We start from the raw sequence: 115,343 nt of genomic DNA on the forward strand, positions 1-115,343 counted from the left end.
TGGGTAGCGGCCCCTTGCAGAACCCGTTGATGCACCTCGCCGAAGCGTTCCTTGCCACCCTCGCGGTGCGTGACGATCAAGCAGTGCAACAGGCCCTGCTGGCGCTGGCCGACGCCATGCAACAGCACTTCATCGATGCCGAGCACGGGGTGATGCTGGAAAAACCACAGGGGGCTGTGGATAACTGGTTCGAGCCAGGCCACCAGTTCGAATGGTTCTACCTGCTGGCGTCTTCACCGCTGCTGCGCGGCAGCGCGCTGCACGCCTCCCTCGACCGGGCGTTTGCCTATGCCGAGCAGTGCGGGGTGAAAGATACTGCGGCATTGGCCATGCTCAGCGCTGACGGCGAAGTGCGCGATGCCACCCAGCGCATCTGGGCCCAGGCCGAATACCTGCGCGCCCTGGCCTTGCGCCCGGACAGCGCCGCCAAGGTGCTCGTCCAGCTACAGGCACTGCAGCAGCGCTTCCTGCATGCCGGTGGCTGGTACGAGTGCCGTGACGCCGACGGCGCGGTCAGCCGCAGCGATATGCCGTCGACCACGCCCTATCACCTGGCGACCTGCCTGGAAGGGCTGCAGCGTCAGATCTGACGCAATCGCCAGCGAGCCGGCGAGGCCTCATGCCTTGCCGGAACGGTCGATCGAGAAACCCGCCCATGCCTGGCTCACCGGCATCAGCTCAAGGCTGTTGATGTTGATGTGCGCCGGCTGGTTCATGATCCAGAAGATTGTCTCGGCAATGTCCTGCGGCTGGATCGGCTCGGCACCGGCATAAGTGGCGTCGTAGCGCGCCTGATCGCCGCCGAAACGCACCAGCGAAAACTCGCTTTCGCACAAGCCCGGCTCAATGTTGCTCACTCGCACGCCCGTGCCTTGCAGGTCGCAGCGCAGGCTCAGGGAGAACTGGCCGACGAAGGCCTTGGTACCGCCATACACGTGGCTGCCCGGATAGGGATAGTTACCCGCCACCGAGCCCACGTTGAGAATGGTCGCACCACGGCCATGGGCGATCAGACGTGGCAACAACAGACGGGTGCTGTACATCAGGCCCTTGATGTTGGTGTCGACCATGGTTTCCCAGTCGTCCAGGTCACACTTGGGCGCCGGGTCGGCCCCCAGCGCCAGGCCGGCGTTGTTGATCAGGCCGCGCAGTTTGGCGAACGACGGCGGCAGGCTGGCTACCGCCGCCTCCATGGCCTTGCGGTCACGCACATCGAGCACCAGGCCATGTACTTCAGTCTTTTTCGACAGTTCTTCACAGAGCGCGTCCAGGCGCTCCTGACGGCGACCGGTCAGCACCAGGGACCAGCCGGCCTCGGCAAATCGACGGGCACAGGCTTCGCCGAAGCCTGAGGTCGCGCCAGTGATGAAAACGGTGGAAGTCATCGGGTACTCCTTGCAAGGTCGAAATCACAGATCAGCAGCATGCCCGCCAGCAACCGTGCCAGCAAGTACACATGCGCTGTACAAAAAACATCCAATTCCGCCAAAGCCTTGATCCATAAGGGCTGGAGCAAGCTTTGCTCACCTTATCCACAGGCTCTTGCACACACTCTGGGGGCAACTTGAAACCCGCTGAACCGACGTTAAACCCCGGATCGACAAGTATTTTTCTTGACCATCGGGCTGTCGGTTGACCTCAGTCTCCGCTGGGCGGCCAGGGGCAGTCATTCCGGTGATGGCCCAAGGCCCGTGCAGACGGCACTTGCAGCGTTCTTTCCAGTGCTTGCCCACAGACTTATCCACAGCCTTTGCACCTGCTTTGGCGCCCGGTTGCACTGGGTATAAAAGACTTGACAACGGCGCTTTAGATTTCTTTCCGGACAGTTGATCAAAAAACAATCACGAGCCTGAAAGCCTTGTAAACAAAGGCTTTCAGCAAGGTGCCACCAAGTTACCCACAGCCGCTTCCACACCAATGGTGGACAACTTGAACACTCGGGAAATCATCGACTTGCAGCGACTTTGTGTCGCGCCTGAAAGGAAGTGCGCGCAAGGTTGTCCACAAAAAACCCGGACAAAAAAACGCCCTGCTGTGCAGGGCGCTTTCACACAGCCGGATCAGTGCCCGCCCAGATACGCGTTGCGCACCTCATCGTTGACCAGCAGCTCCTGCCCGGTACCGGTCAGGCGGATCTGGCCGTTGACCATCACATAGGCACGATCCGACAGCTTGAGCGCATGGTTGGCGTTCTGCTCCACCAGAAAGATGGTCATGCCGGTCTGCGCCAGTTCACGCAAGGTGGCGAAGATCTGCTTGACCACAATCGGTGCCAGGCCCAGTGATGGCTCGTCGAGCAGCAACAGTTTGGGCCGGCTCATCAACGCCCGGGCAATCGCCAGCATCTGCTGCTCGCCCCCCGACATGGTCATCGCTCGCTGATTACGCCGCTCCTTGAGCCGCGGGAACAGGTCAAACATGCGCTGCATGTCTTCGCTGGCAAACTTGTCGCCGATGGGGATGGTGCCCATCATCAGGTTCTCTTCCACCGACATGTCCGGGAACACCCGACGTCCTTCAGGCGACTGGGCGATGCCGTTGGAGGCGATGTAATGGGACGACTTGTGGGTAATGTCGGTACCGCGATAGACAATCTGCCCGCTGGCCGCCCGCGGCTGACCGAAGATAGACATCAGCAGGGTCGATTTGCCGGCGCCATTGGAGCCGATCAGGCTCACCGTTTCACCTTCATCGATGTGCAGCGAGACCTTTTTCAACGCCTGGATCGGTCCGTAGAACACGTCGATTTCTTTCATTTCGAGGATGGGTGCACTCATACCAGCTCCTCTTCGTCAGCACCCAGGTAGGCGGCAATCACTGTGGGGTTGTGGCGGATGTCCTGCGGGGCGCCTTCGGCGATCACGTTGCCGTGGTCGAGCACCACAATATGGTCGGAAATACTCATCACCATGCCCATGTCATGTTCGATCAGCACGACGGTAATGTCGTGCTCGTCGCGAAGTACCCGGATCATCTTGCTCAGGGCTTCGGTTTCCTGCGGGTTGAGGCCGGCTGCCGGCTCGTCCAGGCAGATGATTTTCGGCCGTGTGCACATGGCCCGGGCAATCTCCAGACGACGCTGCTGGCCGTAGGACAGCTCGCCGGCCAGGCGGTTGGCGCAGTCCACCAGGTCGACCACTTCCAGCCAGTAGAAGGCATGGTCGAGGGCATCGCTTTCGGCCTTGCGGTAGGCCTTAGTGTTGAGCACGCCGGCCAGCAGGTTGCGGTTGACCCACATGTGCTGAGCCACCAGCAGGTTCTCCACCACCGACATTTCCCTGAACAGGCGAATGTTCTGGAACGTGCGCGCCAGGCCGGCACGGTTGACCAGGTGGGTACCACCGAACATTTTGTAGTGCATACGGTTGATAAAGCGCTTGGGTGAAACGAAGTCACCCAGGCGGAAACGCTCACCCAGCAACTGGATCACGTTGGTACGGGTACCGCGCATGTTCAGTTCGATCTTGCCGCCACTGGCTTTGTAGAAACCGGTCAGGCAGTTGAACACCGTGGTCTTGCCGGCGCCGTTAGGGCCGATCAGGGCGAAGATGGAATTGCGTTTGACCTTGAGGCTGACATCGCTGAGCGCCTTGATCCCGCCAAAATGCATCATCAGGTTATCGACTGAAAGAATCACGTCATCGCTCATGGCGCCACTCCTTTACGCGGAACTACACCGGTACGGCTGATGCGAATCAGGCCGCGCGGTCTCCAGATCATCATCAACACCATCAACACCCCGAACAGCAGCACCCGGTATTCGGAGAAGCTGCGCAACAGCTCCGGGGCCACGGTCAGCACGAACGCGGCGATCACCACCCCGACAGTCGATCCCATCCCGCCCAGCACCACGATCGCAAGGATCAGCGCCGATTCGAAGAAGGTGAACGAGGACGGGTTGACGAACCCCTGGTAGCTGGCGAAAAACACCCCGGCAAGGCCCGCAGTGGAAGCCCCGAGGGTGAACGCCGAGAGCTTCACCAGCACGTGGTTGAGGCCCATCGAGCGGCAGGCAATCTCGTCTTCGCGCAGCGCTTCCCAGGCACGGCCGACCGGCATACGGGTCAACCGGTGCTTGATGTAGAGCACGGCCAGCACCACCAGGAACAGCACAATGTAGATAAACAGGAATTTCACGTTGGGGTTGTAATCGATGCCGAAGAACTCATGGAACGGTACACCCCCGTCCTTGGCCCGGCGCCCGAACTCCAGGCCCATGAAGGTCGGCGAAGGTACCGGCATGCCGTTCGGGCCGCCGGTGAACGACAGCCAGTTGTTGAGCACCAGGCGGATGATTTCACCAAAGCCCAGGGTCACGATCGCCAGGTAGTCACCGTGCATCCTCAGCACCGGGAAGCCCAGTATGCAGCCGGCCAGCGCCGCGGCGATGGCCGCCAGCGGCAACACCGTCCAGAACCCCAGCCCCAGGTACTGGTAACCCAGCGCCAGGCCATAGGCACCAATGGCATAGAACGCCACGTAGCCAAGGTCGAGCAAGCCGGCCAGGCCGACCACAATGTTCAGGCCCAGCCCCAGCAACACGTAGATCAGGCCGAGGATGACCACGGTCAGCAGGTACTTGTTGGCGAAGAACGGGAAGACAATGGCGATGACGATCAGCGCCGGGATGATCCAGCGCAGCCGCGACTTGTAGTCTGGCGCCAGCACATGCACGCCGGAACCGCTGCCCTCGAAGCCCTGGAGGATCGACTGGCCCTTGGGTGTCTGCAGGAACAGGCTGAGCAAAAAGCGCCCGGCCATGACCCCGGCGACCAGCCAGGCCACGCGGGTCGGCTCCATGTTGAAGCTGTAGCCGTCGAGCACCACGCCGACAATAGGCCCGAAGACAATCAGGGAAATCAGCCCGGCGAGAATCGTGTCGATCAGGCTGCGTTTGAGATCGAATGAAGTGGATTTGGCAGCAGACATACTTACACCTTCGCCACGAGTGGGCGACCCAGCAGGCCTTGGGGACGGAAGATCAGAATCAGCACCAGCAGGGAGAAACTGAACACGTCTTTGTAGTCGGAGTTGATCAACCCGGAGAACAGCGATTCGGAGATGCCGAGGATGATCCCGCCGAGCATGGCGCCCGGCAACGAGCCGATGCCACCCAGTACCGCTGCGGTGAAGGCCTTGATGCCGATGATGAAACCGGCGTAGAAGTCGAACGTGCCGTAGTTCATGGTGATCAATACGCCCGCCAGCGCGGCCATGACGGCACCGATGACGAATACATAGGAAATCACCCGGTCGGTGTTGATGCCGAGGATCGAGGCCATCTTGCGATCCTGCTGGGTGGCGCGGCACATACGCCCCAGCTTGGTGAACTTGATGATGTAGGTCAGCGCGGCCATGCCGACGAACGCGGCGACCAGAATGAAGATCTTGGTGTAGGTCAGCTGGACGAAACCGCTACCCACTTCGACGCGCCAGGCGCCTTCAAGCAGGGTCGGAATGCCTTGCTGGCGTGCACCCTGGCTGATCTGCGCATAGTTCTGCAGGATCAGCGAAATACCGATGGCACTGATCAGCGGTGCCAGGCGGGTGGAGTTACGCAGGGGTTTATAGGCGATACGTTCGATGGTCCAGCCATACACGCCTGTCACCACCACCGTGAAGATCAGCGTCCCGAGCATCAGCAGCGGGAAGGATTCGATACCGAAGTAAGCCAGCAATGCCAGACTGATCGCCGCCAGGTAAGCGGAAATCATATACACCTCGCCGTGCGCGAAGTTGATCATGCCGATAATGCCATAGACCATTGTGTAGCCGATGGCGATCAGGCCATAGACAGACCCCAGGGTCAGCCCATTGACCAGTTGCTGCAGAAAAATACCATCCATAACGCAATCTCACGTATTTGAGATTGCACAAGCGCCGACTACGTTGAGCCCCGGATGAAGCGGCCCTCGCAGCGCAGGGTTGTGCAGATCTACGAGAAAAGACAGGTACGGCGCAAAACCGGGTAGCGACCCGGGCTAAGGCCCGGGTCGGGTACCGTTGTTATTTTTGTTTTTCCAGTTGGTGGTACTTGCCGTCCTTGTCCCACTGGTAGACCACGTAGTCGGAGACTGTCAGGTCGCCTTTGCTGTCCCACTTCTTCTCGCCCATCACGGTTTTCACCGGATTGGCCTTGAGCCACTTGGCAGCGTCTTCGCCCTTGTTCGACTTGGAGCCATTGAAGGCCGCAGCCAGGGCCTCGACCGAAGCGTAGGCATACAAGGTGTAGCCTTCAGGCTCGGTGCCTGCTTTGCGGAACTCTTCTACCACTGCCTTGCTGTCCGGCAGCAGGCGCGGGTCGGCGCCGAAAGTCATGTACACGCCATCAACGTACTGCGCGCCACCGGCGGTGGTGACCAGTTCGTCGGTGACAACGCCGTCATCGGACATGAATTTGACGTCTTTCAGGCCCGCTTCACGCAACTGCCGGACCAGCGGACCGGCTTCCGGGTGCAAACCACCGAAGTAGACGACGTCGGCACCGGCACCGCGAATCTTGGTGACCACGGCGCTGAAGTCCTTCTCGCCACGGGTCAGGCCTTCGTACAGCACCGGCGTCACGCCACGCTTGGCCAGTTGTGCTTTGGTGGCATCGGCCAGGCCTTGGCCGTAGGTGTCCTTGTCGTGCAGCACGACCACTTTTTTGCCTTTGAGCACGTCGACGATGTAGTCGCCGGCAACGATGCCCTGCTGGTCGTCACGCCCGCACATACGGAACATGGCGCTCAGGCCGCGCTCGGTAACCTGAGGGTTGGTCGAACCCGGGGTGATGGCAATGACGCCCGCCTCGTCATACACCTCTGAGGCCGGGATGGTGTTGGACGAGCAGAAATGTCCGACCACACCGGCGACCTTGTCCTGGTCAACCAGACGGTTGGCCACGGCTACGGCCTGCTTGGGCTCGCACGCGTCGTCACCTTTGACCAGGACGATCTTCTCGCCGTTGACCCCGCCTGCGGCGTTGATCTTGTCTGCCGCCGCCTGGGCACCTTTCATGTACTGCTCGCCAAACGCTGCGTTGGCACCGGTCATCGGGCCTGCTACACCGATCTTGATGTCGGCCTGAACATACGAAGAAACACCCAGCGCCGTAGCTACGGCAAGGGCCAGAAAGCCTTTCTTGTAAAACGTCTGCGACATGAGGTGGTGCTCCTTGGTGTTTTTTTGGTTGGCACTACAACTTTCAGCAATAGCTCTGAGCAAGGGCCGTGCCATTGGATTTTTATTCTTGAAAAACACCTGAAGAAGTTGCCAAGGCCTTGGCCGCGTCCTTTTTTTACTGGCTGTGCAACCGTCTGCCGCAAGGCAAGCGCCACCCAACCGACCAAAAAGAGCAACCATAAAGTGCCATCATTGCAACCTCGCCAAGTGGTTACGTGCAACCCGCCTGTAACAGGATGCGTAACCGAACTGCACATCGTTGGTGCGCGACTGCTACAGCGGGCACCAATACAGGCTAGCCGCTGACCGGCGAAAGCGCCGCCCCCGAAACGCTGCTACGGATGTACCCGCAGCGCGCCCGCCCACCTGCGGGAAAAGGCTGGCACAATGGCAATGTCTGTGCGTCGTTGCTGGCAGTTAATGGCGCGCGCCCCCTACGGAGCCCCTTATGAGCGAGAGCGCCTTCGCCGATCGCATCGTGCAAAACCTGCTCGACACTGACTTCTACAAACTGAGCATGATGCAGGCGGTGCTGCACAACTACCCCAACGTCGACGTCGAATGGGAGTTTCGCTGCCGCAATGGCGAAGACCTGCGCCCCTATCTGGCGCAGATTCGCGAACAGATCGACAAGCTCTGTGAACTGAGCCTGGCTAATGGCCAATTGGGCTTTCTGGAACAGATCAGCTTCATCAAGCCGGACTTTCTGCGTTTTCTCGGCCTGTTCCGCTTCAACCTGCGCTACCTGCACCTGGGCATCGAAAACGATCAACTGTACCTGCGCATACGCGGCCCCTGGCTGCACGTGATCCTCTTTGAAGTGCCGTTGCTGGCAATCATCAGCGAAGTACGCAACCGCCATCGCTATCCGCAGGTCAAGCTCAGCGAAGCCCGCGACCAGCTGTACCGCAAGTTCGACTGGCTCAAGGCCCATGCCAGCAGCGAAGAACTGGCAGAGTTGCAGGTGGCCGACTTCGGCACACGCCGACGCTTTTCCTACAAAGTGCAGGAAGAAGTGGTACGGGTGCTCAAGGACGATTTCCCGGCGCGCTTCGTCGGTACCAGCAACGTGCATCTGGCACGAAAACTGGATATCAAGCCCTTGGGTACCATGGCTCATGAATGGATCATGGCCCACCAGCAACTTGGCCCGCGGCTGATCGACAGCCAGATTGCCGCGCTCGACTGCTGGGTGCGTGAATACCGTGGGCTGCTCGGCATCGCCTTGACCGACTGCATCACCATGGATGCGTTTCTCGGCGACTTCGATCTGTTCTTCGCCAAGCTGTTCGATGGCTTGCGCCACGACTCGGGCGACCCGGTGCAGTGGGCAGAAAAGGCCATCGCCCATTACCGCAAGCTGGGAATCGACCCGATGACCAAGACACTGGTGTTCTCTGATGGCCTGAACCTGACCAAGTCACTGGAGATCTTCCGTGCCTTGCGCGGACGCATCAACGTCAGCTTCGGCATCGGCACCAACCTGACCTGCGACATACCCGGGGTGGCGCCGATGAGCATCGTGCTTAAAATGACCGACTGCAACGGCCAGCCTGTCGCCAAGATTTCCGACGAGGCGGCCAAGACCCAATGCCGTGACGAAAACTTCGTTGCTTACCTGCGCCACGTCTTCAAAGTGTCCAAGGAGTAATTCATGCAAGCCGCCCAGCGAGAGATTGCGCAAGCACTCAAGGTCCAGCCCCCGTTCGCCGACCGTGCCGCGCTCGATGCCGAAGTGAACCGGCGCGTGGCATTCATCAAGCAGTGCCTGAACAACGCCCGGCTAAAAACCCTGGTGCTGGGAATCAGCGGTGGCGTCGACTCGTTGACCGCAGCGCTGCTGGCGCAGCGGGCGATCAACGAGCTGCGCAGCGAGACCGGTGATCCTGCTTACTGCTTTATCGCCGTGCGCCTGCCCTACCAGGTTCAACAGGATGAGCACGATGCCCAGGCCTGCCTGGAAGTGATCAAGGCTGACGAAGTTCACACGGTGGATATCGCCCCGGCCGTACGCGCCCTGGCCGCCGAGGTCAAGGCGCTGGAAGGCGGCACGCCGACGATGGTCGACTTCGTGGTGGGCAACACCAAGGCGCGCATGCGTATGGTCGCGCAGTACACCATCGCTGGCGCCCGTCAGGGCCTGGTGATTGGCACCGACCATGCCGCCGAGGCGGTGATGGGCTTCTTTACCAAATTTGGTGACGGTTCCTGCGACCTCGCGCCCCTGAGCGGGCTGGTGAAAAACCAGGTACGCGCCATCGCGCGCAGCTTTGGCGCGCCGGAATCATTGGTAGAGAAAGTACCGACCGCAGACCTGGAAGACCTGGCGCCGGGCAAGCCGGACGAAGCATCCCATGGCGTGACCTACGCGCAGATCGATGCCTTCCTGCACGGCGAGCCGGTCAGCGAAGAGGCGTTCGAGATTATCAAGCGGACTTACGAGAAGACCCAGCACAAACGCGAGATGCCGTTCGCACCTTGAAGCCGAAATCGCCGGTAAGCCGGCTCCTACTGTAGGAGCCGGCTTACCGGCGATGGCCAGCTACACCATTACTTCAGCGTAACGGTGCCTTTCATCATCGAGATGTGGCCAGGGAACGAGCAGAAGAAGCCGTATTTCTCGTTGGCATCCAGCTTGGAAACATCGAAAGTCACCGAGGCGGTTTCCTTGGCACCGATCACTTTGGTGTGAGCAATCACGCGCGCGTCACCTTCCTTCAGGTAATCCTTCTCGATACCAGCGCTCAGGCCATCGGTCGCGATCGGCTGCATGTCCGCTTCCTTGCTGATCACCAGGTTGTGGCCCATGACGTTCTTCGGCAACGAGCCGGAGTGGGTCAGCTCAACAGTGAAAGTCTTGCAGCTCTTGTCGATTTCGATGGCCTTGGTGTTGAAGGACATCTGGTCGGTGGAATCGACGGTAACCTTACACTCGGCAGCAAATACCTGAGTGGTGGCGAGAGTCAGCAAGGATACTGCTACAACTTTGGCAAACATCGTGAATCTCCATGACAGGGTTTTTATCAGTTTGCAGACTGCCTGAAACCGTGGAGCACGCCCATGATGTGGGTCAAACGCCGGATACGAGGCCAGGCAGTAAATTTGTTCTATGGATTGTATACACAAATCCTAAGTGAACATCATGCGCCATTGTTAGACGATGAGACAACCTCTCATTCAGGAGTCATTGATCATGTCCTTCAGTAGCTTGATGAACAGCTTGCTCGCCGCCTACGCCTGCGGTGCCAGCGGCGCGATCTGCGAATTCGCCCGACCAGAATAGTAGTGTTTACAAAACATTGCCGACTTGGAAGTGACTGGCCAGCACCTTACTCTGTGGACGCTTGTAACCGGAGAGAAGTGATGCCAGTACGTTCAGTATGTGTATTTTGCGGCGCCAGCACCGGCGTCAACCCGGCCTACCGCGAGGCGGCCATCGCCCTCGGCCAGGCCATCGCCCAACGCGGCCTGACCCTGGTCTATGGCGGCGGCGCAGTCGGCCTGATGGGCATCGTTGCCGACGCCGCCATGGCGGCCGGTGGTGAAGTGATCGGGATCATCCCCGAAGCGCTGAAAAATGCCGAAATCGGCCACACCGGCCTGACTCGCCTGGAAGTCGTTGACGGCATGCACGCGCGCAAGGCACGCATGGCGGAACTGAGCGACGCCTTCGTCGCCCTGCCTGGCGGCCTGGGTACCCTGGAAGAGCTGTTCGAAGTCTGGACCTGGGGCCAGCTCGGCTATCACGCCAAGCCGTTGGGCCTGCTCGACGTCAATGGTTTCTACAGCAAGCTCGGCGACTTCCTCGACCATGTGGTGGAAGAAGGCTTCGTGCGCCCGCAGCATCGCGCCATGCTGGCGCTAGCGACCACCCCCGACGAACTGCTCGACGCCATGGACAGCTTCGAAGCCCCGGTACTGCCCAAGTGGGTCGACAAGAAACCTGACTAAACCTGGTACTCATCCAGCGGCATCACTGTGACCTGCACCTCAGGGTCATGGTTGCCGCCGCCGAGGATTACCCCGCGCAGCGGCGATACATCGGAGAAGTCCCGGCCCCAGGCCAGGGTAATGTGCTCCAGTGCCGGGCGCAGGTTGTTGGTGGGGTCGAAATCGACCCAGCCCTGGGTCGGGCAAAACACCGAAATCCAGGCGTGCGAGGCATCAGCCCCCACCAACCGGGGCTGTCCCGGTGGCGGCCGGGTCAGCAAATAGCCACTGACGTAGCGCGCCGCCAGCCCACGTGAGCGCAGGCAGGCAAGCATCAGGTGGGCAAAGTCCTGGCAAACGCCACGGCGGCGCTCCAGCACCTCCACCAAGGGCGTTGCGACCTGGGTCGCCGTGGCATCGAAAGTGAATTCGCTGAAGATCTTTTCCATCAGTGCCTGCACCCCGAGCAGCATCGGCTGCCCCGCTGCAAAGCACGACTCGCTGAAGGCCACGAAGCGCTGTTTCAGGTGCACATAGGGCGATTCGAAACGGTAGCGACAAGCCTGTAACAGCTCACCGCTCAGGGGCTGACTGGCATACGTCAGGGCGTCGCGTACCTGCTCCCAGGCGGGAGACGCACTGAACTGCGGTTCGGCGCGGGGCAGCACCTCAATCTGCAAACGCGCCACCACCTGCAATTGTTCATGCTGACGCTCGAAGGCAAGACGCGTCAGCGGATTGCCGAACACATCCCACTCATCCCTCCGCTGGGTGGGTGTCGGGCTGATCTGCAGAACCTGTTCAGTGCAGCGCTGCCAGGCACAGGGCCGCGGCCACAGGTGCGCCAGTTGCTGGGCCAGGGACACCGGGCTGTCGTAGCGATAGTGGGTATCGTGAATGACCTGGTAACGCGCGCTCATCACACCGACACCGTTTGTTGGCTGACATCATCGACGTGAGCGAAATGGCGCAGCGCCAGACGTTCGGAAATCTCGCCACTGGCCGTGGCGATGGACTGCAACAGATCCGCCAGCCCGGTCAGTACCGCGCGAACACTGGCGGCGCCGAACAACGAGTCTTCGAGGCTGCGCAAGTCGAAGTGCTTGAGCTGGTCGGCCAATAGCGCCAGCGCTGGCTCCGGGCTGCTGGCAAACTCCTTGCTGAGACGCCCGTAAGCGCGCACCAGCAGATTGAGCTGAAACAGCACGGCATGCGGGTTCTGTTCATCGAGCAGGAGCAAATCCAGTACCGGTATCAGCTGCGCAACCGCCAGGTAGCGCGAGCGGTAGGTGATGCTGCTGTTGCCCAGTTCCAACAACCATTCCAGCCCGGCCTGATCGAACACCGTTGGCCCCCTCAGGTAAACCGCCAGGCTGCTGCACAAGGACTGCAAACGCTCGATACGGCGGCCGATCATCAAGAAGCGCCAGCCTTCATCGCGGGTCATGTCGTCCAGGGCAAAGCCGGACAGTGCTGCCATGGACATCACCAGGCGATTGAGCACATCTACCTGCTCGCCAAAGTCCGCCGTTTGGTTTTCCAGGCTCCGCGACTCGTTCTGCAACTCCACCAGCGCCTGCCAGTTTTCTCGCGAAAGCTTGCCACGAACCTGTGATGCAGCCCATTGCAGTCGCTGCAGGTTGGCCCGCAGGCTGAAGGCCCAGTCGCTGTCGGCCAGCGCCGCGCGCACGCGCTCGGGCAACGTCCCCTCCTCTGGCAGCAACGACAGTTCATCGGCCAGGGTCACTGCCGCCTGCAAGGCCAAGGGGTCATCACCATCAAGGTAACGGGTGAGGATGATCCGCAGCAAACGCGCGCTGGCATCACAGCGTTCGCAATAGCGCCCGAACCAGAACAGGTTTTCCACCACCCGCGACGGCAGGTAAGGGTCCTTGCGGATCAGGTCCGCCACCCCGAGGGTATGCTGGGTGCGCCATTGCTCACCACTGGGCGCCGTGTCGGCCACTACCCAGGTGTCTTTGCTGGCACCACCGCGCTGCATCGACACCACCTCGGCATCGGCCAGCGCCGCCACTCGCGTCAGGCCCCCCGGGAGCACCCGGTAGCCCTCGGCCGAGGCCACGGCATACACACGCATGCCGATGGCCCGCGATTGCAGCTGGCCCGGCTCCTGCTGCCATACCGGCGCCTGGGACAGTTGCGCCAGTTCCTGCGCAACGTAGGCGTAGGGTCGTGCCTGTATCCGCTCGGCCAGGGCCTGGCGCCCGGCCTTGTCCAGATCGCGGCCGAACACTGCGTTGAAGCTCTGCGAAGGAAACGCCGGCTTGACCAGAAGCTGTGGCAACTGCTCCAGCGCCCGCGCCATGACCGCTGGTTCACCGCACCACCAAGTGGCAATCGACGGCAGGCACAGGTCTTCAGCAAACAGGCGCTGGTTGATGGCCGGCAAAAAGCCCAGCAAACCGGGCGACTCCAGCACCCCACTGCCCAAGGCGTTGGCCACCAGTACCCGGCCCTGACGCACGGCATCCAGCAGGCCAGGCACCCCCAGGGCCGAATCGGTACGCAGCTCCAGCGGGTCGCAAAAGTCGTCATCCAGGCGCCGCATGATCGCGTGGACACGACGCAAACCACTGAGTGTCTTGAGGTACACCGTGGCATCGCGCACCGTCAGGTCGCAGCCCTCCACCAGCGGATAGCCCAGCTGGCGTGCCAGGTACAGGTGCTCGAAATAGCTTTCATTGAAACGCCCCGGGGTCAGCACCACCACCAGCGGCGAATCGCTTTCACCGGGCGCCAGGTGCACCAGCGTCTGCTGCAAGGTACGAAAAAAACCTGCCAGGTGTTGCACCTTAAGGTCGCGGTACAACTCGGGCAACGCCCGCGAAACAATGGTGCGGTTCTCCAGTGCATAGCCCGCGCCGGAAGGCGCCTGGGTACGATCTGCCGTCACCCACCAGCGCCCGTCTGGCGCGCGCGCCAGGTCCACTGCATACACATGCAGAAAGGTGCCATCGGGCGGGCTGATGCCCTGGCACGGCCACAGGAAGTTGTTATGCCCATAGACCAGCTCGGCAGGCAGCAGCCCCTCGCTGATCAATTGTTGTGGCCCGTAGATGTCCGCCAGCACAGCATTGAGCAAGCGCGCCCGCTGGGCAACGCCAGCGGCGAGTTGCTGCCATTCGCAGGCAGGCAACAGGTGCGGCAACAGGTCCAGTTCCCAGGGCCGATCAGCCCCCTTGGGGTCGGCGTAGACGTTGTATGTCACGCCGTTTTCCTGCAGTTGGCGGGTAAGCGACGCCTGTCGTTGTGCCAACTGCGCCCGGCCGCTGCGCTGCAGGTAAGCACACACCCGCTGCCAATGCTCGCGTACCTGCCCCTGGCCCTCGAGCATTTCATGATAGGTCCCCGGGCTCACCGGGCAAGCATCAAACAGGTCGGGCATGGCAAGGCTCAAGGGCTGCAAGTGATTTCAGCGTAGCGTTCAATGGCGGCGCAAATCCAGAGTAAAGGGCATGTCCGGATTGATCTGCAGCGCGGGTACCGGCAACGCGCCCGGGCTGTGTCCGAGGCGGAAGAACCGCGCCTGGCGCCGGCTCTGGGCTTCATTGGCGTTCACCGGCTGGGTCTCATAGTTGCGCCCTCCGGGGTGCGCCACGTGATACTGGCAACCGCCGAGCGAACGCCCCATCCAGGTGTCGAGCACATCAAAGACCAGCGGCGCATGCACTGGAATCGTCGGTTGCAGGCAGTTGGCCGGCTGCCAGGCGCGATAGCGCACGGCAGCCACGAATTCGCCAACCCGCCCGGTGGCCTGCAGCGGCACCGCGACACCGTTGCAGGTCAACCGGTAGCGCTCGGCACTCATGCCGCTGACCTTGACCTGCAATCTTTCGAGTGACGAATCCACATAACGGACATTGCCGCCGGCACTGCCCTCCTCGCCCAGCACATGCCAGGGCTCAAGGGCCTGGCGCAGCTCCAGCTCGATGCCGTTGACCGCGTAATCGCCGACCTTGGGAAAGCGGAATTCCAGGTGCGCGGCAAACCATTCGGCACGCAGTGGGTACCCCGCCGCATTGAGCTCGACCAACACGTCGGCAAAGTCCTGCTCGATGAAATGCGGCAGCATGAAACGGTCATGCAACTCGGTGCCCCAGCGCACCAGGCGGTCGGGGGCATAGGGCTCACGCCAGAAGCGCGCCACCAGGGCACGCAGCAACAGTTGTTGAACCAGGCTCATGCGCGCATGCGGGGGCATTTCAAAGGCGCGCAACTCAAGCAGGCCAAGGCGCCCGGCCGGGCCATCAGGTGAATAGAGTTTATCGATGCAGAATTCTGCGCGATGGGTATTGCCGGTGACATCGATCAACAGGTTGCGCAACAACCGGTCCACCAGCCACGGTGCGCAGGCCTCGCCCGGTGCGGGCATCTGTGCAAAGGCAATTTCCAGCTCGTAGAGTGAATCGTTACGCGCTTCATCGACCCGCGGGGCCTGGGACGTCGGCCCGATAAACAGCCCGGAAAACAGGTAGGATAACGACGGGTGGTTGTGCCAGTAACTGATCAGGCTGCGCAACAGGTCCGGGCGGCGCAAGAACGGCGAGTCCGCAGGTGTCGCCCCACCGAGCACAAAGTGATTGCCGCCACCGGTACCGGTGTGGCGCCCGTCGATCATGAACTTTTCGCTGATCAGGCGCGTCTGGCGGGCCTGTTCGTAGAGAAACTCGGTACGTTCGACCAGCTCGTCCCAGGTGCTCGATGGCTGCACATTGACCTCAATGACACCGGGGTCCGGCGTCACCTTGAAATTGACCAGCCGCGGATCGGCAGGCGGTTCATAACCTTCAAGCACGACCGGGCAGTGCAGCTCTGCGGCCGTTGCTTCGATCACTGCGACCAGCTCAAGGTAGTCTTCCAGCCGTGACAGCGGCGGCATGAACAGGTACAGCCGTCCATCACGGGGCTCGGCGCACAGTGCCGTGCGGGTCAGCCAGTCGGCCGACGCGTCGACCGCCGGTGCAGGCCGATCCTCCTGCTCGTCCGGTGCATTGCCGATACTGGCAGCCGCCAGGGCTTCGTGCCCGGGCAGATCGCCCAGAGGCTGGTTGGGGTCCGTAGGATGGACATAGGGATACTCCGCCGCACTGACCCAGGGCTGCGCCGCCAGCGGCAGGCGATACCCCAGCGGTGAGTCGCCCGGCACCAACCGGCAGTGCTGGTCGCGTAGGTACCAGCGCCCGCTTTGCCAGCGTTGTTCATCGGCGCTACGGGCCAAGGGCAGCACCTGACCAATGACCTGGTCCAGCCCGCGGGTGAACACCCGGCGCAAACGCGCACGCTCCAGCTCGTCATCCAGCCGCGCCTCCTCGGCGCGCACGTTCGCAGGGAGCCCACCTTCGCGCCACAGGTAGTACAGGGCATCCTCGTAGGCTGGAAACACGTAGCGTGGTGGCAACTTCAACCGCTCGGCCACGCTGGCCAGAAAGCGCGCGCCCAGCTCGCTGTGGGCGCCATAGTCGTGCTGCTCATCGGCAACCAGGGCCGGATTTCGCCACACCGGCTCACCGTCACGACGCCAGAAGCAGTTCAGCGACCAACGCGGCAGTTGCTCGCCCGGGTACCACTTGCCCTGGCCAAAGTGCACCAGCCCTTTGGGGGCATAGTGAGTACGCAGGCGCTGGAACAGTTCGCCGGCCAGGCGGCGTTTGTTCGGGCCCAGGGCAGTGGTGTTCCATTCGGCACCATCAGGATCGTCGATGGCCACGAACGTCGGCTCACCACCCATGGTCAGACGTACATCAGCGGCCTTGAGGTCGCTGTCGACCTGACGGCCCAGTGCGACAATCGCCTGCCATTGCTCATCGCTGTAAGGCAGGGTTACTCGCGGTGCCTCCCACAGCCGCTCGACACGCATCTCGTGCTCGAAGGTACAGTCGCAAGGCTCGACCAGGCCACTGATCGGTGCCGCCGAAGTCGGATCCGGGCTGCACGCCAGGGGAATGTGGCCTTCACCGGCAAACAGCCCGGAGGTGGCGTCCAGGCCGATCCAGCCGGCCCCCGGCAAGTACACTTCGCACCAGGCATGCAGGTCGGTGAAGTCCACCTCGGTGCCGCTGGGCCCGTCGAGTGCTTTGATGTCGGCGCTCAACTGAATCAGATAGCCGGAAACGAAGCGTGCGGCCAGGCCCAGGTGGCGGAGCAGCTGCACCAGCAACCAGGCTGAGTCGCGGCACGAGCCGGACGCCAGTTCCAGCGTCTGCTCCGGCGTTTGCACACCCGGCTCCAGGCGAATCAGGTAGCTGATGTCCTGGCTCAGGCGCTGGTTCAGCGCGACGAGAAAATCGACACTGGGCCTGGGGGTGCGCTCGATACCCTGCAGGTAAGCGGCGAATGCCGGTGTCAGGGGCAATTGCTCCAGGTAAGGCATCAGCTCATGGCGTTCATCCTTGGCGTAGCTGAACGGAATCTGCTCGGCATAAGGTTCAAGAAAGAAATCAAACGGATTGAACACCGCCATCTCGGCGACCAGGTCCACTTCCACACGCAAGTGGTCGGTCTTCTCCGGGAACACCAGGCGCGCCAGATAATTGCCTTGGGGATCCTGCTGCCAATTGATGAAATGCCCGTCCGGCTGCACTTTCAATGCATAGGAAAGAATCCGCGTGCGGCTGTATGGCGCCGGGCGCAACCGCACGATCTGTGGCCCCAGTTCGACGGCACGGTCGTAGCGGTAGTCAGTGACATGGTGCAAGGCGACATGAATCGACACGGCGGGCCTCCTGCGAGCCTGGACGGTACTAGAACCGCGCAAGACTTGTGCCATGGGGCCAGAGCCGCGATTCCCTGCGCACAGCCGCTACCCGCGCACCAAAAGCGCACCGGCACAAGGCTGCCGTGCAAGCCTTGCACAGATTTGAGGCTTTGCCAGGAAACCCGAGCGTGTCGCCCGAAAATAGGCACGAACAAAAACGCCAGCCCGAGGGCTGGCGTTTGTTTTAGCGCGGCAGAACCGGCTGGCGGGCAGGCTTCTTCTTGCCCTTGCCGCCCTTGGCCGCTTCTTTGCGGTCCTTGGCAGCCTGCTGGTTGCGGGCAAATGCCGCCGCCTTGGCCTGCTCGCGTTTGTCCCAAGGGTTGGAACCATCGCTGCCCCGTGGCGGCAAACCGGTGTGCTGGGTGAGGATCTTCTGTTCCTTGGCCACCTTGTGGCTGCCCGCCGGCGTGGAATTCTTGCGTCGGGCACTCTGGTAGCTGTCCGTGGCGGGCTGGTGCAGCGGGATCAACTGATGCTTGCCCGGGCCGATCAGGTCGGCACGGCCCATGCGCTCGAGGGCTTCACGCAGCATCGGCCAGCCCTTCGGATCGTGGTAGCGCAGGAACGCCTTGTGCAGGCGACGCTGTTGCTCGCTCTTGACGATGGTCACCGGGTCGCTCTTGTAGGTGACCTTGCGCAGCGGGTTCTTGCCCGAGTGGTACATGGCCGTGGCCGAGGCCATCGGCGACGGGTAGAACGCCTGCACCTGGTCGGCGCGGAAGCCGTTGCCCTTGAGCCACAGGGCCAGGTTCATCATGTCTTCGTCGGTGGTGCCCGGGTGCGCGGCGATGAAGTACGGGATCAGGTACTGTTCCTTGCCCGCCTCTTTCGAGTACTTCTCGAACATGCGCTTGAAGCGGTCATAGCTGCCGATGCCCGGCTTCATCATCTGGTTCAGCGGGCCTTCTTCGGTGTGCTCCGGGGCAATCTTCAGGTAGCCGCCGACGTGGTGCGTCACCAGTTCCTTGACGTACTCCGGCGACTCCACCGCCAGGTCATAGCGCAGACCCGAGGCGATCAGGATCTTCTTCACCCCCGGCAAGGCGCGGGCACTGCGATACAGCTTGATCAGCGACGAGTGATCGGTGTTCAGGTTCGGGCAGATGCCCGGGAACACGCAGGACGGCTTGCGGCACGCCGACTCGATCTCCGGGCTCTTGCAGGCAATCCGGTACATGTTCGCGGTCGGGCCACCGAGGTCAGAGATGACACCGGTAAACCCAGGAACTTTGTCGCGAATTTCTTCGATTTCGCGAATGATCGACTCGTGGGAACGGTTCTGGATGATGCGCCCCTCGTGCTCGGTGATCGAGCAGAAGGTGCAACCGCCAAAACAGCCACGCATGATGTTCACCGAGAAACGGATCATGTCGTAGGCCGGGATTTTCTCCTTGCCGTACGCCGGGTGCGGGATGCGCGCATAGGGCATGCCGAACACGTAGTCCATTTCTTCGGTGGTCATCGGGATGGGCGGCGGATTGAACCATACGTCGACGTCGGCGTGCTTTTGCACCAGCGCACGGGCGTTGCCCGGGTTGGTCTCCAGGTGCAGCACGCGGTTGGCGTGAGCGTAAAGCACGGGGTCGTTACGGACTTTCTCGAACGATGGCAGGCGGATGACCGTCTTGTCGCGGGTCATGCGCGGGCTGGCCAGGATCTGCACGACCTTGGCTTCGTTCGGATCTTCGACCGGCCCCTTCTCCTGCTCGATGGCGCAGGCCTGAGTATCCTGGGTGTTCACGTACGGGTTGATGATCTTGTCGACCTTGCCCGGACGGTCGATACGCGTGGAGTCGACTTCGTACCAGCCTTGCGGGGTGTCACGACGCACGAAGGCGGTGCCGCGGATATCGGTGATGTTCTCGATCTTTTCACCAAACGCCAGGCGCTGGGCCACTTCGACGATGGCCCGCTCGGCGTTGCCGTACAGCAGGATATCGGCGCAGGCGTCGATCAGGATCGAATGACGGACTTTGTCCTGCCAGTAATCGTAGTGCGCAATCCGGCGCAGCGAGGCCTCGATGCCGCCGAGCACGATCGGCACATGCTTGTAGGCTTCCTTGCAACGCTGGCTGTAGACCAGGCTGGCGCGATCCGGGCGCTTGCCGGCCAGACCGCCCGGGGTATAGGCGTCGTCGGAGCGGATCTTCTTGTCGGCGGTGTAGCGGTTGATCATCGAGTCCATGTTGCCGGCCGCGACGCCGAAGAACAGGTTCGGCTCGCCGAGCTTCATGAAGTCGTCTTTGGACTGCCAGTTAGGCTGGGCAATGATGCCGACACGGAAGCCCTGGGCTTCCAGCAGACGGCCAATGATCGCCATGCCGAACGACGGGTGGTCGACGTAGGCGTCACCGGTCACGATGATGATGTCGCAGGAATCCCAGCCGAGCTGATCCATCTCCTCCCTGCTCATTGGCAGGAAAGGCGCTGGTCCGAAGCATTCGGCCCAGTACTTGGGATAGTCGAAAAGTGGTTTGGCTGCTTGCATGTCAGTGACCGGTGGCTAATCGATGAAAAATCGCGGGCGCGGAATATAGCACAAAAATTGACCAATTCCGACGTTAAAGGTCGGAATAGGTTGAATTGGCTTTATTCGTCGTCGTCGAAGTTGTAACTACCCGGCGCAAGGTTCTCGAAGCGCGTGTACTTGCCGATGAAGGCCAGGCGGATAAAGCCGATCGGGCCGTTCCGCTGCTTGCCGATGATGATTTCGGCAATGCCTTTGTGCTCGGTCTCCGGGTGATACACCTCGTCCCGGTACACGAACATGATCACGTCGGCGTCCTGCTCGATTGCACCGGATTCACGCAAGTCGGAGTTCACCGGGCGCTTGTTCGGTCGCTGTTCGAGGGAGCGGTTGAGCTGCGACAACGCGACCACCGGGCAGTTGAATTCTTTGGCCAGGGCTTTGAGCGAGCGGGAGATCTCGGAAATCTCGTTGGTACGGTTGTCACCGCTGGAACCCGGGATCTGCATCAACTGCAGGTAGTCGATCATGATCAGGCCGATTTCGCCATGCTCACGCACCAGGCGGCGGGTTCGCGCGCGCATTTCCGACGGACTGATACCGGCCGTATCGTCAATGAACAGCTTGCGGTCGTTGAGCAGGTTGACCGCCGAGGTCAGGCGTGGCCAGTCGTCGTCTTCGAGCTGACCGGAACGCACTTTGGTCTGGTCGATGCGGCCCAGCGACGAAAGCATACGCATGATCAACGACTCACCTGGCATCTCCAGGGAGTAGACCAATACCGCCTTGTCGCTACGCAACACGGCGTTCTCCACCAGGTTCATGGCAAAAGTAGTCTTACCCATGGACGGACGACCGGCGACGATGATCAGGTCGGCCGGTTGCAGGCCACTGGTCTTCTCGTCGAGGTCGGTGTAGCCGGTGGACAGGCCGGTAATTGCACTGTCGGTGTTGAACAAGGTGTCGATTCGGTCGATAGCCTTGGTCAGCAGGTCGTTGACGCCCACCGGGCCGCCGGTTTTTGGCCGCGCTTCGGCGATCTGGAAGATCTGCCGTTCGGCTTCATCGAGAATCTCGGCGGCGTTGCGGCCCTGGGGATTGAAGGCACTGTCGGCAATCTCGTTGCTGATGCTGATCAGCTGACGCAGGGTCGCCCGCTCGCGAATGATCGCGGCGTAAGCCTTGATGTTGGCCACCGACGGGGTGTTCTTGGCCAGCTCACCCAGGTAACCCAGGCCGCCGACTTGCGAACTCAAGCCTTCCTTGTCCAGCTGCTCGTGCAGGGTTACCACGTCGAACGGGGCGTTCTGGTCAGCGAGCTTGTGAATGGCGCGGAAGATCAGGCGGTGGTCATGACGATAGAAGTCGCCATCGGAGACTTGATCGAGCACACGCTCCCAGGCGTTGTTGTCCAGCATCAAACCACCGAGCACGGCCTGTTCGGCCTCGATGGAATGCGGCGGCACCTTCAGGGCAGAGGTTTGCAGATCATATTGCTCGGGAGCGGTTATCTCGTTCATGGCCACGCAGGAATCAGGGTGATGAAAAAGACAAAGGGCACGACCTGCAAAGCAGGATCGTGCCCGATGTTAACCGGCTGGCACCCAGGGTGCCAGTCGATTGGTACAGCTTAGGCTGCGACAACAACCACGCGAACGGTGGCTTCAACGTCGCTGTGCAGGTGCACGGCAACGTCGTATTCGCCGACGTTACGGATGGTGCCGTTTGGCAGACGAACTTCAGCTTTGGCCACTTCAACGCCAGAGGCGGTCAGGGCGTCAGCGATGTCGTGGGTGCCGATCGAACCGAACAGCTTGCCTTCGTCACCGGCGGTGGCAGTGATGGTCACTTCCAGCTCAGCCAGTTGGGCAGCGCGAGTTTCAGCCGAAGCTTTTTTCTCTGCAGCCAGTTTTTCCAGCTCAGCACGACGCTCTTCGAACGCAGCCAGGTTGGCAGCGGTAGCAGCGGTGGCTTTGCCGAATGGCAGCAGGTAGTTACGGCCGTAACCAGCCTTAACATTTACCTTATCGCCCAGGTTGCCCAGGTTGGCGATTTTTTCCAGCAGGATCAGTTCCATTTGGTAATAACCTCTTAACTTTTAACCTTCACCGTTCGCGGAATCGTTGTCGGCACCTTTTGGGGGCGCCTTGCGACCGCGAAAATCAATCAGGCTGTCGACAATGGCCAAAACCACGAGCAACGGATAAGTCAGCTGCATGAACAGCAGCAGCGTCACGTACATCCCGACCAACCAGAACTTGCCCAGTCGGCCTTGTGCCACCAACCCATGCATCAGGGCGAGCCCCGCAAACATGAGTGGAACGCTGCACAGGGGCGTCAACATCGCCAGATCAGGGCCGAAATTCGGCCCCACCAGCATGAGCACCACCAGCACCAGCGTCGGCACCAGAGGCAGCCTGACCGCTTGAAACTCACGGCCAAAACCACCCGGGTTATACAACACTGCCTGCCAGTAACGGCCCAACATCAGGGCCAGCACACTGACGGCTTGCAACAATGCCGCAATCAGGCCGTTGAGCACAGGTACGATCAGGCTCCCCAGGCGGGCCCGCTCCTCTACCGATAACTGTTGGTAGAGACCGTCGAGCATCTGCGGCAGGGCTTTTTCAAGCGCTCCAGCCAGAGCTTCGATCGGTTCGCGGAACACCGAACCCAGAATGACGCCATACACCAGGCCCATGGCGATGCTGAACAACAGCACCCGACTCCAGGATTGTCCGGCACGCAATAACGCAGCCAGACCCAGCGTCCCCAGCAACACCATCAAGGTGCGCGGCTCGCCGAAGAACCACCAGGCCAACGCCGGCAATAACGCCCAGGCGAGGACCCCGGAGGCATCCTTGAAACCGCGCCGCAGGAACACCAGGCTCCCGGCGGCGGCACTCAACCAGAACAACAGCGGCAACGCCGCACAACCCACCACCACGAGGGTGGCTTGCACACGACCACGCATGATGAAATCAGCCAAGGCGCGCATGCATTTTATCCTTTGCTACTTGTCGACGACCCGGTCTCAGCGGCCGTGGCTGTCGGTGTAGGGCAGCAGGGCCAGGAAGCGGGCGCGCTTGATAGCGGTAGCCAGCTGACGCTGATAACGAGCTTTGGTACCGGTGATACGGCTTGGAACGATCTTGCCGGTTTCGGATACGTAAGCTTTCAGGGTGTTGAGATCTTTGTAATCGATCTCTTTCACGTCTTCAGCAGTGAAGCGGCAGAATTTACGACGACGGAAGAAACGTGCCATGTAATAGGCTCCTCAAAAGGTCCGTGGATTACTCGTCAGCGTTATCGCTGTTGTCGCTGTCATTGCTGTCGTCGCCATCGGCGCTGTCAGCATGCTCAGGACGGTCGCGACGCTCACGGCGCTCACTGCGGTTTTCTTCAGCCTTGAGCATCTCGGACTGGCCGGTAACGGCTTCGTCGCGACGGATGACCAGGTTACGGATCACGGCATCGTTGTAGCGGAAGTTGTCTTCCAGCTCGGCCAGGGCCTTGCCGGTGCACTCAACGTTCAGCATCACGTAGTGAGCCTTGTGAACATTGTTGATTGCGTAGGCCAGTTGACGACGGCCCCAGTCTTCCAGACGGTGGATTTTGCCGCCGTCTTCTTCGATCAGCTTGGTGTAACGCTCAACCATGCCGCCGACTTGCTCGCTCTGGTCAGGGTGGACCAGAAAGATGATTTCGTAATGACGCATGAATGCTCCTTACGGGTTGTAGTCTGCCACCAGAGTGGTCAGACAAGGAGTGAATGACACTTATAGGTCTTGCCCTGGGAAAAGGCGCGTGAGCGCCTGCCAACATGGCAAGGGGCGCAATTGTAGAGAAGCGCAGATGCACAAGCAAGGGAATTGGTGAATTATTGAACAGTGGCGATGGGCCGCACAGCGGCCCCAAAAGCATCAAGCCTTGGCGTTGAGCTGCCGCTGACGAACGGCCTCAAACAGGCAGATACCCGTCGCCACCGACACGTTCAGGCTGCTGACGCTGCCTGCCATCGGCAGCTTGACCAGAAAATCACAGTGCTCGCGGGTCAGGCGGCGCATGCCCTTGCCTTCGGCGCCCATGATCAGGATCGTCGGCCCGGTCAGGTCTTGCTGGTAAAGTTCCTGCTCGGCTTCACCGGCAGTACCGACCACCCACAAGCCGCGCTGCTGGAGTTTCTCCAGCGTACGCGCCAGGTTGGTCACGGCCACCAGCGGGATCACCTCGGCAGCACCACAGGCCACCTTGCGTACCGCCGGGGTCAGGGTTGCCGACTTGTCCTTGGGTACGACCACGGCCAGGGCACCGGCCGCATCGGCAGTGCGCAGGCAGGCGCCGAGGTTGTGCGGATCGGTCACACCGTCGAGCACCAGGATCAACGGCGCGCCTTCAGTACGATCAAGCAGCTCTTCGAGCATCGCTTCGCCCCAGACCTGGCTCGGGCTGACTTCAGCCACCACGCCCTGGTGCACACCTTCAACCCAGGCGTCCATCTCACGGCGCTCGGCCTGGCCGACCGCCACGCGATTCTGCGCAGCCAGTTCAAGCAGCGCTTGCAAGCGCGGCTCGCTGCGCCCTTCGGACAACCAGATCTGCTTGACCCGCTTGGGGTGATGCCGCAACAGGGCTTCTACGGCGTGAACGCCGTAGATCTTTTCCAACTGACTCATGACTTGGCCTTGGGTTTACGTGACGCAGAGCCGGCTTTGGGCGGCCCCTTACGATGCTTGCTGGGTTTTTCCGACTTGCCCGACTTCGATGCAGGCTTGCCACCGGCATGCTTGGCATCGGACATCAGCGCCTTTTTCATTTCCCGGCTCTTGCGCACCTCGGCGTTTTTCGCCGCGGCATGCGAAGGGAAATAGGCTTCGGCGGTTTCGTTCTTTTTGCTGCGGCGCGCAGGCTCAGCCTTGGTTACCTCAGTCTTGTCGAGCACCGGAACGGCCTTGCCGTCTTGCGGACGCACGCCCTCGGAACGCTGCTTGCGACCAATCGGCGCTTTCAGGGTGTTCTCGGCCATCTCGAAATCGATCTTGCGCTGCTCGAGGTCGACGCGCATCACCCGCACTTCGACGGTGTCGCCCAGACGGAAGCTGCGCCCGGTGCGCTCGCCCGCCAGGCGGTGGTGCACAGGATCGAAATGGTAGTAGTCACCCGGCAAGGCACTGACATGCACCATGCCTTCGACATAGATGTCGGTCAGCTCGACGAACAGGCCAAAACCGGTCACCGCAGTGATCACACCCGGGAAGCTCTCGCCGACGCGGTCTTTCATGTACTCGCACTTGAGCCAGTTGACCACGTCGCGGGTGGCCTCGTCGGCACGCCGCTCGCTCATCGAGCACTGCTCGCCCAACTGCTCCAGGGTCGCTTCGTCGTACGGGTAGATGCGCGCCTTGGGAATGCTCATGGCGCCGGCACGTTTGACGTGCGGTGTTTCCTGACGCGAACGGATCACGCTGCGAATGGCCCGGTGGGTCAGCAGGTCGGGGTAACGACGGATCGGCGAGGTGAAGTGGGTGTATGCCTCGTAGTTCAGACCGAAGTGACCGTTGTTGTCGGCGCTGTATACCGCCTGGCTCAGCGAGCGCAGCATCACGGTCTGGATCAGGTGGAAATCCGGACGGTCGGCGATACTCGCCAGCAGCGCCTGGTAATCCTTGGGCGATGGACCGTCCTTGCCCTTGTGCAGCGACAATCCCAGCTCGCCGAGGAAGGCGCGCAGTTTTTCCAGACGCTCCGGTGGCGGGCCGTCATGGACACGGTACAGCGCCGGAATTTCATGCTTCTTGAGGAACTCGGCGGTGGCAACGTTAGCCGCCAGCATGCATTCCTCGATCAGCTTGTGAGCATCGTTGCGCACAGTCGGGCGAATTTCCGCGATCTTGCGCTCGGAGCCGAAGATGATCCGGGTTTCCTGGGTTTCGAAATCAATCGCACCCCGGGTATGGCGGGCCGCCAACAGCACCTTGTACAGCGCATAAAGCTGCTTGAGGTCCGGCAGCACTTCGCTGTACTGCTCGCGCAAGGCCTTGCCTTCACGCGTGCGGGCGTGCTCGAGCATGCTGCTAACCTTGTTGTAGGTCAGGCGTGCATGGGAGTGGATCACCGCTTCATAGAACTGGTAATCGACCATCTGCCCGGATTTGTTGATGGTCATCTCGCAGACCATCGCCAGGCGGTCGACGTGCGGGTTCAGCGAGCACAGACCGTTGGACAGTTCCTCAGGCAGCATCGGCACGACGCGCTCAGGGAAATACACCGAGTTGCCCCGTACCTGCGCTTCGGCATCCAGGGCAGAGCCCAGGCGCACGTAGCTGGATACATCGGCAATGGCGACATACAAACGCCAGCCGCCAGAGAACACGCGCAACTTGCCCAGGCTCTCGCAGTACACAGCATCGTCGAAGTCGCGGGCGTCTTCGCCGTCAATGGTGACAAACGGCAGATGGCGCAGGTCGATGCGGTGCTCTTTGTCTTTCTCTTCGACTTCCGGCTTGAGCTTGCGCGCCTCCTTGATCACGGCCTCGGGCCAGACGTGGGGAATGTCGTAGCTGCGCAGGGCCACGTCGATTTCCATGCCCGGCGCCATGTAGTTACCAATCACTTCGGTAACATCGCCCTGGGGCTGGAAACGCGGGGTCGGCCAGTGGGTGATCTTCACCTCGACGAACTGACCGATCCGGGCACCGCCATTGCGCCCCGGGGTTACCAGCACTTCTTGCTGGACCTTGGGATTGTCCGGGGTAACGAAGCCGATGCCGCCTTCTTCGAAGTAACGGCCGACGATGCTTTCGTGGGCACGGGAGATGACTTCGACAATTACGCCCTCGCGACGACCGCGACGGTCAAGGCCCGACACCCGCGCCAGAGCGCGGTCACCATCGAACACCAGGCGCATTTGCGCCGGGCTCAGGAACAGGTCGTCGCTGCCGTCATCGGGAATAAGGAAACCGAAACCGTCGCGGTGGCCGGCAATACGACCGAGGATCAGGTCCAGCTTGTCTACCGGGGCATAGGTGCCGCGCCGGGTATAGATCAACTGGCCGTCACGCTCCATCGCACGCAGGCGGCGGCGCAGGGCTTCGATCTGGTCTTCTGTGGTCAGGCCGAACTCTTCGACCAGCTGCTCGCGAGCAGCCGGCGAGCCGCGCTCGTCCAGACGCTGCAGGATCAGCTCACGACTAGGAATAGGGTTTTCGTATTTTTCCGCTTCACGAGCGGCCTCGGGATCGAGGGACTGCCAATCGGCCATTAGGAGGGGTTCACCTTGTCTATATAAGGGTTAGTTTGGCATAGGCGTATTGAAACCGGAAATTTCAGGCTTGGACAGCCCTCTAAAAGCCCCCTGGCGACCGCCAAAACCATCATAAGGAACAACAACTTGAAAAATTTAAGATTTTTTCTGAACGGGGCTTTACAGCTCTCAGAGGCATCCGTATAGTGCGCACCACAACGACGGACAGCGTCGTTTATAGTTGAGATGCCGCTTGATGTGAAGCATCATGTGACCTCAGCGAAATGCCCAGATGGTGAAATTGGTAGACACGCCAGCTTCAGGTGCTGGTGACCTTACGGTCGTGGAAGTTCGAGTCTTCTTCTGGGCACCAATTTCAAATCTTAGAACCGCCAAGCGACTCTGAGATTTACTGCAACACGCTACACTGTTTTCGTTACAAGCTACACCGCTTCATTTTGCCCAGATGGTGAAATTGGTAGACACGCCAGCTTCAGGTGCTGGTGACCTTACGGTCGTGGAAGTTCGAGTCTTCTTCTGGGCACCAATTCAGATCAAACCCGCGAAAGCGGGTTTTTTCGTTTCTACCCCTCCTCCGCATCCCTCCTTGCCGCATCAGACTAACGGATAGCCTGCTCATGAAATTCCCCTCATGAGGCCATTTGAGAAGCTATATCGTTTATCATTGTTTCCAGATATGTAGCCGCAAGCGAGGAAGTACCCGCATGACGTTTCGCAATAACCCCCTGTTGCGCGGCCTGGCCGTTTCCCTGTTCACCATGGTCCTGGGTACTCCCGCCGCCATGGCCGCCGACCCTGTTTCGCTGACCCTGTACAACGGCCAGCACAAGGAAATCGGTGAAGCCATCGCCAAAGCCTACGAGGCCAAGACCGGCATTCACATCAATATCCGTAAAGGTAGCAGCAATCAGCTGGCCAGCCAGATCATTGAAGAAGGCGAGCGCTCGCCAGCCGACGTTATCTATACCGAAGAATCGCCGCCCCTGAACAACCTGGGTGAGCTGGGCCTGCTGGCCAAGATCGACGATGCGACCCTGCAAGTGCTGCCCAAGGAATACGTGGCCGCCAACGGAACCTGGATGGGCGTGACCGCGCGCACCCGCGTTGTAGCCTTCAACCCCAAGGTGATCGACGAAAAAGACCTGCCGCCTTCGGTCATGGACTTTGCCAACCCCGAGTGGGAAGGCAAAGTTGGCTTCGTCCCGACCAGCGGCGCATTCCAGGAACAGGCCGTGGCAATCCTCAAGCTTCACGGCCGTGATGCCGCCGAAGAATGGCTGACCGGCCTGAAAGCGTTCGGCAAAACCTACACCAACAACATGGTTGCACTCAAAGCCGTGGAAAACGGTGAAGTGGCTGCCGTGCTGGTCAACAACTACTACTGGTATGCCCTGAAAAAAGAGCGCGGCCAGCTGGATTCGAAACTCTACTACCTGGCCGATGGCGATGCCGGTGGCCTGGTGACGATTTCCAGTGCCGCCGCCGTCAAGGCCAGCAAACACCCCAAGGAAGCCCAGGCGCTGCTGGCCTGGATGGCCAGCGAAGAAGGCCAGCGCGTGATTACCCAGACCACTGCCGAGTACCCGCTGCACAAAGGCATGGTCTCGGATCAGGGCCTGAAGCCGTTCGAGGACCTGCGCCCACCGAAAATCACCCCTGCAGACCTGGGTAACGCCGAGGAAGCGCTGGAGCTTGAACGCGAAGTCGGCCTGCTCTGATGAGTGCAGCCGCCTCCGCCCCCGCTTTGGCCAGCCGCTATGTACCACGGCGCAAACGCCCTTCTGTCTGGGTCGTGGTGCCGGTCCTGCTGCTGGTCGGCCTGAGCCTGCTGCCACTGCTGTACGTCGCCCTGAAAACCTGGGAGGCGGGCTGGCGAGAGGCGCTGCACCTGTTGTGGCGCCCCTTTGTCTGGGGCCTGATGCGCAATACGCTGATGCTGATGGCCGGCGTCACCCTCGCCTGTATGGCCCTGGGTGTATCCCTGGCCTGGCTGCTGGAGCGCAGCGACCTCCCGGGGCGACGCCTGTGGGGGGTGATTTTGTGCCTGCCCTTTGCCGTACCTGCATTCGTCAGCGGCTTTACCTGGGTATCCCTGAGCCCGCGCTTCGAAGGGCTGGGCGGCGCCATCCTGGTCATGACCCTGTCCAAGTACCCGCTGGTGTTTCTGCCAGTGGCCGCCACCTTGCGCAACCTCGACACCTCGCTTGAGGAGTCGGCGCGCACGCTTGGGCAAACGCGCTGGGGCGTATTTTTCAGAATCACCCTGCCACTGCTCTGGCCCTCGATCCTGGGCGGCAGCCTGCTGATTGCCCTGCACATGCTGGTGGAGTTCGGCGCCCTGTCGATCCTCGGCCTGCAGACGTTCACCACGGCGATCTACCAGCAGTTCGAACTCGAGTTCAGCAACGCCAACGCGGCGATGCTCTCTGCCGTGCTGCTGTTCATGTGCCTGCTGATGCTCTGGTTCGAGTTGCGGGTACGCGGCAAAGCCCGCCACGTGAGGATCGGCCAGGGAGTGGCACGGCGCGGCGCACCGGTTCGCCTGCGCGCCTGGATGCCACTGGGACAGCTGTACTGCCTGGCCCTGGCACTGCTGGGTAGCGGCATTCCGCTGGGCATGCTCGGCTACTGGCTGAGTGTCGGCTCTTCTGCGGCCTTCCCGGTCGCCGATATCAGTCGGGCCTTGTTCTCATCGCTGTCGCTGTCACTGGGCGGTGCCGGGCTGAGCCTGCTGCTGGCGCTGCCGGTCAGTTTCCTGGTGGTACGCTACAAGGGACGCCTGGCGATCTGGGCCGAGCGCTTGCCGTACCTGCTGCACGCCCTGCCCGGCCTGGTCATAGCCCTGACACTGGTGTATTTCGCCCTTCACTATGTGCCGGTGATGTACCAGACTACCGGCCTGTTGCTGCTGGCCTATGCCCTGCTGTTTCTGCCACTGGCCCAAGCGCCGGTACGCACTGCATTGAACAAGGCCGCACCGCAACTGGAAGAGGCGGCACGGACACTGGGCGCAACCCAGTTCACTGCGTTCTGCCGGGTTACCCTGCCGATCATCTTCCCGGCCTTGGCGGCCGCCTTCGCCCTGGTGTTCCTGGATGCCATGAAGGAACTGACCGCCACCCTGCTGCTCAGCCCGACCGGCATGACTACATTGGCTACCGAGGTCTGGGCACACACCGCCAACGTCGAGTTTGCGGCGGCAGCACCCTACGCAGCGCTGCTGATTCTGGTTTCTGGTTTACCGGTCTATCTGCTGACCACCCGGATGTACCTGAACCGCGCCTGAGCGGCGCACCCAATCGCTGGCAAGCCAGCTCCCACATGTGCAGGAGCCGGCTTGCTGGCGATGGCATTAGAAGATCAAGCCCGGAACTGCCCCAGACTGGCCTTGAGCTGGCCAGCCAGATCATCCAGTACCTTGCTGCTGGCGGTGGTCTGCAACACGACTTCAGCCGCACGCTCGGCCTGAGCATGAATCGTCTGCACCCGCCCGCGCACCGCCTGTGCACCTTGCGCCTGCTGCTCGGCCGCGCGCGTAGCCAGACCGATCGCCGCGTGTACCTGCTCAACCGAAGCCTGCACCGACTGCTGCAGGCGGGCATTGTCACGCAGCACCAGCAGCCCCTCGCTGGCCTGGCGCCCGGCCTGACTGATCGCGGCCACTGCTTCCTTAGCGCCCTGCTGCAACGCACCGATATGCGCCTGGATATCACCCGTCGAGCTCTGCGTCTTGCTTGCCAGCGCCCTGACTTCATCGGCAACCACCGCAAAACCACGCCCCGTCTCGCCTGCGCGCGCCGCCTCGATGGCCGCGTTCAGCGCCAGCAGGTTGGTCTGCTCGGCAATGCCATGAATGACCGTCAGCACCACTTCGATCTGCTCGCTCTGCTGAGCCAGGCGCTCGATGACTTTCGAACCCGTCTGTACCTGCCCGGCCAGGTCTTCGATCAACTTGGCCACCTGGCTCGATGTACGACTGTTTTCATCTGTAGCCTGGCGAATGTCCACCACTTGCTGCAACGCCGACTGCATCGCCTGACTCTCGGCCTGGGCTTCATCCGCCATTGTCGACAGGTCGCGTAAACTCGCCGCCACCGCATCACGCTGCAGCTCAGCGGCGGCATCGGCACCGGCATTGCGCTGGGCCATCACGCCAATTTCCACCCCGGTGCGCTGGGCCACTTCACCGGCCTCGCGGACAATGGGCTGAAGCTTGTCGACAAACTGATTGACCGCCGCCGCCATGTCACCGATCTCATCACGACTGTCGATCGGCACCCGCTTGGTCAGATCGCCCTCGCCCGCCGCCAGGTCATTGAGGGCAGCAATCAGCAGGCGCAACTTGTTGACTACTCGCCGCCCCAACACCACGGCGACCACCAACAGCACACCAAGCCCTACAACGGCCAGACCCACGCCAATGTTCCAGCGCAGCGTCGCTGCAGCCTCCTGAACGCTTTGCGAGGTATTGGCCTGCATGGCGGAGGCACTGCTTTGCGCCGCCTGCAAGCGTGCGCGCAAGGCCTTGTTACTGTCTGCCGCAGCGCCCACCAGGCTTTCGCCCACCAACTGATCACCGCTGGCAATCAACGCCGAGAAGCGCTGGTCGAGCGCAACCAGTTCATGATCCACCGCCGCCGTGGAAACGCCCATCAGCACCTTGCCGATCTCGACTCCGTTCGGGCTGATCGAGGCCTCGACGAAGTACACCGAAGGATCGTTGCGCGCAGCATCCAGCACCTTGTCCAGCGCCCGCTCGCCCTGGCCCTTTTCCAACAGGGTCTGGTTGATCGGGTTCTGCCGGTTCAGGTAGCGCGTAAGGTGTTGCCCTTGAGCGTCGTCATACACCACGAACAGCACGTTGGGGTTGCGCTGGGCGCGCCGGGAAAACTCGGACAATGCCGGTATGTCGTTGTCCCACATCGCCTTGGGTGCAACAGAGGCAAGCAGCTCGGCCATGTCGTTGGCCGAGTCCTTGAGGTTCTTCTCAAGCGTCGCACGCAACTGCACCTGCTCGCCCTGCAGGCGCGACGACAATCCAGCGGTCAGGCGCTGACGAGTACTCGCAGACAGGCTGTCGAGCCCGGCACTGACTTCCTGGCCGGCCTGTTCAAGCTCGGCAGACAACTTCTGGCTGTCAGCACCCAATCGTTTGCCCAGATCCGCTTCAAGGGTTGTCACCGTGCTTCGGGTCAGCGCGACCGCAACCAGCACTTGCACCAAAAGAGCGATACCAAGCGCAACAAAAACAGGCCGCAGCAGGCGGCTTCGTAACAGTGAGAGAACGGCAGACACGTAAGAACCCTCTACAACTGGGGCCATTAAAGTGATGGCAACCCTGAAGCGATTCTTACAGCAAAGGTTGTGCCGAACAGCGGGCAGAAACGACAAAGGCCCCTATAAAGGGGCCTTTGTATTTACATCAATCGCGGATCAGGCGAACGGGTGACGCAGAACGATGGTCTCGTTGCGGTCCGGGCCGGTGGAGATGATGTCGATCGGCGCGCCGATCAGCGCTTCAATGCGCTTGATGTAATCACGAGCGTTAGCTGGCAGCTCTTCCAGGGTCTTGGCACCCACGGTCGACTCGCTCCAACCTGGCACTTCTTCGTACACAGGCTGCAGACCCACGTAGCTGTCAGCGTCAGTCGGGGCAACGTCGTTACCCTCTGCATCTTTGTAGCCGACGCAGATGTTGATGGTTTCCAGACCGTCGAGCACGTCCAGCTTGGTCAGGCAGATGCCCGAGATGCTGTTCACATCGATAGCACGACGCAGGATAACAGCATCGAACCAGCCACAACGACGGGCACGGCCGGTAGTAGCACCAAACTCGTGACCCTGTTTGGCCAGGTGTGCGCCTACTTCGTCGAACAGCTCGGTCGGGAATGGACCCGAGCCTACGCGCGTGGTGTAAGCCTTGGTGATGCCCAGGATGTAGTCCAGGAACATAGGACCCACACCCGAACCGGTAGCGACGCCACCCGCGGTGGTGTTCGAACTGGTCACATAGGGGTAGGTACCGTGGTCGATGTCCAGCAGCGAACCTTGGGCGCCTTCGAACATGATGTCTTTGCCAGCGCGACGCAGGTCATGCAGCTCGGCGGTAACATCCAGCATGAGCGGCTTGAGCAGCTCAGCGTATTCTTTGCACTCGGCCAGGGTTTTGTCGAAATCAATGGCTGGCTCTTTGTAATAACCAACCAGCATGAAGTTGTGGTAATCCACCAGCTCACGCAGCTTGTCTTCAAAGCGCGGCATGTTGAGCAGGTCGCCAACACGCAGGCCACGACGCGCAACCTTGTCTTCGTAAGCCGGGCCGATGCCGCGACCGGTAGTACCGATCTTCAGCTCGCCACGCGCCTTTTCACGAGCCTGGTCCAGCGCAACGTGGAAGGACAGGATCAGCGGGCAAGACGGGCTGATGCGCAGACGCTCACGCACCGGCACACCTTTCTCTTCCAGCTTGGTGATCTCACGCAGCAGCGCGTCCGGTGCAACCACCACGCCGTTGCCGATCAGGCACTGTACGCCTTCACGCAGCACGCCAGACGGGATCAGGTGCAGCACGGTCTTTTCACCGTCGATCACCAGGGTGTGGCCCGCATTGTGGCCGCCTTGGTAGCGCACTACGGCGGCAGCATGTTCGGTCAGCAGATCAACGATCTTGCCTTTGCCCTCATCACCCCACTGGGTGCCCAGGACTACGACATTCTTACCCATAACACTTGTCCTCATTCGCGCAAACTTGGCGCCGGCTCGTACCGGCGGGGAATCTCAAATGGCCAGCGGCAGTACCTGCCAAAGCCCGTTTTGCTGAATCAATTGCCGATCGCAATCCGCCTCGACGGCGGCAGTCAAAGGCTGCCCAGGCAAGGCTTGAACCACCCGCTGACCTTCGCTGCGCAATTGGCAGACCAACTGCCAGAGTGCTGCATCTCCGTTGTCGGGCATCCAGATCCCGCCAGACGGCAACACAACCTCGGCTCGCCCCAGTGTGACCAGGGTCTTCAAATCCGTGGAGAAACCTGTGGCAGGGCGCGCCCGGCCAAAGTCCGCTCCGATGTCGTCATAACGACCGCCCTGGGCGATCGACTGACCGACTCCCGGGACAAACACGGCAAACACCACACCGGTGTGGTAGTGGTAGCCACGCAGTTCACCCAGGTCGAAATACAGCGGCAGCTCCGGGTAACGCGCTGCCAACCGCTCGGCGATCGACATCAGGTCATCCAGCGCCGCCAGCACTGCAGCCGGTGCACGCCCCAGGCGCACACGCGCCTCGGCCAGCACTTCACGGCCACCGCACAGCTCGGTCAGCGAGCGCAGCATGCCGGCCAGGTCGGCAGGCAGGTTGGCGGTCAGCTCGATGACTTCGTCGATGGCCTTGCGTTGCAGGGCATCGAACAATTGTTGTTCAACCGCACCGGACAGACCGGCCGCACGGGCCAGACCGCGGTAGATACCGACATGACCGAGGTCCATGTGCACGTCCGGCACCTCGGCCAGTTGCAGCATGGCCAGCATCAGGCTGATGACCTCTACGTCACTGACCGGGCTGGCGTCGCCGTACAGCTCGGCACCGAGCTGGATCGGGCTACGCGAGGTCGACAGCGCACGCGGCAAGGCATGCAGCACGCTACCGGCATAGCACAGGCGGCTCGGGCCTTCACGGCGCAAGGTGTGCGCATCAATGCGCGCGACCTGCGGCGTGATGTCGGCGCGAAAGCCCATCAGCCGGCCCGATTGCGGGTCGATGACCTTGAAGGTGCGCAGATCCAGGTCCTGACCGGCACCGGTGAGCAGCGATTCCAGGTACTCGATATGCGGGGTCACGACGAACTCGTAACCCCAGCTCTGGAACAGATCCAACACCTGACGACGCGCGATCTCGATACGCGTCGCCTCAGGTGGCAGTACTTCTTCGATGCCATCTGGCAGCAGCCAGCGGTCTACCGTTGCCATTACGCCATTTCCCCTTTGGTCCGGGCGGCCTGCCCGCGGGCTAGCCTTGAGTGAAGCAGGTACCGGCAAACACTTACGCGCAGCACTGATTCCAGCGCAACCGCCGTGCCGATACCCTCAAATACCTTGGGCTGCTCTGTAGACCGATGCCGGGTTAGGGCCGTTCGATCTCGCAGACGCAAAAAAGCCGGGAATTTCCCGGCTGCCGCATCATACACCCGTTTTCTCGCAGGATCACCCCGCCAGGCGTTTTAGCCGCCCGGCGGGGTGCAACCTGATTACTTCGCCTTATCCATGAAGCGGAAGAACTCGTTGCTCGGATCGAGCACCAGTACATCGCTCTTGTTGGCAAAGCTCTCGCGGTAGGCCTTGAGACTACGGTAGAACGCGTAGAAGTCCTGGTCCTGACCATAAGCCTTGGCGTAGATCGACGCCGCCTGGGCATCACCGTCACCGCGGGTCTCTTCAGACTCACGATAGGCTTCTGCGAGCAGAACACGGCGCTGACGGTCGGCGTCGGCGCGAATACCTTCGGCCAACTCGTTACCCTTGGCGCGGTGCTCGCGGGCTTCACGTTCACGCTCGGTGCTCATACGTTCGAACACGCTGCGGTTTACTTCCTTGGGCAGGTCGATGGCCTTGACGCGAACGTCGACCACTTCAATGCCCAGCTCTTTGCTGGCCATGCGGTTCAGCGACGCAGTGATGTCTGCCATCAGCGCATCGCGCTCACCGGAGACCACTTCGTGCAGGGTACGCTTACCAAACTGGTCACGCAGGCCGCTTTCCAGACGGCGCGACAGACGTTCGTCGGCAATCTGCTTGAGGCCCGAGGTCGCCGTGTAGAAACGCTCGGCATCCTTGACCCGCCATTTGGCGTAGGCGTCAACCATCACCGCTTTCTTTTCCAGGGTCAGGAAGCGCTGGGTCGGGGCATCCAGGGTCATCAGGCGGGCGTCGAACTTGCGCACCTGGTTGACGTAAGGAACCTTCACATGCAGGCCAGGCTGAACATCGGCCTGAACCACACGACCAAATTGCAGCAGTACCGCACGCTCGGTCTGGGCCACGATATAGAAGCTGTTCCAGGCCACGATCGCCAGCACGACGCCAACGATCAGGGCGATCAGCGATTTATTGCTCATCAGCGGCTCTCCCTAGAACGCAACTGTGATTGCTGCTGTTGCAGCTCCGCCGCCGCGCGATTGGCCGCATCGTTGGCCGAAGCCGGGACGCTGACAGGAGCACTGCTGGTACGACTGCCTTCAACCATCTTGTCCAACGGCAGGTACAGCAGGTTGCTCTGGCCATCCTTGCCGGAAACCAGGACCTTGCTGGTGTTGCTGTAGACTTCCTGCATGGTGTCCAGGTACAGACGCTGACGGGTAACCTCCGGCGCCTTGCGGTACTCGGCAACCAGCTTGGTAAAGCGGTCAGCCTCACCCTTGGCGCGCGAGACGACTTCGTCGCGGTAACCGTTGGCGTCTTCGATGATCCGCTGGGCCTGACCGCGGGCTTCAGGTACCACGCCATTGGCGTAGGACTCGGCCTGGTTACGGGCACGCTGCTCGTCTTCACGGGCACGGATCACGTCGTCGAAGGCTTCCTGCACTTCACGCGGGGCTGCCGCGCTCTGTACGTTGACCTGGGTGACGGTGATACCGGTACGGTAGGTATCGAGGAAACGCTGCAGGCGCTCCTTGATGTCGACGGCCATTTGCTCACGACCTTCAGTCAGCACCTTGTCCATCGCGGTGGAACCCACCACATGGCGCAGCGCACTGTCGGTCGCATGCTGCAGGCTGACTTCAGGCTGATCCACGTTCAGCACGAAGTCCTGCAGGTTGCTGATCTTGTACTGCACGGTCAGCGGCACTTCGACGATGTTCTCGTCTTCGGTGAGCATCTGGCCCTGCTTGGTGTAGGCACGCTCACGCGTGACGTTTTCCATGTACTTGCGATCGATCGGCGGGAAGTAGATGTTCAGGCCCGGCCCTACGGTTTCGTAGTATTTACCGAAACGCAGCACGACTGCCTGCTCCTGCTCGTCGACCACATACACGGCGCTGTACAGCCAAATGGCCGCAAGCACGGCGAGACCGACACCGAGCAGGCCGAAACCACCGCCCTTGCTGATGCCGCTGTCACCGCCGCGTTTCTTGCCACTGCCAAACATGCCGTTCAGGCTGTCCTGCAGCTTGCGGAAGGCCTCGTCGAGATCTGGCGGTCCTTTTTTGTCGCCGCCACCGCGGCGCCCGCCCCAAGGATCCTGATTGTTCGAGTTGCCACCCGGCTCATTCCAAGCCATAGCGCTCTCCATCTGATAAAGCAAAGACGCACCCACGGCGCGCCGTCCAATGCTACAGAATGCCTGTCACGGCTGCCCGGCCGCGTCGCCGGGCTTTTATTGCAAAGTGTGTTGCTCAATGAACTCGGCGGGCTTCAAACCTTCACGACTGACCAGGCGATTGAACTCGACCCTGGACACTCGCACAGCCAAAAGACTGCTGCCTTCATCGTCGTGCTCTTCGCCCTGCACCGCACCCAACGCAAAAAATTGCGCGCGCAACCGGGCAAAACGCTGCCCAAGGCGCAAGGTTCCGATAAACAGGTCATCCCCCAGTAGCTCGGCGATCGCCTGCCCCACCAGTTCCAGGCCACGCCCATCACGCGCCGAGACCCAGACCCGCTGCGGCTTGCCATCGGCATCGCGCTGAATCTGCGGCTCGACAGCCTCAAGCAGGTCGAGTTTGTTATAGACCTCAAGGATCGGCAAGCCTTCTGCGCCAATCTCCCCCAGCACCGCCATGACCTGCTCGATCTGTTCCATCCGATCAGGCTCGTGCGCATCGATCACATGCAGCAGCAAGTCAGAGTTGCTCGACTCTTCGAGCGTAGCTCGAAAAGCTTCGACCAGCTTGTGCGGCAGATGACGAATGAAGCCCACGGTATCTGCCAGCACGATCGGCCCGACATCGTCGAGCTCAAGGCGGCGCAAGGTCGGGTCGAGGGTAGCGAACAGCTGGTCTGCCGCGTAGACCTCGGACTGGGTCAGGGCATTGAACAGGGTGGACTTGCCGGCGTTGGTGTAACCGACCAGGGAAACGGACGGAATATCAGCCCGTTTGCGGCCACGGCGAGCCTGCTCACGCTGGCTGCGGACCTTTTCCAGGCGCGACTTGATCTGGCGCAGGCGTACCCGCAACAGGCGCCGGTCGGTTTCCAGCTGGGTTTCACCCGGACCACGCAGGCCGATACCACCTTTTTGCCGCTCAAGGTGCGTCCAGCCGCGTACCAGCCGCGTACTCATGTATTCGAGCTGGGCCAGTTCGACCTGCAGCTTGCCTTCATGGGTTCGCGCCCGCTGGGCGAAGATGTCGAGAATCAAACCGGTGCGGTCAAGCACGCGACACTCGAAAACGCGCTCGAGGTTACGTTCCTGACTGGGCGTGAGGGTGTGATTGAAAATCACCAAATCTACCTGTTCGGCTTTGACCAGGTCGCGTAATTCTTCGACCTTGCCGCTGCCAATCAGGTATTTGGCGGTGGGTTGATGCCGCGCCACATTGGCGAACGCGACAATATCGGCCCCAGCCGACAGTGCCAGCTCCCGAAACTCCTGCGGATCTTCGCGCGCCTCAGGGTTCTGACCTTCCAAGTGAACAAGGACCGCTCGTTCACCACCACCGTGGCGCTCAAAGAACAAAGCAGACTCCTATCAGGCGTTACCTGGCTCAGCGTCGCCATGCTCGGATTCGGATGCGCTTGGCAGGCGGATCGGACGCACAGGAACAACTGTCGAGATAGCGTGCTTGTAAACCATCTGGCTGACGGTGTTTTTCAGCAGAATCACGAATTGGTCGAAGGATTCGATCGTGCCCTGCAGCTTGATGCCGTTAACCAGATAGATCGAAACCCCAACTTTTTCTTTTCTCAAAGTATTCAAGTAAGGGTCTTGTAGCGAATGCCCTTTTGACATATGCCGCACTCCTGTAAGGATCAATAGTAAAAAAATCAAAAAACTGATGGCTCAAGCCGCCCCACCCCCAAGGATAGACGGCAATTGCAAGGACTCAGCCCAATATGGAGACCGATCCCAGGTATTTCAAGGTGCGAGACAGATTGTCGCAGTCCAGGCTGTCCAGCCAGTGCAGGTCAGCCCAACTACGCAACCAGGTGAATTGCCGTTTCGCCAATTGGCGAGTGGCAATAATGCCGCGCTCCCGCATTTCAACCGATGTTAACTTGCCATCAAGATGATCCCAGACCTGGCGATAACCAACCGCCCGTATAGACGGCAGTCCCGCGTGCAAGTCACTTCTGGCTCGCAGCAATCGGACCTCGTCAACGAAGCCCTGTTCCAACATTTGCCCAAATCGTAGCGCTATCCGTTCGTGCAACAGCTGACGATCGTTAGGCGCAATGGCCAGGCTGGCGACAGTATAGGGCAAATGCCCCGCACCCGAGGGGCCTGCCGCGCTACTTTCCGCGGATTGACGCAGACGGTGCGCTGTCATAGTCATGCCGCTGACGCGGTAGACTTCCAGCGCACGGATCAGGCGCTGGGGGTCATTGGGGTGAATTCTCGCCGCCGACTCGGGGTCGACCGCCGCCAATTGCTGGTGCAACCCCTGCAATCCCAGGCGTGAGACCTCCTCTTCGAGTTCCGCACGCACCTGTGGGTCAGCCGCCGGCATGTCAGCCAGGCCTTCGAGCAACGCCTTGTAATACAACATGGTGCCGCCGACCAGCAGCGGAATCTTGCCGCGCGCGGTGATCTCGGCCATCGCCTGCAGCGCATCACGACGAAAATCGGCCGCAGAGTAGCTTTCAGCAGGATCGAGGATATCGATCAGGCGGTGCGGGTGGGCCGCCAATACCTCTTTGGAGGGCTTGGCAGTGCCGATGTCCATGCCCCGATAAACCAGCGCCGAATCGACGCTGATCAGCTCGCAGGGCAGCACCTTGGTCAGTTCAATGGCCAGGTCGGTCTTGCCCGCCGCGGTCGGGCCCATGAGAAATATCGCGGGTGGTTTGCCACTCATTTTATCGACCGCGCAGGAACAGTTTGTCCAGATCGTCCAGACCCAGTTGGGTCCAGGTCGGTCGGCCATGGTTGCATTGACCGCTGCGCTCGGTGTTTTCCATATCGCGCAGCAGGCCGTTCATTTCTGCCACCGCAAGGCGCCGGTTGGCACGGATCGCGCCATGGCAGGCCATGGTACCAAGCAGTTCGTTCAAGTGCGCCTGAATGCGGTCACTGGTGCCGTATTCCATCAGGTCGGCCAGCACATCCTGAACCAGACGGTTGGCCTCGGCCTGCTTGAGCAGTGCCGGAATCTGCCGGATCGCCAGGCTTTCCGGGCCCAGACGCTGAAGCTCGAAGCCCAGGCGCTGGAACCATTCGGCATGCTCTTCAGCGCAATCGGCTTCACGCTGGCTCAATGCCAGGGACTCGGGCACCAGCAGCGGCTGGCCGCTGAGCCCTTCGCTGGCCATGGCGACTTTCAAGCGCTCGTACATGATGCGCTCATGGGCGGCGTGCATGTCCACCAGCACCAGACCCACGGCATTCTCGGCAAGGATATAGATGCCCTTGAGTTGGGCCAGGGCATAGCCCAGCGGCGGGATATCGCCCTGGGACTCGGGCAGCGTCGTCGGCGCGGCGTCGTTCAGTGGCGCAAAGAACTCACGATAAACGCTCTGGGCCTCGGCCGCAGGCACGGCCTGAGCCGGGCGCGGGGAGTACTGGTACTGGAATCCACCGCCCGCACCACTACCGCTGCTGGCACCGGCAGGACGCATGCCCGGCTCGGCCATCGGCTGCTCAAGCAGGTTGGCTGCCAGGCGCATTTCGCCCTGCGGGCCAAACTCGCCCGCCTGGATGCCGCTGGGCCGGATGATCTCGCTGGTCGCGGCAGGCGCAGCCAGCTGATCTTCCGGGCGCACATCGGCCAGGGCCCGGTGCAGCGTGCCATACAGAAAGTCGTGAACCATGCGGCCATCACGAAAACGTACTTCATGCTTGGTCGGGTGCACGTTGACGTCGACCCCCGTGGGATCGACCTCAAAGAACAGCACGAACGTCGGGTGCCGGCCATTGAACAGCACATCGCGATACGCCTGGCGCACCGCGTGGGCCACCAGCTTGTCGCGCACCGCACGACCGTTGACGAAGAAATACTGCAAGTCGGCCTGGCTGCGCGAGAACGTCGGCAAGCCGACCCAACCCCACAGGTGCAAGCCATTGCGCTCGATTTCAATCGGCAACGCCTGCTCCAGAAAACCTGGCCCGCAGATCGCCGCCACGCGCCGGGCTCGTGCAGTATCGTCGTGGGCTTCGTGCAGGCTGAGAATGCTCTTGCCGTTGTGGCGCAGGTGAAAACCGACATCGAAGCGTGCCAGCGCCAGGCGTCGGATCACTTCCTGCAGGTGATCGAATTCGGTTTTTTCGGTCTTTAGGAACTTGCGACGCGCTGGCGTATTGAAAAACAGGTCGCGCACTTCCACCGAGGTACCCACCGGGTGTGCCGCAGGCTGAACCCGCGGGGCCATGTCCCGGCCTTCGGTTTCCACTTGCCAGGCCTGCTCGGCATCACGCGTGCGCGAGGTCAGGGTCAACCGGGCGACAGAGCTGATCGACGCCAGCGCTTCACCGCGAAAACCCAGGCTCATCACCCGTTCCAGGTCTTCGAGATCGCGGATCTTGCTGGTGGCGTGACGGGCCAGGGCCAAGGGCAGGTCGTCGGCGGCGATACCGCTGCCGTCATCACGCACCCGCAACAGCTTGACGCCACCCTGTTCGACCTCCACATCAATGCGCCGCGCACCGGAGTCCAGGCTGTTCTCCAGCAACTCCTTGATGACCGACGCCGGGCGTTCGACCACTTCGCCGGCGGCGATCTGGTTCGCCAGCCGCGGGCTGAGCAGTTCGATCCGTGCGCTGTCGGTCATTGCTGGGATGCCAGGGCAGTGGTGGGGATGTTAAGGCTCTGCCCGACCTTGAGCTCATCAGTCTTGAGGCTGTTGGCACTGCGCAGGTTGGCCACGCTGACCTGGTAGCGCACCGCGATCATGGCCAGGGTTTCACCCGGGCGAACGCTGTGTTCCCGAGGCCCCTGGGCGATCTTGCCGCTGTCACGCAGGAACGCAATGTAGGTGCCAGGTGGCGGGTTCTGCTGGAAGAACTGACGTACGCCGCTGTGGATCGAGCGGGCCAGCGACTGCTGATGGCTCGGCGTGGCCAGCTTCGCCGCTTCGTTGGCGTTGGAAATGAACCCGGTTTCAACGAGGATCGACGGGATATCCGGCGACTTGAGTACCATGAAGCCGGCTTGCTCGACGCGACGCTTATGCAACGGCGTAACCCGGCCCATGTTGCCCAGCACTTTCTGCCCGACATTCAGGCTCGAACTCAGCGAGGCGGTCATCGACAGATCGAGCAGTACACCAGCGAGCATGCGGTCCTTGTCATCGAGGCTGACGTTGCCGGCCCCACCGATCAGGTCGGAACGGTTTTCACTGTCTGCCAGCCAGCGAGCAGTTTCCGAAGTGGCGCCGCGATCGGACAAGGCAAACACCGACGCACCGAATGCCGCTTTGGACGGCGCGGCGTCGGCGTGAATCGAGATAAACAGGTCAGCGCCCTTCTTGCGGGCGATTTCGGTACGTTTGCGCAACGGAATGAAGTAGTCACCGGTTCGCGTCAGCTCGGCGCGAAAGCCCTTCTCGCTGTTGATCTGGCGCTGCAACTCTTTGGCAATCGACAGCACGATGTCTTTTTCATGTTGCCCCTTGGAACCCGAAGCGCCCGGGTCTTCACCACCATGACCGGCGTCGATGGCGATCACGATGTCGCGCTTGCCATTGGGCACCGGGGTCAGCTTGATTGCCGGTTGCGCAGGCGTAACCGGCACGGCCGGCGTGGTGGCGACCGGCGGTGTGGGCGGTGGGGCAACGGCATCGGACGCCTGGTCATAGAGGTCGACCACCAGGCGATTGCCGTACTGGGCATTCGGCGCCAGAGTAAAACTCTTGGGCGTTACGGACTTGCTCAGGTCGACCACGACACGCAGGTCGGTCGGCGTGCGCTGGGCCGAACGCACGCTGGTAATGGGGGTATTGGCGGTCGACACCGACAACGGCGCGGCCAGGGTCGCACCATTGATATCGATAACCAGGCGATCCGGGGCGGTCAGGGTAAACACGCTGTGCTGCACGGGCCCGGAAAGGTCGAACACCAGCCGTGTGTTATCCGGTGCTCGCCATAAACGCACACTCTTGACTTGCGTGACGGCCAGAGCATCAACAGTTACCGCCGTAAGCAGCAATCCTACGACTGCAACCAGCGCGCGAAAGCGCATACCTATCCCCATTTTCTATTTGAATTCCAAGGCCAGAGCGGCACACCAGGCTTCGCCACGTGCCCCCTGCGGCGACAGGTTGAGCGAACGACCGCTCGCCTGGGGGCTTATGGTAATGGTCAGGTCGGGCTTTGGCAAAACACCCGCCCCCTTTTGGGGCCATTCGAATAAACACAGGGCGTCATCTTCGAAGTAGTCGCGAATACCGAGGAACTCCAGCTCCTCCGGATCGACGAGGCGATAGAGGTCAAAGTGAAAAGCGCGGATGTCGCCGATCTCGTAGGGCTCGACCACGGTAAATGTAGGACTCTTAACCGCGCCAGCATGCCCCAGGCCGCGAATAATGCCACGCGACAAGGTTGTTTTACCTGCGCCCAGGTCGCCTTCAAGAAAAATCACGCCGTGACCTTTGGTCACCTCGGCGATTCGGTTGCCGAAACGGACCATGGCCTCTTCGTCGGCCAAAAACAGGGTTACACCTGACACGCTGAATGCTCCTCCAATAGTTGACGAATCACCGGGACCAGATCGCTGGCCGCCAGTCCCCGGCCCTCCAGCCCCAGTCGCTCGCCAGCGCAGGCATGCAGCCACACACCCAGGCAGGCGGCGTCCCAGTTCGACATGCCCTGGGCCAGCAGCGCCCCAAGCACCCCACTGAGTACATCGCCCAGACCGGCACCGGCCATCGCCGGATGCCCACGCGTGCAGCGCGCCAGTTGTCCCGACGGGTCTGCCACCAGGGTTCCAGCGCCCTTGAGCACACATACGACCGCATATTTGCGCGCCAGTTTACGCGCAGCGCCAGGACGATCGGCCTGCACGGCTTCGGTGGACATTCCCAGCAGCCGGGCAGCCTCGCCCGGATGCGGGGTCAGAATACTGGTTGCCGGCAGTGCCAGCGGCTCACGCGCCAGCAGGTTCAATGCGTCGGCGTCCCACACCTGCGGCACCTGGGCACTGGCCACCGCCGATAGCAGGCTGCGCCCCCAAGCGGCCTGGCCCAGGCCCGGTCCGACCACGATCACCGAGGCGCGCTCGATCGGTGTCATCAATTGGTTGGCGGAGTGCACGCCCAGGGCCATGACTTCCGGCAAGCGCGCCAGGCTTGCCGGGACATGCTCACTGCGGGTGGCCAACGACACCAGACCGGCACCACAACGCAACGCCGCCTGCGCACTGAGCAGCACAGCACCGCCAGTGCCACGGTCACCACCGACCACCAGCACATGGCCGAAATCACCTTTCTGGGCGGCAAATGCGCGGGGCGCCAGCGTTGCCAGATTGATACTGGAGAGCGTAATCGCTGGGTTTAGCGGGTGTTTGGTCTGCGGCATGGGTCAAAGGCTCCGATGTCTGGCAGAATTATACGCACCTGAGTCTGTGTTGCCTTAATTCCCATGCCTGCCATTCCCGATCTTCCCGCACTGGCCCACTCCATCAAGGAGTGGGGCAATGAACTCGGCTTTGCCCATGTCGGCATCGCCGGGGTGGATCTGGCTGAGCATGAACAGCACCTCGAGCGCTGGCTACAAGCCGGTTACCACGGTGAAATGGACTATATGGGGGCGCATGGCAGCAAACGCTCGCACCCCGAACAGCTGGTACCCGGCACCCTGCGCGTGGTGTCGCTGCGCATGGACTACCTGCCGGGTGACACACGCATGGCCCAGCAACTGGCCCAGCCAGAAAAAGCCTACATCTCCCGTTATGCACTGGGTCGCGACTACCACAAGCTGGTGCGCAAACGCGTACAGCACCTGGCCGAGCGCATTCAGAAAGAAATCGGTCCCTTCGGCTTTCGCGCCTTCGTGGACAGCGCTCCGGTGCTGGAAAAAGCCATCGCCGAACAGGCAGGGCTCGGCTGGATCGGCAAAAACACCCTGCTGCTCAACCGCAAGGCAGGCAGCTACTTCTTTCTGGCCGAACTGTTCGTCGACCTGCCGCTACCGGTCGACCCTCCTCAGGTCAGCGAACACTGCGGCCGCTGCAGCGCCTGCCTGGACATCTGCCCGACCCAGGCCTTTGTCGGCCCTTATGTGCTCGACGCCCGGCGCTGCATTTCGTACCTGACGATCGAGCTTAAAAGCGCGATTCCCGAAGAGCTCCGCGCCCTGATCGGCAACCGGGTGTTCGGCTGCGACGATTGCCAGATCGTCTGTCCGTGGAACCGGTTCGCCAAACCCACGGCCGAGAACGACTTCAAGCCTCGCCATGCGCTGGACAGCGCGGGCCTGGCGGAGTTGTTCATGTGGGACGAGAAGACCTTTCTCGACAGTACCGAAGGCTCACCACTGCGCCGTGCGGGGTATGAACGCTGGCTGCGCAACCTGGCGGTCGGTCTGGGCAATGCGCCTTCGACCATCCCGGTGCTCGAGGCCCTCAAAGCGCGCGTGGACTATCCGTCGGAGCTGGTACGCGAGCATGTGGAATGGGCGCTGAAGCAACATGCCCAGCGAGATAGTCACTGATGGCAGACTATTACCGCTCCTACAGAGGGTGCAACAACCTCAATCAGTGCTCATCGTTGTAATGAAATTTCGGCATTTCCCAGTGAAAGCGAATGGCCAACAAACGCAGCAGAAACCCGCCAAACAAGGTCAGCAAGATGGCCTGCTCACCCGGTACATTGAAGTACACACAACCCAGGTAGAACCAGGCGGCCGCAAAGGAAACGCTGGCATACAACTCGCGGCGGAAGATCAGCGGAATATCGTTACAGAAAATGTCCCGCAAGATACCGCCGAACACCCCGGTGATCACCCCACTGATTGAAGCCACCAACATGCCTTGGCCCATTTCCAGCGCGGTCATGCAGCCAATCAGGGTAAAGGCGACAAGACCCAACGCATCGAGCACCAGAAACAGTGAGCGCAGGTGGCGCATCAACGGTGCAATGAAGATGGTCATCAACGCGGCAAAGCTGGTCAACACCAGGTATTCCGGGTGCTTGACCCAGGTCAGCGGGTAGTGGCCCAGCAGCACGTCACGCACCGACCCGCCCCCCAGTGCGGTGATGCAGGCAATCAGCACCACGCCAAACCAGTCCATGCCGCGTCGGCCAGCCGACAACGCACCCGTCATGGCTTCAGCAGTGATTGCAATCAGGTAGAGCATCAACAACATGGCGCAGATCCGTGCAAAAGGGCGCGCAGTCTACCCAGTTGCCAAAGGCACCAAAAGGGGGCGCCGCACGGCGTGTTGCACTTACCGTGCGGTAGCATCATCAGAACTTGATGAAATGCTCGCGATAGTGACGCAGTTCGTTGATCGACTCACGAATGTCGTCCAGCGCCAGGTGGGTACCGCCCTTCTTGAAACTGTCGCGCACTTCGGGTGCCCAGCGTGCCGCCAGTTCTTTCAGGGTCGAGACATCCAGGTTGCGGTAGTGGAAATAGTTTTCCAGGCCACGCATGTGGCGGTAGAGGAACCGGCGGTCCTGACAGATGCTGTTGCCACAGATCGGCGACTTGCCTTTGGGTACCCACTGCTCAAGGAAGGCGATGGTCTGGGCCTCGGCTTCAGCCATGCTGACGGTACTGTCCTTGACCCGCTGGGTCAGGCCGGAGGCGCCGTGGGTGCGGGTGTTCCACTCATCCATGCGCGCCAGCACCTCGTCACTGTGATGGATAGCGATCACCGGACCTTCGGCCAGGGTATTGAGGTCGCTGTCGGTGACAATGGTGGCCATTTCGATGATGACGTCGTGGTCCGGATCCAGACCGGTCATTTCCAGGTCGATCCAGATCAGGTTGTGTGGGTTCTGCATGATTCTGCTCCTCGGTAGGTGCGCAGTTTAGCCTAGTGGAGCGTGCTAAACTCCTCGCCGTTTAATAATGCATGCCGCACACGGAACTTTCATGGCCAAACGCCAGCTCAATCGCCGCCAAAACTGGCGGATCGAAAAAATCCAGGGTGAACGCGCTGCCCGCGCCGCCAAACGCGAACAACAGACCCTGAAGGAGCTCGAAGGCGGTGACCTCGGCCCGGAACAACTCGGCCTGGTGATCGCCCACTTTGGCGTGCAGGTCGAAGTCGAAGCCCAGGACGGCGATGTAGCCGGCCAGGTGTTCCGCTGCCACCTGCGCGCCAACCTGCCCGCACTGGTCACTGGCGACAAGGTGGTCTGGCGCGCTGGCAACCAGGGCATCGGCGTGATCGTTGCGCAAATGCCGCGCAGCACCGAGCTGTGCCGCCCGGACAGCCGCGGCCAGCTCAAGCCGGTGGCCGCTAACGTCGACCTGATCGTGATTGTCTTCGCGCCGGCTCCCGAGCCCCATGCCAACCTGATCGACCGCTACCTGGTCGCCGCCGAGCACGCCGGTATTCGCCCCCTGCTGCTGTTGAACAAGGCCGACCTGATCAACGAACAGAACGCCCCGGCGCTCAACGCCCTGCTGGCGGTTTACCGGCAGCTGGGTTACCCGTTGCTGGAAGTCTCGGCGCACCATGGTGACGGCATGCAGCAACTGCAGGCACGCCTGGATGGCCATATCAGTGTGTTTGTCGGCCAGTCCGGCGTGGGTAAATCGTCGCTGGTCAACAGCCTGCTGCCCGAGGTTCAGACGCGGGTTGGCGACCTGTCGGAATGGTCTGGCCAAGGCACCCACACCACCACGACCGCACGGCTGTACCATTTTCCCGGCGGTGGTGAACTGATCGACTCACCTGGCATTCGTGAGTTTGGCCTCGGCCATGTCAGCCGTGCCGATGTCGAGGCGGGTTTCATCGAGTTCAGCGACCTGCTCGGCACTTGCCGCTTCCGCGACTGCAAACATGACCGCGAACCAGGCTGCGCCCTGCTCAAGGCCCTGGAAGACGGTCGCGTTCAACAACAGCGGATGAACAGCTACCGCTCGATCATCGCCAGCTTGCCCCAGGACAGTTACTGAAGGTTGTCAGTGAGGCCTGCATGGGCCTCACGCAATCGCCATGCAGGACCTGTCTGTAAGGAAATTTACCCCGCCATGCAGGGTTATTCCTTATTTTAAGTGGTCCCTTGTTACCCCTACAGGTTTGACGGATTGTCACCTTTCAGGTTCGCCATTACGGAAACGAACCGCCTCAATGCCCTGAGTATGAAAGGAATCAACAATGACAATGCAAACCTTACGTACCAATCGCATAAACGCTGGCGCAACGGGTGCACGCGCGATGCCGGTGGTGATCAGCTACCGTCACCAGGACCGCCTGGAGGCCTTTATCATCAACGAGCGCCTCAAGCTCGAAGGCATCAACACCTGCCTGGACCTGTTCGATGGCAACACCGAGCACACAACCGACACGATCAGTGAACTGCTCTGTCACAGCATCAGCAACTGCACGCACCTGATCGCTGTCCTTTCCCAGGAAAATGCCGACAACTGGTGGATACCTTTTCAGATAGGCGCCGCTACCCAGCACAACCGCCGTGTATCGCTACTGCAATGCGGGGAAAGCCCACTCCCTGACTACCTGGAGAAGTGGCCGATCATGCGCGCCCGCGAACATATCGACCTGTTCGTGCTCGCCTACCACGATGAACAGACCTTCAAACGCTCGATCACCCTCTCCGGTTCTGACGCCGACGCTACCAACCGCATCAATGCCAACTTCTTCCATGCCGACCTGAAAGCAAAAATCCGTCGCGGTTTCTGAGGCGCCGCACGACCACGCAATAAAGCACAACGCCCGCCGGGATCGCTCCGGGCGGGCGTTGCTTTTGCTGCCGCATTTACTGTTTGGGCTCGTCCATCTTCAACACACCGTCTTCGAAGATGTTCAGTTTCTGACGCAACTCTCGCGGTTGCATCGGCTCTGGCTCACTCGGCGGCGCTGTCGTAGCCGGTGCCGGTGCCGGTGCAGCGTCACCGGCCGGAGCCCCCTCAGGCGCAGCCGGCTGCGGTTGCTCGCCTTCGATGCTGCGCTGGGCTTTTTTGGTCAACACGATGATATCGATACGCCGGTTGACCGGGTTTAGCGGGTTGGCCCGATCGAACAGCGACGATGAGGCATAACCCACTACCCGTGCCACCTGAGAGTCCGGATAGCCACCGGCAACCAGCGCCCGTCGCGCGGCGTTGGCGCGGTTGGCCGACAACTCCCAGTTACCGAACTCACCGGTGCCGGCGTAAGGCTTGGCATCGGTATGACCGCTGATACTGATCTTGTTCGGTACCGCCTTGATGGTATCGGCCATGGCCAGCAGGATGTCTTCGAAGTACGGCTGCAGCCGCGCACTGCCCAGGTCGAACATTGGCCGGTTCTCGGCATCCATGATTTGGATACGCAGGCCATCCTGGGTAATTTCGAAGAGGATCTGGTCCTTGAATTTCTGCAGCTGCGGGTTTTCTTCGACCTTGTTCTGCAGCTCTTGCAGGAGCAGTTCGAGGCGCTCGCGCTCGACTTGCTCGGCCATGCTTTCCACCTTGTCCTGGTCCAGCTGGATACTGGTATCCGGCGTCGGCTCGGACTTTACTTCCGGGTTGATGGTCTTTTCCGGCGCCAGCTGCGGTGAACCGCCCAGGTCAATAATGTAGGGCGTGCCGCTCTCGGAAAAGCCGATCGGGTCTTTGAAGTAACCGGCAATGGCGATCTTCTGCTCAGGCGTTGCCGTCGACAGCAACCACAGCACCAGAAAGAACGCCATCATCGCCGTAGCAAAGTCGGCGAAGGCGATCTTCCAGGCACCACCGTGGTGGCCGTCGCCAAAGCGCTTGACGCGTTTGACGATAATGGGCTGATTGTTTTCCATGACTCAGCGTCCGCGAACTGCTTGTTCCAGCTCGGCGAAGCTTGGACGGTGGGCCGGGAACAGCACCTTGCGCCCAAACTCCACGGCCAGCGACGGCGGCATGCCGGAAGCCGAAGCCACCAACGAAGCCTTGATGGCTTCATAAACGTTGAGTTCTTCCCTCGCATCCTGACGCAAGGCCGTGGCCAGCGGGCCAAAGAAGCCGTAGGCGGCAAGAATACCGAAGAAGGTACCGACCAGCGCCGCACCCACGTGCAGGCCAATGGATTTCTGGTCACCGTCGCCCAGCGACGCCATGGTCACCACGATACCCAATACCGCCGCGACGATACCAAAGCCTGGCATGCCGTCGGCAATACCGGTGACAGCATGGGAAGGGTGCTCGAGCTCTTCTTTCATGCTCAGCAGCTCCATGTCGAACAGCCCTTCGAGCTCATGCGGCGCCATGTTGCCGGTGGACATGATGCGCAGGTAGTCGCAGATAAACGCGGTCATGCGCTCATCGCCCAGCACGGCGGGGTATTTGGCAAAGATCGGACTGGCAGCGGCGTCTTCGATATCGGCTTCGATCGCCATCATGCCTTCGCGCCGGCTCTTGTTGAGGATCTCGTAGACCAGCCCCAGCACCTCGATATAGAAGGTGTGGGTAAAGCGCGTGCCAAACATCTTCAGCGACTTCTTGATTACATGCATGGTCATGTAACCAGGGTTCGCCTGCAGGAACGCACCGAAGGCCGCACCACCGATAATCAGCACCTCAAAGGGCTGGATCAGTGCTGCAATTTTACCGTGGGACAAAACATATCCGCCGAGCACACTCGCGAATACGACGATGATGCCGATAATTTTAGCCATAGATAGAAAGCACTTACTGTCGTGGTCAGGGTCGTGAGCGGAAGTTAAAAAAACTCTTCTTCTACTTATCGGCAGAACTGCGCCAGACTATAGTCAGTCAAGGCGAAAAGCCAGTTCGGCCCCTCCAGCATGCCTATTGAAACCATCGTGCCAGATAAAACTCCGAAAACACTCGATGCCTGGGTCAAGCTGCTCGATAGCGCGCGCCTGCCCGTTCCGCTGGCCAGTTACGAACGCGTCAAAGCCGCCATTGGCGACAGCCGCCGTTCGTTGCGCGACATCGCCGAAATGATGCAAGGCAGCCCGGCACTGGTGCTCAGCGTGATCCGCGAAGCCAACCATCACACCTCGAGTACCCTCAGCGAACCTGCCGAGAGCCTGGAAATTGCCCTGAACCGACTGGGACTGGCGCGAACGGCCGAGTTGCTGGAGCGCCTGCCGACGCTGCCCGAGGGCGAGATTCCAGCCACCCTGCGCCAGTTGCAGCTGGTCAGCCAGCATGCCAGCCAGCAGGCCAACGGACTGTTCGCCAGCCGACTGGCGCGGCTCTGGCAGGAGATTCACTGGGGCAGCCTGTTGTTCCTGTCACCGTTGTGGCCCCTCGCCCTGACCCATCCCAAACTGCTCGAAGACTGGGAGCTGCGGGTCGTGCACAAAGGTGAATCGGCACAGAAGGTGGAAAGCGAGCTATTTGGTGTGCGCGTGCTGAGTCTGTGCAAGGCAATGGCCGAGCATTGGCGCCTGCCCGAATGGGTCACCCGCGGTTATCACCTGTTGCAGGACGAGCGCCGCCTGCTCGCCCAGGCACTGCACATTGCCCGCGAGCAAAACAGCCTGCGCCAACAACAGCACCTGGATGAACGCCCTGAGCTTCGCCGCTGGTTCAACCAGCCGGCCAATACCGTATTACTGGCCAACGGCCTGGCCCTGGCCGCACAGGTCGGCTGGACCACCGCGCACGTGCGCCGCTGGCAGTTGCTAACAAGCCTGTACCTGCAAGCGCCTCTGGACGATGTGCAGCAACTGGTGCACCAACAAGCAGTCACCAGCGCCCGGCACCACGCGGCCCGCGACCTGTTCCACCCGGCCCAGGCACTGCTCTGGCCCTGGCATCAGCAGCGCTTGCACCCCGGGCTGATCGCCCCGCCGCCGCCCTCGGCCCAGGCCTTGAGCACCTGGCGTGCGCGTTGCGCCGAACTGTTGGTCGAGCCCAGTCCGTTCAGTAACGCCATCCACCTGACCAGCCAGGCCAAAGACGCCCTGGTCGCCTGCGGCATGCAGCGGGTGATGCTGCTGATGACCGACAAGGCTCAAAGCCAGTTGCGGGTGCATCAGCTGGCCGGTGTGCCAGCAGAGGCCGCCGGGCTTGTGCTGTCCATTGAGCAAAACAGCCTGCTTCAGCGTTTGATGAGCAAGTCCGCACAACTGCGCCTGACACCAGAAAATCATGCACAGTTCTCCGCCCTGCTGCCTGCCAGCCTGCGCGCGCTGTTTCGCAGTGAGCATGTGTTATTGCGCTCGCTCTCGAGCAATGGTCGCGTGATCATGCTGTTGATTGCCGACCAGGGCGGTAAACCACTGGCCGACGTCAGCGTGCAGGCGTTTGGCAAAACCGCGCAATGCATCGAACGCGCACTCACCGCCTTCAGCAACCGCAGCGCCTGAACCTTGCGCTACAATCGCCGCCTCTGCCCCGATCTGGAGACTCTGGATGACTGACTTTTCTGGCTTGCCCCTGGTAATCGAGCCGGCTGACCTGCAAGTACGGCTGGATGTGCCAGAGTTGATCCTGGTAGACCTGACCAGCGCCAACCGCTACGCCAGCGGGCATGTTCCAGGCGCACGCTTTGTCGATCCGAAGCGCACCCAACTGGGCCAGCCACCGGCACCTGGGCTGCTACCGGCCAAGGCCGACCTGGAAAAACTGTTTGCCGAGCTCGGGCACAACCCCGAAGCGGTCTACGTGGTCTATGACGACGAAGGTGGCGGCTGGGCTGGCCGCTTCATCTGGCTGCTGGATGTGATCGGCCACAGCCGCTATCACTACCTCAATGGCGGCGCACATGCCTGGCCGGCGAGCAACCTCAGCACCGACGTCCCGCCCGCGGCTACCGGTACGGTCAATCTGGTCCTGCACGAAGGGCCAACGGCCACGCGTGAGTACCTGCAAAGCCGCCTCGGCTCCGACGATCTGGCAATCTGGGACGCACGCAGCCCTGCCGAATACCGTGGCGAGAAAGTGCTGGCCGCCAAGGGCGGGCACATTCCTGGTGCAGTCAACTTCGAGTGGACCGCCGGCATGGACCTGAACAATCAGCAGCGCATCCGCAAAGACATGCCCGAAATCCTCGAGCAACTGGGTATCAGCAAGGACAAGGAAGTGGTCACCCACTGCCAGACCCACCACCGCTCAGGCTTTACCTACCTGGTCGCCAAGGCCCTGGGTTACCCGCGGGTCAAGGCCTACGCCGGCTCCTGGGGTGAATGGGGCAACCACCCGGACACGCCTGTAGAAATTTGAAGAATCAAGGAAACTCAATGAAATCCCGCTTGTTCATCATCAGTCAGTACCTGCTGCCTCACCACCTGCTGTCGCGCCTGGCCGGCTGTGTCGCCGAATGCCGCGTACGCTGGTTCAAGAATGCCTTCACCAGCTGGTTCGCCAAGCGTTACCAGGTCGACATGTCCCAGGCCCTGGTCGAAGACCTCAGCGCTTACGAACACTTCAATGCCTTCTTCACCCGTGCCTTGAAGCCTGGTGCCCGCCCGCTCGATGAAACCCCGGGCGCGATCCTCTGCCCGGCCGATGGCGCAGTCAGCCAGCTGGGCCCGATCGAACACGGGCGCATCTTCCAGGCCAAGGGCCACAGCTTCAGCGCCCTGGAATTGCTCGGCGGTGACCCGGCCAACGCTGCGCCGTTCATGGGCGGTGAGTTTGCCACTATCTACCTGTCGCCCAAGGACTATCACCGCGTGCACATGCCCCTGGCAGGCACGCTGCGCGAGATGATCTATGTGCCGGGTCGCCTGTTCTCGGTCAACCAGACAACTGCCGAAAACGTACCGGAGCTGTTTGCCCGCAACGAGCGCGTCGTGTGCATCTTCGATACCGAGCGCGGGCCGATGGCCGTTGTACTGGTCGGCGCGATGATCGTGGCCTCGATCGAAACGGTCTGGGCCGGGCTGGTAACGCCACCCAAGCGTGAGCTCAAGACCTTCCGTTACGATGAAGCCAGCCGCGCGCCTATCCACCTGGAAAAAGGTGCAGAACTGGGCCGCTTCAAGCTGGGCTCGACCGCTGTCGTGCTGTTCGGGCCCGACCAGGTCAAGTGGGCTGAAGAACTCGGTGCCGGCTCAACCGTCAGCATGGGTCAACGCCTGGCGCAGCCTGCCAACGCCTGACCGACACTGCCATAAACAAAAACGCCGCCTGTCAGGGCGGCGTTTTTGTTTGGGTACCGATCAGCTACGGCCGTCGCGATCACGGAAGCCCAGCAGGTACAGCACACCATCCAGACCCAGGGTCGAAATGGCCTGCTTGGCCGACTGTTTCACCAGCGGCTTGGCCCGGAAGGCCACACCCAGGCCGGCGATGGCCAGCATCGGCAGGTCGTTGGCACCATCGCCCACGGCAATGGTCTGTTCCATCTGCAAACCTTCCTTGCGCGCCAGCTCGCCGAGCAGATCGGCCTTGCGCTGGGCATCGACGATCGGCTCCACGGCAACACCGGTGACTTTGCCGTCGACCACTTCCAGCTCGTTGGCAAAGACATAGTCGATGCCCAGCTTGGCTTGCAGTTGCTTGGCGAAGTAGGTGAAGCCGCCAGACAGGATTGCGGTCTTGTAGCCAAGGCGCTTGAGCTCGGCGAACAGGGTCTCGGCACCTTCGGTCAGGCGCAGCGAAGCACCGATTTCATCCAGTACATTGACGTCCAGCCCCTTGAGCAAGGCCAGACGCTCCTTGAAGCTGGCGCGAAAATCCAGCTCGCCACGCATGGCCCGCTCGGTAATTTCCGAAACCTGCTCACCGACGCCGGCAGCCTTGGCCAGTTCGTCGATCACCTCGGCCTCGATAAGGGTCGAATCCATATCGAATACGGCCAGGCGGCGATTGCGACGGAACAGCGAGTCCTGCTGGAAGGCGATATCAACGTTCAGTTCCTGCGCGACGCTGAGGAACTCGGCGCGCAAGGCCTGCGGATCGGCCGGTTCACCGCGCACAGAGAACTCGATGCAGCCTTTGCCCTGCTCGGCCGGAGTATCCAGCGCCACACGGCCGGACAGACGATCGATATGGTCGATGTTCAGGCCGTACTGGGCTGTGATCGAGCTGACCCGCTGCAGTTGCTCGGCAGTGACCTTGCGCGTCAGCAAAGTAACGATGTGGCGAGCCTTGCCCTGACCTTCGACCCAGTTCTGGTAGTCGGCTTCGGAAACCGGGGTGAATCGTACCTGTTGATCGAGCTCATAGCCCGCAAACAGAATATTCTTGAGCACCGATGAGGCCTTCTCGGTATCCGGAATTTCTACCAGGATGCCAAAGGACAGGGTGTCGTGAATCACAGCCTGACCGATGTCGAGGATGTTCACACCACCCTGGGCCAGAACGCCGGTGATGGCCGCAGTAAGACCCGGACGGTCTTCACCAGTGATGTTAATCAGAACGATTTCGCGCAAGACGGGCTCCGACTCGTAGAAAAAAGCCCATTCTACCGATTTTCGCTGACCATCGGGCGCAGCCGATACTTTGCCGGTCCTTGAGCGCTCGCTATACTGCGCAGCAACTTCTCCGACATAAAGAGCCGCGCTCTGTGAACCGGCCCACGCCCGTTAAAACCGATAACTTCTTCCTGCTGATTTTTCGTGCTCTGCGCCATCGTCGTGTGCCGCTTGCGCTGCGGATCGCCTGCCACAACGTGCTGCTGGTAGCACTGGCCCTGGTGATCTACGCCTGCGTGATGGGGCTGCAGTTCAAGCAGGCCATGCATGAACAGGCCGACGCCCTGGGGCAGAGCCTGACCACGCAGACAGCGACTTCAGCCACCGAGCTGCTGGTGTCCAACGACATCCTCAGCCTCAACGTACTGCTAGGCAACCTGGTGAAGAACCCGCTGGTCGCCCATGCGGCCATCTACAGCGTCGATAACCGGATCCTCGCCGAAGCCGGCCAGCGCCCGAAAAACGGCCTGCTGGGTGAAGCAGAAGGCCTGTACCAGACCAAAATCACCTTCCAGGACGTCACCGCTGGCCAGCTGCGCATCAGCCTCGACATGAGCCAGTTCCAGCAGCCGCTGACCCTCAGCCTGCAGAGTATGGGCATCCTTGCCGGCATCCTGCTGGCACTGGCCTTGGCCATGAGTCTGCGCCTGGGGCGTTTCATCTCTACCCCGCTGCTGCAACTGCGGGTATGGCTGCGTGACATCAATGAGTTCACCCCGGCCACCGAGCGCCAGGATGAGATCGGTGATCTGGCGCGTCAGCTGCACACACGTTTCGCACCGCCACCGCGGGAACCGGAGCCGGAGGCGGTTGAAGACGACGAAGACGAGCCTGAATTCGAAGTACGCAACCTGCGCGACCCGAGTTTTGACGAAGCCCCCGCCGTACCCAAGGTCAGCAAACCGGTTACCGCGGATGACGAGCACGATGACGCCTTCGCCGACCTGATGGACGACGAAGCCGACAGCGCTCCGCGTCCTGCACCGGTGCCGCTCAATCGCGAACCGCAAGCCAGTGCGGTACTGGCCGTGCAGCTGGGCTCCCAGGAACAACTTCGGCGGCTGCCCCGCACCCGCCTGACGGAACTGCTGGAGCGCTATCGCGACTGCCTCGATCAAGCAGCTTCCCTGTATGAAAGCGAAGTGCATACCCTCAATGACGGCAGCACGCTGATGCTGTTCCATAGCCAGGACAGCGGCGAAGACTACCTCACCAACGCCATTTGTTGTGGTGAGCTGCTGCGCGCACTGGGTCATGCCCTGCAGATCGAAGTGGCGGACAGCGGTATTACCTTGCAGCTGCAACTGGGCCTGGTGCTGGGCGAAGGATTGGACGGCATGAGCCAGATCGACCTGCTGCTGACCGAAAAGGCCCAGGACGCCCTGGCGCTGTCGCAACACAGCCGCAATCTGCTGCTGGTGGAGCGCAAGATCAGCGACGATACCCTGATTCGCCAACGGGCTCGTATCCGCCCGATTGCCAGCCCCGAGGGTGCGTGCTGCGTAGAACGCCTGATGGAACCGTACCCGTCGATGCTGGAACGCCAGCTGGCACGCATGCACGAGCGCCGGGTCAAGAGTTGAGCACTCACGACCGTCTGTAGGAGACCCACAAAAAAGCCCGCATCACTGCGGGCTTTTTTGTGGGCACTTACTTTAGAAGCGGAACACTTCCAGATCAGTACGAATTGGCGTCGCCAATGGAATCTTCGGCTTCTCCGGCTCTTTGCGAACCTGCACCGGCGCGGCCTTCTTCGGCGCTTCCTCAGCAATCGGAGGCTGATTGGCCAAGGGCTTGAGGGCAATGCTCAACTGCTCGGCGAGCTTCTGCAACAACTGGCCTTGGGCCTGAACCTGTGCCGCTTCACTGCCCTGGTGCTGTTGTTCGAGGTGCACGATGCGGTTATCACGGACCTGACCACGGCGGTCCAGCAGGCGCCACTGGGCATCCAGAATGGCCGGCTGGTTGGTACCGGAGTCAAGCCGGGTGATGGACAGTAATACCTGCACATCCGGCGTGAAGCCGGTAGTTGCCGGCGCCAGGACGACGCGCTGGCTGTCCAGGCGCCACGCCAGCTGACGCACCAGCAATTGATCGATATCGGCCGACAGACTGCCCGCCCAGCGGCCATCAGTCGCCGCCGTCAGACTGCCGTCGGACTGACGCTGAAGCAGGGTCTCGCGCTGCAGGTAGTCGGCAACCGAGACCGGGCCGAGTACGACAGCCATACCCGAGCTTTGCTTGGGTTGGCCAGGCTCACCGCTGTCGAGCTGGTACAGGGAAACCGGCTGGTGCATGCTGCAACCGGCCAGCCCGAGTATGCCACTCATCAGCAACACAAACGGAAGGCGCAGAAATTTCATCATCCCATCCAGGCGGTCGCCACAAGGCAAACCGCAATGATACGTATATAGATTCATTCGGGCACGCAGCTACGCTGGCACCGCAAGGGCCCTATCATCCGCGAAATAGCGGCACGACTCCAGTGTTTCAGCCTCGAACGGCAGCTTAATTAACCATTCGAGGCTACTACCGCGGTTATCCGGGAATTTCCACCAGCAATGCATCGACACGCTGGAAGCCGCGCGGCAGCTTGTTACCGCGACGCCCCCGCTCGCCTTTGTAATGCTCCAGATCATCCGCCTTCAACGATAGGGTACGCTTGCCAGCTTGCAGCACAAGCGTGGCACCATCGGGAATCACGGCAAGATCGGTGACAAACTCTTCACGACTGGCCACCCGATCACCCGGGATGCCGATAATCTTGTTGCCTTTGCCTTTACCCAACTGGGGCAGGTCGCTGACCTTGAAGATCAACAAGCGGCCTTCGGTGGTAACGGCAGCCAGCCAGTTCTGCTCGCGATCAGCCACGGCGCGCGGGGCAATCACCTTGGCGCCGTTGGGCAGGCTGAGCAAGGCCTTGCCGGCCTTGTTCTTGGCCTGCAGGTCTTCACCCTTGACCACAAAGCCATAGCCAGCGTCCGAGGCAATCACATACAGCGCATCGTCTTCAGGCAGCAGCACGCATTCGAAGCCTGCGCCCGGTGGCGGTGTCAGGCGCCCGGTCAACGGTTCGCCCTGCCCCCGGGCTGAAGGCAGGGTATGCGCTGCAACCGAATAGCTGCGACCGGTAGAGTCAATGAACACGGCAAATTGGTTGGAGCGCCCTGCAGCCGCGGTCTTGAACCCATCACCGGCTTTATAGGAAAGGCCGGTAGCGTCGATGTCATGCCCCTTGGCGCAGCGCACCCAGCCTTTTTCCGACAGCACGACGGTGACCGGCTCGGTCGGCATCAGCTCGTTTTCCGACAGCGCTTTGGCCTCGGCACGCTCGATGATCGGCGACCGACGGTCGTCGCCGTAGGTTTCGGCATCCTTGATCAGCTCGGCACGCACCAGCTTGCGCAGTTTGCTCTCACTGCCCAGCAGGGCAACCAGCTTGGCTTGTTCCTTGGCCAGTTCATCCTGCTCGTTGCGGATTTTCATCTCTTCCAGTCGCGCCAACTGACGCAGACGGGTTTCAAGGATGTACTCGGCTTGTGTTTCGGTCAGGTCAAACCGGGCAATCAGTGCTGCCTTGGGCTGGTCCTCGGTGCGGATGATGTGGATCACTTCATCCAGATTGAGGAAGGCAACCAGCAAGCCTTCGAGCAAGTGCAGGCGGCGCTCGACCTTGTCCAGACGGTGCTGAAGACGTCGGCGCACGGTCTGCACACGAAACTCCAGCCATTCCAGCAACAGCGCCCGCAGGTTTTTCAACTGCGGACGGCCATCCAGGCCGATGATGTTGACGTTGACCCGGTAGCTGGACTCCAGATCAGTGGTGGCAAACAGGTGCTGCATCAGCTCGTCGAGGTCGACCCGGTTGGAACGGGCAATGATCACGATGCGGCACGGGTTCTCGTGGTCCGATTCGTCGCGCAGGTCCGCCACCATCGGCAGCTTCTTGGCCTGCATCTGTGCGGCGATCTGCTCCAGCACCTTGGCCCCGGAGACCTGGTGCGGCAGCGCGGTCACCACGATGTCGCCATCTTCAATACGGTAGACCGCACGCATGCGCACCGATCCACGGCCGCTTTCGTAGATCTTCAGCAGCTCCGAGCGCGGCGTGATGATCTCGGCTTCAGTCGGGTAGTCCGGGCCCTGGATATGCTCACACAGCTGCTCCACCGTGGCCTTGGGTTCATCCAGCAGACGCACGCAGGCACTGGCGACTTCACGCAGGTTGTGCGGCGGCACGTCGGTGGCCATGCCCACGGCGATGCCGGTGGTGCCATTGAGCAGGATGTTCGGCAGGCGCGCCGGAAGCACCGCGGGTTCGTCCAGGGTGCCATCGAAGTTCGGCACCCAGTCGGCTGTCCCCTGCCCCAGCTCGCTGAGCAGAACTTCGGAATAACGCGACAGGCGCGCTTCGGTGTAACGCATGGCCGCGAACGACTTCGGATCGTCCGGTGCACCCCAGTTGCCCTGGCCGTCAACCAGGGTGTAGCGGTAGCTGAAGGGCTGCGCCATGAGCACCATGGCTTCATAGCAGGCCGAATCGCCGTGAGGGTGGAACTTGCCGAGTACATCACCCACCGTACGCGCCGATTTCTTGTGCTTGGAGTCAGCGTCCAGGCCCAGCTCGCTCATGGCATAGACAATGCGCCGCTGCACGGGCTTCAGACCGTCACCGATGTGCGGCAAGGCACGGTCCATGATCACGTACATGGAGTAGTTGAGGTAGGCCTGTTCGGTGAAGTCAGCCAGTGACCGGCGCTCTACGCCATCAAGGCTGAGATCAAGGGAGTCGCTCATGCGGGCCTCATCATTTCAGGTTCTGGCGCAGCAGCAAGGTGCCACCACGCTGGGTAAATTCGAGTTGTTTAAGGGCGCTCATGCCCAGTAATACTTGCTCGCCATCCAGGCCTGGCACCACCAGGGCACGCACATTACGCAACAGGATATCGCCCAATTGCAGGGTTTCCAGTTGCGTACGGTAGCCCTGGGTCCGGCCGTTGGCGGTACTCAGCATCACCGGCGCGCCACGTTCAAGGTCAAGCGTTTCGGCCAGACCTACAGGAATCGCAACATCGGTAGCACCGGTATCCAGCAAAAAATGCACGGGACGGCCGTTCATCTGGCCATCGGCGACGAAATGCCCCTGGCCGTTGCTGACCAGTCGCACTTCAATAAAACCGTCGCCATGTTGCGAACTGACCTGGGCGTTGGGGTTAGCCTGACGCTGCTCCCAATCACCAAAGAAGCGCGTGGCCAGGAACAACCCGGCCGCCCAGGCCAGGACCAACAGCACCCGACCGGCACGCTTGCCTGGTGGTTGACTCAAGATTTGGCACTCCAGCCACCTTCAGGTGCGGCAAAACGCCAGACAATGGGCCGCGACTCGCCGTCCTGGCGGGTCGCGCCATTGTTGTCCACACCAATCCAGGCCCCCTTGGCATCGATCACCAATGCTTCGGCCAGGCCAAAGGGCTGAGCATAGCGGCGCGATTCCGTCAGGGCATCGGCTGCAAACGACCAACAGCGCTCGATCTCGGCGTTCGCCGCATCGCGGCGGCAGATCCGGTGGGCGTTGCGCTCGAGGGTAAAGAGTTTGTCGTTGAACAGCGCAAGGTCGGCAAAGTCGCGTGGCAGTGCCTGCGGCTCAAGCATCTGCGCGGGCTGCATTTCGACCCCGGCTTCGCTGAGCAACACGCAGCCGTTACCGCAATTCCATACCGTTTGCTGACGATTGATCAACAACAGGCCGCGGCGCTCACGTTCGGCCGCCAGCCAGATGCGATCACCCGCCGGGCTCACCGCCAGGCCTTCGAACAACGCATTGAAATGCAACAGCATGCCGCTGGCGCGCGCCTGACGAACCATGCTCGGATCGATTTTCAGCCAGTTCGGCTCACCTTCGACCGGCACCTGCAGGACGGCGGCATGCGCTTCACTGACGACGTAACGGTTGCCAGCGGCATCGCAACTGATGCCTTCGAAGTCCAGGTCGCCGCCACGCACCATGCCTGCTGCCCATGTACGCGAACGTATGCCCCAGGGCAAGCCACTTTCCGGCACCGGCGGCAGGACCATAGGCACCGCCTGGGCCTGCCACACCGGCGCCTGGGTATCGAGCCGGTAGAGCTGATCGTCATCACGGTCAGACACCGACCACAGTTCGCCTTTGCACAGCGCCAGGCCAGACAGGTTGCCACCGCGCATGCCTTCGACCGGGTGCTCGGCGACCAGCTTCAGCTCCGGCCATGGCGCCGCGTGCGCTGTCAGGGCAAACACACTCAGCAGTGTGGCCAACAGCGAACGGATCAAACCAGTACCTCAGCCAGGTTGCCTTTGGACTCCAGCCAGTTCTTGCGGTCCGGGGCGCGCTTCTTGGCCAGCAGCATGTCCATGATTTCACGGGTGCCGTCCAGGTCGTCCAGGGTCAACTGCACCAGGCGACGGGTGTTCGGGTCCATGGTGGTTTCACGCAGCTGTGGCGGGTTCATCTCACCCAGCCCCTTGAATCGCGTGACCTGGGGCTTGCCGCGTTTTTTCTCGGCAACCAGGCGATCAAGAATGCCATCACGCTCGGCCTCGTCCAGGGCGTAGTAGATCTCTTTGCCCAGGTCGATACGGTACAGCGGCGGCATGGCCACATACACATGGCCGGCTTCAACCAGTGGCCTGAAGTGCTGGACGAACAGGGCACAGAGCAAAGTCGCGATGTGCAGACCATCGGAGTCGGCGTCGGCAAGGATGCAGATCTTGCCGTACCGCAGCTGGCTCATGTCGGCCGCACCTGGGTCGACGCCGATCGCCACGGCAATGTTGTGCACCTCCTGGCTGGCCAGGACTTCGCCGCCGTCCACTTCCCAGGTGTTGAGGATCTTGCCGCGCAACGGCAGGATGGCCTGGAACTCCTTGTCGCGTGCTTGCTTGGCGGAACCACCGGCCGAGTCACCCTCAACCAGAAACAATTCGGCGCGCATCGGGTCCTGGCCGGCACAGTCGGCCAGTTTGCCGGGCAGGGCCGGCCCCTGGGTGACGCGTTTGCGTTCGACCTTCTTGCTGGCCTTGAGGCGACGCCCGGCGTTGCTGATGGCCAGCTCCGCCAGTTGCATGCCCAGTTCCGGATGGGCGTTCAGCCACAGGCTGAAGGCGTCCTTGACCACACCAGAGACAAACGCCGCCGCTTCGCGCGACGACAGGCGTTCTTTGGTCTGCCCGGAGAATTGCGGTTCCTGCATTTTCATCGAGAGCACAAAGGTGATGCGCTCCCAGACGTCCTCTGGCGCCAGCTTGACGCCGCGCGGCAGCAGGTTGCGGAATTCGCAGAATTCGCGCATGGCATCGAGCAGGCCCTGGCGCAGGCCGTTGACATGCGTACCGCCCTGGGCCGTAGGGATCAGGTTGACGTAGCTCTCCTGGACGCTGTCGCCGCCTTCGGGCAACCACAGCAGGGCCCAGTCGACGGCCTCCTTGTTGCCAGCCAGGCTGCCGCAGAACGGCTCGTCGGGCAGACGCAGGTAATCACTGACCGAATCGACCAGGTAAGAGCGCAAGCCGTCTTCGTAATGCCACTCGACCTTTTCGCCGCTGGCTTTGTCTTCAAAGCTGACCAGCAGCCCCGGGCACAGTACGGCCTTGGCCTTGAGCACATGCTTGAGGCGGCTGATGGAGAACTTCGGTGAATCGAAATACTTCGGGTCCGGCGCGAAATACACGCTGGTGCCGGTGTTGCGCTTGCCGACCGTACCGACCACTTCCAGCTCGCTGGCCTTGTAGCCGTCGGCGAAGGTCATCTGGTACTCGTTGCCGTCGCGCTTAACCTTGACCCGCACCTGGCTGGACAAAGCGTTTACCACGGAAATACCAACCCCGTGCAGACCACCGGAGAACTGGTAGTTCTTGTTGGAGAACTTACCGCCGGCGTGCAGCTTGGTCAGGATCAGCTCGACCCCGGATACGCCCTCTTCGGGGTGGATATCCACCGGCATGCCGCGTCCGTCGTCGGAAACTTCCAGCGAATGGTCGGCATGCAGGATTACCTGAACCGACTTGGCATGCCCGGCCAGGGCTTCGTCGACACTGTTGTCGATGACTTCCTGGGCGAGGTGGTTCGGCCGGCTGGTGTCGGTGTACATGCCCGGGCGCTTGCGCACCGGGTCAAGGCCCGAGAGGACTTCGATGGCGTCTGCGTTATAGGCACTAGCGCTGGGAATGGCCATGGGTTCTCGTCGTCAGTCGTGGGTAAAAATAAGTCATCAAAATACAGAAAAATCGAGCGATTGGTACTGCTGCGGGGCAATACCGGCAAAGCTCAACAGGGCGGGCAAGCGTTCGGCGAAGCCCTGGAAGCTGTGATCGCCTCCGGCCTGTATGCGCAAGGCGCACGCCCGGTAGAACTGCTCGGCCTGGCGGTAGTCCAGGGTCTCATCGGCGGTTTGCAGCCAGACTTGATAGCGTTCGGCATCTTGCGGCGGCGCCACCTCAAGCTCGGCCAGGGCGTTGACATGATCCAGGGTCAGTTCCCAGGCTTCACCGGTGTAGTGGTTCTGCTGGGTACCCAGATAACCATCGAACATGCGGTGCGGGTTGACCGCCGGGTTGATCAGCAGCGCCTTGAGCCCGTGGCGCTCGGCCAGGTGGGTGGCATAGTAGCCGCCGAGCGAGCTGCCGACCAGTAATGGCGATTCGAGCTCGGCAATGGCGGCTTCGAGCTGAGCCATGGCCTGGCGTGGGTGGTGGTGCAAGGCCGGTACCCGCAAGCGCTCGGCCAGACCGATCTGCTGCATCACCGCGACCAACTGGCAGGCCTTGGTGGATGACGGCGCGCTATTGAACCCGTGAATATAGAGAATCGACCCTGACATACCGCCCCCTGCGCCTGGGCTACCCGGCGCTGCCACGTAGAAAAACGCGCATTTTAGCCTGTTCGTCGACAGTTGGAGCGGTTTCACCCATTCAGCAACACTTAATAGCCATCACCGGCGTAATCAACGGTGAATTCAAAGTCGGTTACCCGTGAGACACCGGTCTCGATCGCGCCATCCGCATGCAAACGCAGCCAACGATAGCCGGGGGCCTGTTCACCCACCTTGAAATCCTCGCTGTGCGGCTCGAACTGGATACAGGTCGAGGGCGAAGCCAGCAAGCGCACACCATCGCGCACTTGATCCCACTCCTGGTGAATGTGCCCCCACAGCAACGCTCGTACCTGTGGATAACCTTTGAGCCGGTCAAACAGCTCGTCGGCGTTGCGCAAGCCGATTGGGGCCATCCAGGCGCAGCCAATGGCGACAGGCTGGTGGTGGAAGCAAATCAGGTGATGGCGCTCCGGCGCCTCGTCCAGTGAACGCGTGAGCAGCTCGAGCTGCCCTTCATCCAGCACCCCGGGCACGGCGCCCGGCACCGCCGAATTGAGCATCAGGATACGCCAGTTGCCGATATCGACCTGCGGATCGAGCAGCTCACTTCCCTGCGCCACCTGTTCCATCGGCAGCGGCTCGTCGTGGTTACCAGCCAGCCAGCGGGCCGGCGCCCCCAAACGTGCAGTGAGATCACGGAAGCAGCGATAGGAATGCTCGGCGCCGTCCTGAGACAGGTCTCCGGTGGCCAGCAACAGGTCAATGCGCGGCTGTTCCTCGACCACCTTGTCAATGACCCGTTGCAGACTGTCACGGGTGTTCATGCCGAGCAGTGTGCCTTGCGGGTCGGCAAACAGGTGGCTGTCGGTCAGTTGCACCAGGTACACCGGTGCATCAGCGGGAGTGATCGATTGTTGCGGCAAGGGCCGACTCCTTGTACGGATTCAGCACGATTATGGCGGCTGGCGGTGTTGGAGCAAATACTCGACAACGACTGGCGTCACATTTCAGCGAACTGCCGCCAACTCGTGGCCACAGGCCAGGCAATGGCTGAGCCATTCTCCCAGGAACAAATTGAGCTGGGCTTTCTCGTCGGGCTGGTGCATGGCGGCGTTCGGGTACGGATAGATGCTGCGAAACCGCCGGGCGTGCTCGGCACTGACCACCTCGGCCATGCGCGCATCGTGATACACCTGCACTTCCAGCTGCGGCACCGGCAACCAGGGCAGGCTGTGTTCCTGGCGCACACGCAAGGTAGTGGTGTAGGGACACGCGAGTACTACATCAAGCACCAGTACGCCGAGCATCTGGTCGCCCTGGGTCATGCCGATGCGACGCGAACTCATGGTGCTGCGCATGTCTGGCAACAAACGCATCAAGCGCGCGTAGTTCGCCTCACAGGCTGCCTGCAACCCGACCAGATCAACCCGGTAGCGTTCGCGCAACAGATTCACGACCATAGCCCCCTGACTTCATCCCGATTCAAGGCCAACCACTGCAAGGCAATAATGGTTGCCGCATTGGCAATAACACCGTCGCGCACGGCCTGCAGCGCATCCTCGAATGCCCAGACCCTGACGCGAATATCCTCGCCCTCTTCCTCCAGACCATGCAGGCCGCCCGCCCCGATGCTGCTGCAACGCCCCAGATAGAGATGCACCAGTTCATCGCTGCCGCCAGGCGACGGGAAGTACCGGGTCATGGGCCACAGCGCACTGAACGTAAGCCCAGCTTCCTCCACGGCTTCACGGTGCGCAACTTCTTCCGGCTGTTCGTCCTTGTCGATCAGACCGGCGACCAGCTCGATCAGCCACGGGTTGTCGACCTTCCCCAGGGCGCCGACGCGAAACTGCTCGATCAGTACCACTTCGTCGCGCTGCGGGTCATAGGGCAGCACGCACACGGCATCGTGGCGCACGAACAGTTCGCGACTGATTTCACGACCCATGCCGCCGGCGAACAGTTCATGGCGCAAGCGCACCCTGTCGAGCTGGTAAAAGCCCTTGAAGCAGTTCACCCGTTCGACGATCTCGACGTCCTTGGGCACAGTGTTCAGCGTGTCTGACATGGGAATCCTCATTACCTCGTGTTGCGCATCGCGCCATCCTAACCTGCGTACCGCCGTGTTTCACCCCTTTAAAGTTGCCGGCCGGGCTGCGAGGATAGGCAGCCTGCTGATATTCAGCTTAGTGGCGAACTGAAGGCCTTGCCGACGGTCCAAGCCCGATTACCTTAGCCTTACAAGGATCATCATGACGCTTGTGAAACTGACTACCGTGGCCGTGCTGGCCCTGGCCCTGGGCGCCTGTCAAAGCCTGTTCCAGCCCAACATGCGCACGCCACTGGAGGTCAAGCGCGATCGTTGGGAGCACATCAAGCCCGGATGCAATACGGCTGATTGCCCGCTGGTCAATATCGACACCATCCACTTCCCGGCCAACCCGAAACTGGACGCAATCGTCGAGAAACGTCTGCTGCAGATGACCCAGGATAACGAGCGCACGCCGCTGCCTGGTTCGCTGAAGGCCTATGAAGACCAGTTCATGGCCTCGGCGCAAGCGCGCAACAGCAGCTACCTGCAAGCGAAAGTACGCGAGCAGCATGACGGACTGGTGATCATCGAGCTGTCCAGTTACCTGGACACCGGTGGCGCCCACGGCATGCCCGGTCGCGGCTTCATCAACTACTCGCGCCAGCAGGACAAGGTGCTGACGCTGCAGGACATGCTGGTGCCGGGCCAGGAAGCGACCTTCTGGAAGACCGCCGAAGAGGCCCACAAGGGCTGGCTGATCAGCACCGGCATGGACAAGGACGCCGAGTTCGTCAAAACCTGGCCGTTCCGCCAGACGCCACACATTGCCCTGACCTATGGCGCGGTGATCCTCAAGTACGAAGTGTATGCCATCGCCCCTTACTCCATGGGCCACATCGAATTGAAGATCCCCTACCCGCGCCTGAACGGTGTGATCAAGCCGGAGTTGTTTCCCGGCCGCGGCTGACAGCGGGCGCTGCCGCCCAGTACACGCACCCTGCCAGTAGCAATGCTGGCAGAGTCGAACCGACATCGGCAGCGTAGTGGGCCAGCAGGTGGTAGGTGGCCACCCCGCAGGCCCAGGCTACCAATGCCCGCCAGTGCAAACTGTGGATCGGGCTGGCATCGCTGCGGCGGCGACGCACGACAAAGTGGTCAACCAGCACCACACCGAACAGCGGGGCAAACACCGAGCCGATCAGCAACAGGAAATTCTGGTACTGGGCCAACGGCGCAAAGCAGGCGATCAAGGTGCACAGCACGCCAATGGCCAAGGCCAGGTGCTCGACCTTCAGGCGTACCAGCAGCCCGGTGGAAACCGCCGCCGAATGGATATCGGCAAAGGCCTTTTCCGACTCATCGAGCAGAATCAGCAACAGCGGAATGCCCAGGCCCGCGCCCGCCAGCGCCAGTAGCAAGGTATTGACCTCACCGGCCGGTGCAAAGGCCAGGGTATAGGCCACGCCCAGGCTCATCATCCACACGTTGCCAACGAAATAGCCCAGTGCCGTGCCGACGAATACCCGGCTGGCATGACGACTGAACCGCGAGTAGTCGGCAATCAGCGGCAGCCACGACAATGGCATGGCAATGGCAATATCGATGCCCACAGCCAGCGACATCGAGCCGTCACCGGCGCGCGCCCACAGGGCTGCGAGGTCGGCTTTGGCAAACAGGTTCCAGGTCAGCCACAGGCAGGCACCCAGCAATAGCCAGATACCCCACTTGCGCAGGATTTTGCGCACGAACGTCAGCGGCCCGCTGACCGCCAATGCCGTTGCCAGGGCACCAAAGCACAGGGTCCAGAGCAAAGGGTTGGTCAGCGCACTGCCTTCGCCAAAGGCGCGCGCACCCAGCAGGCTCGCGGCATCACGCATGACGATGATTTCGAACGAACCCCAGCCGATCAGTTGCAACAGGTTGAGCAGCGCCGGCAGGCGTGCACCATCGCGGCCAAGGCTGCGACGCAGGGCGGCCATGGACGACAGGCCGGTGTCGCTGCCGATGACGCCGACGGCCGCAAGCAGCAGCACGCCGACACTGGTGCCGACGATGATCGCCAGTACCGCATTGGCCAGGCCCAGGCCCGGGCCAAGCAAGGCACCGGTTTGCAGGACCATCAGGCCAATGCCGAGGGAGAACCACAGGGAGCAAAGGTCACGACCGCTGAGGACGCGCTGCTGGCTGGTGACCGGATGGTCGGGGGAAAACTGACTGGGTGTACTCACGAGCAATGTCTCGACAGGAGGATATTTTTGTTCTTCAAGGCGCTATCGCCGGCAAGCCGGCACCTGCAGTTTTGCAGGCGCCGGCCCGGCCCGATCAGACCTTCTTGTACAACTGGCTGCCTTCCTGGCGGAACCGCTCGGCCTGCTCGCGCATGCCATCCTCGACCGCCACGTCCACCGCATCGATGCGCTGGTTGGCGGCGTACTCCCGCACTTCCTGGGTGATTTTCATCGAGCAGAACTTCGGCCCGCACATAGAGCAGAAGTGTGCGACCTTGGCGGAGTCCTTGGGTAGCGTCTCGTCATGGAACGAACGGGCAGTGTCCGGATCCAGGCCGAGGTTGAACTGGTCTTCCCAGCGGAACTCGAACCGCGCCTTGGACAACGCATTATCACGGATCTGCGCCCCCGGATGCCCCTTGGCAAGGTCTGCCGCATGGGCGGCGATCTTGTAGGTAATGATGCCGGTTTTTACATCGTCCTTGTTCGGCAGGCCCAGGTGCTCCTTGGGCGTCACGTAGCAGAGCATGGCGCAACCGAACCAGCCGATCATCGCCGCACCGATGCCGGAGGTGATGTGATCGTAACCCGGGGCAATGTCGGTGGTCAGCGGACCAAGGGTGTAGAACGGCGCTTCGTCGCAGCACTCGAGCTGCTTGTCCATGTTCTCCTTGATCAGTTGCATCGGCACGTGGCCAGGGCCTTCGATCATGCACTGGACATCGTGCTTCCAGGCAATCTTGGTCAGCTCGCCAAGGGTCTCCAGTTCACCGAACTGGGCGGCGTCGTTGGCATCGGCAATCGAGCCCGGACGCAGGCCATCGCCCAGCGAGAAGCTGACGTCGTAGGCCTTCATGATTTCGCAAATTTCGTCGAAGTGGGTGTAGAGGAAGTTCTCTTTGTGGTGCGCCAGGCACCACTTGGCCATGATCGAACCACCACGGCTGACAATGCCGGTGACACGCTTGGCGGTCAGCGGCACATAGCGCAGCAACACCCCGGCGTGAATGGTGAAGTAGTCCACGCCCTGCTCGGCCTGCTCGATCAGGGTGTCGCGAAACAGCTCCCAGGTCAGGTCTTCGGCGACGCCATTGACCTTCTCCAGTGCCTGGTAGATCGGCACGGTACCGATCGGTACGGGCGAGTTGCGAATGATCCATTCGCGGGTTTCATGAATATGCTTGCCGGTCGACAGGTCCATGACCGTGTCGGAGCCCCAGCGAATACCCCAGGTCAGCTTGGCCACTTCTTCTTCGATGGACGAGCCCAGGGCACTGTTGCCGATGTTGCCGTTGATCTTCACCAGGAAGTTGCGGCCGATGATCATCGGCTCCAACTCAACGTGGTTGATGTTGGCCGGAATGATCGCGCGGCCGCGGGCAATTTCCTCACGCACGAATTCGGCGGTGATTTCCTTGGGAATACTGGCGCCGAAACTGTGGCCCGGGTGCTGCTGATTGAGCAAGCCCGCTGCACGTGCTTCCTGCAGCTTCATGTTCTCGCGGATGGCAACGTATTCCATCTCGGCGGTGATGATGCCCTGGCGGGCGTAGTGCATCTGGCTGACGTTGGCACCAGCCTTGGCCCGGCGCGGATTGCGCACATGGGCAAAGCGCAGCTTGGTCAGCTCGGCATCGGCCAGGCGCTGCTGGCCGAAGTGCGACGACAGCCCGGCCAGGCGCTCGGTATCGCCACGCGCGTCGATCCAGGCAGAGCGAACATCGCCCAGGCCTTTGCGCACGTCGATAACCACTGCAGGATCGGTATAGGGACCGGACGTGTCATAAACCAGCACAGGCGCGTTGGCCTCGCCGCCGAAATCGGTGGGGGTGTCGTCCAGGCTGATTTCACGCATCGGCACGCGGATGTCCGGGCGCGAGCCTTCGACATAAATCTTGCGCGAACGGGTAAACGGCTGAACGGACTGCTGATCGACCCGGGCCGACTCACTCAGATTGGTATATTTTTCTTGTTTACTCATCACAGGCTCTCCAGACGGCTTCCTAGCAGTGGAATGTCGGGGAGAACCTGAAAGGCACGGACGCACCAGGAGCGGTGCTGTGCCACATACGCGGTGATGCCTGCAGCTTTGATGGCTGACTCGACAATCCCGGACATGGCACAAGAGACTCGCCGGGAAAGCGAGAAATCTTGTTCCCTACGCAGGCGCTAACCTGATCAGGTTCAACGGGATCCGGATTATCCGATCTCAGCCTCAACGCAAGGCACCCCGACAAGAACGCAGCCAGTCTAGACTGGACTCACCTGCAATGCCAATAGTACAAACACAAGCACGATAAATGGCGCAAATGGCAGATTGTTGCAAAGTGTCTGCGCATCTACACTCACCGGCTCAGAGAGACTCAATTGTTCAAGGATCGCCCTATGCTGCGCAAACTTTCACTGGCGCTTGCCGTGTCTTGTGCTACCAACGGAATGGCCTGGGCAGCAGAAACGCCCCTGTCGGCGAAGACCGACCTGGTCAGCGTCTACCAGGAGGCGGTGAACAACAACGCCGACCTGGCTGCGGCTCGTGCCAACTACGGCGCCCAGAAGGAAGTGGTGCCTCAGGCACGTGCGGGCCTGCTGCCAAATTTGTCGGCCGGGGCCGAAATGCAAAACACCCGCACCAAGATCGATGACCCGTCGATCACCTCCAGCCGCAGCGGCAACTCGTGGAGCGCTACCCTGGCCCAGCCAGTGTTCCGTGCAGACCGCTGGTTCCAGCTGCAAGCGGCTGAAGCGGTCAACGAGCAGGCTGCGCTGGAACTGTCTGCCACTGAGCAGAACCTGATCCTGCAAAGTGCCGAAAACTATTTTGCGGTGCTGCGCGCCCAGGACAACCTGGCGTCAACCAAAGCGGAAGAGGCAGCCTTCAAGCGCCAACTGGACCAATCCAACGAGCGCTTCGATGTCGGTCTTTCGGACAAGACCGACGTGCTGCAGTCCCAAGCCAGCTACGACACGGCACGGGCCAACCGGATCGTGGCGCAGCGCCAGGTCGACGATGCCTTCGAGGCCTTGATCACTTTCACCAACCGCAACTACAACGCAATCCAGGGTATGCGCCACACCCTGCCAGTGCAGGTGCCGGTGCCCAACGATGCCCAGGCCTGGGTTGAAACAGCAGGTAAGCAGAACCTGAATCTGCTGGCGACCAACTATGCCGTCGACGCCGCCGAAGAAACCCTGCGTCAACGCAAGGCCGGCCACGCGCCGACTCTGGACGCGGTAGCGCAGTACCAGAAAGGTGACAACGACAACCTCGGCTTCACCAACCCGAACCTGACCGGGCGCAACTACAGTGGCGACGTCGAGCAGACCTCGGTCGGCTTGCAACTGAACATTCCGATCTACAGCGGTGGTCTCACCAGCTCGCAAGTGCGCGAGGCCTATCAGCGTCTGAACCAGACCGAGCAGCAACGCGAAAGCCTGCGGCGCCAGGTGGTGGAAAACACTCGCAACCTGCACCGTGCGGTCAATACCGACGTAGAACAGGTGTCCGCCCGCAAGCAGTCGATCATCTCCAACCAGAGCGCCCTGGAAGCCACCGAAATCGGCTACCAGGTCGGTACCCGCAACATCGTCGACGTGCTCGACGCGCAGCGCCAGCTGTACACCTCGGTGCGCGACTACAACAACACCCGCTACGACTACATCCTCGACAACCTGCGCCTGAAGCAGGCAGCCGGCACCTTGAGTCCTCAGGACCTGACCGACCTCAGCCGCTACCTGAAGCCGGACTACAACCCGGACAAGGACTTCCTGCCTCCGGACCTGGCGGCAGCAGCCAAGGCCAACTTCGACGCCCGTCCTTAAGCAGGAGCCAGCGGGCGGCGCTCCGACTTGCCGGCGAACCCTGCGCCGCGGTGTACCTGGTACACCGCGCCATCGCTCTTCGCGGGCAAGCCCCGCTCCTACAGGACCAACCGGCCGAGGCCCTCCAGCAATCGCTGCAGAGCGCCCTGATTGGCTTTCATCACTGCCCGTCCCGCCTCGCCCATGCGCCGCGCATCCTGCGGCAACTCGATCAACCGGCGAATTTCCGCCGCCAGCCCCTGGGCATCGTCAACCTCCTGCAACGCCCCGGCATCGCGCAGCATCGCCGCGATCTCAAGGAAGTTGAACAGGTGCGGGCCACTGATCACCGGCAACGACAAGGCTGCAGGCTCCAGCAAGTTGTGCCCGCCATTGGGCACCAGGCTGCCGCCGACAAAGGCGATATCCGCCAAGGCATACAGGAACAGCAATTCGCCCATGGTGTCGCCGAGCAGCACCGCTGTCTCCGGTCCCACCGGCGCGGCGCTGGAGCGTCGAATGGTCGGAAACTGCGACGAACACAACTCGAACACCGAATTGAAGCGCTCCGGGTGCCGCGGCACCAGGATCAGCAAGGCGTCGGCATGATGCTCCAGCAACTGACGGTGCGCCGCCAGAATTACTTCGTCTTCGCCCTCGTGGGTGCTGGCGGCGATCCATACCGGTCGTTGTCCGGCCTGCCACTGCTCACGCAGGGCCCGAGCGCGCGGTAACAGTTGCTCATCAATGCGCAGGTCGAACTTGATCGAACCGGTGACCTGCACGCATTCAGGCCGCGCGCCCAGTTGCCGGAAGCGCTCCGCCTCGGTTTCGGTCTGCACCGCGATCAGGCTCATCTCGGCCAGCATCGGCCGGGTCAACCCGGCAAAACGCGCATAACCACGTGCCGAGCGCTCGGACAGCCGCGCATTGGCCAACGCCACGGCAATACCGCGCTTGGCGCACTGGTGGATATGGTTCGGCCACAGCTCGGTTTCCATGATCACCGCCAGTTTAGGCTGCACATGATCGAGAAAACGCCCGGCCGCCCACGGCAAGTCATAGGGCAAGTAGCAGTGCTGGATGCGTGGCTCATCGGCGAACATCGCCCGCACTCGTTCTGAACCCGTCGGGGTCATGCAGGTGATGGTGATCGGCAGCTGCGGATAAGCCTGCAACAGCGCGCGGATCATCGGCGCGGCAGCAATGCTCTCGCCCACCGACACTGCATGCACCCAAATACCGCCCTTGCGCATGGCCGGCAGGTTCATGGCGAAGCGTTCGCCGATGCGCTGGGCATAGGCTGGCGCCTTGCGCGAACGCAGGAACAGGCGCAGCGCAACCAGCGGCAGGCCCAGGTGAAACAGCAAGGTATAAAGTGTTCTGTTCATGGCGCCGAAGTGTACTAGCCAATGGCGCGCAAGTGCACTGCGAAGCGTTCAGCCAACCACTGCGCGGCAGGCCCCAAGGGCTCGTCGCGACGCCAGACCAGCTCCACCACCAGTGCCGGTGGCGTCCATTCGCTGCTCAGCTCGACCATTTGCGCGTGGTAGGTCGGGTACTGCACTACGTGCCGGGGTAACCAGGCCCAACCCAACCCCCGCATCAGCAGTTCGGCCATGGCATAGAAGCTGTCGGCGCGCCAGATCTGCGGGCTGATCGGCTCACCGCCGGGGTAGCCACTTTCCTGGGGGGCGATCAGTAACTGCCGATGCCGGGCCAGCTGCTGACGATTGACCCGGGCCAACTGCGCCAACGGGTGGTTGACCGCACACACCGTGACCATCTCCACATGCCCCAGGGCCCGGCGCTCAAGTGCTGGCGGCATGCGCTCGTGGTGAAACAGCAACCCCAGGTCGGCACGTCGTTCGACCAGCTTGCGGGCCACATCCCCTTGGGCACCACTGGCCAGCTGGACCTCAAGCAAGGGGAACTGCTGGGCGAGCTCGTCAAGGCTGTCGATGACCGGCTGATAAGGCATGGCTTCATCCTGCGCTACACGCAGTTGCGCTTCCTGGCCACGCATCAACGCCAGCGCCCGACCGTCCAGGCGCTCGCACTGGCGCAACAGCTCACGGGCATCTTCAAGCAACGCTGAGCCGGCCTCGGTCAAACGCGGCTGTCGTCCACTGCTACGCTCGAACAGGGTTACGCCCAAGTCGGTCTCAAGCAGTGCGATGGCGTTGCTTACAGCTGACTGGGCCTTGCGCTGAGCACGGGCTACGGCGGAAAACGAGCGCTGCTCGGCGACCGCTACAAACATGCGCAGTTGCTCAAGATTCCATTGTTCGGCCATGCAACCTATCTCCAATAAAGATAGGTAATGACTTTACCCCATCCAGGCTTGCTCTAAAATGCCCAGCCAGAACAGAGGAACGCCCCTATGAATGCCTACACCTACCTGGCTATCGCCATCTGCGCCGAAGTCATTGCCACCGCCTCGATGAAGGCCGTCAAAGGCTTGAGCACGCCGCTGCCTTTGCTGCTGATGATTTGTGGCTATGCCGTAGCGTTCTGGATGCTGACGCTGGTGGTGCGCAGCATTCCGGTGGGCATTGCCTACGCCATCTGGTCCGGGCTGGGCATCGTGCTGATCAGCGTCGCTGCCCTGGTGATCTACGGGCAGAAACTCGACACTCCGGCGATACTCGGCATGGCCATGATTGTCGGTGGCGTGGTGGTGATCCAGGTGTTCTCGAAAACCGCCGGCCATTGATCCTGCTCACAGGCTGTATACTGGGCGTCTGTCCAAGCTTGTGAGGTGCACGCATGCCATCCGTTATTTCCACCGACGTCCTGATTGTCGGCGCAGGGGTCGCAGGCCTCTGGCTCAATGCTCGCCTGCGTCGTCTGGGGTATTCGACGGTCGTGGTGGAACGCGCCAGTCTCGGCGGCGAGCAAACCCTCAAATCTCAAGGGATCATTCATGGCGGCGCCAAGTACGCCCTGCACGGCGCCCTGACCGGTGCCTCCGAAGCCATCGCCGACATGCCACGACGCTGGAGCGAAGCCCTGGCGGGTAATGGTGAGCTGGATCTGCGCGGCGTGCGCCTGTTGTCCGACGCCCATTACCTGTGGTCGCCTGGCACCCTGGCCGGCAACCTGACCAGTTTCTTCGCCAGCAAGGCCGTGCGCGGGCGCGTGGATCAGGTCAAAGGCGATCAATTGCCGCCTGCCCTGCAGGACCGCGGCTTCAAGGGCAAGGTCTACCGTCTGGCCGAACTGGTCGTCGACGTGCCGAGCCTGCTGTCCCGTCTCGCCGAACTCGCCGGCGACAGCCTGCTGGCGGGCGAGCAGATCGAACCTCTGCAAGAAGCCGGTGAACTACTGGGTTTGCGCGTCGACGGTCGCGAGATCCGCGCCCAGCGCGTCGTACTCAGCGCCGGCGCCGGCAATGCTGCATTGCTCGCCGCCATCGGCCTGAGCCAACCGGCCATGCAGCGTCGGCCACTGCATATGGTCATGGCCAAGGGTGCCAGCCTCAAGCCCCTGTATGCCCATTGCCTGGGCGGTGGCCCGAAACCGCGCATCACTGTCACCAGCCACCCCGCTGCCGACGGCCAGTGGGTCTGGTACATGGGCGGCGACCTGGCCGAAGCGGATGGCGTGGCGCGTGAGCCCGAAGCGCAAATTGCAGCGGCGAAAAAAGAAGTCGCCAGCCTGCTGCCCTGGATCGACCTGAGCCAGGTGCGTTGGGCCACGGTGCGCGTTGACCGTGCCGAACCTGCGCAATCCGGCCTAGTGCGCCCGGACAATGCCTTTGTCGCCGAGCATGACCGCCTGCTGATCGGCTGGCCGACCAAACTGGCTCTGGCGCCCGACTTTGCCGACCGGGTACTGAAAAACCTTGAGCGCGACGGTATCAAACCCTCGGTTCAACCTGCCCCGCTCGATCTACCCAAGCCGCCCCTGGCTGTGCCGGTGTGGGAGCAGTTGCTGCCATGACCTTGCCGACCCTGCACGATCTGCACCGCCCTCTGGGCAGCACCGGCCTGCATGTCTCGCCGCTGGGCCTCGGTACGGTGAAGCTGGGCCGCGATCAAGGCGTAAAATACCCCAATGGCTTCACCATCCCGGATGACGAGCAGGCCCGCCTGCTGCTTGCCCAGGCCCGTGAGTTAGGCATCAACCTGATCGACACGGCCCCCGCCTACGGCCGCAGCGAAGAGCGCCTTGGCCCGCTGCTGCGCGGCCAGCGCGACCACTGGGTGATCGTCAGCAAGGTGGGTGAAGAGTTCGACAACGGCCAGTCGCACTTCGATTTCAGTGCTGCACACACGCGGCTTTCCATCGAGCGCAGCCTCAAACGCCTGGAAACCGAGCACATCGACCTGGTGCTGGTGCATTCCGACGGCAATGACCTGCATATCCTCGAACACGAAGAGGTTTACCAGACGCTGGAGGCCCTCAAGCAGGAAGGCAAAATTGCCGGCTTCGGCTTTTCCGGCAAAACCGCAGCCGGTGGATTGAAGGCACTGGAGCGCGGCGATTGCGCCATGGTCACCTACAATCTGAACGAGCAGGCCGAACGCCCGGTGATCGATTATGCCGCCGACCATGGCAAGGCGATCCTGGTGAAAAAGGCATTGGCCAGCGGCCATGTCTGCCTGAGCCCGGGCGTGGACCCGGTGCGGGCCAGCTTCGAGCTGCTGTTCGCTCACCCCGGTGTAAGCAGTGCTATCGTCGGTACCATCAACCCGGTACATCTGGCCCATAATGTGGCCATCGTTGCCGAAGTATTGAGTAGCTGACGCCAACGCCGCCGTTGCGGCCGACCCCAACGCAAGAAGGAGCCGACATGCCGCGAACGCTTATCCGCAAGAATCCGAGCAACTTCAAAACCCTGCCATTGCATGTTGAGGCCAGCCCCGAGGGGCTGTGCTATCAGAGCATTGGCATGCCGTTGAACTTTGCCCAGACCCAACAGCGCCGCAAGCAGATTCACCTGGCCGACAGTCAGCGCTTTGCCGTCGAACTGGCGAACCTGGGCGTGTCTGTGCGCCTGACCCTGCATTGGCAAAACCGCGACTACTGGGTGCTGGTACGCCAGCGCCGGCAAGACCGTGGTGATGTCGTGTTGAAGCTGATTTCCGGCTATGTCCCTGCTCAGGAACTCAACCTGCCACTGCACACCGCCATTCAGGAGGTCGCCGAAGAGTGCCTGCTGGAAACCCCCGAAGGCTGGCTGGGCGGGCGCTTCAATGAAACCTGGCTGCCAGCGCCCTATGCCGACGCACTGCACTATCGTGAATCACTTCCCTTCGTCCTCACCCCACAGTCTGGCGCGGCAAGGCCGGTGCACTGTGCCAATCTGCAGTTGCTGGAGCGCCCACGGGCCTATGTGCACCTGCCGACAGCGTCGCTGCAACTGATTTATGACCTGCGTTTGCAGGTGCCGCGCGAAGCCAAGTCCCTGAGCCTGTTTCATGTCGACGAGCGCCTTGAAGGGCAGCAACTGGTCGCCCGGCTCAATCGCAGCCGCCCCGACCTCTACCTGATGCCCTTGGTAGACGGCCATCCAAAAGCCGAGTTGTACACCCTGAAAAAGGATCAACTGGTTCCCGCGAGCACACGCGGCCTGTACCTGGCGGAAAGCTTTGCCCGGCAAGAAGGCTGGCTGGTCAGGGACGAGCGGATTCGCTGGAAGGATTGGGTCAATCAGCAGGGATTGGCAGCGCCGAAAGCGGACAACCGGTTACGGCAACTGACGGGCAAGGCCCGGGCGTTGTTACAGATGGCCCGGGGCAGTGTGCACAAGTAAGCCACGACAGGGGCAAGTCGCCTTGCCCCTCGATCGCTTCAGTTTTTCCGGATTTTTTCGACGATGGCGGTGGTCGAGCTGTTCTCAACCAGGCCAAGCACTTTCACCGTGCCGCCGTAAGCCCTGACGATATCGGCACCGACTACCTGATCGATGCCATAGTCCCCGCCCTTGACCAGGACATCCGGCTTGACGTGGCTGAGCAGGTTTTCCGGCGTGCCTTCAGGGAAGCTGATGACCCAGTCCACTGCCCCCAGGCCTGCGAGCACGGCCATACGCCGGTCGACACTGTTGATCGGGCGCCCCGGGCCTTTCAGGCGGCTGACCGAAGCGTCGTCGTTGACGGCAACGATCAGACGATCACCCTGCGCACGCGCCTGTTCCAGATAAGTCACGTGACCGGCATGGAGGATGTCGAAACAACCGTTGGTGAAGACGATTTTCTCGTTGTGGGCACGGGCGTCATCGATAGCCAGCAGCAATTGGTCAAGGCTGAGCACTCCGCGCTCGGAACCTTCCTCGCGCTGGATGGCCCGGCGCAATTCCGGCGCGCTGATGGCCGCAGTCCCCAGCTTGCCGACGACGATGCCGGCGGCCAGGTTGGCCAGACCTACCGCGTGAGGTAGTTCTTCACCGGCCGCAATGGCAGCGGCCAGGGTCGAAATGACCGTATCACCGGCACCGGTGACGTCGAAGACTTCACGGGCACGGGCCGGCAAGTGCAGTGCAGCATGATCCGGGCGCAGCAGGGTCATGCCGTGCTCACCACGCGTAACCAGCAAGGCACCCAGCTCAAGCTCGCCCATCAACTGGGCACCCTTGGCCACCAGCTCCGCCTCGTCGACGCAGCGGCCGACAATGGCTTCGAACTCGCTGAGGTTTGGGGTGATCAGGCTCGCCCCGCGGTAGATCGAAAAGTCCTTGCCCTTGGGGTCGGCCAGTACCGGAATCCCTTTGGAGCGCGCGGCCTGAATCAGGCTTTGATGGTTTTTCAGGGCGCCTTTGCCGTAGTCAGAAAGTACCAACACCTTGACGCCATCGAGCAACGCGTCGACTTCTGCGCCCAGCGACAGCGGATCGGTGGCAAAAGGCTCCTCGAAATCGATGCGCAACAGTTGCTGGTGCCGGCTCATGACCCGCAGCTTGACGATGGTCGGCTGGTGCGCGATGCGCTGGAAGATCGAGCGCACGCCGGCTGCCTGCAAACTGTTGGCAAGGCTGTCGGCAGCCTCATCCTGACCGGTAACCCCGATCAGCGCAGCCGGCGCCCCCAGGGCGGCAATGTTCAAGGCGACGTTGGCCGCTCCGCCCGGACGGTCCTCGATCTGTTCGACCTTGACCACCGGTACCGGGGCCTCAGGCGAAATTCGAGAGGTACCACCATGCCAGTAGCGGTCGAGCATGACATCGCCCACCACCAGTACCGGGGCTTGATCGAAACGCGGCATGGACAACTTCATGGGCAACCCATTTATACAAAATTAACAGGGGCAGGATATTAGCACAGGCAAGGTGAACGCTTGATTATCGCCTTGCCTACAAGCTGTTGCAGGATTGCTGCCGGAGCCCAGGGCGGGCTCCGACGACAGGTCAGGTAATGTCAGCCTTGGCCGGCTCATCCAGGCCCATGGCGTGGAGCCTGGCGTAGTAACCATTGGCAGCCAGCAGTTCGGCATGGGTCCCACGCTCGACCAGCTTGCCCTGATCCATTACCAGGATCATGTCGGCCTTCTCGATGGTCGACAGTCGATGGGCGATGACCAGCGTGGTACGCCCCTTCATCACATGATCGAGTGCTGCCTGGATATGCCGCTCGGACTCGGTATCCAGTGCCGAGGTGGCCTCATCGAGGATCAACAGCGGTGCGTTCTTGAGCAAGGCGCGGGCAATCGCCAGGCGCTGGCGCTGACCACCCGAGAGCAGGACGCCATTCTCCCCGACCTGGGTATCGAAGCCTTTCGGCAATTGCTCGACAAACTCCTTGGCAAAGGCGTCTGCCGCCGCCGCCTCGATATCGGCACGTGGCGCGCCGGCCAGATCGCCATAGGCAATGTTGTTGGCCACGGTATCGTTGAACAGGGTGACATGCTGGGTCACCTGGGCCACATGGCGACGCAGGTTGCGCAGGCGATAATTCTCGATTTCCACACCGTCGAGGAAAATCTGGCCCTGATCGTGGTGGTAAAAGCGCGGAATCAGCGCGGCCAGTGTCGACTTGCCACTGCCCGAACGCCCCACCAGTGCAATCATCTGCCCAGGCTCGGCGGTGAAGGAAATGTCGGACAAGACCTGGCGTTCAGTACCGGGGTAGGTGAAATTCAGGTTGCGGACTTCCAGGCGTCCCTCGACACGCTCCAGCTCCACCGTGCCGTTATCGACCTCAGGCATTTCGTCCAGCTGTTCGAAAATGCTTTCGGCGCCCGCCAAACCTTTCTGGATGGTCGAGCTGACTTCCGACAGCTGACGGATTGGCTTGGGCAACAAGCCGGCAGCGGTGATGTACGCCACCAGATCGCCCGCGGTGGCGTCACCACGCAGGAACAAAACCAGAAACATCAATGCCGCCATGGCGGTGTAAATCACCAGTTGCAACATCGGGGTATAGATAGCCCCGGTCTTGGTCATGTGCAGTTGCTTGTCCGTGTTGCTCTGGCTGGCATCGGCAAACCGCTGTTGCTCGTAGTGCTCGCCGCCAAAGCTGCGCACCACGCGATAGCCCTGGATGGTTTCAGAAGCGACATGGGTTACATCGCCCATGGCCACCTGAATTTTCTTGCTCTGCTTGCGAAACTTTTTGCTGGCCGTGCCGACCATGACTGCAATGACAGGCAGAATCGCCAGCATTACCAAGGTCAGTTTCCAGTTCATCCACAGCAGGTAGGCAAAAAGGAACACCACGGTCAGACCTTCACGAATCACCACCTTGATGGCATCCGTGGCGGCGCCGGTAACCATGGTCACGTTGAAGGTGATGCGCGAAATCAGGTGGCCGGAGTTATGGTTGTCGAAGTAGCGGTTGGGCAGCACCAGCAACTTGTTGAACAACTCGACCCTCAGGTCATGAACCAGTCCCAGCGACACCTTGGCCAGGAAGTAGTTACCCAAAAATGACCCCAACCCTTGCCAGGCCGCGATCAGCACGATGAGCAACGGTACGGCCTGCAGCAGTTGCAGGTCCTTCAGGTAGGGGACATTGGGGAACAATACCGCCTGGGGGTTGCTCAGACCGTCGACGAAATACTTGAGGATCCCCGCCAGCATCGGCTGGGTTGAGGCAAAGATCACGAAACCGACAATGCTCAGCAAGAAAATGCCAATGTACGGTTTCACATAGCTCAGCAGCCGGAAGTAGATTTTCAGGCTGGAGCTGCTCTGCTGCTCCGCCTTTAGCGGTGTTTCGGCCATCGTCGAGCTCGCTGTTCAGATAGAACCGGAAATTTTATCACAGCCCGGGCGGCGAGCATGCATCCAGACCAGCGTCAGCGCCAGCCCAACCGGCAACCAGCTGATGAACCACTCGGCCCGCGGAGTAGCGGTCAGACTCGCCGCATCGAATTGCATGGCCAGGGTGGCGAACAACCATAGCCCCATCAACCCCTTGCCGTAGTGTGTAGCGCGCGCGCGCCAGATCTCGCGCAACGCACATAGCCAGACGCCAATCCACAGTAGCATCCCGGGAATACCCAGTTCGAGTGCAATATGGGTGAACATGTTGTGGGTGTGCTCAAACACCTGCCCCACCGCCGTGACCCGGTAAAAGCTGCCAATCCCGAGCCCCGTCCACGGATGCTCGGCAATCATCTGCAGGCTGGCCTGAAAAATTTCCGGCCGGTACGAGGTGCCACGAAGCATGATCAACGAGTGCACCATCCAGAAGGCCAATGCGGCCATTGCGATGGCTGCCGCTGCGAACCAGCAGCTTCGGCGGTCACGGCACCATAGCGGCATGGCCACGATGGATATCAGCAAGCCCAGCGCCGCCCCCCGGCTCTGGCACAGCACGATAAACGCGCCGAGGCACAGCAACGATACAGCCCAAACCGCTTGAAACCAGCGCTGTTGCGGTTGCCAATGGAGCATCCAGACAATGGCCGCAGCGATGACATACGCGCCGAGGATAGGGTGCGAAATCTGGCCGATGCCGTACAGGCGAGTAGTCCATGAATTTCCTTGCACGCCATAGAACTGGACAATAGAGAGCAACGCCGCAGCACCCAAGCCGACTGCCCCCCACTGGAGCAGTTGAATCAGGCGAGAGAAACCGATACTGGCAAGGATCGGAAAAAACAGCAGAAAGGTCGCAATGTACAAGACTCGCTTGAGTTCGCGACCCAAATCGTCCGCACCGGTCCACGACAGACTCATTACCGACCAGGCAAGCAGCAACAGAATGGCAACGCTCAAGGCTCGCTGGGTATTCCAGATGTCTGCAACTACAGTGCGCGCAGACCACGCCAGGATCAATGTCGGCACCCAGAGAAAGAGCACCAGACCTTGCTGATACAACTTGTTACTCGGCGCCAGGGCAATCGCCACCAGAAACCATACAAAACCAATCGCTAGCCAGGTCTGCGCCCAGCGTTTCGCGTACATCATCTGTGTCCCCAACGATTAACCAACACCAGTATGGTGCATCCTTGAACTTTTCGGCATCATGGCCGGTCCTTTCGCTGTCAGTTGACAAGGCCCTAACCCATGCAATGCTCCCGGCTACCCCAGGTCGACTTCAACCAGCTGACGCTTGATGCCCAGGTCCTTGAGGCCGACAGCTTCGGCGCCAAAGTGTACCGGCTAAAGGACGGCAATATCCTTAAGTTATTCCGGCGCAAGCGGTTGATTTCATCTGCGCTGCTGCGACCATACTCCCAACGCTTCATCGATAACGCACTGCAGCTAGAGAAAAAGGGAATTCCTACACTAAAAGTGCTAAAGCACTACAAGCTAGACGCGCCCGGAATGACCGCAGTGCTGTATAAGCCCCTCCCCGGCGATACGCTCAGTTACCTTTCTCGACAGCCAGGTTTCCACTGGGACCAGCGCCTGCCGCAACTGGTGGCCCTGGTGCGTACGCTGCACAAGACCGGCGTCTACTTTCGCTCGCTGCACCTGGGCAACATCGTTGTCACACCCGAGCAGACGATGGGACTGATTGATGTGGCCGACATGCGCTTCATGCGCGCGCCGCTGTCCAAGCGCATGGTCCGACGTAACGTGCAACACTTTGCCCGCTACATCGCCCGCGAGAAGCTTGAAGCGCAGTTCCCGCTCGCCGAACTGGAACAGGCTTTACTGGGCTGAATGCCTCAAGGCCGACGCAGCAGCTCGATTGAGGTCTGGTTGAGACGCTGCCAGGCCTGCTCGGGCGCCAAGGCCCGATACTGGGCTTGAGCCACTTGGCAACCGTCCCCCGTAACCCGGTCGACGATTGCCTGCGCCCAGGCCGCAACCTCGCCAACCGGGGCATAACAGCCGGCATCACCCAGCTGCTCACGGAACACCGCCAGGTCGCTGCACAGGACAGGCACATCTGCCAGGACTGCCTCCTGCACCACCAGCCCCAGGCCTTCGGCCCTGGAAGGGATCACCACCCAGTCGAACGCCCGATAAAGCTGGTGCAGGTCTTCAGCATGCCCCAACAGGGACACGACCGCCTCCAGGCCCAGAGCCTTGATACGCGACTCAAGCTGCGCACGCTGCCGGCCTTCCCCGAGAATCACCAGGCGCAGGGCAGGTTGTTGCTTGCGCGCCGAGGCAAAGGCGTCGAGCAAATAATCGAAACCCTTGCTCTCAACCAGGCGCCCCACTGCCCCCAAAATCGGCCCGCCGTCCTGAGGCAGTCCCAGACGATGGCGCGCCTGCTCGCAAGTCAGCAGTTGCTGGCGAAACACCTCGGGTTCAAGCGCTGAACGCAGCACCGTTACCGGCATATTCAGGTCACGCCCAACGGCTTCAGCCAGGGCGCAGGAGACCGCCACCAAGGTCAGCTGAGCAGGTTTAAAGCTGCGCAACAGGGCGATTTCGGCTGAGTTGAGACGGGTGGCGCCATGGAACAGGATGACCGCGCGCACATCAGGCAAGCGTCGCAGCAGCGGCAGCACAAATTTGGAAACGCCAATGCCATCCAGTAACAGCACCTGGCTGTTGGCCTGCTCCAGCGCCTGGCGAAAACGGCGCTGAACCCAAGGGCGCACCAGTTTCCACACACCACGCCCCTTCAGCAGGCGCGTCGACAGCTGCCATTCACGCGTCGTCCCGATACTGCCGCACGGCCCTTGCCCCTGCAGCAGCCAGTTACTGATCACAGCACCCGGCTCGGCTCTTGCGAGAACCTGCTGATGCACCCTGTGCACCGAAACGTAGGGCGCGCCGCCCGACCACATGATATTGACGATGTTTACTGGCGCGCGGCCATCGGCCAGGCTCATAGCCCCACTCTCAAACGCAAACGCTGCCACGTGGTCAGTGCAGGACGGGGGCGCAGGGCGGGCTGCATTTTTTCAACGATGCTGCGGCCCACTTGAGCGAAGCTGAACTGTGAAACCGCAAGGTCGCGTCCGTTGTTGCCAATACGCTCGACCAGTTCAGGATCGGCGCGCAGCACCTGAAGCTTGGCCTGCAACTGGGCGATGCTGTTGTACAGCACCACGTTATGCATATCCTCAAGACCCAAGGCACGGTTTTCCGCTTCCCCCTGGTCATAGGCCAGCAGCACACAGCCACAGGCCATGGCCTCGAAATTCTTGATCATGTACTCGCCCATACCCACATCGGCACTGACAAAGAACCGGATGCGGTTGAGCGTGTCGCAGTATTCTTCCCCGGACTTGGTCCGGGTCACCAGCAGGTTTTCGACCTGCGCCAGTTCATCGAGCAATGCCTTGCGACCGCTGTAGGCCACGCTATTGGTGCTGCCGACAAAGGCCAGTTCGATGTCCCGTGCGCGCCCCTGGTCGGCCAGCAGGTGCTGGTCGTAGCCCTTGGGCACGAACTCGGCGTCGAAACCTTCCTGGCGCAAACGCTCGCTGACCATGTACCCGGAGCTGATCACCCGCGCCCACGGCAACTGGCGATAATGCGCACTGAACTTGCCGGTGTACTTGCACGGGATGTAATTCTGATAGGCATCGTGCTCAAGGATCACCAGGTTGGGCACCGTACGGATGAATCCGACCTGACGAATCTCTTGCTTGAAGCGCAGGAAGAACACAATCCGGTCATATTTTTCAACGTCGACTTCACGACGGAAATAGCTGCGCAGGTTGCGCTGATCGGCGCTGCTGAGCCAGCGCAAATCGCACTCGCAATGGGCCGCAACACCGTCGTAGAGCCGATCCAGAATTGCCCGTTGTTCTTTCTGCACCAGAAATAGAACTTTCATTGTTTTCCTTGCAGGGCTTATTGCCCGCTAACAGTCATACGCCCGGATCAGAGATCACGGCGCCAGAACAATTCATGTCGGCGCACAGCCTTGCGGAAAAATTCGTTTTCACCGTACACAGACGCGCGTCGACCGGCCAGCCAGCGCTGCAACAGGCGACGAACGCGGCGCTTGAACGGCGGCCGCGGCTGCAGGTCATGCATCATGCCCAGGGCCATGGCCTTGTCTCGCTGGGTCGACAGGTCGAGTGTCAGGCTGTACGGCGCCCACCCTGGCACGGCTTCCATCTGCGGCGGCAAGGCGACACCCGCACCGCTGTCGCCCATGGGCCAGCGATCGTTGTCATGCAGGTGATTGGCGTATCCCAACAGGGTTTCCGGCTGCCACGCCAGCCCCTGCAGCGCTTCAAGCACTGCAGCCTGGGCACAGATGTGGTCGGGGTGCGGGTCAAGCGTTGGATGCGGCATCACCAGCACCTGCGGTCGCGCAGTGAGCAACAACTCACGCAGGTCGGCCAGTAGGTTGTTCCAGGTCGGCGCCCCATTCAGGTCGCCCGGTAGCGCCATGGTATTGAACTGCCGGAACAGGCGGGTATCGTCCAGCTGCGCCTCTCGCGAGGCGATCGGCTGATCTGCCGCCGCCTGCATGGCTGGCAACTGCAGGCAAAAATAACCCAACTGTACGCAACGTGATTCAGGAACGCCGGCCCAACGCGGCACGGCAATACTGTCCCAAGCACGCAGGCGCCCCTTCAGACGAGCAGCTTCGGCTTTTTCCAGACCCATTTGCTGATAGTGCTCAGCCTCGATTTCACCTGCCGTCAGGGTCACTATCCAGGCTTCCTGAGCCTGGCTGTACAGCCCGAACGCGGCAAGCTCGGCGTCGTCGGCGTGGGGCGCAATGACCATTACCCGCTTTTGACGCAAGTCGCTTCCCGACACCACCCATAGCTGACCCTCGGCAGGCAGGCGGCAGTATTGTCCTCGCAAGCGCAACTGCCCTGCTGCCAACGACGTAGCCAGTCCTGTAAGGTTCAGGTAACGAAGGCCAGCAACCCCCCGCTCGAAGACCTGACAGTCGTCGCTGTTGAGGATGACGGCCGGATCAAGAAAACGCCCCAGCCAACGACTTTTCAGGCGTAGCTGCAGAACCAGCGTTTCATCGCCGTTGAGCTGCAAGGGCGACTGCACCTTCACGACACCATCAACCAGCTTGACCGGGTGCGCGGCGCACACTGGCGGCTGCTCATACTGGTAGTCTTCGCCAGGCGAATAGAACAGGTGATCGGCGAACCAGGCCTCATGGGCCACCCACAGCAGCGGTAACAGCAGCAGTGGCAACCACCACTGGACAAAAATGCCCAGGGCCAGCAGCACGACCAGGCCGGTCAGCACTGCCAGCCGCTTGTTACGCCGATGCTGCCTGAGCAGCTGCTGCTTGCGGCTCACACCTGAAACACCGGTACAGGGTTGCACCAACGGTCCTTGTACTCGCGATCGGCGCGCCCGAAGGAAAATCGCAGCGACTTGTTGCGCGCCCGGGCATCTTCCCAGGCCGCCTGGGTATTGAGAAAGCTCAAAACGCTACCCGGACTGAACGCCTTGGTTTGCGGATCAACGCCGCCGTTGATGTATTCAACGCTGATCCATTCTGGCGCTTCCACCCGATACACCAGCTGAATGGCGATCGGTGCATCGTCGAGAAACAGCACCGAACCGATCAACAGCTCGCGCAGACGCTCAATCACTTCGGCCATGTGCGCGGCACCGGTCGCCGGGAATTCCCAGCGCCGCTGAAACAGGTCGCAGTACATGGCCGCCAGCTCGGCACTGGTGAAATCCGTGACCGGACGCACCTGGCCACCCGCCTCTTCAAGCAGGCGCAGCTCGCGGCGCTGGTTGTAGCGAAACTTTTTCGACAGGTCTTCAGGCGTACGCGCCATCGCCAGCGACTCGGTCTGCACCTTGAGGTTGGCAAACCGCCCCTGGTTGAGCTCGGACAAATAACGCCCGGCATGGCGCAACGGCGCCTGGGCATCTGCTGCCGCTGGCAGGATCAGCTCGGCATTGCCCAGGTCATACAAGCCTTTTTTGCCTTGACGCTTGAGTACGTCCTTGGACAAAGCCAGGTGACGCCCCCAGGTCGGAATGGCCGCCTTGAGTTCACCGTTTTGCTCCCAGCCCAGATAGCGCACCGGAATCTGCGCCAGGTCGGCAAGCTGTTCGATGACCAATGGATGGGTGGCGACACTACCACCAAAACGCTGCCAGGCCTGGGCGTAGGCTGTCGCATCGATCACCTGCCAGCCACGCTCGCGCCAGCCTTGAATATGATTGAGCATCAAACCTCCGAAGCCAGCGCACGAACGCTCGGCAACTGCCAGAAGGTGTTGCGCACAGCACGGTCGGAAAAACGCTCCTGCAGACGCGCAAGCATGCGCTCGGCGCACTCCTGGCGCTGCCCTTCATCGAGCACTGCCAGATGCTGCAACCCTTGCGCCAGGCGCTCGGCATCGGCCAGCGGAAACAGAATGCCGACACCTTCGACCACCTCGACGGCGCCGCCGCAGGCGGTGGCGAGCACGGGCACACCGGCGACCATGGCTTCCAGCAGTACCATGCCGAACGGCTCATGGTCTGAACTCAGCGCAAAGGCATCGAACGCCTTGAAGTAACGGCGTGCGTCGGGCACCTGACCGAGGAAGTCCACCTGCGCGGCGATCCCCAGTTCGGCGGCCAGGGCCTTCAACGATTGCTCCAGACGACCCCTGCCAAGAATGGCCAGGCGAGCGCCTTCCGGCAGGTTAGGCAGGGCCTGGGCGAAGCCCCGCAGCAGGGTCGCCTGATCCTTGTCCGGGTGCAGGCGACCGACATTGCCTGCAATCCAGGCCTGCGGGTCAAGCCCCAACGCCTGGCGCGCCTCGCGTGCCGGCACCAGCGCACGTTGCAGCGCTTCGATGTCGATTCGGTTATAGAGGGTCTGAATGCGCTCGGCCGGCCACTGGGGCAAGCATTTGCGCATGTCGTCACGCACGGCATCAGAGACGCCGAGCAAGCTCAAGCGCTGACGGAACAGGTTGGCAAACAGCTGGCGGCTGCCACGCTTGTAGTCACCAAAGGCATGGTGCACGCCGATAACCGGCAAGCGACTGCCCAACAAGGCGATGTAAATCGGCTTGAAGCGGTGAGCAATACAGAAACTGAAATCGCGCGCGGCAACGATCCGCCGTAACGCACGGATCGCTCCCAGCTTGAGGCCACGGACAGCCCTGGAGCTGAACTCCAGGAATATCACTTCGTCAGAGGCGCAACCGGCCGCTACTTGCGGATCGGCAGCGCCGGTCAGGAACACCGTGGTGACCTTGTACTCGCTGCCGTCAAACAGGCTCGCATATTGCCGCGCACAATCCAGAAACGGACCGTCATAGCCGTGGCAAAACTGCAGGACGCGCTTTTCAGCCCTGGGCTTCATAAGTGTCCGCGCCGTCCTTGACCACCAGAATGTCTTCCATGATCAGGTACTGCAGGTCCGACCCGAAGAACATATTCAAGGCATCGGTCGGCGAGCAGATCATCGGCTCACCGCGACGGTTGAGCGAGGTGTTCAGCGAAACACCGTTGCCGGTCAGGTTTTCCAGCGCCTTCATCATGTCGTAGTAGCGCGGGTTGTACTCGCGCTTGAGCACCTGGGCCCGCGACGTACCGTCTTCGTGTACGACTTCCGGTACGCGGGTCTTCCACTCTTCGGCCACTTCGAAGGTAAAGGTCATGAACGGCGCCGGGTGATCGATCTTGATCATCTGTGGCGCAACGGTGTCGAGCATCGACGGGCAGAAAGGCCTCCAGCGCTCGCGGAACTTGATCTGGTGGTTGATACGGTCAGCAACACCGGCCACGCTTGGGCAACCGATGATGGAACGACCGCCCAGCGCACGCGGGCCGAACTCCATGCGCCCCTGGAACCAGGCCACCGGGTTGCCGTCGACCATGATCTTGGCGATCTGCTCCGGCATGTTCTCGAGCTTGCGCCATTTCGGCTGGCTCGGGTGACGGGCACAGGCGGCAATCACGTCTTCGTTGGAATACGAAGGGCCGAGGTAGACGTGCTCCATCTTCTCGACCGGTACGCCGCGTGCATGCGACACGTAGGCCGCAGCGCCAACCGCGGTACCGGCGTCGCCGGAAGCCGGCTGCACGAACAGCTCCTTGAGGTCGGGACGGGCAATGATCTTCTGGTTGAGCTTGACGTTCAGCGCGCAGCCACCGGCATAAGCCAGTTTGCCGGTTTCCTTGAGGATGTCGCCCAGGTAGTGGTCGATCATCTGCAGCGCGATCTTCTCGAACAACGCCTGCATGCTGGCGGCGTAGTGGATGTACGGCTCGTCGGCGATGTCGCCTTCACGCTTCGGACCCAGCCACTCGATCAGCTTCGGCGAGAAATAGAAACCCTTGCCCTTCTCTTTGTAGCGGCGCAGGCCGATCACGTTGGCGTAGTCGGTGTTGATCACCAGCTCGCCGTTCTCGAAGCTGGCCAGACGCGAGAAGTCATATTTGCTGGCATCGCCGTACGGCGCCATGCCCATGACCTTGAACTCGCCGTCGAGCATCTCGAAACCGAGGAACTCGGTGATCGCGCCGTACAGGCCGCCCAGGGAGTCCGGATCGAAAAATTCCTTGATCTTGTGGATCTTGCCGTTTTCGCCGTAGCCGAAGAACGTGGTGGCGTACTCGCCCTTGCCGTCGATACCGAGGATCGCGGTTTTTTCTTTGAAACCCGAGCAGTGGTAGGCACTGGAGGCGTGGGCCAGGTGATGCTCTACCGGCTCGATCTTGACCTTCTTCGGGTCAAAGCCCAGTTGCTCCAGGCACCAGACGATCTTCTTGCGGTAGCGCTTGTAGCGACGGTTGCCCATCAGGATCGCGTCAAGGGCACGGTCCGGGGCATACCAGTAACGCTTGGCGTAGTGCCAGCGGGCTTTGCCGAACAGGCTGATCGGGGCGAACGGAATGGCCACCACGTCAACGTCGGACGGCTTGATACCTGCCTGCTCCAGGCAGAACTTCGCCGACTCGTAGGGCATGCGGTTCTTTGCATGTTTGTCGCGTACGAAGCGCTCTTCTTCAGCGGCCGCAATCAGCTTGCCGTCGATGTACAGGGCCGCGGAAGGATCATGGCTAAGGGCGCCGGACAGGCCAAGAATCGTCAATGCCAAGGGTCTAGCCTCTTCAATCTGTAAAAATGCGCCCTGGCCCCTTGGGGCGAGCGGCAACGAAAGAGCGGGATTATAACGTAAAGCGCGGGCGCTTGTAGGCGCGTCCCACCTACTCGGCGATCAGCCAGTCCATCCGCCAGCTGCCGTGAGTCTGCGCCAGCACCTGGGACAGCCATGGCAGCAGCGCACGCAGCTCTTCCTCCAGCCCCCATGGCGGGTTGGCGATTGCCAGGCCGGAGCCATTGAGACCCTGCGGGCTGTCCTGGGGATGTACGTACAGCTCGACGCGCAGCAACTTTGGCGCACCAGTGCTGGTCAGGTCCTGGTAGAAGCGCACCAGCTGGCGCTGGTCTTTGATCGGGTACCAGATCGCTACGACCGTCTGGCGCATGCGACTGATTGCCTCTTTCAGGGCCACCGTGCAGCGCTTGAGCTCGTCAGCCTGCTCGAAAGGCGGGTCGATCAGCATCACCGCGCGCTTTTCCTGTACCGGCAGCAGCGCGCGTGGCACATGCCAGCCTTCACCCAGGTGCACGGCGACGCGCGGGTCCTTTTTCATGTTGTCCTTGAGCATGCGTCCGTCCTCAGGATGCTTCTCGTTGAGCAACACGCGGTCTTGCTGGCGCGCCAGGCGCCGGGCCAGCTCAGGCGAGCCCGGGTAGTAGCGCAGCTCGCCGTCGGGATTCATCTTGCGCAGGATGCGCAGGTAGTCGGCGGTAATTTCCGGCAGATCGTCACGCCCCCACAGGCGGGCAATGCCTTCCAGGTACTCACCGGTCCGCGTCGCCTGATCACCCTGCAAGTCATAGAGACCGAGGCCCGCATGGGTATCGAGATAGGCGAACGGTTGCTCCTTGCGCGACATCAGCGCAATAAGACGAGTCAACACAAGGTGTTTGAAGACGTCGGCGTGGTTGCCGGCGTGAAAGGCGTGACGATAGTTCATGGCAACTCCTGCAAGACCCGGCAGTTTACCTTGTCACGGGGGCGGCGTCAGGCGCAGCCGCTGAAAACGACAACGGCCCGGACTCTTGCGAGGCCGGGCCGTTGTCAGGCAGCAATCTGACCGCGATTACTTGCCGGCGTGGTACGCCGCATCTGCAGTTTCGAAACGCGCAACCATTGCCTTGCTCGGGCTGCCGAGCTTGCTGAAGACGAAAATTGCCAGGCTGGCCAGAATGAAGCCCGGAATGATTTCGTACAGGCCCATGGTGTCGAATTTCTTCCACAGGATCACGGTGACGGCACCGACGATGATGCCGGCCAGCGCGCCATTGCGGGTCATGCCTTTCCACAGTACCGAAATCAGTACCACAGGGCCGAACGCAGCACCGAAGCCTGCCCAGGCGTAAGCCACCAGGCCCAGCACGCGGTTTTCAGGATTGGCAGCCAGGGCGATGGCGATCAGCGCAACAGCCAGCACCATCAGACGACCGACCCAGACCAGCTCGACCTGGGAAGCGTTTTTGCGCAGGAAGGTCTTATAGAAGTCTTCAGTCAGGGCGCTCGAGCACACCAGCAGCTGGCAGCTCAGGGTGCTCATGACCGCCGCCAGAATGGCCGACAGCAACACACCGGCGATCCATGGGTTGAACAGAATCTTGGCCAGCTCGATGAACACACGTTCGTGGTTCTCGGTTACCGGACCGGCAACATCCGGATGCGCCGAGAAGTAGGCGATGCCGAAGAAGCCGACAGCACAGGTACCAGCCAGACACAGAATCATCCAGGTCATGGAGATGCGACGGGCATTGGCAATGGATTTAACCGAATCGGCTGCCATGAAACGCGCCAGGATGTGCGGTTGGCCAAAGTAGCCCAAGCCCCAGCCCATCAGCGAGATGATGCCGATGAAGGTTGCACCCTTAAACATGTCAAAGTTGCCAGCGCCCTGGGCTTCGATGGCCAGGAAAGTGGTATCGACGCCGCCAGTGGCGATCAGCACGATCACCGGAGTAAGGATCAGAGCGAAAATCATCAGCGTCGCCTGGACGGTATCGGTCCAGCTTACCGCCAGGAAGCCACCAACGAAGGTGTAGGCGATAGTAGCGGCAGCACCGGCCCACAGCGCGGTCTCATAGGACATGCCGAAGGTGCTCTCGAACAGGCGAGCGCCAGCAACGATGCCGGAAGCGCAGTAGATGGTGAAGAACACCAGGATCACAATGGCAGAGATGATCCGCAGCAGGCCGCTGTTGTCTTCGAAGCGACTGGCGAAGTAATCCGGCAGGGTTAGCGCATCGCCGTTGTGCTCGGTCTGCACACGCAGACGGCCGGCAACGAACAACCAGTTCAGGTAGGCACCGACCGTCAGGCCGATGGCAATCCAGGCTTCCGACAGGCCCGACATGTAGATGGCACCCGGCAGGCCCATCAGCAACCAGCCGCTCATGTCCGAGGCGCCAGCTGAAAGCGCGGTCACCACGCTGCCGAGGCTGCGACCACCGAGAATGTAGTCGGAGAGGTTATTGGTGGAGCGATAGGCCATAAAGCCGATCATCACCATTGCTGCGATGTAGATCACAAAAGTGATCGTGATTGGGTTGCTAAAACTCATTGTTGCGCCCTGGCGTTTGTTTTTATGTAGTGACAGCCTCGAAGAGGTTGCACCCAGGCAGCGAATGCTATGCAACAACGCAAAGTGGGTGCAACCTGTTTTTGCAATACAGTTGCACCTCGTCGGAAATCCATCCGTTTTGGCCGCTTTTGCGCTCCTTCAGCGCAATATCCTTCAATGAATAAGGTAAATCGCACCAGAATCATGCATTTTTAATGTGGGAATTTTCTTACCGGACGAACTGCGCATTATTCCTACAGAAATTGGGTTGCACTAGGTTGCACCCGAATTCGCGCGCAGCTAATCTTGGCGCCAGCTTAAGCCACAGCCTGTGGCAATAATGAGGATAAAAAATGGCGACGACCACCCTTGGGGTCAAACTTGACGACCCGACCCGTGAGCGACTCAAAGCAGCTGCGCAGTCCATTGACCGCACGCCGCACTGGTTGATCAAACAGGCAATCTTCAATTACCTGGAAAAGCTCGAGGGTGGCGCCACGCTGACCGAACTCAATGGTCACGCCAGCATTAACGGAGACGAAGCCGGTGAGGTCGCGCATGACCACGCCCACCAGTGCTTCCTTGAGTTTGCCGAAAGCATCCTGCCGCAATCGGTGCTGCGCTCGGCAATCACTGCCGCCTACCGCCGCCCTGAGCCGGAAGTGGTACCGATGCTGCTGGAACAGGCACGCCTGCCTGCCGCCATGGCCGAGGCCACCAACAAACTGGCCGCCGGCATCGCCGAAAAACTGCGTAACCAGAAGAGCGCCGGTGGCCGTGCCGGCATCGTTCAGGGCCTGCTGCAGGAATTTTCCCTGTCGTCGCAGGAAGGCGTGGCACTTATGTGCCTGGCCGAAGCCCTGCTGCGCATTCCTGACAAAGGCACCCGCGACGCCCTGATCCGCGACAAGATCAGCACCGGCAACTGGCAACCGCACCTGGGCAACAGCCCGTCGCTGTTCGTCAACGCCGCGACCTGGGGCCTGTTGCTGACCGGCAAACTGGTCTCGACCCACAACGAGTCCGGCCTGACCTCTTCGCTGAGCCGCATCATCGGCAAGAGCGGCGAGCCGATGATCCGCAAGGGCGTCGACATGGCCATGCGCCTGATGGGCGAGCAGTTCGTGACCGGCGAAACCATCGCCGAGGCCCTCGCCAACGCCAGCAAGTTCGAAGCCAAGGGCTTCCGCTATTCCTACGACATGCTCGGTGAAGCCGCACTGACCGAGCACGACGCGCAGAAGTACCTGGCGTCCTACGAGCAGGCGATCCACTCGATCGGCAAAGCCTCCCACGGCCGCGGCATCTATGAAGGCCCGGGCATCTCGATCAAGCTCTCGGCCCTGCACCCGCGCTACAGCCGCGCCCAGTACGAGCGCGTGATGGACGAGTTGTACCCGCGCCTGCTGTCGCTGACCCTGCTGGCCAAGCAATACGATATCGGCCTGAACATCGACGCCGAAGAAGCTGACCGCCTGGAGCTGTCGCTGGACCTGCTCGAGCGCCTGTGCTTCGAGCCGCAGCTGACCGGCTGGAACGGTATCGGCTTCGTGATCCAGGCCTACCAGAAGCGCTGCCCGTACGTGATCGACTACGTCATTGACCTGGCACGCCGCAGCCGCCATCGCCTGATGATTCGCCTGGTGAAGGGCGCCTACTGGGACAGCGAGATCAAGCGCGCCCAGGTCGACGGCCTGGAAGGCTACCCGGTCTACACCCGCAAGGTGTACACCGACGTCTCCTACATCGCCTGCGCCCGCAAGCTGCTGTCGGTTCCGGAAGTCATCTACCCGCAGTTCGCCACCCACAACGCCCACACCCTGTCGGCCATCTACCATATCGCCGGCCAGAACTATTACCCGGGTCAGTACGAGTTCCAGTGCCTGCACGGCATGGGCGAACCTCTGTACGAACAGGTTGTAGGTAAAGTGGCTGATGGCAAACTGAACCGCCCGTGCCGTGTGTACGCGCCGGTTGGCACCCACGAAACCCTGCTGGCCTACCTGGTGCGTCGCCTGCTGGAAAACGGTGCGAACACCTCGTTCGTCAACCGTATTGCCGATCAGTCGATCTCGATCCAGGAACTGGTCGCCGACCCGGTCGCCACCATCGAGCAGATGGCTACCCAGGAAGGCAGTGCTGGCCTGCCGCACCCACGCATCCCGCTGCCACGCGACCTGTACGGTACCGAACGCGCCAACTCTGCGGGCATCGACATGGCCAACGAACATCGCCTGGCGTCGCTGTCCTGCGCCTTGCTGGCCACTGCACACAACGACTGGAAAGCCGCACCGATGCTGGGCTGCGCCGCCAGCAATGAAGCCGCGGTTGCAGTCTTGAACCCTGCTGATCACCGCGACGTGGTCGGTCATGTACAGGAAGCTACCGTTACCGACGTCGACAACGCCATTCAGTGTGCGCTTAACGCCGCACCGATCTGGCAGGCCACGCCGCCCGCCGAACGTGCTGCGATCCTGGAGCGCGCCGCCGACCTGATGGAAGCCGAGATCCAGCCGCTGATGGGCCTGCTGGCCCGCGAAGCCGGCAAGACCTTTGCCAACGCCATCGCCGAAGTGCGCGAAGCCGTCGACTTCCTGCGTTACTACGCGGTACAGGCACGCAACGACTTCAGCAACGATGCCCACCGCCCGCTGGGCCCTGTGGTGTGCATCAGCCCGTGGAACTTCCCGCTGGCAATCTTCAGCGGCCAGGTTGCCGCCGCGCTTGCCGCCGGTAACCCGGTGCTGGCCAAGCCGGCTGAACAAACCCCGCTGGTCGCCGCCCAAGCCGTGCGCCTGCTGCTCGAAGCCGGCATCCCTGCCGGTGTAGTGCAACTGCTGCCTGGCCGCGGCGAAACCGTCGGCGCCCGCCTGGTCGGCGACGATCGGGTCAAAGGCGTGATGTTCACCGGCTCCACCGAAGTCGCCCGCCTGCTGCAACGCAACATCGCCGGTCGCCTGGATGCCCAGGGTCGCCCGATCCCGTTGATCGCCGAAACCGGCGGCCAGAACGCGATGATCGTCGACTCCTCGGCACTCACCGAACAGGTCGTCATTGACGTGGTGTCCTCGGCCTTTGACAGCGCCGGTCAGCGTTGCTCGGCACTGCGCGTGCTGTGCCTGCAGGAAGACTCGGCTGACCGCGTTATCGAAATGCTCAAGGGCGCCATGGCCGAAAGCCGTCTGGGCAACCCTGAGCGCCTGTCCGTGGACATCGGTCCGGTGATCGACGCCGAAGCCAAAGCCGGTATCGACAAGCACATCCAGGGCATGCGCGACAAAGGTCGCAGCGTGTACCAGGTGGCTATCGCCGACGGTGAGGAGATCAAGCGCGGCACCTTCGTGATGCCGACCCTGATCGAACTGGAAAGCTTCGACGAACTGCAGCGCGAGATCTTCGGCCCGGTACTGCACGTGGTGCGCTACAACCGCAAGAACCTCGACCAGCTGATCGAGCAGATCAACGCCTCCGGTTACGGCCTGACCCTGGGTGTACACACCCGGATCGACGAAACCATCGCCAAGGTCATCGACAACGTCAACGCCGGTAACGTCTACGTCAACCGCAACATCGTCGGCGCCGTGGTCGGCGTCCAGCCGTTCGGCGGGGAAGGCCTGTCCGGTACCGGCCCGAAAGCCGGTGGCCCGCTGTACCTGTACCGCCTGCTGTCGACCCGTCCGGCCGACGCCATCGAGCAATCGTTCCAGCGTACCGACGGCGCCACGACCCCGGACACCCGTCTGCGCGACGAGCTGACCAAGCCGCTGCAAGCGTTCAAAGCCTGGGCTGCAAGCAACAAGCTGAACGACCTGGACAGCCTGTGCGAGCAATTCGCCAAGCAGTCGCAAAGCGGTATCAGCCGCCTGCTGGCTGGCCCGACCGGCGAGCGTAACAGCTACACCATCCTGCCTCGCGAGCACGTGCTGTGCCTGGCTGAGGTCGAAGCCGACCTGTTGACCCAACTGGCCGCGGTGCTGGCTGTGGGTAGCTCGGCAGTGTGGCCGGAAGGCGAACTGACCAAGACCCTGCGTAGCCGCCTGCCGAAAGACGTACAGACACGCATCAAGCTGGTCGGCGACTGGACCAAGGACGACGTGGTGTTTGACGCCGTCCTGCACCACGGTCATTCCGATCAGCTACGTGCAGTGTGCGAGCAGGTTGCCAAGCGTGCCGGTGCGATTGTCGGCGTACACGGCCTGTCTTCGGGCGACACCTCGATTGCCCTGGAGCGTCTGGTGATCGAACGTGCGTTGAGCGTCAACACCGCTGCGGCGGGGGGTAACGCGAGCTTGATGACTATCGGCTGATAGCTGACGGTTGTTGAAGAAGAAGGAGAGCTCAGGCTCTCCTTTTTCTTTTCAGCCCCAACGTAACGTCAGTGTTTCATCGCCAGCTCGACATCATCGAGCAATGCTTTGGCCAGTGCGCTCAAGTAGTGAGAGGCCCAGATCAGTTGCGGGTCACCGTCTATCGCGCCGGCCAGGGTCATGTCTCGCACGCAGCCCATCAGTTCCGCGGCGCGCTCCCGGGCGTAGTGGCAAGGAATGCCGGGGGCGATGCAGAACAGCGGCTGGCCTTGCCCCTGAACAAACAGGGTCTTGCCCACGGTGGTGCAGGTTTTGGCGTCGTCTGTGCTCATTGTTCAACCTCCCTGAATCTTCGGTGCCTGGTCTGGCCTCTTCGCGGGTAAACCCGCTCCCACACGCCCTGTGAATGGCCTGACCAGACAACACACATCTACCAGCCTTAATGCCGCGCCTGCGGCTCCGCTGACATTTGCACCTGAATCAGCGCCGATTCGAGCAGCACACGAAGCGATTCGATCTCATGCATCGATGCCGTCATCAGGATCGCAGCCGGCGACCTGGGCTGCAGCAACATCGCCTGATGAACCACGGTTTGTGCGCACAGGGCGTACTCAGTGGCCTGGATGATGGTGTCTTCAAGGGAGTGGTGATTGTGGGGTGGATCTGGAACGATCTTCAGCATCGGTATTTTTCTCGAGAAGGGCCACCACCATCTGCTGTCAAACAAAGGGTGGCAGCTGTGCATGGGTTGACAGACCGGTAGAAAAATCCAAAAAACCCGGCGCACGCGAAGTGCCCCATACACAACCGCCATATAGGCAGAGCCATGAGAATTTTCTGGACGGCCTGTCAAAGCCGGTCGTTGAAAGTGCAACGACCGCCCGAGACTAGGACGCAGCCCAGATCAGCGCAATGGCTTGGAGAGGCTGGGAGTATGTTTGGGAAATGAACTACAAGGAATAGGCAAAATCTTCATTTTTTTGTAGGAAATCATTTGGGGTGGCGAACGCTGTCACGCGCTATCACCTCAATCAATCATGGTGGCCTCCTCCATCACTCGCCCCTAGACTCGCCGCATCCCGTTCAAGGAATGCCGTCATGTCCGAGACCCTGCTCAGCGCCCGCAACCTGGCCTTCGAACTCTACGAAGTACTCGATGCCGAGGCCCTTACTCAGCGCCCACGCTTTGCCGACCACACGCGTGAAACCTTCGATGCCGCGCTGACCACAGCCCGGACCATCGCCGAGAAATACTTCGCCCCGCACAACCGCAAGGGCGATGAGCAAGAGCCGCGTTTTGAGAACGGTGAAGCGGTGCTGATCCCCGAAGTGAAGCCGGCAGTTGATGCCTTTCTGGAGGCGGGCTTTCTCAATGCCGCCCGCGACTTCGAAGCCGGTGGCATGCAGTTGCCAACGCTGCTCTCACAAGCCTGCTTCGCGCACTTCCAGGCGGCCAACGCCGGCACCACTGCCTACCCGTTTCTGACCATGGGCGCCGCCAACCTGATCGAGAGCTTCGGCAGCGACGAGCAGAAACGCCTGTTCCTGCAGCCAATGATCGATGGGCGCTTTTTCGGCACCATGGCCCTGACCGAGCCGCATGCCGGCTCGTCGCTGGCAGACATCCGCACCCGCGCCGAACCCGCAGACGACGGCAGTTACCGGCTGCGCGGCAACAAGATCTTCATCTCCGGCGGCGACCACCCGCTGTCGGAAAACATCGTGCACATGGTGCTGGCCAAGCTGCCGGATGCGCCCCCGGGCGTGAAGGGAATTTCGCTGTTTATCGTTCCCAAGTTCCTGGTCAATGCCGATGGCAGCCTGGGCCCGCGCAACGATGTGCTGTTGGCCGGGTTGTTCCACAAGATGGGCTGGCGTGGCACCACCTCCACAGCGCTGAACTTTGGCGACAACGACGCCTGCGTCGGCTATCTGGTGGGCAAGCCGCACCAGGGCCTGGCCTGTATGTTCCAGATGATGAACGAGGCGCGGATCGGCGTTGGCATGGGCGCGGTGATGCTCGGCTATTCCGGTTACCTGTACTCGCTGGAGTACGCCCGCCAGCGACCGCAAGGCCGCCTGGCGGACAACAAAGACCCGGCCACCGCCGCCGTGCCGATCATCAGCCACACCGATGTGAAGCGCATGCTGCTGACCCAGAAAGCCTATGTCGAAGGAGCCTTCGACCTGGGCCTGTATGCGGCGCGGCTGTTCGATGACACCCAGACCGGCGAAACCGACACCCAACGCCAACAGGCCCATGAACTGCTCGATCTGCTGACGCCGATCGTCAAATCCTGGCCGTCTGAGTTCTGCCTCAAGGCCAACGAGCTGGCTATCCAGATTCTCGGCGGTCACGGCTACACCCGCGAGTACCCGGTCGAGCAGTACTATCGCGACAATCGCCTGAACCCGATCCACGAAGGCACCCATGGTATCCAGTCACTGGACCTGCTCGGGCGCAAACTGGCGCAGAACAACGGTGCCGGGCTCAAGCAACTGGTGCGTTTGATCGCCGGTACCTGCGAACAAGCGCGCCCGTACGCCGGCCTCGATGCCCTGCGCGCCCCGCTGGAGCAGCTGCTGGTTCGTTTGCAGAACGTGACCCTGGGCCTGCTCGGCGACCTGGCCCAGGGCAAGGTCAACCTCGCTCTGGCCAACTCGGCACTGTACCTCAAGGCCTTTGGGCATTGCGTGATTGGCTGGCGCTGGCTGGAACAGGCGATCCGTGCCGAACAGGGTTTGGCCCGGGGCAATTCGGCAGACCAGGCGTTCTACCAGGGCAAGCTACAGGCCGCGCGTTATTTCCTGACCTGGGAAGTGCCGGGCTGCCATAATGAGCTGGCATTGCTTGAGGCCCGCGACGACACCTGCCTGAGCATGCGCGACGAGTGGTTCTGAGGGGGAACCGCCGTATCACGGAGGTTCCTGCATGTTCGAGATCACCGCATTGCTGCGCCAGCGCTTTGCCGCCTTGCGCAGCGATGCCGAATTTTTTTCCCTGCGCTATGTGCAGCAGTCCCAGCAGTACCTGTCGGTGCGCAAGAACATCGCCGAGCCACCGTTTTTCAGCCGCGACGAAGGGGCAATGCTGACGGTCCGGGTCAAGGGCGTGGAAGCCTATGCAGCCACCGCCGATCTGTCCCAGGCCGGCTTGCAGCAGGCCTTGGCGCACGCCGAAGCGCTCGCCCGGCAGATTGGCGCACTGGCCTTGCTCAACCTCAGCGATCAAGCGGTGGCCAGCGAGCGCCGGGACTACTGCTCACCCAACCTTGAACAGCCCTTCCCGTCCCTGGCCGACTGCTTTGACCTGCTCGCCCGCGAGTCCGCCAGCGTGCCTGACGACAGCCGCCTGGTGAACTGGCAGGCAAGCCTTGGCGTCAGCAACCTCGAGCAGATCTACCTGAACAGCGCTGGCGCCGAACTCCGTCAGGCGCAACGTTTCGTCTACCCGGGTTTCAGCGTCACCGCCTTCGACGGCCAGGACAGCCAGACCCGCAGCCTGGGGCGCGACAACTTCGGCCAGCAGGGCGGTGAGGACGTGATCGTACGCTGCGGCCTGGTGAATGCCGGCGCCAAGGTGGCCGACCAGGCGTTGCAATTGCTATTGGCACCCAATACGCCGAGTGGTGTGCGCGACCTGCTGCTGATGCCTGACCAGATGATGCTGCAGATTCATGAATCCATCGGTCACCCGCTGGAAATGGACCGCATCCTCGGCGATGAACGCAATTACGCCGGCACCAGCTTCGTCAACGCCAGTGACTTCGGCACCCTGCAATACGGCTCGAAGCTGCTTAACGTGACCTTCGACCCGACCCTGGGCGAAGAGCTGGCCAGTTACAGCCATGACGACGACGGCACCCCGGCCAGTAAACAGTTCCTGATCCGTGACGGCGTACTGCTGCGCCCGCTGGGTGGTGCGCTGTCGCAGTTCCGCTCAGGGCTCGACGGCGTTGCCAACAGCCGCGCCTGTGGCTGGAACCGCGCCCCGATCGACCGCATGGCCAACCTCAACATCGAGCCTGGCGAACAGCGCCTCGACCAACTGATTGGCGGCATCGAGCACGGCATCCTGATGAGCACCAACCGTTCCTGGTCCATTGACGATGCGCGCAATAAATTCCAGTTCGGCTGTGAATGGGGGCAACTGATCGAAAACGGCGAACTCAAGGGCGTGGTCAAGAACCCCAACTACCGCGGTATCTCCGCGCAGTTCTGGGGCAACCTCAGTGCCGTTGGCGACGCCAGTACCTTCGAAGTCCTCGGCACACCGAACTGCGGCAAGGGCGAACCCAATCAAGTGGTGCGGGTCGGTCACGCTTCGCCCGCCTGTGTCTTCAGCCAGATCGACGTATTCGGAGGAGACGCCTGATGACCGCCACCCCACTGCACAGTTTCCAGCGCCTGGCGGCCTACCTGCAGGATCAGGTGCGCGCCCCGGAACACTACACCCTCGGCTACAGCGCCGAGCATTCGCAGTTCATTCGTTTCAATCACGCCAAGGTGCGCCAGGCCGGCGAGGTGCAGCAGGCCAGCTGCACCCTCAAGCTGGTCAACGACGGCCGCCAGGCCGAGCTGCAGTTCACCCTCTGCCACGACCCCGAGGTTGACCAGCAGCGCCTGGTCCAGGCCATCGAACAACTGCGCCAGACCTTGCCGTTGCTGGCCGCCGACCCGTACCTGCAACTCAACGACGAGGCCTGGCACAGCCACAGCGTGCAGGAGCAGGCGCTGCCGGAAACCGACCAGGTACTGGCGCAAATCAAGCAGGGCGCCGCCGAACTGGACCTGGTCGGCATCTATGCCGCCGGCCCCATCTACCGTGGCTTTGCCAACTCGCTCGGCGCCTTCGGCTGGCACCAGGCCAACAGCTTCAACTTTGACTGGAGCCTGTTTCACCGCAATGGCCAGGCGGTCAAAGCCAACTATGCCGGCCAGGCCTGGGACAGCGATGCCTTCGCCCTGCGCCTGCGCCAGGCCCGTGAGCAACTGGAATACCTCGGCCGCCCGCTCAAAACCCTCTTTCCCGGCGAATACCGCGCCTACCTGGCACCTGCGGCCATGGATGAGATCATGGGGATGCTCTGCTGGGGCGGGTTTTCGGCTCAGGCCCTGGCGACCAAAAGCAGCCCCTTGCAGCGTTTGTTTGCCGATGATGCCCGGCTGAGCTCCATGGTCAGCATCGGCGAGCAGATCAGCGGCTCGCTCAGCCCGGCGTTTTCCGATGAAGGCACGGTGCGCCACGACCTGCGCCTGATCGAACAAGGGCGCGGGCTGGATCGCCTGGTCTGCGCCCGCAGCGCGGCAGAGTTTGCCTTGGCCGCCAACGGCGCCGACGGTCACGAGTCGCCGTGCGCATTGAGCATGGCCGCTGGCGAGCTCGCTCAGCAAAGCATCCTCGAGCGGCTGGGCACCGGCCTGTATATCAGCAACCTCTGGTACCTGAACTTTTCCGACCTGCCCGCAGCGCGCATGACCGGCCTGACCCGCTTCGCCACGTTCTGGGTAGAAGGCGGTCAGATTCAGGCGCCCGTCAGCACCATGCGTTTCGATGACAGCGTCTACAGTTTGTTGGGTTCCCAGCTGGAGGCATTGACCGCAGAGCGCGAGCTGATCCTGTCGACCAGCACCTACGGCCAGCGACAGACCAGTTCAAGCCATTTGCCTGGAGCACTGGTCAAGCGCCTGACTTTGACATTGTGATGTCCCCCATTGCCGGCATGGCCGGCAATGGGGCCCAAAAGGACTTTCGAATACACCATGCCCACCCACGCCCCGCTGGACCCTGTCACCGCCCGCTGGATCCCATGGGTGGTGGCCATCGCTTTTTTCATGCAGTCACTCGACGGCACGATTCTCAACACTGCCCTGCCGGCTATGGCCAAGGACCTGGCCGAAGACCCGTTGCGCATGCAGTCGGTGATCATTGCCTACATGCTCACCGTGGCGCTGTTGATCCCGGCCTCGGGCTGGATTGCCGACCGCTTCGGCACCAAGCGGATCTTCTTCGGCGCCATCTTGCTGTTCAGCCTCGGCTCGCTGCTCTGCGCCCTGGCCAACAGCCTCGGCATGCTGGTCGGCGCGCGGATCATCCAGGGCCTGGGCGGCGCACTGATGCTGCCAGTCGGTCGCCTGGTGGTGCTGCGCGCCTACCCGCGCTCGGAGCTGGTGCGGATCATGAGCTTCATCACCATCCCCGGCCTGCTTGGCCCACTGCTGGGCCCGACGATGGGCGGCTGGCTGGTGGAAATCTTCAGCTGGCACTGGATTTTCCTGCTCAACCTGCCGGTCGGCGTGCTCGGCTGCTACGCGGTGTGGCGCTTTATCCCCGACCTTCGCGGCAGCGAGCGCACGCGTTTCGACGGCATTGGCTTCGTGCTGTTCGGCGCGGCGATGGTGCTGATCACCATCGCCATGGAGGGATTGGGCGAGCTGCACCTGCCGCACCTGCGGGTCATGTTGCTGCTATTCGCCGGTATGGCGTGCCTGGCCGCCTACTGGGTGCGCGCCGGTAGCGTCGACAACCCGCTGTTCTCGCCCAAGCTGTTTCGCACCCGGACATTCTCGGTCGGCATCCTCGGCAACCTGTTTGCGCGCCTGGGCAGCGGCGCGTTACCGTTTCTGGTGCCGCTGTTGCTTCAGGTAGCCTTGGGCTACTCGCCCGCCCAGGCAGGCATGAGCATGATTCCCCTGGCAGCTGCAGCCATGGTGGCTAAATCCATCGCCCGGCCGCTGATCGAGCGCTTCGGCTACCGGACGATCCTCACTGGCAACACCCTGTTGCTCGGTGCACTGCTGGCCAGCCTGGGGCTGGTTGATGAACACACGCCCTACGCCTTGCTGCTGTTCCAGCTGGGCCTGCTCGGCGCGGTCAACTCCATGCAGTTCACAGCGATGAACACCGTCACCCTGATCGACCTCGACGATGCCAGCGCCAGCAGCGGCAACAGCCTGCTGTCGGTGGTGGCGCAGCTGTCGCTGAGCCTCGGAGTTGCCTGCGCGGGCGCCCTGCTCGGCGGTTTCAGCGCCGCCGGCAGTGCCGAAGGCGTCGAGAGCACCCTGGGCGCCTTCCAGCTGACCTTCCTGACCATCGGCCTGATGGCCATGCTGGCGGCGGCGATCTTCGTCCAGCTGTCCAAGACGGACGGAAGGCGCGCCCCTCGTCTGGAACCGGAGATCGAGCCTTAGGGCTAAAGGCCACGAGGCTGGTACACTGCGCGACATTTTGTTTTGCAGGCCAGTCTCGTGACCACCATTGCCACCGCCTTTGCCACCTTGCCGCTGTCCGCCGCCATGCTGGCCAACCTGGACGCCCTCGGCTACGCCCAGATGACCCCGATCCAGGCCCAGAGCCTGCCGGTAATCCTCAAGGGCATGGACCTGATCGCCCAGGCCAAGACCGGTAGCGGCAAGACCGCCGCCTTTGGTATCGGCCTGCTCAACCCGATCAACCCGCGTTACTTCGGCTGCCAGGCCCTGGTGCTGTGCCCGACGCGCGAACTGGCTGACCAGGTGGCCAAAGAACTCCGCCGCCTGGCCCGCGCCGAAGACAACATCAAGATCCTGACCCTGTGTGGCGGCGTTTCCCTCGGCCCGCAGATCGCCTCGCTGGAGCACGGTGCGCACATCATCGTCGGCACCCCTGGCCGCGTGCAGCAGCACCTGAGCAAGGGCACGCTGGTGCTCGACGGGCTGAACACCCTGATCCTCGATGAAGCCGACCGCATGCTCGACATGGGTTTCTACGACGCCATCGCCGACATCATCGGGCAGACCCCGAAACGCCGTCAGACCCTGCTGTTTTCGGCCACCTACCCCGCCGGTATCAAGCAGCTGGCCGCCGCGTTCATGCGCGACCCGCAAACCGTGAAGGTCGAAGCGCTGCACGCCGACAGCCAGATCGAACAGCGCTTTTATGAAATCTCGCCAGATCAGCGCATGGATGCCGTGAGCAAACTGCTCGGGCACTTCCGTCCGCAATCCTGCGTAGCCTTCTGCTTCACCAAGCAGCAATGCCAGGAACTGGTCGAGCACCTGCAGGCCAAAGGCATTTCCGCCCAGGCCCTGCATGGCGACCTGGAACAGCGCGACCGCGATCAGGTCCTGACCCTGTTCGCCAACCGCAGCCTCTCGGTGCTGGTGGCCACTGACGTCGCCGCACGCGGCCTGGACATCGATGCCCTGGACATGGTCATCAACGTCGAGCTTGCCCGTGATGCCGAGATTCACGTGCACCGCGTCGGCCGTACTGGCCGCGCCGGCGAGAAAGGCCTGGCGGTCAGCCTGGTCGCACCGGCCGAAGGCCATCGCGCCAAGGCCATCGAAGAGATGCAAAAGGCCGACCTGCGCTGGGAACAGCTGGACAGCCTCAAGGCCCAGAATGGCGCGCCGCTGCTGCCGACCATGAGTACCCTGTGCATCGCCGCAGGCCGCAAGGACAAGCTGCGCCCTGGCGATATCCTCGGTGCCCTGACCGGTGATGCCGGGTTGCCGGGCACCCAGGTCGGCAAGATCGCCATTTTCGACTTCCAGGCGTTCGTCGCCGTGGAGCGCGCAGTTGCCAAGCAGGCGTTGCAGCGCCTCAACAGTGGCAAGATCAAGGGCCGATCGTTGCGGGTACGCATCGTCTGAGTGCGTTGTTGATCGTGCGGGGGCTCATCGCCGGCAAGCCGGCGCTTACCATTGTTGTTTGAGGATTTTGCAGTGCGTTCCACCGAAGTGATCATCATTGGCGCAGGCGCCGCCGGCCTGATGTGTGCCCTGACTGCCGCCGGCCGTGGCCGCCAGGTGCTGCTGCTTGACCATGCCAACAAGCCGGGCAAGAAAATCCTGATGTCGGGCGGTGGCCGCTGCAACTTCACCAACATGTACACCGAGCCTGCCAACTTCCTCTCGCAGAACCCGCACTTCTGCAAATCAGCCCTGGCCCGCTACACCCAATGGGACTTCATCGAGATGGTCGGCAAGCACGCCGTGCCCTATCACGAGAAGAAACTGGGCCAGCTGTTCTGCGATAACAAGTCCAGCGACATCCTCGACATGCTCCTCAGCGAGTGCGCCAACGCCAGCGTCGAGCTGCGCATGGACACCCGTATCGAGCAAATCGAAAAAGTCGAAGGCGGTTACCTTCTGGAAACCAGTGCCGGCCAGTTCCAGTGCCAGTCGCTGGTGATTGCCACCGGCGGCCTGTCGATTCCGACCCTGGGTGCCACAGGCTTCGGTTATCAGGTTGCCCGCCAGTTTGGCCACAACCTGCTGCCCACCCGCGCCGCCCTGGTACCGTTCACGATCACCGAACCGGTGCTCAAAGGTATCTGCACCGAGCTTTCCGGCAGCTCCGTGGATTGCATCGCCAGCTGCAACGGCACCAGTTTTCGCGAGAATTTGCTGTTTACCCATCGCGGCCTGAGCGGGCCGGCGATCCTGCAGATTTCATCGTTCTGGGAGCCGGGCGACACCGTCGAAATCAACCTGCTGCCCGACCACGACGCCCTGGGCTGGTTGCAACAGCAGCAGGCCGAGCGCCCCAACAGCGAGCTGAAAACCCTCCTGGCCGAGGTCTTCACCAAGAAAATGGCCAACCTGCTGGCCGAACACTGGTTCGTCTCCAAGCCGATGAAGCAGTACACCCCGGCGGAGCTGGCCCAGGTCAGCGACAAGCTGGCGGCCTGGCAGGTGGTGCCTGCGGGCACCGAGGGCTACCGCACGGCCGAGGTGACCCTGGGCGGGGTCGACACCCGTGAAGTGTCGTCCAAGACCATGGAGTCGCTGAAAAGCCCGGGCCTGTACTTTATCGGCGAAGTGCTCGACGTCAGCGGCCACCTCGGTGGCTTCAACTTCCAGTGGGCCTGGGCTTCGGCGTACGCGGCCGCGCAGTTCGTCTAACCTTCGCGGTAGAATCAGCGTATCAAGGAACAAATTTTGCTGGTCAGAGGCGGCATTAACACTGCTGTCACCTGACTGGCTCAATTTCGATCATCGCCCAAGGTCTGCCGAACCCTCATGTCTTCCTCCTCGTTCAGCCAATCGCTACGCCGTCTCTGGGCCCTGGACAAATTCAGCTATGCCATCCGCGTACTCATCGCACTGACCGGCAGCATGCTGCTGTGCTGGTACAAGGACGAGATGAGTCTGCTGATTCCCTTGTTCCTCGGCATTATCGCCAGCGCCCTGGCAGAAACCGATGACAGCTGGCAAGGCCGCCTGAACGCCCTGGCGGTGACGCTGGTGTGCTTTACCGTTGCGGCGCTGTCGGTGGAACTGCTGTTCCCCTATCCGATCATTTTTGCCGTCGCACTGGCCCTGGCCAGTTTCGCCCTGACCATGCTCGGCGCCCTGGGTGAGCGCTACGGCGCTATTGCTTCGGCCACCCTGATTCTCTCGGTCTACACCATGATCGGCGTGGACCAGCGCGGTGGCGAGGTCACTGACTTCTGGCACGAACCCTTGCTGCTGGTGGCAGGTGCCGCCTGGTACGGGCTGCTTTCGGTGCTGTGGCAGGTGCTGTTCTCCAACCAGCCGGTGCAGCAAAGCCTGGCGCGGCTGTTTCGCGAACTGGGGCGCTACCTGAAGCTCAAGGCGACCTTGTTCGAACCCATCCGTCAGCTGGATGTGGAAGCCCGGCGGCTGGAGCTCGCCCAGCAAAACGGGCGCGTGGTGGCAGCGCTCAATGCGGCAAAGGAAATCATCCTGCACCGGGTCGGCAACGGCCGGCCGGGCTCGAAGGTCAGCCGTTACCTGAAGCTGTACTTCCTCGCCCAGGACATCCACGAACGCGCCAGCTCTTCGCACTACCCGTACAACGCCCTGACCGAAGCCTTCTTCCACAGCGACGTACTGTTTCGCTGCCAGCGTCTGCTACGCCAACAGGGCGTGGCCTGCCAACAGCTGTCCGAGTCGATCCAGCTGCGCCAGCCGTTCATCTACGACACCGGTTTCGCCCAGGCCCTGGAAGACCTCAACGCCTCGCTGGAGCACCTGCGCATCCAGAGCAATCCGGCCTGGCGCGGGTTGCTACGTTCGCTACGCGCGCTGGCGGCGAACCTGGCCACCCTCGACCACCTGCTCAGCGATGCCAGTAACCCCGACAACCTGGCCGACGCCAGCGACAGCAGCCTGCTCGACCGTTCACCGCGCAACCTGGCGGATGTCTGGAGCCGCTTGCGCCAGCAATTGACGCCAACCTCGCTGCTGTTCCGCCACGCCTTGCGCCTGCCGCTGGCGCTGTCCATTGGCTATGGCATGGTGCACCTGATCCACCCGACCCAGGGCTACTGGATCATCCTCACCACCCTGTTCGTGTGCCAGCCCAACTACGGTGCAACCCGACGCAAGCTGGTGCAGCGGATCATCGGCACCGGCATCGGCCTCACCGTTGGCTGGGCGCTGTTCGACCTGTTTCCAAGCCCGATCATCCAGTCGCTGTTCGCGGTGGCGGCCGGGGTGGTGTTCTTCGTCAACCGAACCACCCGCTATACCCTGGCCACTGCCGCAATCACCCTGATGGTGCTGTTTTGCTTCAATCAGGTCGGCGATGGTTACGGGCTGTTCCTGCCACGCCTGTTCGATACCCTGGTCGGCAGCCTGATCGCCATTCTGGCAGTATTCCTGTTCCTGCCCGACTGGCAGGGGCGGCGCCTGAACAAGGTGCTGGCCAACACCCTGACCTGCAACAGCAATTACCTGCGCCAGATCATGCAGCAGTACGCCCAGGGCAAACAGGATGACCTGGCCTATCGCCTGGCCCGGCGCAACGCCCACAACGCCGATGCAGCGCTGTCGACGACGCTGGCAAACATGCTTATGGAGCCCGGCCATTTTCGAAAGGAGGCGGATGTCGGCTTTCGCTTCCTGGTGCTCTCGCACACCTTGCTCAGTTACCTGTCAGGCCTGGGCGCACACCGGGAAACAACCCTGCCTGCCGATGTTCACGAACAACTGATCGATGGCGCCGGGGCCAGCCTGGCCAACAGCCTGGATGAGATCGCCGAAGGGCTGGCCAGCAAGGCACCGGTGGCTATCCACAGCGATGCCGAGGAGGCCCTGGCCAACACGCTTGAACAGATGCCGGAAGAACTTGAAGAGAACCAGCGCCTGGTGCAGACCCAATTGGCACTGATTTGCCGTCAACTGGGGCCGTTGCGCACCCTGGCTGCGCACCTGATCAAGGAAGAGCCGGCCTGATCAAAGGCCATGGTGCTTGAGCAAACGCTCATAGGTGCCGTCGGCTTTCATCTCGAGGATGGCCTGGTTGAAGGCAGTGACGATCTGCTGATGCTGCGGGCTCTTGAGACTGACCAGGATATGCAAGGTGTTTTCACCCAGGGGCTTGTCGACGAACTCGACTGCCTCGCGCACTGAACGCGATTCGCGCTGCATGAAGTAACGCGCGACATACTCGTCTTCCAGCGTCAGGCCGACCCTGCCGGCAGCCAGCATACGCACCGCTACCGAAAAGTTGCGTACCGGGATTTTCTGCAAGCGCTCATCGGCATCAAACGCCGGCGAGTAGGCGTAGTCCCTGACCACTGCAACCGGATAGGGATACAGGTCACTCAGCGACTTGAACCGCAGTGGGTCGCCCTTGCGCTTGAGCAGGCGGATGCGGTTGCTCAGATAGCCCGCCGAGAACTGCCCGATATGGGTTCGACTCTCATTGCGCCAGGCGTTGATCAGGACGTCATAGCGCCCTTCCTCTATGCCCAGCAGTGCCCGCGCCCAGGGCACCTGCTCGAACTCGCTGTCGAAACCGGCGCGGTGCAAGGCAGTGGCGACAATCATCGTCGCCAGCCCGCCGCCGGGCATGCTCGCGTCGGTAAAGGGTGGCCAGCTGTCAGCCACCAGGCGCAGTTTTTGCGCTTGCGCGGTACCGAGCACCAACATCAATCCAAACAGAGCCAAGACTCGAAGCAGTGCCAGCATGCTCAAATCCTTCAGTAGGCGTGTCGTTTGCACGCCGTTGATATCAACTGCTTGAGAGTTTCCGCTATCCGCGCCTTTGCGAAGGTTACACAAAGATGAAGGCTCAAGGCAGCTTCAATGATATCAATTTGCCTTTATTTTGCGCGATGTCACACCTGGTGTTACTTGTGACCGATACGCCCTCGTCCTGAAGCCTGGCATCTGCCATGATCAGACGGGTCAACTGCTTGAGAGCCCACTATGTCCATCGACTGGATCTGCAAACATCACAGCGACCTTGGCAAAGAACAACTCTATGCCATTCTGCAACTGCGCACCGAAGTCTTCGTCGTCGAGCAAAAATGCGCCTATCAGGAAGTTGATGGCCAGGACCTGGCCGGCGATACCTGCCACCTGATGGCATGGCAGGATGACCAGCTACAGGCCTATTTACGCTTGCTTGATCCGGAGTCTCAGGGTGGCGATGTCGTGATAGGGCGCGTGGTCACCGCGCCGTCGGCCCGGGGGCAGGGCCTGGGTCACGCATTGATCGAAAAGGCCCTCGAAGTGGCCGAAAAAAACTGGCCCGGCGTGCCGGTTTATCTGTCTGCACAGGCGCACCTGCAGGGCTACTACGGGCGCTACGGCTTTGTCGTGGTGGGCGAGGAATACCTCGAGGATGATATCCCGCACATTGGCATGCGCCGCGGCTAACGGCGGCGAGTCCATTGCAGGCGTCAGGCCCTCAGGGATAACCCAGCACCTCACGAATACGGCGCAAATGCTGGATGATCCACTCCTTGTCGATCGCCCCCCAGTCGCGAATTCGATAGTGCCCGGCATGGTTGCGCGCCCCCGCCTGCTGCTCGAACTCACAGACGATGTCTAGGTCGGCCAAGGCGGCAATGGTGTCCTGGGCCGTGCGCCGCGGCATGCCGGTGGCCTCCATCAGGGCCGGTACACTGGCGGCGGTCTGGCTGTCGATCAGCCAGGCAACATAGAGGCGACGGTAAAAGCTGGTCTTGGTCTTGCTCACATCCATTGGCAGGTCCTTATGGCTCACCCGATAGCAGGCAGCTCGCGGTACGTCAGGTAAACACGCAAGTCGAACTCCAGTTGATGGTAGCCCGGCTGCATGTGTTCGCAGAGCTGGTAAAACGCTTTGTTGTGGTCACTTTCTTTCAAGTGCGCCAACTCGTGCACGACGATCATCTTCAAAAACTCGGGTGCGGCCTCCTTGAACAGCGAGGCAATGCGAATTTCCTTTTTCGCCTTCAGCTTGCCGCCCTGCACCCGTGAAACGGCGGTGTGCAAGCCCAGGGCCCGATGGGTCAGGTCCAGGCGGTTATCGAACAGTACTTTGTCCAGGTTCGGCGCGTTGCGCAGGTACTCCTGCTTGAGGCCCTGCGCGTAGCCGTACAGCGCCTTGTCACTCTGAATCCCGTGCCGCTGCGGGTATCGCTGCTGCAGGTAGTCGCCCAGGCGATTGCTGGCAATCAATTGCCGGACCTGGTCTTGCAGGGCAGCAGGATAAGCTTGAAGGTATTTGAGCGGTGTCATGGTCGTGCAGCAGGCAAGTAAAGATGCAGTGTACCCAACTAAACCTGATGCCAGTCAAAAAAGCCCGGGAATGCGTCGGCATCGCCAGGCGTCAGCGGGTGGGCCAGTAGAAAGCCTTGAACATAGTCGCAACCATTGGCCTGCAACCAGTCTGCCTGCTGACGGGTTTCGACGCCTTCGGCAATGACACTGATTCCGTAGGATCGACAGGCCGCAATCACGCAACGGACCAAGGTGGCATCGAGGTTCGACTCCGGTAATCGCTGCACCAGGTGACGGTCGAGCTTCAAGGTGTCGATCGGAAGATCGCGGATCATGCGCAGCGAACAGTCACCGGCGCCAAAATCATCCAGTGCGATGCGCACGCCCAACGCCCGCAACCGGTGCAGTTGTTTCATGGCATCGTCAATGTCGTAACGCAAGGATGTTTCGGCGACTTCGACTTCCAGTTGGGCCGGCTCAATGCCCTGATTGAAGATGACCCGTTCCAGCTCTTCCGCCAGGTTCGGCATGGCGAACTGCACACGGCTCAAACTGATGCTCAACACCAGGCTGGCATCGTAGCGCTCATACCAGGCCCGCCGCTGCGCCGCCCCCTTTTGGTAGATCCAGCTGGCCAGCCGCGTGATCAGGCGCGCCTCCTCCAGCAAGGGCAGGAACAATCCGGGCGGCACGTCACCGACACTGGGGTGATTCCAGCGCAACAACGCCTCGAAGCCCCGCAGCCGGCCATCAGCCAACGCCACTTGCGGTTGGTAGACCAGACGGAACTCGTTGTGCTCGATGGCACCGCGCACACTGTCTTCAAGCATCAGCCGCGAACGCGCGCGACCATTGAGGTCCTTGTCGTAATACCGGTACTGCTGGCGTCCCGACTGTTTGGCAGCATACATCGCGGCATCCGCAGCGCGCAGCAAGCCGTCGAGACTGGCGCCGCACTCTGGGTAGGTGGCGATGCCGATGCTGACCCCAAGCGTAACCTCCGAGCCGTCGATCTCGCGGTAGATCGACATGCGCTCGATCAGCTTTTCAGCGCAGCGTGCGGCCTGTTCGGGGTACTCCAGCGAGTCGAGCAGGGCGGTGAACTCGTCGCCGCCCATACGCGCAAGAATCGCACAGGAACCCAGGCAATCCTTGAGCTGCTCGGCGACCCAATGCAACACCCGGTCACCGACCTCATGCCCCAACGAGTCGTTGATGCGCTTGAACCCGTCCAGGTCCAGATATAGCAGCGCTTGCGGCCGGTCGGCACGCTCGTTGCGCAACAGCGCACTTTCTGCGGCCTGGTAGAAGCCGCGGCGATTGAGCAGCCCGGTCAGCGGGTCGGTAATCGCCTGGTACTCGAGTTGCTGGTGCAGATTGCGCACCACCGACATATCCAGCACGGTGACCACCATTGCCCGCTGCTCACCCGGCAGCGGCGCACACGACAGCGCTACCGGTATCGGGTGACCACCTGCCGTACGCAAGACGGCATCGTGGATACGCAAGGTGCTGCGGTCATGGTAAGCCTGGTGAAAGAGCGAACCCTGCCACGCGCCAGCACCCGGCGATTGCACGAAATCCAGCAGCCCAGTGCCCGGCAGGTGCTCGAAGGCTACATCGAGCAAATTGGAGATCGCCGGGTTGGCATAACGGATCAAGCCATCCTCAGCCACCACCAGAATGCCTTCGGCGGCATTCTCAAGGACCGAGGCGTTGAACGCCCTCGCCGCCTCCAGATCGTGACTCAAGCGTTGCAATGATCGCCGGTTTCGCTGCTGCTCCAGCAACGCCTGCACCTTGGGCTTGAGAATCTGGGGGTCGAAAGGTTTGAACAGGTAATCCACTGCGCCGCTGGCGTAGCCTTTGAGCACGGCCGCCTGGGACTGTTCGTTGGCCGTGAGGAATATGATCGGTGTCAGGCGGGTGCGCTGGCTGCCGCGCATCAGCCGCGCCACTTCAAAACCGTCCATGCCGGGCATCTGCACATCCAGCAGGACCAGGTCGACATCGTGTTCAAGCAATGCACTGAGGGCTTCTGTACCGGAACTTGCAGTCAATACCTGCCAGTCCTGACGAGCCAGCAGGGCACGCATGCTGATCAGGTTCTCGGGATAATCATCGACGACCAGTAGTACCGAACTGCCATCGTTTGACGGAGGTTGCGCGCAATCCATGCTGCTTCTCTTGTAAAACTGACTTCAAACTTCGAGTGAAATTCGAAATTAACTCTAGACCCGGCCGTAACAAATCTGAAGTCATCAGATTGCCATCACCACGGTAAAGTTCCTTTAGCCGACTAACGGCCTGTCCGCTCGGGCCATAACTACCCTGTACATGGCGCGAGAGGTACAAAAAAGCCCGCATTGCTGCGGGCTTTCGGGCTACCCGGGGCTTAGTTGACCTTGGCAGCCAACTCGCCCTTCAGGTAACGCTGGAACATGCCTTCCAGGGAGATCGGCTTGATCTTCGAGGCATTGCCAGCGGTGCCGAAGGCTTCGTAACGGGCGATGCACACGTCACGCATCGCGGTAACGGTGGCGC

95 protein-coding genes, 2 tRNA genes, 1 pseudogene and 1 riboswitch (2 of these 99 only partly in view) are annotated in these 115,343 nt (G+C 61.5%); of the genes and pseudogenes, 31 read left to right on the forward strand and 67 right to left on the reverse strand.

Going from position 1 to position 115,343, the window contains the following annotated elements:
* Positions 1 to 590, forward strand: partial view of an AGE family epimerase/isomerase gene (locus DM813_RS00655; protein ID WP_128321523.1) — the 3' portion only. Its footprint begins 520 nt before the window's first position; only the last 590 of its 1,110 coding nucleotides appear in the window; its start codon lies off the left edge, out of view; it ends in the stop codon at positions 588 to 590.
* A 27-nt stretch (positions 591 to 617) separates the two neighbouring features.
* On the opposite strand, the gene DM813_RS00660 is transcribed toward DM813_RS00655, so the two are convergent.
* From DM813_RS00660 to DM813_RS00685, 6 genes are all read right to left on the reverse strand, one after another.
* The gene (locus tag DM813_RS00660; protein ID WP_128321524.1) at positions 618 to 1,385 is read right to left on the reverse strand and encodes an SDR family oxidoreductase; all 768 of its coding nucleotides are present in this window, start codon (positions 1,383 to 1,385) and stop codon (positions 618 to 620) included.
* A gap of 675 nt (positions 1,386 to 2,060) precedes the next feature.
* Positions 2,061 to 2,777 carry an ABC transporter ATP-binding protein gene (locus DM813_RS00665; protein WP_128321525.1) on the reverse strand — a complete coding sequence of 239 codons (717 nt, stop codon included), beginning with the start codon at positions 2,775 to 2,777 and terminating at the stop codon, positions 2,061 to 2,063.
* Positions 2,774 to 3,649 (reverse strand): ABC transporter ATP-binding protein, encoded by an 876-nt coding sequence (locus DM813_RS00670; protein WP_128321526.1) that lies wholly within the window; start codon positions 3,647 to 3,649, stop codon positions 2,774 to 2,776. The genes DM813_RS00665 and DM813_RS00670 overlap by 4 nt, the downstream gene beginning before the upstream one ends.
* Complete coding sequence (livM, locus tag DM813_RS00675; RefSeq protein WP_128321527.1) at positions 3,646 to 4,929, reverse strand: high-affinity branched-chain amino acid ABC transporter permease LivM; 1,284 nt, start codon at positions 4,927 to 4,929, stop codon at positions 3,646 to 3,648. The genes DM813_RS00670 and livM overlap by 4 nt, the downstream gene beginning before the upstream one ends.
* A 2-nt stretch (positions 4,930 to 4,931) precedes the next feature.
* Positions 4,932 to 5,846, reverse strand: coding sequence for an ABC transporter permease subunit (locus tag DM813_RS00680; RefSeq protein WP_128321528.1), 915 nt, complete (start codon positions 5,844 to 5,846; stop codon positions 4,932 to 4,934).
* 160 nt (positions 5,847 to 6,006) lie between these two features.
* Positions 6,007 to 7,143 (reverse strand): branched-chain amino acid ABC transporter substrate-binding protein, encoded by a 1,137-nt coding sequence (locus DM813_RS00685; RefSeq protein WP_128321529.1) that lies wholly within the window; start codon positions 7,141 to 7,143, stop codon positions 6,007 to 6,009.
* A 469-nt stretch (positions 7,144 to 7,612) separates the two neighbouring features.
* On the opposite strand from DM813_RS00685, the gene pncB reads away from it, so the two are divergent.
* Complete coding sequence (gene pncB / locus DM813_RS00690; protein WP_128321530.1) at positions 7,613 to 8,815, forward strand: nicotinate phosphoribosyltransferase; 1,203 nt, start codon at positions 7,613 to 7,615, stop codon at positions 8,813 to 8,815.
* A gap of 3 nt (positions 8,816 to 8,818) precedes the next feature.
* On the forward strand, positions 8,819 to 9,646 hold the full coding sequence (gene nadE, locus DM813_RS00695) for an ammonia-dependent NAD(+) synthetase (RefSeq protein WP_128321531.1): 828 nt from the start codon (positions 8,819 to 8,821) through the stop codon (positions 9,644 to 9,646).
* A 68-nt stretch (positions 9,647 to 9,714) separates the two neighbouring features.
* Here nadE and azu read toward each other — a convergent pair whose 3' ends face one another.
* The gene (gene azu / locus DM813_RS00700; protein ID WP_128321532.1) at positions 9,715 to 10,161 is read right to left on the reverse strand and encodes an azurin; all 447 of its coding nucleotides are present in this window, start codon (positions 10,159 to 10,161) and stop codon (positions 9,715 to 9,717) included.
* A 366-nt stretch (positions 10,162 to 10,527) separates the two neighbouring features.
* Between azu and DM813_RS00705 the strand changes: the two genes are divergently transcribed.
* Positions 10,528 to 11,115 carry a TIGR00730 family Rossman fold protein gene (locus DM813_RS00705; protein ID WP_128321533.1) on the forward strand — a complete coding sequence of 196 codons (588 nt, stop codon included), beginning with the start codon at positions 10,528 to 10,530 and terminating at the stop codon, positions 11,113 to 11,115.
* On the opposite strand, the gene DM813_RS00710 is transcribed toward DM813_RS00705, so the two are convergent.
* The 11 genes from DM813_RS00710 to rnr all read right to left on the reverse strand — a co-directional run bounded on the left by DM813_RS00710 (position 11,112) and on the right by rnr (position 27,597).
* Entirely contained in the window at positions 11,112 to 12,014 is a 903-nt protein-coding gene (locus DM813_RS00710; protein ID WP_128321534.1) for a transglutaminase family protein, read from the reverse strand. The two genes, DM813_RS00705 and DM813_RS00710, sit on opposite strands and share 4 nt — an antisense overlap.
* Positions 12,014 to 14,500: a circularly permuted type 2 ATP-grasp protein gene (locus DM813_RS00715; RefSeq protein ID WP_128321535.1), complete on the reverse strand. Its 2,487-nt coding sequence runs from the start codon at positions 14,498 to 14,500 to the stop codon at positions 12,014 to 12,016. Before DM813_RS00715 ends, DM813_RS00710 begins: the two co-directional genes overlap by 1 nt.
* A 39-nt stretch (positions 14,501 to 14,539) precedes the next feature.
* Positions 14,540 to 17,827, reverse strand: a complete 3,288-nt coding sequence (locus DM813_RS00720) for a DUF2126 domain-containing protein (protein WP_128321536.1) — start codon at positions 17,825 to 17,827, stop codon at positions 14,540 to 14,542.
* 226 nt (positions 17,828 to 18,053) lie between these two features.
* A complete protein-coding gene (locus DM813_RS00725; RefSeq protein WP_128321537.1) occupies positions 18,054 to 20,357 on the reverse strand; it encodes a YgiQ family radical SAM protein in 2,304 nt (767 codons plus the stop codon).
* A 101-nt stretch (positions 20,358 to 20,458) separates the two neighbouring features.
* Entirely contained in the window at positions 20,459 to 21,856 is a 1,398-nt protein-coding gene (gene dnaB / locus DM813_RS00730) for a replicative DNA helicase (protein WP_045182180.1), read from the reverse strand.
* 110 nt (positions 21,857 to 21,966) lie between these two features.
* The gene (gene rplI / locus DM813_RS00735; protein ID WP_128321538.1) at positions 21,967 to 22,413 is read right to left on the reverse strand and encodes a 50S ribosomal protein L9; all 447 of its coding nucleotides are present in this window, start codon (positions 22,411 to 22,413) and stop codon (positions 21,967 to 21,969) included.
* Between the two features lie 21 nt (positions 22,414 to 22,434).
* A complete protein-coding gene (locus tag DM813_RS00740; RefSeq protein WP_128321539.1) occupies positions 22,435 to 23,334 on the reverse strand; it encodes a hypothetical protein in 900 nt (299 codons plus the stop codon).
* 36 nt (positions 23,335 to 23,370) lie between these two features.
* Positions 23,371 to 23,601, reverse strand: coding sequence for a 30S ribosomal protein S18 (rpsR, locus tag DM813_RS00745; protein ID WP_009403887.1), 231 nt, complete (start codon positions 23,599 to 23,601; stop codon positions 23,371 to 23,373).
* 28 nt (positions 23,602 to 23,629) lie between these two features.
* Entirely contained in the window at positions 23,630 to 24,055 is a 426-nt protein-coding gene (rpsF, locus tag DM813_RS00750; protein WP_010221605.1) for a 30S ribosomal protein S6, read from the reverse strand.
* 204 nt (positions 24,056 to 24,259) lie between these two features.
* Entirely contained in the window at positions 24,260 to 25,012 is a 753-nt protein-coding gene (gene rlmB / locus DM813_RS00755) for a 23S rRNA (guanosine(2251)-2'-O)-methyltransferase RlmB (protein ID WP_128321540.1), read from the reverse strand.
* Positions 25,009 to 27,597 carry a ribonuclease R gene (gene rnr / locus DM813_RS00760; protein WP_128321541.1) on the reverse strand — a complete coding sequence of 863 codons (2,589 nt, stop codon included), beginning with the start codon at positions 27,595 to 27,597 and terminating at the stop codon, positions 25,009 to 25,011. The genes rlmB and rnr overlap by 4 nt, the downstream gene beginning before the upstream one ends.
* 268 nt (positions 27,598 to 27,865) lie before the next feature.
* On the opposite strand from rnr, the gene DM813_RS00765 reads away from it, so the two are divergent.
* The 4 genes from DM813_RS00765 (at position 27,866) to DM813_RS00780 (ending at position 30,886) form a co-directional block, all read left to right on the forward strand.
* Positions 27,866 to 27,952: transfer RNA gene (locus DM813_RS00765), tRNA-Leu, on the forward strand.
* An 87-nt stretch (positions 27,953 to 28,039) separates the two neighbouring features.
* A tRNA-Leu gene (locus DM813_RS00770) sits at positions 28,040 to 28,126 on the forward strand.
* Between the two features lie 178 nt (positions 28,127 to 28,304).
* Positions 28,305 to 29,318, forward strand: a complete 1,014-nt coding sequence (locus tag DM813_RS00775) for an extracellular solute-binding protein (protein WP_128321542.1) — start codon at positions 28,305 to 28,307, stop codon at positions 29,316 to 29,318.
* Positions 29,318 to 30,886 carry an ABC transporter permease gene (locus DM813_RS00780; protein WP_128321543.1) on the forward strand — a complete coding sequence of 523 codons (1,569 nt, stop codon included), beginning with the start codon at positions 29,318 to 29,320 and terminating at the stop codon, positions 30,884 to 30,886. Before DM813_RS00775 ends, DM813_RS00780 begins: the two co-directional genes overlap by 1 nt.
* Positions 30,887 to 30,960: 74 nt before the next feature.
* On the opposite strand, the gene DM813_RS28855 is transcribed toward DM813_RS00780, so the two are convergent.
* From DM813_RS28855 to DM813_RS00840, 13 genes and pseudogenes are all read right to left on the reverse strand, one after another.
* On the reverse strand, positions 30,961 to 31,845 hold the full coding sequence (locus tag DM813_RS28855; RefSeq protein WP_431311903.1) for a methyl-accepting chemotaxis protein: 885 nt from the start codon (positions 31,843 to 31,845) through the stop codon (positions 30,961 to 30,963).
* Between the two features lie 21 nt (positions 31,846 to 31,866).
* A pseudogene (locus DM813_RS28860) lies at positions 31,867 to 32,922 on the reverse strand (methyl-accepting chemotaxis protein); the annotation flags it as partial.
* Between the two features lie 111 nt (positions 32,923 to 33,033).
* Positions 33,034 to 34,323 carry an adenylosuccinate synthase gene (locus tag DM813_RS00790; RefSeq protein ID WP_128321545.1) on the reverse strand — a complete coding sequence of 430 codons (1,290 nt, stop codon included), beginning with the start codon at positions 34,321 to 34,323 and terminating at the stop codon, positions 33,034 to 33,036.
* A gap of 54 nt (positions 34,324 to 34,377) precedes the next feature.
* The gene (locus DM813_RS00795) at positions 34,378 to 35,565 is read right to left on the reverse strand and encodes an ATP phosphoribosyltransferase regulatory subunit (RefSeq protein ID WP_128321546.1); all 1,188 of its coding nucleotides are present in this window, start codon (positions 35,563 to 35,565) and stop codon (positions 34,378 to 34,380) included.
* Positions 35,566 to 35,843: 278 nt separating this feature from the next.
* A complete protein-coding gene (gene hflC / locus DM813_RS00800) occupies positions 35,844 to 36,710 on the reverse strand; it encodes a protease modulator HflC (protein WP_128321547.1) in 867 nt (288 codons plus the stop codon).
* Complete coding sequence (hflK, locus tag DM813_RS00805; protein WP_128321548.1) at positions 36,710 to 37,873, reverse strand: FtsH protease activity modulator HflK; 1,164 nt, start codon at positions 37,871 to 37,873, stop codon at positions 36,710 to 36,712. Before hflK ends, hflC begins: the two co-directional genes overlap by 1 nt.
* A gap of 96 nt (positions 37,874 to 37,969) precedes the next feature.
* Positions 37,970 to 39,271: a ribosome rescue GTPase HflX gene (hflX, locus tag DM813_RS00810; RefSeq protein WP_128321549.1), complete on the reverse strand. Its 1,302-nt coding sequence runs from the start codon at positions 39,269 to 39,271 to the stop codon at positions 37,970 to 37,972.
* A gap of 12 nt (positions 39,272 to 39,283) precedes the next feature.
* Positions 39,284 to 39,544, reverse strand: coding sequence for an RNA chaperone Hfq (hfq, locus tag DM813_RS00815; RefSeq protein WP_028945676.1), 261 nt, complete (start codon positions 39,542 to 39,544; stop codon positions 39,284 to 39,286).
* Between the two features lie 94 nt (positions 39,545 to 39,638).
* Positions 39,639 to 40,610, reverse strand: coding sequence for a tRNA (adenosine(37)-N6)-dimethylallyltransferase MiaA (miaA, locus tag DM813_RS00820; protein ID WP_128321550.1), 972 nt, complete (start codon positions 40,608 to 40,610; stop codon positions 39,639 to 39,641).
* Position 40,611: 1 nt separating this feature from the next.
* Complete coding sequence (mutL, locus tag DM813_RS00825; RefSeq protein WP_128321551.1) at positions 40,612 to 42,519, reverse strand: DNA mismatch repair endonuclease MutL; 1,908 nt, start codon at positions 42,517 to 42,519, stop codon at positions 40,612 to 40,614.
* Complete coding sequence (locus DM813_RS00830) at positions 42,516 to 43,940, reverse strand: N-acetylmuramoyl-L-alanine amidase (protein WP_206617348.1); 1,425 nt, start codon at positions 43,938 to 43,940, stop codon at positions 42,516 to 42,518. The genes mutL and DM813_RS00830 overlap by 4 nt, the downstream gene beginning before the upstream one ends.
* 3 nt (positions 43,941 to 43,943) lie before the next feature.
* Positions 43,944 to 44,414 (reverse strand): tRNA (adenosine(37)-N6)-threonylcarbamoyltransferase complex ATPase subunit type 1 TsaE, encoded by a 471-nt coding sequence (gene tsaE, locus DM813_RS00835; protein WP_128321553.1) that lies wholly within the window; start codon positions 44,412 to 44,414, stop codon positions 43,944 to 43,946.
* A complete protein-coding gene (locus DM813_RS00840) occupies positions 44,402 to 45,262 on the reverse strand; it encodes an NAD(P)H-hydrate dehydratase (RefSeq protein ID WP_128321554.1) in 861 nt (286 codons plus the stop codon). The genes tsaE and DM813_RS00840 overlap by 13 nt, the downstream gene beginning before the upstream one ends.
* 63 nt (positions 45,263 to 45,325) lie before the next feature.
* On the opposite strand from DM813_RS00840, the gene queG reads away from it, so the two are divergent.
* Positions 45,326 to 46,396 (forward strand): tRNA epoxyqueuosine(34) reductase QueG, encoded by a 1,071-nt coding sequence (gene queG, locus DM813_RS00845; protein ID WP_128321555.1) that lies wholly within the window; start codon positions 45,326 to 45,328, stop codon positions 46,394 to 46,396.
* Between the two features lie 43 nt (positions 46,397 to 46,439).
* On the opposite strand, the gene DM813_RS00850 is transcribed toward queG, so the two are convergent.
* Both DM813_RS00850 and orn read right to left on the reverse strand, forming a co-directional pair.
* Positions 46,440 to 47,051: a trimeric intracellular cation channel family protein gene (locus DM813_RS00850; protein ID WP_038997454.1), complete on the reverse strand. Its 612-nt coding sequence runs from the start codon at positions 47,049 to 47,051 to the stop codon at positions 46,440 to 46,442.
* A gap of 100 nt (positions 47,052 to 47,151) precedes the next feature.
* The gene (orn, locus tag DM813_RS00855) at positions 47,152 to 47,694 is read right to left on the reverse strand and encodes an oligoribonuclease (RefSeq protein WP_128321556.1); all 543 of its coding nucleotides are present in this window, start codon (positions 47,692 to 47,694) and stop codon (positions 47,152 to 47,154) included.
* A 91-nt stretch (positions 47,695 to 47,785) separates the two neighbouring features.
* Here orn and rsgA point away from each other — a divergent pair, with 91 nt between their 5' ends.
* Together rsgA and DM813_RS00865 are read left to right on the forward strand one after the other, a co-directional pair.
* On the forward strand, positions 47,786 to 48,817 hold the full coding sequence (gene rsgA, locus DM813_RS00860; protein ID WP_128321557.1) for a small ribosomal subunit biogenesis GTPase RsgA: 1,032 nt from the start codon (positions 47,786 to 47,788) through the stop codon (positions 48,815 to 48,817).
* A gap of 202 nt (positions 48,818 to 49,019) precedes the next feature.
* Entirely contained in the window at positions 49,020 to 49,562 is a 543-nt protein-coding gene (locus DM813_RS00865) for a toll/interleukin-1 receptor domain-containing protein (RefSeq protein WP_347233023.1), read from the forward strand.
* A gap of 76 nt (positions 49,563 to 49,638) precedes the next feature.
* On the opposite strand, the gene motB is transcribed toward DM813_RS00865, so the two are convergent.
* Together motB and motA are read right to left on the reverse strand one after the other, a co-directional pair.
* A complete protein-coding gene (gene motB / locus DM813_RS00870) occupies positions 49,639 to 50,658 on the reverse strand; it encodes a flagellar motor protein MotB (protein WP_128321558.1) in 1,020 nt (339 codons plus the stop codon).
* 3 nt (positions 50,659 to 50,661) lie between these two features.
* Positions 50,662 to 51,513 carry a flagellar motor stator protein MotA gene (gene motA / locus DM813_RS00875; RefSeq protein WP_128321559.1) on the reverse strand — a complete coding sequence of 284 codons (852 nt, stop codon included), beginning with the start codon at positions 51,511 to 51,513 and terminating at the stop codon, positions 50,662 to 50,664.
* 129 nt (positions 51,514 to 51,642) lie between these two features.
* Here motA and DM813_RS00880 point away from each other — a divergent pair, with 129 nt between their 5' ends.
* Genes DM813_RS00880 through asd form a run of 3 tightly spaced genes read left to right on the forward strand, consistent with a single transcriptional unit; the run spans position 51,643 to position 54,915 of the window.
* Positions 51,643 to 53,178, forward strand: coding sequence for an HDOD domain-containing protein (locus tag DM813_RS00880; RefSeq protein ID WP_128321560.1), 1,536 nt, complete (start codon positions 51,643 to 51,645; stop codon positions 53,176 to 53,178).
* Positions 53,179 to 53,224: 46 nt separating this feature from the next.
* Positions 53,225 to 54,034 carry a rhodanese-like domain-containing protein gene (locus tag DM813_RS00885; RefSeq protein ID WP_128321561.1) on the forward strand — a complete coding sequence of 270 codons (810 nt, stop codon included), beginning with the start codon at positions 53,225 to 53,227 and terminating at the stop codon, positions 54,032 to 54,034.
* Between the two features lie 17 nt (positions 54,035 to 54,051).
* Positions 54,052 to 54,915: an archaetidylserine decarboxylase gene (gene asd / locus DM813_RS00890; protein ID WP_128321562.1), complete on the forward strand. Its 864-nt coding sequence runs from the start codon at positions 54,052 to 54,054 to the stop codon at positions 54,913 to 54,915.
* A 60-nt stretch (positions 54,916 to 54,975) separates the two neighbouring features.
* On the opposite strand, the gene serB is transcribed toward asd, so the two are convergent.
* Positions 54,976 to 56,190: a phosphoserine phosphatase SerB gene (gene serB, locus DM813_RS00895; RefSeq protein WP_128321563.1), complete on the reverse strand. Its 1,215-nt coding sequence runs from the start codon at positions 56,188 to 56,190 to the stop codon at positions 54,976 to 54,978.
* 134 nt (positions 56,191 to 56,324) lie between these two features.
* Here serB and DM813_RS00900 point away from each other — a divergent pair, with 134 nt between their 5' ends.
* Entirely contained in the window at positions 56,325 to 57,815 is a 1,491-nt protein-coding gene (locus tag DM813_RS00900; RefSeq protein ID WP_128321564.1) for a HAMP domain-containing protein, read from the forward strand.
* Positions 57,816 to 57,887: 72 nt separating this feature from the next.
* On the opposite strand, the gene DM813_RS00905 is transcribed toward DM813_RS00900, so the two are convergent.
* From DM813_RS00905 to DM813_RS00945, 9 genes are all read right to left on the reverse strand, one after another.
* Entirely contained in the window at positions 57,888 to 58,595 is a 708-nt protein-coding gene (locus DM813_RS00905) for a PqiC family protein (RefSeq protein ID WP_128321565.1), read from the reverse strand.
* A 175-nt stretch (positions 58,596 to 58,770) separates the two neighbouring features.
* On the reverse strand, positions 58,771 to 61,029 hold the full coding sequence (gene parC / locus DM813_RS00910) for a DNA topoisomerase IV subunit A (protein WP_128321566.1): 2,259 nt from the start codon (positions 61,027 to 61,029) through the stop codon (positions 58,771 to 58,773).
* Between the two features lie 10 nt (positions 61,030 to 61,039).
* Positions 61,040 to 61,558 (reverse strand): retropepsin-like aspartic protease family protein, encoded by a 519-nt coding sequence (locus tag DM813_RS00915; protein WP_128321567.1) that lies wholly within the window; start codon positions 61,556 to 61,558, stop codon positions 61,040 to 61,042.
* Positions 61,555 to 62,541, reverse strand: coding sequence for an esterase-like activity of phytase family protein (locus DM813_RS00920; RefSeq protein ID WP_128321568.1), 987 nt, complete (start codon positions 62,539 to 62,541; stop codon positions 61,555 to 61,557). Before DM813_RS00920 ends, DM813_RS00915 begins: the two co-directional genes overlap by 4 nt.
* Positions 62,538 to 64,442, reverse strand: a complete 1,905-nt coding sequence (gene parE / locus DM813_RS00925) for a DNA topoisomerase IV subunit B (RefSeq protein ID WP_128321569.1) — start codon at positions 64,440 to 64,442, stop codon at positions 62,538 to 62,540. The genes DM813_RS00920 and parE overlap by 4 nt, the downstream gene beginning before the upstream one ends.
* 36 nt (positions 64,443 to 64,478) lie before the next feature.
* Positions 64,479 to 65,087, reverse strand: a complete 609-nt coding sequence (locus DM813_RS00930) for a YqiA/YcfP family alpha/beta fold hydrolase (RefSeq protein ID WP_128321570.1) — start codon at positions 65,085 to 65,087, stop codon at positions 64,479 to 64,481.
* Positions 65,088 to 65,188: 101 nt separating this feature from the next.
* A complete protein-coding gene (gene cpdA / locus DM813_RS00935; RefSeq protein ID WP_128321571.1) occupies positions 65,189 to 66,004 on the reverse strand; it encodes a 3',5'-cyclic-AMP phosphodiesterase in 816 nt (271 codons plus the stop codon).
* An 84-nt stretch (positions 66,005 to 66,088) separates the two neighbouring features.
* Complete coding sequence (locus DM813_RS00940; protein WP_038615250.1) at positions 66,089 to 66,541, reverse strand: DUF1249 domain-containing protein; 453 nt, start codon at positions 66,539 to 66,541, stop codon at positions 66,089 to 66,091.
* On the reverse strand, positions 66,532 to 67,149 hold the full coding sequence (locus DM813_RS00945; protein ID WP_128321572.1) for an NUDIX domain-containing protein: 618 nt from the start codon (positions 67,147 to 67,149) through the stop codon (positions 66,532 to 66,534). Before DM813_RS00945 ends, DM813_RS00940 begins: the two co-directional genes overlap by 10 nt.
* Positions 67,150 to 67,333: 184 nt before the next feature.
* Between DM813_RS00945 and DM813_RS00950 the strand changes: the two genes are divergently transcribed.
* Complete coding sequence (locus DM813_RS00950) at positions 67,334 to 68,080, forward strand: RsiV family protein (RefSeq protein WP_128321573.1); 747 nt, start codon at positions 67,334 to 67,336, stop codon at positions 68,078 to 68,080.
* On the opposite strand, the gene cytX is transcribed toward DM813_RS00950, so the two are convergent.
* Together cytX and thiC are read right to left on the reverse strand one after the other, a co-directional pair.
* Positions 68,049 to 69,341: a putative hydroxymethylpyrimidine transporter CytX gene (cytX, locus tag DM813_RS00955; RefSeq protein WP_128321574.1), complete on the reverse strand. Its 1,293-nt coding sequence runs from the start codon at positions 69,339 to 69,341 to the stop codon at positions 68,049 to 68,051. The genes DM813_RS00950 and cytX overlap by 32 nt on opposite strands.
* A 94-nt stretch (positions 69,342 to 69,435) precedes the next feature.
* A complete protein-coding gene (thiC, locus tag DM813_RS00960; RefSeq protein ID WP_128321575.1) occupies positions 69,436 to 71,322 on the reverse strand; it encodes a phosphomethylpyrimidine synthase ThiC in 1,887 nt (628 codons plus the stop codon).
* A gap of 157 nt (positions 71,323 to 71,479) precedes the next feature.
* A riboswitch (TPP riboswitch) is annotated at positions 71,480 to 71,584 on the reverse strand.
* A 142-nt stretch (positions 71,585 to 71,726) separates the two neighbouring features.
* On the opposite strand from thiC, the gene DM813_RS00965 reads away from it, so the two are divergent.
* Positions 71,727 to 73,160, forward strand: a complete 1,434-nt coding sequence (locus DM813_RS00965; protein ID WP_128321576.1) for a TolC family outer membrane protein — start codon at positions 71,727 to 71,729, stop codon at positions 73,158 to 73,160.
* A 98-nt stretch (positions 73,161 to 73,258) separates the two neighbouring features.
* On the opposite strand, the gene waaA is transcribed toward DM813_RS00965, so the two are convergent.
* A complete protein-coding gene (waaA, locus tag DM813_RS00970; RefSeq protein ID WP_128321577.1) occupies positions 73,259 to 74,530 on the reverse strand; it encodes a lipid IV(A) 3-deoxy-D-manno-octulosonic acid transferase in 1,272 nt (423 codons plus the stop codon).
* Positions 74,531 to 74,544: 14 nt separating this feature from the next.
* On the reverse strand, positions 74,545 to 75,435 hold the full coding sequence (locus DM813_RS00975) for a LysR family transcriptional regulator (protein WP_128321578.1): 891 nt from the start codon (positions 75,433 to 75,435) through the stop codon (positions 74,545 to 74,547).
* An 87-nt stretch (positions 75,436 to 75,522) separates the two neighbouring features.
* Here DM813_RS00975 and DM813_RS00980 point away from each other — a divergent pair, with 87 nt between their 5' ends.
* From DM813_RS00980 to DM813_RS00995, 4 genes are read left to right on the forward strand one after another with little or no spacing between them, the layout of a single operon-like run.
* Positions 75,523 to 75,855: a DMT family transporter gene (locus DM813_RS00980; RefSeq protein WP_128321579.1), complete on the forward strand. Its 333-nt coding sequence runs from the start codon at positions 75,523 to 75,525 to the stop codon at positions 75,853 to 75,855.
* 53 nt (positions 75,856 to 75,908) lie between these two features.
* A complete protein-coding gene (locus DM813_RS00985) occupies positions 75,909 to 77,084 on the forward strand; it encodes an FAD-dependent oxidoreductase (protein WP_128321580.1) in 1,176 nt (391 codons plus the stop codon).
* Positions 77,081 to 77,890: an aldo/keto reductase gene (locus DM813_RS00990; protein WP_128321581.1), complete on the forward strand. Its 810-nt coding sequence runs from the start codon at positions 77,081 to 77,083 to the stop codon at positions 77,888 to 77,890. The genes DM813_RS00985 and DM813_RS00990 overlap by 4 nt, the downstream gene beginning before the upstream one ends.
* A gap of 47 nt (positions 77,891 to 77,937) precedes the next feature.
* A complete protein-coding gene (locus tag DM813_RS00995; protein ID WP_128321582.1) occupies positions 77,938 to 78,900 on the forward strand; it encodes a metal ABC transporter ATPase in 963 nt (320 codons plus the stop codon).
* A 38-nt stretch (positions 78,901 to 78,938) separates the two neighbouring features.
* On the opposite strand, the gene hldE is transcribed toward DM813_RS00995, so the two are convergent.
* From hldE to DM813_RS01010, 3 genes are all read right to left on the reverse strand, one after another.
* Positions 78,939 to 80,360 carry a bifunctional D-glycero-beta-D-manno-heptose-7-phosphate kinase/D-glycero-beta-D-manno-heptose 1-phosphate adenylyltransferase HldE gene (gene hldE / locus DM813_RS01000; protein ID WP_128321583.1) on the reverse strand — a complete coding sequence of 474 codons (1,422 nt, stop codon included), beginning with the start codon at positions 80,358 to 80,360 and terminating at the stop codon, positions 78,939 to 78,941.
* Positions 80,361 to 80,490: 130 nt separating this feature from the next.
* Positions 80,491 to 82,305, reverse strand: a complete 1,815-nt coding sequence (msbA, locus tag DM813_RS01005; RefSeq protein ID WP_128321584.1) for a lipid A export permease/ATP-binding protein MsbA — start codon at positions 82,303 to 82,305, stop codon at positions 80,491 to 80,493.
* A 15-nt stretch (positions 82,306 to 82,320) separates the two neighbouring features.
* Positions 82,321 to 83,496, reverse strand: coding sequence for an O-antigen ligase family protein (locus DM813_RS01010; RefSeq protein ID WP_128321585.1), 1,176 nt, complete (start codon positions 83,494 to 83,496; stop codon positions 82,321 to 82,323).
* 99 nt (positions 83,497 to 83,595) lie between these two features.
* On the opposite strand from DM813_RS01010, the gene DM813_RS01015 reads away from it, so the two are divergent.
* Positions 83,596 to 84,198 carry a toluene tolerance protein gene (locus tag DM813_RS01015; RefSeq protein WP_128321586.1) on the forward strand — a complete coding sequence of 201 codons (603 nt, stop codon included), beginning with the start codon at positions 83,596 to 83,598 and terminating at the stop codon, positions 84,196 to 84,198.
* Between the two features lie 5 nt (positions 84,199 to 84,203).
* Here DM813_RS01015 and DM813_RS01020 read toward each other — a convergent pair whose 3' ends face one another.
* The 8 genes from DM813_RS01020 to putP form a co-directional block, all read right to left on the reverse strand.
* Positions 84,204 to 85,325, reverse strand: a complete 1,122-nt coding sequence (locus tag DM813_RS01020) for a glycosyltransferase family 4 protein (RefSeq protein WP_128321587.1) — start codon at positions 85,323 to 85,325, stop codon at positions 84,204 to 84,206.
* Positions 85,322 to 86,278 (reverse strand): glycosyltransferase family protein, encoded by a 957-nt coding sequence (locus tag DM813_RS01025; protein WP_128321588.1) that lies wholly within the window; start codon positions 86,276 to 86,278, stop codon positions 85,322 to 85,324. The genes DM813_RS01020 and DM813_RS01025 overlap by 4 nt, the downstream gene beginning before the upstream one ends.
* A gap of 47 nt (positions 86,279 to 86,325) precedes the next feature.
* On the reverse strand, positions 86,326 to 87,726 hold the full coding sequence (locus tag DM813_RS01030; protein WP_128321589.1) for a PIG-L deacetylase family protein: 1,401 nt from the start codon (positions 87,724 to 87,726) through the stop codon (positions 86,326 to 86,328).
* Complete coding sequence (locus DM813_RS01035; protein ID WP_128321590.1) at positions 87,723 to 88,619, reverse strand: antimicrobial resistance protein Mig-14; 897 nt, start codon at positions 88,617 to 88,619, stop codon at positions 87,723 to 87,725. Before DM813_RS01035 ends, DM813_RS01030 begins: the two co-directional genes overlap by 4 nt.
* Positions 88,619 to 89,749 carry a glycosyltransferase gene (locus tag DM813_RS01040; RefSeq protein WP_128321591.1) on the reverse strand — a complete coding sequence of 377 codons (1,131 nt, stop codon included), beginning with the start codon at positions 89,747 to 89,749 and terminating at the stop codon, positions 88,619 to 88,621. Before DM813_RS01040 ends, DM813_RS01035 begins: the two co-directional genes overlap by 1 nt.
* Positions 89,733 to 91,490, reverse strand: a complete 1,758-nt coding sequence (locus DM813_RS01045) for a carbamoyltransferase family protein (protein ID WP_128321592.1) — start codon at positions 91,488 to 91,490, stop codon at positions 89,733 to 89,735. Before DM813_RS01045 ends, DM813_RS01040 begins: the two co-directional genes overlap by 17 nt.
* Before the next feature lie 109 nt (positions 91,491 to 91,599).
* Entirely contained in the window at positions 91,600 to 92,436 is an 837-nt protein-coding gene (locus DM813_RS01050) for a 23S rRNA (adenine(2030)-N(6))-methyltransferase RlmJ (protein ID WP_128321593.1), read from the reverse strand.
* A 126-nt stretch (positions 92,437 to 92,562) separates the two neighbouring features.
* Entirely contained in the window at positions 92,563 to 94,047 is a 1,485-nt protein-coding gene (gene putP / locus DM813_RS01055) for a sodium/proline symporter PutP (protein ID WP_128321594.1), read from the reverse strand.
* 353 nt (positions 94,048 to 94,400) lie between these two features.
* Here putP and putA point away from each other — a divergent pair, with 353 nt between their 5' ends.
* Positions 94,401 to 98,354, forward strand: a complete 3,954-nt coding sequence (gene putA / locus DM813_RS01060; RefSeq protein WP_128321595.1) for a trifunctional transcriptional regulator/proline dehydrogenase/L-glutamate gamma-semialdehyde dehydrogenase — start codon at positions 94,401 to 94,403, stop codon at positions 98,352 to 98,354.
* Positions 98,355 to 98,422: 68 nt separating this feature from the next.
* Here putA and DM813_RS01065 read toward each other — a convergent pair whose 3' ends face one another.
* Both DM813_RS01065 and DM813_RS01070 read right to left on the reverse strand, forming a co-directional pair.
* A complete protein-coding gene (locus tag DM813_RS01065) occupies positions 98,423 to 98,686 on the reverse strand; it encodes a DUF3077 domain-containing protein (protein ID WP_128321596.1) in 264 nt (87 codons plus the stop codon).
* Between the two features lie 107 nt (positions 98,687 to 98,793).
* The gene (locus tag DM813_RS01070; protein WP_128321597.1) at positions 98,794 to 99,036 is read right to left on the reverse strand and encodes a hypothetical protein; all 243 of its coding nucleotides are present in this window, start codon (positions 99,034 to 99,036) and stop codon (positions 98,794 to 98,796) included.
* A 416-nt stretch (positions 99,037 to 99,452) separates the two neighbouring features.
* Between DM813_RS01070 and DM813_RS01075 the strand changes: the two genes are divergently transcribed.
* The 7 genes from DM813_RS01075 to yccS all read left to right on the forward strand — a co-directional run bounded on the left by DM813_RS01075 (position 99,453) and on the right by yccS (position 110,540).
* Entirely contained in the window at positions 99,453 to 101,255 is a 1,803-nt protein-coding gene (locus DM813_RS01075; protein WP_128321598.1) for an acyl-CoA dehydrogenase, read from the forward strand.
* A gap of 31 nt (positions 101,256 to 101,286) precedes the next feature.
* Positions 101,287 to 102,729: a TldD/PmbA family protein gene (locus DM813_RS01080; RefSeq protein WP_128321599.1), complete on the forward strand. Its 1,443-nt coding sequence runs from the start codon at positions 101,287 to 101,289 to the stop codon at positions 102,727 to 102,729.
* Positions 102,729 to 104,060: a TldD/PmbA family protein gene (locus tag DM813_RS01085; protein WP_128321600.1), complete on the forward strand. Its 1,332-nt coding sequence runs from the start codon at positions 102,729 to 102,731 to the stop codon at positions 104,058 to 104,060. Before DM813_RS01080 ends, DM813_RS01085 begins: the two co-directional genes overlap by 1 nt.
* A gap of 57 nt (positions 104,061 to 104,117) precedes the next feature.
* The gene (mdtD, locus tag DM813_RS01090; protein WP_128321601.1) at positions 104,118 to 105,545 is read left to right on the forward strand and encodes a multidrug transporter subunit MdtD; all 1,428 of its coding nucleotides are present in this window, start codon (positions 104,118 to 104,120) and stop codon (positions 105,543 to 105,545) included.
* Between the two features lie 105 nt (positions 105,546 to 105,650).
* On the forward strand, positions 105,651 to 106,988 hold the full coding sequence (gene dbpA / locus DM813_RS01095) for an ATP-dependent RNA helicase DbpA (RefSeq protein WP_232239934.1): 1,338 nt from the start codon (positions 105,651 to 105,653) through the stop codon (positions 106,986 to 106,988).
* 72 nt (positions 106,989 to 107,060) lie between these two features.
* Positions 107,061 to 108,242 carry an NAD(P)/FAD-dependent oxidoreductase gene (locus DM813_RS01100; RefSeq protein WP_128321603.1) on the forward strand — a complete coding sequence of 394 codons (1,182 nt, stop codon included), beginning with the start codon at positions 107,061 to 107,063 and terminating at the stop codon, positions 108,240 to 108,242.
* Between the two features lie 117 nt (positions 108,243 to 108,359).
* Positions 108,360 to 110,540, forward strand: a complete 2,181-nt coding sequence (gene yccS / locus DM813_RS01105; protein ID WP_128321604.1) for a YccS family putative transporter — start codon at positions 108,360 to 108,362, stop codon at positions 110,538 to 110,540.
* Here yccS and DM813_RS01110 read toward each other — a convergent pair whose 3' ends face one another.
* Positions 110,541 to 111,278 carry a substrate-binding periplasmic protein gene (locus tag DM813_RS01110; RefSeq protein WP_128321605.1) on the reverse strand — a complete coding sequence of 246 codons (738 nt, stop codon included), beginning with the start codon at positions 111,276 to 111,278 and terminating at the stop codon, positions 110,541 to 110,543.
* 240 nt (positions 111,279 to 111,518) lie between these two features.
* Between DM813_RS01110 and DM813_RS01115 the strand changes: the two genes are divergently transcribed.
* On the forward strand, positions 111,519 to 111,971 hold the full coding sequence (locus DM813_RS01115) for a GNAT family N-acetyltransferase (RefSeq protein WP_128321606.1): 453 nt from the start codon (positions 111,519 to 111,521) through the stop codon (positions 111,969 to 111,971).
* Between the two features lie 31 nt (positions 111,972 to 112,002).
* Here DM813_RS01115 and DM813_RS01120 read toward each other — a convergent pair whose 3' ends face one another.
* The 4 genes from DM813_RS01120 to fba form a co-directional block, all read right to left on the reverse strand.
* Complete coding sequence (locus tag DM813_RS01120) at positions 112,003 to 112,299, reverse strand: winged helix-turn-helix domain-containing protein (RefSeq protein WP_128321607.1); 297 nt, start codon at positions 112,297 to 112,299, stop codon at positions 112,003 to 112,005.
* Between the two features lie 17 nt (positions 112,300 to 112,316).
* Entirely contained in the window at positions 112,317 to 112,817 is a 501-nt protein-coding gene (locus DM813_RS01125; protein WP_128321608.1) for a M48 metallopeptidase family protein, read from the reverse strand.
* Positions 112,818 to 112,855: 38 nt separating this feature from the next.
* Positions 112,856 to 114,976 carry a putative bifunctional diguanylate cyclase/phosphodiesterase gene (locus DM813_RS01130; protein ID WP_128321609.1) on the reverse strand — a complete coding sequence of 707 codons (2,121 nt, stop codon included), beginning with the start codon at positions 114,974 to 114,976 and terminating at the stop codon, positions 112,856 to 112,858.
* A gap of 218 nt (positions 114,977 to 115,194) precedes the next feature.
* A protein-coding gene (fba, locus tag DM813_RS01135) for a class II fructose-bisphosphate aldolase (RefSeq protein WP_128321610.1) crosses the window boundary here: on the reverse strand, positions 115,195 to 115,343 show its 3' end. It continues 916 nt past the right edge of the window; only the last 149 of its 1,065 coding nucleotides appear in the window; its start codon lies off the right edge, out of view; its stop codon occupies positions 115,195 to 115,197.

Origin of the sequence: Pseudomonas alkylphenolica (assembly GCF_004025535.1) — a bacterium.
In the GTDB taxonomy this organism is placed as follows: Bacteria; Pseudomonadota; Gammaproteobacteria; order Pseudomonadales; family Pseudomonadaceae; genus Aquipseudomonas; species Aquipseudomonas alkylphenolica_A.

What these genes read in the sequence shown, in the direction of transcription:
- DM813_RS00660 (WP_128321524.1), bottom strand. Translation starts at nt 1,385, where the DNA reads ATGACTTCCACCGTTTTCATCACTGGCGCGACCTCAGGCTTCGGCGAA.
- DM813_RS00665 (WP_128321525.1), bottom strand. Translation starts at nt 2,777, where the DNA reads ATGAGTGCACCCATCCTCGAAATGAAAGAAATCGACGTGTTCTACGGA.
- DM813_RS00670 (WP_128321526.1), bottom strand. Translation starts at nt 3,649, where the DNA reads ATGAGCGATGACGTGATTCTTTCAGTCGATAACCTGATGATGCATTTT.
- livM (WP_128321527.1), bottom strand. Translation starts at nt 4,929, where the DNA reads ATGTCTGCTGCCAAATCCACTTCATTCGATCTCAAACGCAGCCTGATC.
- DM813_RS00680 (WP_128321528.1), bottom strand. Translation starts at nt 5,846, where the DNA reads ATGGATGGTATTTTTCTGCAGCAACTGGTCAATGGGCTGACCCTGGGG.
- DM813_RS00685 (WP_128321529.1), bottom strand. Translation starts at nt 7,143, where the DNA reads ATGTCGCAGACGTTTTACAAGAAAGGCTTTCTGGCCCTTGCCGTAGCT.
- pncB (WP_128321530.1), top strand. Translation starts at nt 7,613, where the DNA reads ATGAGCGAGAGCGCCTTCGCCGATCGCATCGTGCAAAACCTGCTCGAC.
- nadE (WP_128321531.1), top strand. Translation starts at nt 8,819, where the DNA reads ATGCAAGCCGCCCAGCGAGAGATTGCGCAAGCACTCAAGGTCCAGCCC.
- azu (WP_128321532.1), bottom strand. Translation starts at nt 10,161, where the DNA reads ATGTTTGCCAAAGTTGTAGCAGTATCCTTGCTGACTCTCGCCACCACT.
- DM813_RS00705 (WP_128321533.1), top strand. Translation starts at nt 10,528, where the DNA reads ATGCCAGTACGTTCAGTATGTGTATTTTGCGGCGCCAGCACCGGCGTC.
- DM813_RS00710 (WP_128321534.1), bottom strand. Translation starts at nt 12,014, where the DNA reads ATGAGCGCGCGTTACCAGGTCATTCACGATACCCACTATCGCTACGAC.
- DM813_RS00715 (WP_128321535.1), bottom strand. Translation starts at nt 14,500, where the DNA reads ATGCCCGACCTGTTTGATGCTTGCCCGGTGAGCCCGGGGACCTATCAT.
- DM813_RS00725 (WP_128321537.1), bottom strand. Translation starts at nt 20,357, where the DNA reads ATGCAAGCAGCCAAACCACTTTTCGACTATCCCAAGTACTGGGCCGAA.
- dnaB (WP_045182180.1), bottom strand. Translation starts at nt 21,856, where the DNA reads ATGAACGAGATAACCGCTCCCGAGCAATATGATCTGCAAACCTCTGCC.
- rplI (WP_128321538.1), bottom strand. Translation starts at nt 22,413, where the DNA reads ATGGAACTGATCCTGCTGGAAAAAATCGCCAACCTGGGCAACCTGGGC.
- DM813_RS00740 (WP_128321539.1), bottom strand. Translation starts at nt 23,334, where the DNA reads ATGCGCGCCTTGGCTGATTTCATCATGCGTGGTCGTGTGCAAGCCACC.
- rpsR (WP_009403887.1), bottom strand. Translation starts at nt 23,601, where the DNA reads ATGGCACGTTTCTTCCGTCGTCGTAAATTCTGCCGCTTCACTGCTGAA.
- rpsF (WP_010221605.1), bottom strand. Translation starts at nt 24,055, where the DNA reads ATGCGTCATTACGAAATCATCTTTCTGGTCCACCCTGACCAGAGCGAG.
- rlmB (WP_128321540.1), bottom strand. Translation starts at nt 25,012, where the DNA reads ATGAGTCAGTTGGAAAAGATCTACGGCGTTCACGCCGTAGAAGCCCTG.
- rnr (WP_128321541.1), bottom strand. Translation starts at nt 27,597, where the DNA reads ATGGCCGATTGGCAGTCCCTCGATCCCGAGGCCGCTCGTGAAGCGGAA.
- DM813_RS00775 (WP_128321542.1), top strand. Translation starts at nt 28,305, where the DNA reads ATGACGTTTCGCAATAACCCCCTGTTGCGCGGCCTGGCCGTTTCCCTG.
- DM813_RS00780 (WP_128321543.1), top strand. Translation starts at nt 29,318, where the DNA reads ATGAGTGCAGCCGCCTCCGCCCCCGCTTTGGCCAGCCGCTATGTACCA.
- DM813_RS28855 (WP_431311903.1), bottom strand. Translation starts at nt 31,845, where the DNA reads ATGGCGGCGGCGGTCAATCAGTTTGTCGACAAGCTTCAGCCCATTGTC.
- DM813_RS00790 (WP_128321545.1), bottom strand. Translation starts at nt 34,323, where the DNA reads ATGGGTAAGAATGTCGTAGTCCTGGGCACCCAGTGGGGTGATGAGGGC.
- DM813_RS00795 (WP_128321546.1), bottom strand. Translation starts at nt 35,565, where the DNA reads ATGGCAACGGTAGACCGCTGGCTGCTGCCAGATGGCATCGAAGAAGTA.
- hflC (WP_128321547.1), bottom strand. Translation starts at nt 36,710, where the DNA reads ATGAGCAATAAATCGCTGATCGCCCTGATCGTTGGCGTCGTGCTGGCG.
- hflK (WP_128321548.1), bottom strand. Translation starts at nt 37,873, where the DNA reads ATGGCTTGGAATGAGCCGGGTGGCAACTCGAACAATCAGGATCCTTGG.
- hfq (WP_028945676.1), bottom strand. Translation starts at nt 39,544, where the DNA reads ATGTCAAAAGGGCATTCGCTACAAGACCCTTACTTGAATACTTTGAGA.
- miaA (WP_128321550.1), bottom strand. Translation starts at nt 40,610, where the DNA reads ATGAGTGGCAAACCACCCGCGATATTTCTCATGGGCCCGACCGCGGCG.
- mutL (WP_128321551.1), bottom strand. Translation starts at nt 42,519, where the DNA reads ATGACCGACAGCGCACGGATCGAACTGCTCAGCCCGCGGCTGGCGAAC.
- DM813_RS00830 (WP_206617348.1), bottom strand. Translation starts at nt 43,940, where the DNA reads ATGGGGATAGGTATGCGCTTTCGCGCGCTGGTTGCAGTCGTAGGATTG.
- DM813_RS00840 (WP_128321554.1), bottom strand. Translation starts at nt 45,262, where the DNA reads ATGCCGCAGACCAAACACCCGCTAAACCCAGCGATTACGCTCTCCAGT.
- queG (WP_128321555.1), top strand. Translation starts at nt 45,326, where the DNA reads ATGCCTGCCATTCCCGATCTTCCCGCACTGGCCCACTCCATCAAGGAG.
- DM813_RS00850 (WP_038997454.1), bottom strand. Translation starts at nt 47,051, where the DNA reads ATGTTGTTGATGCTCTACCTGATTGCAATCACTGCTGAAGCCATGACG.
- orn (WP_128321556.1), bottom strand. Translation starts at nt 47,694, where the DNA reads ATGCAGAACCCACACAACCTGATCTGGATCGACCTGGAAATGACCGGT.
- rsgA (WP_128321557.1), top strand. Translation starts at nt 47,786, where the DNA reads ATGGCCAAACGCCAGCTCAATCGCCGCCAAAACTGGCGGATCGAAAAA.
- DM813_RS00865 (WP_347233023.1), top strand. Translation starts at nt 49,020, where the DNA reads ATGACAATGCAAACCTTACGTACCAATCGCATAAACGCTGGCGCAACG.
- motB (WP_128321558.1), bottom strand. Translation starts at nt 50,658, where the DNA reads ATGGAAAACAATCAGCCCATTATCGTCAAACGCGTCAAGCGCTTTGGC.
- motA (WP_128321559.1), bottom strand. Translation starts at nt 51,513, where the DNA reads ATGGCTAAAATTATCGGCATCATCGTCGTATTCGCGAGTGTGCTCGGC.
- DM813_RS00880 (WP_128321560.1), top strand. Translation starts at nt 51,643, where the DNA reads ATGCCTATTGAAACCATCGTGCCAGATAAAACTCCGAAAACACTCGAT.
- DM813_RS00885 (WP_128321561.1), top strand. Translation starts at nt 53,225, where the DNA reads ATGACTGACTTTTCTGGCTTGCCCCTGGTAATCGAGCCGGCTGACCTG.
- asd (WP_128321562.1), top strand. Translation starts at nt 54,052, where the DNA reads ATGAAATCCCGCTTGTTCATCATCAGTCAGTACCTGCTGCCTCACCAC.
- DM813_RS00905 (WP_128321565.1), bottom strand. Translation starts at nt 58,595, where the DNA reads ATGAAATTTCTGCGCCTTCCGTTTGTGTTGCTGATGAGTGGCATACTC.
- parC (WP_128321566.1), bottom strand. Translation starts at nt 61,029, where the DNA reads ATGAGCGACTCCCTTGATCTCAGCCTTGATGGCGTAGAGCGCCGGTCA.
- parE (WP_128321569.1), bottom strand. Translation starts at nt 64,442, where the DNA reads ATGGCCATTCCCAGCGCTAGTGCCTATAACGCAGACGCCATCGAAGTC.
- DM813_RS00930 (WP_128321570.1), bottom strand. Translation starts at nt 65,087, where the DNA reads ATGTCAGGGTCGATTCTCTATATTCACGGGTTCAATAGCGCGCCGTCA.
- DM813_RS00940 (WP_038615250.1), bottom strand. Translation starts at nt 66,541, where the DNA reads ATGGTCGTGAATCTGTTGCGCGAACGCTACCGGGTTGATCTGGTCGGG.
- DM813_RS00945 (WP_128321572.1), bottom strand. Translation starts at nt 67,149, where the DNA reads ATGTCAGACACGCTGAACACTGTGCCCAAGGACGTCGAGATCGTCGAA.
- DM813_RS00950 (WP_128321573.1), top strand. Translation starts at nt 67,334, where the DNA reads ATGACGCTTGTGAAACTGACTACCGTGGCCGTGCTGGCCCTGGCCCTG.
- thiC (WP_128321575.1), bottom strand. Translation starts at nt 71,322, where the DNA reads ATGAGTAAACAAGAAAAATATACCAATCTGAGTGAGTCGGCCCGGGTC.
- DM813_RS00965 (WP_128321576.1), top strand. Translation starts at nt 71,727, where the DNA reads ATGCTGCGCAAACTTTCACTGGCGCTTGCCGTGTCTTGTGCTACCAAC.
- waaA (WP_128321577.1), bottom strand. Translation starts at nt 74,530, where the DNA reads ATGAACAGAACACTTTATACCTTGCTGTTTCACCTGGGCCTGCCGCTG.
- DM813_RS00975 (WP_128321578.1), bottom strand. Translation starts at nt 75,435, where the DNA reads ATGGCCGAACAATGGAATCTTGAGCAACTGCGCATGTTTGTAGCGGTC.
- DM813_RS00980 (WP_128321579.1), top strand. Translation starts at nt 75,523, where the DNA reads ATGAATGCCTACACCTACCTGGCTATCGCCATCTGCGCCGAAGTCATT.
- DM813_RS00985 (WP_128321580.1), top strand. Translation starts at nt 75,909, where the DNA reads ATGCCATCCGTTATTTCCACCGACGTCCTGATTGTCGGCGCAGGGGTC.
- DM813_RS00990 (WP_128321581.1), top strand. Translation starts at nt 77,081, where the DNA reads ATGACCTTGCCGACCCTGCACGATCTGCACCGCCCTCTGGGCAGCACC.
- DM813_RS00995 (WP_128321582.1), top strand. Translation starts at nt 77,938, where the DNA reads ATGCCGCGAACGCTTATCCGCAAGAATCCGAGCAACTTCAAAACCCTG.
- hldE (WP_128321583.1), bottom strand. Translation starts at nt 80,360, where the DNA reads ATGAAGTTGTCCATGCCGCGTTTCGATCAAGCCCCGGTACTGGTGGTG.
- msbA (WP_128321584.1), bottom strand. Translation starts at nt 82,305, where the DNA reads ATGGCCGAAACACCGCTAAAGGCGGAGCAGCAGAGCAGCTCCAGCCTG.
- DM813_RS01010 (WP_128321585.1), bottom strand. Translation starts at nt 83,496, where the DNA reads ATGATGTACGCGAAACGCTGGGCGCAGACCTGGCTAGCGATTGGTTTT.
- DM813_RS01015 (WP_128321586.1), top strand. Translation starts at nt 83,596, where the DNA reads ATGCAATGCTCCCGGCTACCCCAGGTCGACTTCAACCAGCTGACGCTT.
- DM813_RS01020 (WP_128321587.1), bottom strand. Translation starts at nt 85,325, where the DNA reads ATGAGCCTGGCCGATGGCCGCGCGCCAGTAAACATCGTCAATATCATG.
- DM813_RS01025 (WP_128321588.1), bottom strand. Translation starts at nt 86,278, where the DNA reads ATGAAAGTTCTATTTCTGGTGCAGAAAGAACAACGGGCAATTCTGGAT.
- DM813_RS01035 (WP_128321590.1), bottom strand. Translation starts at nt 88,619, where the DNA reads ATGCTCAATCATATTCAAGGCTGGCGCGAGCGTGGCTGGCAGGTGATC.
- DM813_RS01040 (WP_128321591.1), bottom strand. Translation starts at nt 89,749, where the DNA reads ATGAAGCCCAGGGCTGAAAAGCGCGTCCTGCAGTTTTGCCACGGCTAT.
- DM813_RS01050 (WP_128321593.1), bottom strand. Translation starts at nt 92,436, where the DNA reads ATGAACTATCGTCACGCCTTTCACGCCGGCAACCACGCCGACGTCTTC.
- putP (WP_128321594.1), bottom strand. Translation starts at nt 94,047, where the DNA reads ATGAGTTTTAGCAACCCAATCACGATCACTTTTGTGATCTACATCGCA.
- putA (WP_128321595.1), top strand. Translation starts at nt 94,401, where the DNA reads ATGGCGACGACCACCCTTGGGGTCAAACTTGACGACCCGACCCGTGAG.
- DM813_RS01065 (WP_128321596.1), bottom strand. Translation starts at nt 98,686, where the DNA reads ATGAGCACAGACGACGCCAAAACCTGCACCACCGTGGGCAAGACCCTG.
- DM813_RS01070 (WP_128321597.1), bottom strand. Translation starts at nt 99,036, where the DNA reads ATGCTGAAGATCGTTCCAGATCCACCCCACAATCACCACTCCCTTGAA.
- DM813_RS01075 (WP_128321598.1), top strand. Translation starts at nt 99,453, where the DNA reads ATGTCCGAGACCCTGCTCAGCGCCCGCAACCTGGCCTTCGAACTCTAC.
- DM813_RS01080 (WP_128321599.1), top strand. Translation starts at nt 101,287, where the DNA reads ATGTTCGAGATCACCGCATTGCTGCGCCAGCGCTTTGCCGCCTTGCGC.
- DM813_RS01085 (WP_128321600.1), top strand. Translation starts at nt 102,729, where the DNA reads ATGACCGCCACCCCACTGCACAGTTTCCAGCGCCTGGCGGCCTACCTG.
- mdtD (WP_128321601.1), top strand. Translation starts at nt 104,118, where the DNA reads ATGCCCACCCACGCCCCGCTGGACCCTGTCACCGCCCGCTGGATCCCA.
- dbpA (WP_232239934.1), top strand. Translation starts at nt 105,651, where the DNA reads ATGCTGGCCAACCTGGACGCCCTCGGCTACGCCCAGATGACCCCGATC.
- yccS (WP_128321604.1), top strand. Translation starts at nt 108,360, where the DNA reads ATGTCTTCCTCCTCGTTCAGCCAATCGCTACGCCGTCTCTGGGCCCTG.
- DM813_RS01110 (WP_128321605.1), bottom strand. Translation starts at nt 111,278, where the DNA reads ATGCTGGCACTGCTTCGAGTCTTGGCTCTGTTTGGATTGATGTTGGTG.
- DM813_RS01115 (WP_128321606.1), top strand. Translation starts at nt 111,519, where the DNA reads ATGTCCATCGACTGGATCTGCAAACATCACAGCGACCTTGGCAAAGAA.
- DM813_RS01120 (WP_128321607.1), bottom strand. Translation starts at nt 112,299, where the DNA reads ATGGATGTGAGCAAGACCAAGACCAGCTTTTACCGTCGCCTCTATGTT.
- DM813_RS01125 (WP_128321608.1), bottom strand. Translation starts at nt 112,817, where the DNA reads ATGACACCGCTCAAATACCTTCAAGCTTATCCTGCTGCCCTGCAAGAC.
- DM813_RS01130 (WP_128321609.1), bottom strand. Translation starts at nt 114,976, where the DNA reads ATGGATTGCGCGCAACCTCCGTCAAACGATGGCAGTTCGGTACTACTG.